This is a genomic window from Wenzhouxiangella sp. XN201 (genome assembly GCF_011008905.1).
Classification (GTDB): Bacteria; Pseudomonadota; Gammaproteobacteria; order Xanthomonadales; family Wenzhouxiangellaceae; genus Wenzhouxiangella.
Genome location: NZ_JAAIVI010000017.1, coordinates 573,753 through 689,095, shown reverse-complemented (window position 1 = coordinate 689,095; position 115,343 = coordinate 573,753). Strand labels below are relative to the sequence as shown.

The window sequence follows — 115,343 nt, the reverse complement described above, 5'->3', positions numbered from 1 at the left end:
GTTCGTGGGCGATGGCGTGCAGTTCGCCCGTCTGACACGGTCACAGGGCTTGCCGAGTGATTCGAGTTATTTCATTACTGACGATGAACACGGCTTTCTGTGGGTGGCCAGCTTCCAGGGTGTCTACCGCGTACCGGTCGAGGACATCGGATTCTCCCCGGAGCAACGGCCGGAGACTGTCGATGCGCAAATGCTGATCAGCGAAAGTGGCCAGCACCGGGGCAGTCAGCAGGGCTTTTGCTGCAATGGCGCGGGACACGCCAAGGGCCTTTTGCGTGCGGACGGATTGTGGCTGCCGACTCGTGACGGCGTGATTCGCCTTCGGCCCGATTCAATCGATACATCCATGCCACCTCCGGCGCTTCATGTCGAGCGTGTGCGTGTGGGCGAGCAATGGCGGGAGCTACCGCAGAATGGCCCGCTACAGCTCGACCTGGGCGCTCGGGATCTTGCCTTCGAGTTCGCCGCCATCAGCCTCAGGGATCCCCAGGGCGTGCAACTCGACTATCGCCTGCAGAACTTTCACGACTGGCGTCAACTGCCCTCGATCGAGCAGCAGCGGGTCGAGTACACCAACCTGCCGCCCGGCCGCTACCGCTTCGAGATCCGGGCAGCCAACGGCGTGGGCATCCGGGCATCGCAAGCCGCAGGCGTCGATCTGGCGATTCCTGCCCGCTTCTCGGAAACGTCCGGGTTTTACCTGCTGATAGCACTGGCAGCCGCAGGCCTGCTCTGGCTCGCCTACTATTGGCGCAAGCACCAGTGGCAGCGGCGGCAACAGGCGCTCGAGCAGGAAGTCGAGCGGCAGACCGAAGCGCTGCGCGAGAGTAATGTGCAGCTACAGCAAGCCAACCGGGCACTCAAGCGCTTGAGCGAGCGTGACAGCCTGACCGGCCTGCACAACCGCCGCTATCTCGAGCAGCGTATGCCGCTCGAAGCCAGCCGCCTCGAACGCCTGCGTGAGCAGTCTCGTTCAAGCAGCGACCCGGTGATCGGCTTTGCCCTGATCGACGTCGATCACTTCAAGAACATCAACGACCAGATCGGACACCGAGCCGGCGACCAGATTCTCGAACAGATGGGAGAGCGTCTGCGCCAACTGGTTCGCGACACTGACTACGCCATCCGCTGGGGCGGCGAGGAGTTTCTCATCGTATTACCAGGCCTCGACCGGACCGATGCGGACACGACCCTGCATCGTTTGCAGGCCGGGCTGAGAGATCGTCCCTACTCCATCGACGGAGAGCGCCGACAAACCATCACCGTCTCGGTTGGCTATGCCGAACTACCACTGGTATCAAACGATGCGGTCGTAAAATCCGACTGGGAGACCGTCGTCGAACTGGCTGACCGGGCGCTTTACCAGGTCAAGCGACATGGCCGGGACGGCTGGGCCATTCTCAGGCCGGAACGCGAGCAAGACGCCCGGCGGCTACTGAACGCCCTGCGCAATGACCTGCCCGCCTGCATAGCACGCGGCGACGTGCAGATCCAATTCCACCCAACCCGAAACACTGAATTGCGGCAAGCTCATGAAGACTGATCTCGAAAACCCCCTGCTCGATGGCGGCCTGCCGGCCTTTTCGAAGATCCGGCCGGAACACGCTTTGCCCGCCCTGGAGAAACGGCTGGCCGACTATCTCGAAGTGATCGAACGTATCGAGTCCCTCGACAAGGAAGTCGACTACGGCAACGTCGTCGTGGCCGAAACCCTGGCCGACAACGCTCTGGCCAATACCTGGTCGGCCATCTCGCACCTGCATGCTGTCATCAACACGCCCGAGTGGCGCGATGCTTACCAGGCCTGCCTGGCGCCAATGACCCGCTTTCATACTGAACGCGGGCAGAACCGAAAGCTTTGGGCCGCTTACAAGGCGCTGGCCGAGCGCGAGGATTTTGTCACGCAAGATGCCGCCCTGAGAGCCACCGTCGAACATGAACTGCGCAATTTCCATCTCGCCGGCGTCGACCTGCCCGAATCCGAGCGCAAGCGCTTCGGCGAGACCAGCCTGCGCCTTTCCGAGTTGGGCAACCGCTTCGGCAATCACGTGCTCGATGCCACCGAAGCCTACAGCGAGACCTTCGACGAAGCCGAACAGCTCGCCGGCCTGCCCGAATCCGAGCTGGAATTGCTCGCCGGCATGGCCCGCGATGCCGGTCAGGACGGCTGGATGGCCAATCTCAGCTTTCCGGCCTATCGCGCCGTCATTACCTATGCCGACGACCGCGACTTGCGCCAGCGCTTCCACCGCGCCTTCGCCACCCGTGCCTCGGAGACCGGCCCTCAGGGAGGGCAGTTCGACAATGGCCCGGTCATGCGCGAGATGCTCGCCCTGCGCGACGAGCAAGCCAGGCTGCTGGATTTCGAACATCATGCGGCAATGCGGCTTTCAACGCGCATGGCCGACACAGCCGAAGAAGTCGAGGGTTTTCTGAACCATCTGGCCGAACGCGCGCGGCCGCAGGCCAAAGCACAGCTCGAGGAACTGAACGGGTTTGCCGGCGACCTGGGTGCAGAAACGCCGCTGGAGCCCTGGGATATCGCCTACTACAGCGAGAAGCTGCGTGAACAGAAGCTCGGCATCAACGAATCCATGCTCAAGCCCTGGTTCGAACTCCAGCGCGTCTTCGACGGCCTGTTCACCACCGCCGGCGAACTGTTCGGGCTGCGCTTCGAAGCCGACGAGCGGATCGATACCTGGCACGAAGACGTGCATTTCTTCCACGTACTCGATGAGAGCGGGGAGAAAACGGCCGGCCTCTACCTCGACCTCTACAGCCGGCCGCGCAAGTCCGGCGGCGCATGGATGGATGTCTGCCGAGCACGCATGCGTGTCGGCGGCATTGAACAATTGCCGATCGCCTACCTGACCTGCAATTTCGCCCCACCCGGGCAGGACCAGCCGAGTTTGCTCACGCACGACGATGTCGTCACCCTCTTCCATGAATTCGGGCACTGCCTGCACCACCTGCTTACCCGCATCGACCTGCCCGGCGTGGCCGGAATCAACGGCGTGGAATGGGACGCTGTGGAATTGCCGAGTCAACTGATGGAGGGCTGGGCCTGGGAGGCCGAGTCACTCGAGCGCTACGCGCGCCATGTGGATACCGGCGAACCTCTGCCGGAAGAGATGCTAGCCGGACTCAAGGCCAACCAACAGTTTCTGGGTGCGATGGCGCTGGTGCGCCAGATCGAGTTCGCGCTGTGCGACCTTGCGCTCCACACCCGGCCGGGTGCCGATCCGATCGACGTCATGCACGAAGTGAACGATCGCATCGCGGTGCTGCCCATGCCCGCCTACAACCGCTTCCTGATGAGTTTCAGCCACTTGTTCGACGGCGGCTACGCGGCCGGTTACTACAGCTACCTGTGGGCCGAGCTGCTGGCGCGGGACGCCTTCGACCTGTTCCGCGACAAGGGTCTGTTCGATTCGGATACCGGACACCGACTGGCGCGCGAAATCCTCGAAGTGGGCTCGAGCCGCCCCATGCAGGATTCCTGGCTGGCCTTCCGTGGCCGCGAACCAGCACTCGAACCCTTGCTGGCCTCCTACGGCATCGCAGCCTAGCCAGCTCGCGGAGCAGACGATTCCGAGAGAACTCATGGGGTTACGGATATAATCCGTCGCCCCTTTACGCAATATACGGTCCGCGCCTGCAATCAGCACCAGCCCAAGCTATGCTGAAACGATGATTGTCTCCATTTATACCAGCCATCAATCTGCATTCCTTCTGACTCTCGATCCGGGAGAAACACAACCGCAATCCGTTGCCCGCCAGACCGCATTCCGGCGTTTATGGCTCGGGGCAATGCTGATCATCGGCGGTGCCCTCAGCAGCGTCTCGAGTGCTCAGACGTACAACTTCCATCACTTCGGCGCTGACGACGGGTTACCGCAGGTTCAGGTCTTCGCCATTGCCCAGGATGCCGAGGGTTACCTCTGGGTTGGCACCTACAGCGGCTTGGGGCGCTACAACGGCCGGCAGTTCCAGAATTTTTCCAAGCTCGATGGCCTCGGCGCCAATCTGGTGTCGGCGCTGGCCGTCGGCCCCGAAGGCCACTTGTGGGCGGGAACCGGGTCGGGTCTATGCCGCTTCAATGCAGATGAGGAACATTTTCATTGTCCACAAGGCGAAGGCCTGGAGCAGGCGCATGTCAATACCTTGATGACGAACGATAATGCGCTTTGGGCCGGCACTGATCGCGGCCTCTACCGGGTGCAGGGCGATCAGATCAGTCGGATCGAGGACTCTGCCAGCGCCAACATCCAGAGTCTGGCCCAGGACCACACGGGCAGTTTGTGGGTCGGGACGGCGGATGGCTTGCTGCGTCAGGGCCCAGCAAGCGATAAATTTCAGGCTGTGTCACTACCGAACAATTCCGCGACTTCCGTGACTGCATTGCACGCCGACGGCGATCACCTCTGGATAGGGACCAGCTCCGGCCTGTATCGCCATCTCGACGGCGGCGTCCAGCGCCTTGACGATATTCCATCCGATCTTGCCAATGCCGATATCAGCGGCATTGTCAGTAACGATACGGGTGAGTTGTGGGTGGCATCAAACCAGGGCGTGTACTGGCAGAGGGCCAACGGAGAGCAGGCTTTTCTCGATCGCAGCAATGGCCTGACCAATGAAATCGCTCACACGATCTTCATGGATCGGGAAGGGCTGGTCTGGATTGGTCACGACGACGGACTGAGCAAGTGGATTCCCAGTGCGTTTACCGGCTATCTCACCAGCCACGGCCTGATCGACAATTTCGTTCGCTCGATTACCGAGGACAATCAGGGCCGACTGTGGCTTGGAACGCGCTCGGGCGTGCAGATTGTCGCTCGCGAAGATGGTGACTGGAATTTTGATTCGGCCCGGACCCTGACGGTAGCCGACGGCCTGCTGGACGATCGCGTTTACGCCGTGGCCTTTCCCGGCCCCGGACAAGCCTTGATCGCAACCGACAACGGTGTGGCCCGCTGGCGCGAGGATGAAGGGATCGTCGAGATCATCACCGATGCGGACGGTCTACCGACCAACAATACCCAATCGGTAATGGTGGATCATTCCGGCGGGGTCTGGATTGGCACCAATCTGGGCACGGTGTTCATGGAAGACGGCGAGATCCGGCCGGTCGACGATCCGACATTGGCCGGTGCTTACGCTTTCCGGATTCGCGAGGATGAAGCCGGGCGAGTTTGGTTCGGGACACGTGACAATGGACTGTTTGTCCTTGCCAACGGCAAATTCACTCAATTCGGTGCGGCCGACGGCGTCACCGATGAAACCATCTGGGATCTCTCCCCGGCCGGCGACAACAGCATGTGGATCGGCAGCAACGGAGACGGGCTGTTCCGGGTGCATGCCGACGGCTCAGCCGAGCAACTTACCGAGGCCGACGGTTTGTCGGACAATTTTGTCTGGCAGGTACTCGAGGATAGCCGGGGACATGTCTGGGCCTATACCAACCGTGGATTGTCCCGTTACGACGGCATGGAGTTCCGGAATTTCGGCCGCGACGACGGCCTGCTGCATGTCGAGGGAGGTGCTACCGGCGCCTGGGAAAGCCATGACGGCAATCTCTGGTTTGCTTCGGCCGATGGTCTGATGCGCTACGACCCGGAATACATCCACTCCGAAATGCAACCACCACATGTGGTCGTGGAACGCGTCACTCACGAGGGGCGCTTGGTCACCGAGGGGGAAACCCTGCCGCCAGGGGCCGGCAACATGGACATCCACTATGCCGCCATGAGCTTTCGCTCTGAGGATGCGTTGCGCTATCGCTACCGGCTGGCAGGCGGTGATGAGAGCTGGTCGGAACCCATGGAATACCGCCCGGTAACCTTCGGCAATCTCAGTGGTGGCGAATATGTGTTTGAAGTGCAGGCGCAGTATGGCGAGGGACCGTGGACGGTGCAGCCGGCGCAATTCGCTTTCAGCGTACGCCCGCATTTCTGGGCCACGGCCTGGTTCTGGGCACTGACGATTGTCTTGGGCGGTCTTTTGGTCTGGGCGCTGGTCCGGCTGAAGCTGCGCGCGAGTGAGCTCCGGCGGCGAGAACTCGAGGCCCAGGTGATCGAACGCACCCGGGACCTTGAAAAGGCCAATAAAAAACTTGAAGCGGCATCGATCACGGATCCGCTGACCGGGCTGCACAACCGTCGATTTCTGATGAATCAGATCATTGCCGATATCGCACAATCTCGGCGTGCCTACGTCGGCGACAAGGAACATCCCAACCGCGATATCGTTTTCATGATGATCGACCTGGATAACTTCAAGCAAATCAATGACGAACACGGTCACTTGGTGGGTGACCTGGTATTGCGCGGCTACTCGGATATCCTGCGCCGCCAGTTGCGCACCTCGGACTATGTCGTGCGCTGGGGCGGGGAGGAGTTTCTGGTCGTGGCTCGTCAGACCGAGGCCAAGCGTCTCGATGTCATTGCCGAGCGCATGATGACCGAGGCCCGCGATGCGGTATTCGAGGTCGACGGCGTCAAGGGTGGATTGCGCTGTACCTGTTCGATCGGTATATGCCACTTCCCGTTCGTGCAGAGCGAACCGGACGCGATGAACTGGGAACAGATCGTTGATGTGGCCGATTGCGCAATCTACATGGCCAAACGGCTCGGGCGCAATGGCTGGGTGGCGATCCACGGTACGGAGAAAGCCCGAGTCGATGATGCACAGGAATTTCTACGCCGTCTCAAGTCGGATCTGGAGAGCCTGGTGGCAGCGGGCGAGATCGTGATCGAGAGCAGCTTCCCGAATCCGCTGGACGCTGACAACTAACAAACGAGGTTGCGGCCGGATGACTTGGCCTTATAAAGCTGTCGGTCGGCGGCGCGCAAAAGCTCGCTGATGCTTTCCATTTCCGGTTGCCAGGTCGCGACCCCGGCCGAAAGTGTGATGGGCTTTTCTTCCTCACCGATGCGAAAGCTCGTCCCGGCAATGGTCTGGCGAATGGACTCGGCCAATTGCCAGGCTTCTTCGGCGGTGGTGTCGGGAAGAATCAATGCGAATTCCTCGCCGCCGATGCGCGCCAGCGTGTCGCTGCCGCGTACCCGCTCGGCCGCCAGGTCGGTCAGTTGCTTGAGAATGCCGTCGCCGGCCAGGTGACCGTGTTCGTCGTTGATTTCCTTGAAGAAATCCAGGTCGAGAATGACCAGCGCCAGCTTGTAACCGGAATCGCGCTGTGCCCGGGCCGCTTCCTTTTCCAGTACCGCCATGGCGTGGCGCCGGTTGTACAGCCCGGTCAGGGCATCGCGGATGGTGCTCTCGTGCAGCTCCGAGTGGTAGCCGGCCTCGATGTTCCCCTCGTCGACGAACTTGAGTACGGTTTGACTGATCCGCACCAGGTCACCGTCGCGCAGCGGAGCGCGTTCGATCACTTCGTCGTTGAGCCAGGTGTGATTGGTCGAATCGAGATCCGCGATCCAGTAGCGACCGTCTTCGTGGAATATCCGGCAATGGCGACGCGAGATACTGCGATCGGAGATCTGGAAATCGGCATCCACGGCCCGTCCGATGACCAGCGGATTATCACCGGGAACGATGCGGGAACCCAGCCGCGCCCCACGAATGATGACCAGACAGGCCTCGTGACGCTCATCGACGCCGCGCCGGCTGCCGAGCAGAACGGTCTCACCGTCGGTGGGGTGCCGGTCGGTGTCGCTCGTCATTCGGTGGGCCGATCAGAACAAGTCATACAGACAGTTTAGCCATGACGGCCAGAAATGCCAGCCATGCAATCAAATCTACCAGGCGATGGCAAGCGTGGCATACGCCGTCCTGCCTGCCCCGGGGAAGTAACGATAATTGCCGAAAGCGAAATCCGCACGCTCGGCATAGCGGCGATCCAGAAGGTTCCGCACCCGGAGACCGAGCCGCCAACCGCCCGGCAGATCATAGCGGCTTGAAAAATGAAGCAGGGTCATCGACGAATGTCCGCGTCGATTGGCGGCATCCAGCCAGTAGCGCCCCGTGAACTCCGCCGCGAACTGGAAATCGAGTCGATGACCCGCATTCCAGTTGAGATCCGCACTGGCCATGCGGCGCGGGGCGGCGGGCATGTCATTGCCCTGCACGATGGTCTCCCCACCCAGATCGCGACTGAAACGGTAGCGATGAATGGCATAGCTGCCACGTGCACCGAAGTCGAGGTGATCGGTCACTGGAAACCTCAACGAAAACTCGATACCGCGATGACCTGACTTGCCGTCGCTGACGTTGAAACCCTCGCCGTCACGGAAAATGTAGTTGCGCTTGCGCTGGTAGTAGGCGACCAGCTCCCAGTCGAAAGGCGCCTGGCTGCGCACACCGACTTCGATGGCATCGAGACGTTCCGGATCGAGATTGGCGACATCCTGGCCGCGCTGCAGGCGGTAGAGCTCGGTCGCCTGAGGTGCGCGAAAGCCGCGGGCAAGGCGCAGCCAGGCCTGACCGTTGTCGAACCGGCGGCTCAACGTCAATTCGGGGGCAAGCTCCAGGAATTCATCGCTGCGATCGGCCGGGCGGTTGTAGAGACAGCCGCCGAAGTCACAGGCCGTACCGTCCTCGGCCAGGTTGCCGGTCCGCATGCGGTTGTCGTAGTCATAGCGGATCCAGTCGGCGTGAACGCCGGCGCGAAACTGCCAGTCGTCGGCCAGGTCAAAGGTGCGGGCCAGGTAGCCGCCCAGGCGTCGGCCGTCGACGACGTAGTCGTAGTGCTTCCCCGCCGGCCGGATGCCGGCCACCGGCGGCGGCACGTCGCTGGCCGGACCGTCCTGGACCTGGCTGAGGTCGCCGCGGAACAGCTCGGCATCCACGCCCCAGGCGAGGCCGCGCGCCGGATCGTCACGATCGTACTGCACACCGGCCGAGACCTGGCCGTTTCGCTCCAGCGGCTTGCCCGGCAGGAAATGCTGCAGGAAGGTCATGCGCGAGCGCCGGGCAAAACCCGAAAAGCGGTGCTCGACTCCGTCGGCGCCGATCCACTCGGCTTGCGAAATCAAGCGCAGCGCACTGGCGCGCCGGAAAGCCTCGGGGTTGAGATTCTGACGTCGCAGATCCGGATCGGCATAGGCACGATAGCCGAGAATATATCCGGCGGTATCCTGGTCCAGCCGGGCGCCGCTGAGCAGCGTTCGCCACTGCCCGCGCTCGATCGGCACGACATACTGAAGGGTCCCCAGTTGATGTTCATACTGCTCGTCGACCCGGAAACTGCCGGCATCGGTGGCGCTGAAATCGGCGCCGATCCGACCATCGGCGACTTCGCTGGTCAATCGGCCGGAAGCGCGATAGTAGTCGTGGCTGCCCGCTTCAAGACGCAGTCTGTCGTCCGCACGCGGCGACAGCATTCTCGGCGTGATGTCGATGACGCCGTGCAGACCGCCGGATGCATGACCGAGCCCGCCCGGACCCCGCAACACGCTGACGCTGCCGGCTTGATCCAGGTTGACCTCGAACAGGTTGTTGACGTTGCAGAAACCCGGCGGCCGAATCGGAATGCCGGTCTCGAGGATCAGCAGCGCGCCACAACCGCCGGCGCCGGAGAGAATCGGCGAGCGAATGGCGGTAAGGTGCTCCTGACCGCTACCGCGCGTGACCCAGCTGCCCGGCAGACGCGAGAAAAGCTCGGCCGGATGAGTGGGCCGGATGTTTTCGATCTCTTCCTCCGACACTGTCGCGGTGGACTGCGGCGCCTCCGGCGCGATATTGCGTCCACGCACCACCAGCCGGTCAATCTCATCGGATTCACCCGCCAGCGCAGCCAGCACCAGAATTTCGAGCATCATGATTCCGGAAGCCCCTTCCGACGCAGCCGGGCCAGCAGCACGAAGGTAATCGCACCTCCCAGGGTCAGGGTGAAGGGAAACGCCAGCACGAAACGCCCCCAGCCTTCGCCGGCCGCCTCGAGAAGCTGATACACGCCAACCCCCAGCAGCGGCGCCAGCAGACCGCGAATACCGGTCAGGGTGACGTGGATGCCCATGTAGAGAGTCGACTTGTCGTCGCTGGCGAAATCATTGTGGCCCAGATTCCAGCCGAGCTTGCCGCCGGCAAATGAGACGCCCATCGACAACGCACCGGCCCAGAACAACAGCTCAATGCCGGTGATCGAAGCCAGCGTGAACAGCAGCATGGTGATCACGAACATCCAGGCCTGCCGGGCGCGGTAGTCGAGAATGTGGACGGCATCGAGCCGACGCGCCCAGATCGGCGTGAAGATCGCAAGCGTCACCAAGGGCAGTGCCGTGGTAATCAGCACCTGCTCGAACCGGGCAAAGCCGAACTGTTCGTTGAGCAGCACCACCAGCAGGGCGATGACCATCAGGTTGCCGCTGCCGAAAGCGAACATGGTCAGCATGTAGCGGCGATACCAGCGATCCTCGCGCAGGATCTGCCAGGCCGCGCGCAGTTGTCCGCCGTGGCGCTCGTGGCGCTGGGCGAGTTCGTCGGTCTGCAGCCTCCGGCCCTGGCGCACACGCGTGGCCTGATAGCGCCAGGCCGCGAGCAGACCGGCCAGTCCTGCGATGGGAAAGGCGACCCGCCAGATTTCCGGCCACCAGTTCATCAGGGCCCCGATCAAGGCCGCCGTGGCGGCGATGGTGAGCGAATAGATGATGGTGATCCAGCCAGTGATCCGGGCGCGCACATGGCGCGGAAAATTGGCCCGCCAGATCGCCGCCCTGAGCGTGATGACGCCCGCCCAGGCCAGCCGCGCGAGAATCATGGCCAGGGTGATGGCGACCAGGCCGACCGGGCTGGTCGGCACCAGCGCCATGGTGATCAGAAACAGCGAGGTGGCGGCCATCAGCGCCGCCACCCAGGGCGGCTTGTCACGACCCTCGGCCAGACCGGAAACCCACAGGCTCACGATGTTGGCAAACGCCGGCGCGCCGGCCACCAGGGCCACGGCGAAATTGACCCAGGCCGCGCTCGCGACGCCGTCGAACTGCGTCTTGACCACGATCCCGACCAGCCCGCCCTCGATCGCCCCCAGGGCAACCGCCATGGCCGCGTTGGTGCGCACTTCGCGCGGCATCAGATTGCGGGCGACAAAGGGAAGCGCGGATGATTCAGAGGCGGCGGGCATGCTGATATTTTACGGTATGAGGCATCAAAGACCGAGAGACACCCGCGATCAGAATGCGTGGCGGATAGAATGAACCCATGGATAACACGATCAGCGAAGCCGCCTGGCTGGAACGCACCCTCACGACCGACATTCCCCTGGGCGGTGCAATGGATTTGACCGTCACGCGCCTCGACGACGAAGGCGTGGAGTTGACCCTGCCGCTGGCACCCAGTGTCAACGACAAGGGCACGGCTTTCGGCGGCGCCCTGGCCAGCGCCATGATCCTGGCGGGATGGGCCCTGCCGCGGCTGCTGCTCCGGCGCGCCGGAATGAGTGCGGAACTGGTCATTGGCCGCTGCGAAACGCGCTTTCTCACGCCCGTGCGCGGCGATTTCCGGGCGCTATGTGCCTGGCCCCGGGCCTCCGATGGCCGGCGTTTCATCGAACGCGTCGAAGAGAAGGGTCGCGCCAGCCTGCTGCTGGAACCCCGTATCCTGGCCGCAGAAGGGGTGGCGGCGACGCTCGTGGCAAAGTATGCTGCCCTGAGAGGGTAGAGCGGTGACACGAACGATGCGACAACTGGCAAGCACTTTACTGGCCGTGCTGTTGCTGGCGGCCTGCGCCAGCACGAATCAGGCCGAACGCCAGCGCCAGGAGGCTCTGAATCGCTGGGAATCGCTGGTGCGCTGGAGTGAATTCCACGCCCTGCCCGACATGATTCATCCCGACTGGCTGGCGGAAAATCCGATACCGGACCTCGATCTCCGGCGCCTGGAGCAATTTCAGGTCACGCAGTATCGCGTTCGCAGCGTACTCACCGATCCCGACGGCCAGGGGCTGGAGCGGACCGTGGAAATTCGCCTGTATCATAAGCACAGTGCCTACGAGCGCGTCATCGAGCACCGCGAGGTGTGGCGCTACGATGAGGATCGGGAACGCTGGCTGCTGCATTCGGGCTTGCCCGATCCGCGGCCAGGCTGACAGGGAGCAAAATCGAAGGGGGCGACCAATACGGAGGGCTGCAGACCATGCGAACCATTGCCATCGTCAACGCCAAGGGCGGATGCGGCAAGACCACCATCGCGACCAGCCTGGCCGCGGCACTGGCCTGGGATGGCCACGCCGTGGCGCTGGGCGACATGGATCCCCAACAATCGGCCGCCGACTGGCTGGCGAACCGCCCCGAGGAGTACCCGGAAATCATCGGTGTCACGCCTCACAAGGGGCAGCTCAGGGCACCGCCCGAAGCCGACACCCTGGTGCTCGACACCCCGGCGGCGATCCATGGCCACGAGCTGGGCAATGTGGTGCGGCGCTCCCAGACGATCCTGGTGCCGGTACTGCCCTCGCACATCGACATGCGCGCGGCCTGGCGCTTCCTCAATCACCTGCTCGAGCTCAAACCGGTCGAAAAAGGCGAGGTCCGCGTCGGCCTGATCGCCAACCGCGTCAAGCCCCACACCATCGTCTACCGCGAACTCACGGGCTTTCTCGATGACTTCCGCGTCCCGGTCGTCGGGCAACTGCGCGACACCATGAATTACGTGCGCGCTTTCGAGCGCGGCTTGAGCGTCTCGGACCTGCCGCCCTACCTGGCCTGGCAGGACTGGGAGCAATGGGAACAGGTGATGGACTGGATTCGCAGCAAGAAGTCGGTCGGGAAGGGCTGATGAGTAATGATCAATGACCAAATGATCGAAAGCACCAAACGAAGTCGGTTTTTTTTGGTCATTGGGTCATTAATTCATTGAAAATTGTTTGGTACTTGGTGCTTGGTCTTTGAACATTCGTGCCTCTCAGAGAGGCACGTTATCGATCAGCCTCGCCCGCCCCAGCCAGGCGGCACCGAAAACGCGGCTCGGTCGACCCGCCCGGGGTTTGCCGAGATCTTCGGCCGAGCGCCATTCCAGATAGTCGGGGCGGAAACCCGCTGACTCCAGTTCATCGAAGCCTTGCGCCTTCAGCGCCGTAAAGTCCTCGCCGGCGTTCAATCCTTTGGCAGTCGTTTCGAGCACGCGGTAGAGCGTCGGTGCCGCGGCGCGTTCGGATTCATCCAGATAGCCATTGCGCGAGCTCATCGCCAGGCCGTCGTCTTCGCGCACGATGGGCGCACCGAGCAGCTCGACCGGCAGCGAGAAGTCACGCGCCATTTGCCTGAGGATCAGCAGTTGCTGGAAGTCCTTTTCGCCGAACACAGCAAGGTCGGGTGCCACCTGGCTGAACAGTCGCAGCACCACGGTCGCTACACCGTCGAAGTGGCCCGGCCGCGAGCGGCCGCACAGGCAGTCGGCCAGCCTCTCGGGCACGCGCAGCATGAAAGGTTGCTTAAGCGGGTACATGGTCTCGACCGGAGGCGCCCAGACGAAGTCGCAGCCGACCGAAGCCAGGGCTTCGAGATCGGCCTCGAGGCTGCGGGGATAAGCGTCGAAATCCTCGCCGGGCCCGAACTGGGTCGGATTGACGAAAATCGATGCCACTGTGGTCTCGCAGCGCGGGGCAGCCGCCTCGACCAGGCTGAGATGGCCGCGGTGGAGATTCCCCATGGTGGGCACGAAGCCGATTCGACGGCCCCGGTCGCGGGCTCGACCGATCGCCTGGTGCAATTCCGACAACGACTCGACGACGCGCGGCATCACTGCCAGCTGTGGTCGGTCGTCGGGAACCGCCGCTCTCGCACGGCTGCAACGTAAGCCGCAAGCGCCGCCTCGATGCTGCCGGCCTCGGCCATGAAATCGTGAACGAATTTCGGCGCCCGACCCGACGAGATACCGAGCATGTCGTAGAGCACCAGGACCTGGCCGTCGACCTCGACCCCGGCACCGATGCCAACGACCGGAATGACCAGGGCTTTTGCCACCTCGCGCGCGAGCGGGGCCGGCACACATTCCAGCACGAGCATGGTCGCGCCGGCTTTCTCCAGCGCCCGGGCATCGGAGGCGAGTCGGCGTGCCGGACCGTCGTCACGGGCCTGGACGCGATAGCCGCCGAGCCGGTGCACGTGCTGCGGCGTCAGGCCAAGATGAGCGCACACCGGCACGCCGTTGGCGACCAGGTTTTCGACAGTCTCCGACAGGTTTGCACCGCCCTCGAGCTTGACCATCTGCGCCCCGGCACGCATCACCGCCGCCGCCGCATTCATGGCGCTGGCGCGGTCGTGGTAACTCATGAACGGCAAGTCGGCAATCAGCAGCGCGCGCTCGAGTCCGCGACGCACGGCGGCGGTGTGGTAGACCATGTCCTCGACCGTTACCGGCAGGGTCGAGTCGCGCCCCTGGATGACGTTGCCGAGGGAATCGCCGACCAGCACGCAGTCCACCCCGGCCGTGTCCAGCCGGCGGGCGAAACTGGCGTCGTAGGCGGTCAGCATCGTGATGGGCTCGCCAGCAGCCTTCATGGCTGCGAGGGCGGGTACGGTCACCGGACCGGAAGTCTTCATGACTCAGGAATTCCTTGCTTGTTGCGCGATGACAAATCCAGGCGCGGGGCCCGGGCGAATGCCGTCGCGTTCATTATCGTCGAGTGCCGCCAGCAATTCATCCACCCGCCCCCGACCAGGAATTTCGAGTTCCGGATCCAGCTCACACAGCGGCACCAGCACGAAGGCGCGCTGGTGAATGCGCGGATGCGGCACGGTCAGATCGGCGCGCTCGATATGCTTCTCGCCGTAGAGCAGCAGGTCCAGGTCGATCAGCCGCGGGCCCCAGTGGCGCTCGTCTCGCACCCGGCCCAGCTCCGATTCGATAGCCTGCAGCGCGTCGAGCAATCCCGGCGCGGATTCGGTCGTCTCGACCACGGCAACGGCATTGAGAAATTCCGGCTGGTCGCGATCGCCCCAGGGCGGGGTCCGATAATTGCCGGAGCGGGCCACGACATGGGTCGAAGGCCGGGCGTCGATCCGCTCCAGGGCCCGGTCGAGCATGGCGACCCGGTCGCCCAGGTTGGCACCCAGCCCGATCCAGGCTCGGATCAAGGTACGGCCTTGCGCCGCCTCGGCCGGCGACGGCCCTTGCCCTTGCCCTGGCCGGCCTGGACCATCTGCCAGCGCTCTTCTTCACCGACTTCCTGGATGGTAGTCCACCAGTCCGCCAGTTCCTGCAGGTCGGGATCTTCCAGGGCGCGCAGCAGCAGAAAATCGTAGGCGGCTCGGAATCGCCGCTCGCTCATGACGCGCAGGGCGCGCTTGCCGCGACGTTTCTCGAAGCGCGGCTGCAGGCACCAGATGTCCTTGGCCATGCTCGAAAAGCGCCGATGAATTGCAACGCGCTCGGCCTGGGTGACGATTGCCTCCTCGCCGGCCGCCGCCAGCGCCTCCACCGGCGCCATTCCCTCGTCGATCAATTCCTTCGAACGGTCCTCGACACGGCTCCACAGGAAGGCCGCGAACAGGAATGCCGGGGTGACCGGCTGGCCTTCGGCAACGCGCTGGTCGGTGTTCTTCATCGCCTGCTCGACCAGCACCGGGGGGCGGGCCGGATCATCGAACAGGTTGGGGAACAGCTGTTCCCAAAGCCCGAACTGGACCAGGGCCTGAAAAGTCGGCCAGGCCTTGCCGCCCATGAACAGCTTGAGAATCTCCTCGAACAACCTGGCCGGCGGGATATCCTGCAGCAATGTCGCCATTTCAGGAATGGGGTCGCCCGTCGCCGGATCCAGCTCGAGGTCGAGCTTGACTTTGAAGCGCACCGCCCGAAGCAGGCGCACCGGATCCTCGCGGTAGCGAGTCACCGGATCGCCAATCAGGCGCAGCCGGCGCGCAATCAGATCCTCGTAACCGCCGACATAGTCCCGGATGGTGGCCGTTTCCGGGTCATACATCAGAGCGTTGATGGTGAAATCACGGCGCCGGGCATCCTCTGCCTCGCTGCCGAAGACGTTGTCGCGCACGAGGCGACCCTGCTCGACTTCGCGATGCTCGTCGTCCTCACCCTCGCCGAGACCGCGAAAGGTCGCCACCTCGATGATTTCGCGGCCGAAGCGGACATGGGCGAGGCGGAAACGGCGTCCGATCAGGCGGGCACTGCGAAAGACGTCCCGCACCTGCTCCGGGGTGGCGTCGGTGGCCACGTCGAAATCCTTGGGGTCATGGCCGAGCGCCAGGTCGCGGATGCTGCCGCCGACGATATAGGCCAGGAATCCGGCTTCCTGCAGCCGTTCGACCACCTTGCGGGCGCTGGAACTGATGCGGTCGGCGCGGATGCCGTGACGCTGCTCGGGAATAATGCTTGCCTTCTCAGACAATGGCGAAGGTTCCGTATCGGGATGAATGCAGATCGATCAGTCGGGCGCGATCAGTCCGGCCCAACTGCTAAAATAACCGCCATAGTTTAGCACCTGCCGGCTGCGCCCTCTCACGCGAGCAGCCGCCGGCCGGCATTCGGGCCACTCAAGCGAAAGAAAACCATGACCTTCGTCGTTACCGAGAACTGCATCAAGTGCAAGTACACCGACTGTGTAGAAGTCTGTCCCGTCGACTGCTTCCACGAGGGACCTAACTTCCTGGTCATCGACCCCGAAGAGTGTATCGACTGCACCCTGTGCGAGCCTGAATGCCCGGTTCAGGCCATTTACCCCGAGGATGACTTGCCCGAGGATCAGCAGAAGTTTCTCGAAATCAACGAGGAGCTGTCACGCGAATGGCCGGTCATCACCGAGATGAAGCCCGCCCCGGACGATGCCAAGGAATGGGAAGACGTGCCCGGCAAACTCGATCACCTCGAGCGGTAGGCACGCCCGAATACGGGCGGCAGGATCAGCCCAGTCGTTCGCGCAATCGCGCCAGCACGAATTCGGCGCGCTCCATTTCGACGATACTGCCGTCCTCGTCGAACAGTTCGACGCGCGTCTCATCGCCCCGATCAGCCGGCTCGACCCGCGCGACGTAGTCACCGCTGTAATCGATCGCTTCGGGCTGCTGCCAGAAAAACAGTCGGGAAAACCCGGTTTTCTCCGGCTCGATGGGATCGTGGTTGAAGCTGAAAACGTAGCGACGATCCCCCTCGCTGGCGCGACGCAGTTGCATATCTCCGCGGTCGAGGGTGAATCCCAGTCGTCGCCATACACTGCCCGGCTCGTCCTCGACGGCCAGGTAGAGCCCGTTTCGCCCGAAGCGGATATGGGAGCGCGACTTCTCGGCGTCAGCGCTTGTCTGCACCTTTGGCGGCCACTCCTGCTGGCCCTCGGCCGCCAGTTCGGGCAGCGAGTATCCCGGCACATCGTAGACGGTACTGGTCAGTGGCCGGTCGAGTCCGGCCGGAGCCTCGATCGGCTTGACTTCCTCGCTGCCTGCGTAGATGGGCCGTTGATCGCGGTTGAAGCAGCCGCTCAGCAGTACGGCGACGGCGAGCGAAGCAAAAAAGGTCATTCGGGTTGGCATCATGCCTGTTTATTCCGGTCTGTAATGAGTCAATTTCGAGCGGCCCGGGCGCGAAGGCTTCGCGGCCAGATCTGCATCTGACGCCACGAGCAATCGGTGGACGACCACGCAGTTTAGGCAAAGCGAACCGCCACGTAAAGCAATCGCGACCCGAGCCGGAGTGCGGAGCCCCTTCACCGGTCGTCTGGTTCGCGCCGCCTTGCTTGCGCACTTCGAGCGGCGCAAGTATCCTGAATTCCAGCACCCATTGTAACCGCAAACAGCCGCCGAAACGGGCGGAAAATGTCACTCAAACCCCTGATTTAACTAATATTTTACTTTAATATGCCCGAATCCGACATGCAACTGACATCCACACCGCTCGAAGCCACCGGAAATCAGGCGCTGCGGCTCGACGATCTAGTCGGTCAACCTGCGGTGATTTACTTCTATCCACGCGACAACACACCCGGCTGCACCAAGGAAGGCGAGGCCTTTCGCGATCACTACGAGGCCTTCCAGGCCCTGGGTTGCCAGATCGTCGGCGTCTCGCGCGATTCGCTCAAGAGCCATGAGAAGTTCGCCGAAAAATACGGCTTTCCGTTTCCGCTCGTGGCCGATCCGGACGAGAGCCTGTGCCGGCAATTCGACGTCATCAAGGAAAAGAACATGTACGGCAAGAAGGTGATGGGTATCGAACGCAGCACCTTCCTGTTCGACCGCAAAGGTCAGTTGGTGCGCGAATGGCGCAAGGTACGCGTTCCCGGGCACGTCGAGGAAGTGCTCGAAGCCGTGCGCGAACTGGATTGACCTCCCCCCTGCCCCCCTTTCCGGAGGACCGTTGACCATGGCGGAGCGCCCGCGTCTGTACATACTCGACACCAACGTGCTGATGCACGACCCGACCGCCCTGTTCCGCTTTGCCGAACACGACATCTTCCTGCCCATGATCGTGCTCGAGGAACTCGACCGGGGCAAGAAGGGCGTGTCCGAGGTCGCCCGCAACGTGCGCCAGGTCAGCCGCTTCATCGGCCAGTTGATGGGCGGCGTGAAGGACCTCGACGAGGGCGTGCCGCTGACCGAACCCGATGGCCTGCGCCTGCAGGTAGGCAGCGGCCGGCTGTTTTTCCAGACCCGGCCGTTCGAAAACGGTGCCGAACTGATTGGTGAACGCGGCCTTGCCGACAACGAAATCCTGTTGGCGGCACTCAATCTCAAGCACCTGTACGACGAACGCCAGGTCGTCCTGGTGTCGAAGGACATCAACCTGCGCATCAAGGCGGCCATTCACGGCATCACCGCCGAGGACTACTTCAACGACCGCGCGCTCGATGACCTCAGCCTGCTCTACTCCGGCGTTCTTGAACTCGACAACCGCTTCTGGGAAGAACGCGACACACGCGATTCCTGGACCGATAACGGCCGCACCTACTACCGGATCGGCCGCAGCGACGACGACGAGTGGTATCCCAATCAATGCCTGCGGCTCGACGACAACAACGGCCTGGAAGCCATCGTACGCGAGCTCGGCAAAGACAGCGTGATGCTCGAGGTGGCGCGCGACTACCGGCGTTCGCAGCACGGCGTGTGGGGCATCCACGCCCGCAATCCCGAGCAGAACTTCGCGCTGAACCTGCTGATGGACCCGGAGATCGATTTCGTCACCCTGCTGGGCACGGCCGGCACCGGCAAGACCCTGCTGGCCCTGGCCGCAGGCCTGTCGCAGACGCTCGACGACAAGATCTATCGCGAAATCATCATGACCCGCGCCACCGTCTCGGTGGGCGAGGAAATCGGCTTCCTGCCGGGAACGGAAGAGGAAAAAATGACGCCCTGGATGGGCGCGTTGACCGACAATCTCGAAGTGCTGACCGACAGCGACGAGGCCGGTGGCGACTGGGGCCGGGCGGTAACCAACGAGCTGGTCGCCTCGCGCATCAAGATCCGCTCGCTCAACTTCATGCGTGGCCGGACCTTTCTCAATCGCTACCTGATCATCGACGAGGCGCAGAATCTCACGCCCAAGCAGATGAAAACCCTGATCACCCGCGCCGGTCCGGGCACCAAGATCGTCTGCCTGGGCAATGTCGAGCAGATCGACACACCCTACCTCACCGAGACGACTTCGGGCCTGACCTTTGCCGTGGATCGCTTCAAGGATTGGCAGCACGCCGGCCACATCACGCTGCGGCGCGGCGAGCGCTCGCGCCTGGCCGACTTTGCGTCCGAGCAACTCTGACGAGTTTCCTGTCGGCGTACCGGCTGCGGCCGTGCACAGTTCCCGGAAGCCAATGCGGTAGCATACGGATTGCCACGCCGCCATCCGTTACCGGCATAGACGCGGAGAGTCGGCTCAGAGAGGGAAATCCGTGGAGGGATTCCAATGACAGCTTCATTCAGGTCGCTGGCGCGAGTGCTGCTCTTGTCAGCCATGCTCGCCGTCACCTCGGCGGTTCATTCGCAGGACGAAGCGCCGTCGTGGCGCACGGATTTCGGAATCGAAACCCGACTGCATTATCGTGACAGCGACCGCAATCGCTTCGCAGTGAATTTTCCCTTCACCCCCGACATGCTGCCGCCCGGGCAAACGCAGGGCTTCATGGAAACGGTCGAGCCGGGCGGACACTTCGAGGTATCGCTGATCAGCTTGATCGCCAACATCGCACGCGGCAACCGCTTTCTCGCACATGCCCGCGTCGATTTCATCGACCGGCACGACCGCAATCCGACCTCGGGCGACCGGAAGATCGATGTCGACCAACTGTGGCTGCGCTGGGGGCGTGAGATCGCGCCGGCCCTGCCCGCCGAAGGATTCGGCGGCTACGTCAAGCTGGGCAAGTTCGAGAAGTTCGAGCGCCAGAATGACCGCCATCTCGAAAGCTACGGCCTGGTCTCCACCGCCTTCAATCGCCTCGAAGACCTGGGTGCCGAGTTCGGTCTCGACCTGGGCGGCAATTTCTACCTCAAAGGCTCGATCACCCAGGGCAATCCGCTGTTCATCCGCGATCCCAATGCCCTGGCTGGCGACAACGGCATCGATGCCCTTCGCCAGCCCAACCCGGACCCTGAACTGAAGACCGGCATCCCGATCCTATACGACGCGGAAATCGAGGGCCTGGACTTCGACGGCAACCCCGAACTGGGTGCGGCCGCCGGCTACCGCTGGGCCGACGCATCCGGCCAGCGCGCCTTCGACATCATGCTCTTCGGCTACCACGGCAAACTCGAGGAAACGGTTTCGCTCCACGGCACCTTCTACGGCGGTGACCTGGACCTGCTGCGCGGTCCGGCCAACCAGTTTGCCTACCCGGCACTATCGGGCAACGATCGCGAAGAATACGGCGTCAACCTGCGCGCCTACCTCGGCGATCTGTCCCTGTTCGGCCAGTATGTCGATCAGGAAATCGCCTCCCTGCCGCGAAGCGGCCTGGAGCTGGAGGCCGCCTGGTCGTTCGAACTGCCACTGGTCTGGTCGATCGAGGGCCGGCAACTGTTCTCGCACATCCAGCCGGCTGTTCGCTATTCGCGCCTCGACAATGATTTCGCCAATCCGGATATCACGCCCTTCCCCAGCGGCGCCTGGGACTGGGAGAAGGTTGATGTCGGCGTGCGCCTGACCATCCTGCCCGGCCTGGACCTGACGGCCGAATACGCCGACAACAGATTGTTTACGGCTGGCGGAAAGGCCAGCAACGATGAGTGGCTGGTTACGCTGAGGTGGCGCTCATGACACGCCTGGCCGCGGCGCTGATTCCGATTGCCCTGATCCTGTTCGGCTGTGCACCGGCGCCCACGCAGCAGGCACCAGCCGATGAACCCGCGCCGGCCTCGAGCGCCCAATCCGTGCCCGAAGATCCAACACCGCCTGAGCCAACGGATCCCGATCCGGGCGAGACCAGCGAATCACCCGAGCGAGCCTCCGAGACAGCCGAGCCGGCCGAGCGCGCCCGAGAAACGGAATCACTGCCGGCGGAACAAGCCGCAGAAAAGGCCGATCCAGAGCCGGAGCCAGCACCGGGGGCTCAACCGGAACCCGCAACGGAAACACCGCGGGCCGACGCTGTGGACGATCGGACAGTGACGCTCTCGGGCCGCATCACGCTGGTCGGCGGCGATGCCGACCCCGCCGAGGCCGTCGTCTACTTCATCCCGCAGGCCGCCGACGATATGTCCGGTGGGGACGAGTCATCGGAAGCGCTCGAGATTGTCACGCGCGACAAGTCGCTCTCGCCGACCGTGCTGGCGGTCTCGCGCGGCAGCGAAGTCCGGTTTCCGAATGAAGATCCCATCCTGCACAATCTGTTCTCGGTCTCCCCGGAGAACGATTTCGATCTGGGAGTCTACGGACCGGGCGAATCGCCCTCCGTTTCCTTCGAGCAACCCGGTGTCGTCAATATCTACTGTAACGTCCACCACGACATGCACGCCCATGTACTCGTCGTCGACACGCCCTGGCGCGCGCAACCCGACGCCGATGGAAACTTCCGGCTGACAGGCCTGCCGCCGGGTAAGGGAGAACTGCACATCTGGCACCGCCAGAGCGATCGCTGGTCGCGCCCGATCGAATTGCCCGCAAGTGGCTTGCTCGAGGCGACGCTGGAGGTCACCAGACCCAGATTGCCCCCGCACCGCGACAAGACCGGCCAACCCTACAATCGTCGAGACCGTGACCCCTACCGCTGAACGATCCGGATTATCGTTGGGCGCGAGGCTGTTCCTGGCCTTCGGCCTGGTGCTGGCGCTGGCCGTCGGTGGTGCGATGGTGGTCACGCTCAATGTCGTTCGCGATATCGCTGCCGATGCGGTCGACACCTCGCTTTCCAACAGCCAGTCGGTGCAGCGCTATTTCCGTCAGTTCAGGGCGCGCCAGCTCGAACTCGTGACCGAACTGGTCTCGTCCGACCCCTACTTCGGCAGCTATGTCGACGAAGCCGTCAACGCCGACGATCCCGACCTCGCTGCCCGCTCGGTGGCCGACCTGCTCCAGACCAAGCGCAACGAGTTCGGTCTCGATATCGCCCTGGTGCTCGACCCGGACGGCAACGTCGTGGCGCGGACCGATCGGCCGCAGGCGCTGGCGGTCGATCTGTCGAGCGACCCCCTGGTCGCCCGCGGGCGCGAGGAACTGGGACCGGTCAGCGGCCTGTGGACCAGCGGCGACGCGCTGTTCCAGGCGTCCGTCACGCCGATTGCGCGCGGACGTACGGTAGCCGGGTTCCTGATCACCGGGCTGGCGCTCGACAATTCCCTGGCCAACGACGTCAAACGGGTCAGCGGCGCCGACGTGGCTTATCTGACGGCCGGCGAGCGTATGCGCGTGGTTGCGACCACGCTCGACGTCCCGGCCACCGACCGCCTGCTTGCCGAGATCGAGGCCACCGACGAACTGGGCGAGGCATTGCTGGCCCCGTCAGAGTCCGGACGAACCTTCCGGCTCGACCTGGCCGGTGACCGCTGGCTAATGCAGTTGTCCCCGCTGATCGATGCCCACGGCGACGCTTTCGGCACCACCGTCGCGCTGACGTCACTCGATCGCGAACTGGCGGCCTACCAGAACATCCCGATCGTGGGACTGGTTACCGGCGTGGTCGCGATCGTCGTTGCGCTGATTCTGTCCTACGTCATCTCGCAGCGCATCCTTCAGCCCGTAAGGCGGCTCACCACGGCGGCCGAGGCCGCTGTAGACGGCAACTATCGACACAAGGTCGCTACCGAAGGCAGCGACGAGATCGGCCGGCTGTCGCGATCCTTTGACAGCCTGCTGAGCAGTCTGCGTGAGAAGCGGGACATGGAGGACTACATGGCCGACATGGCGCGTCACGCGCCGCTGGACGGACATCGTGAGCATCCCACCGAGCCGGTCGAACAGCCGGAAGGACACGCCACCGAACCGATGGAGGAACCCACTCGTTCCGCCTCGCCATCGGGCGACCTGAAACGCCACCTCGGTGAGCGCTACGAATTGCTCTCCGAACTGGGACAGGGCGCGATGGGCGTCGTGTTCAAGGCCTACGATCAGAAGCTCGACGAAATCGTGGCGATCAAGATGCTCAAGCCCGGCAGCGTCGATCAGCAAAGCCTGGAACGACTCAAGAGCGAACTCAAGCTGGCGCGCCGCATCACCCATCCCAACGTGTTGCGCACCTACGATTTCGGCGAGGCCGGCGATGCGCCGTACCTGTCGATGGAGTACGTCAGTGGCATGACCCTCAGGGAACTGCTCGACCGCCGCGGCAAACTGCCCTACGGGGCGGCCTTGCGCATCGCCCGCCAGTTGTGCGCGGGGCTTCAGGCGGTGCACGAAGTGGGTGTCCTCCACCGCGACATCAAACCCGGCAATGTCATGCTCGAACACCGCGGCAACGCGAAACTCATGGATTTCGGGATTTCGCGCCCCGCCCGGTCGCAGGGCGCTTCCACCAACGACAATCTCAGTGGAACCCCTCACTACATGGCTCCGGAACAGATTCAGGGCGGCCAACCCGACGTGCGCACCGACATCTACTCACTAGGCGTCGTGCTCGAGGAACTGTTTACCGGCGGCATGCCGTTCTCCGGCGAGAGCTCGATGGAAGTGGCCGTCGCCCGGCTCCACCATCCCCCCGTGCCGCCTTCCAAGTACTGGTCCGCGATCCCCGAGGAGCTCGAGGCGATCATCCTGCGCTGCCTGGCCTTCGCACCGGAGGATCGCTATCAGGACACCGAATCACTGGCCGCGGAGCTGGGCGAACTCAGGGGGTAGCGGTAATCCATTTCGCCGACGATCCGCCCGGACGAATCGAAAACGCGTTCGGCAGCTTGGTTTTGAACTCCCAGTGACAGGATGGTGGTGCAACGGGTGCCGTAGCGTTCGCCGACGATGAACGGCGGAGACAGGAATCGTTCCAGGTCGGCGCCGACGCCGGTGTCCGGCAAGTCCGCGTCGGGAGCACCTTCACGGTCATTCATGAGTTCGAAGAGTCGGTCGGTGTCGATCGAGGCCGTCGATGCCAGCCCGCGCAGGGCGATCGCCGCGCGCCGCGTCTTGGGCCAGGGCTCGTCGAGCAAGCCGTTGGACAGCGCATGGACACCGGGGGAGACCGCCGCCGGGCGAGCGTGGGAGGAACAAAACCAGAGGGTTTCCCGATCCCCGGCAAGCAGATTGAAGGGGCCGTATTCAGCCCGCCGCGCATCGATTTCACGGACGAAGGCTTCCGGCGCTCCTGCACCTTCGAGGAAGCGTACGGGCAATTCCCCACGCGAGCGCGTGCCGGCTTCGACACCCGGATCGCGGAAATTGGTGACTGCCGCCCAGCGGCCGTCTCGAGCGACCGCAACCCAGGTGCCACCGGCACGCTCGTCGCGCCCAGCCAGCGGACCGTCGGGCCAGTCCCACCAGGCCATCGGCCGGGCGGGTCGGTCATGGAACTCGTCGCGATTGGCCGCCAGCAACAGGTGACGACGGTTCCCGGGACGGAAATCAAAAGCAATCAGGCACATCAACGGCATTGTATTCGAGCCGCGTCCGCCTTCGATCATGCAGGCAAGCCGGACGACGGTTGTTGGAGACATCCGCCAGGGCTAAACTCAAGGAAATGCAATCCAAGGCCCAGCCAGGATAATGACGAAAAGACCGGGATTCCTGTTGGTGATCAGTTTACTGGCAACCATGCTTGGCGGCTGCGCAACGTCAACCCCCAAGGCGCCACCTCAGCCTGTCCAGGCGCCACCCCTCAATCTCGACCTGTTTGGTCCACCGGCCCACATCCCGGATGAAGCGGAAATCTTCGAACTATCGGAGTTCCAGATCCAGAAACTCAATGCATTCCTGGCCCGCTTCGATGATGAAACAGAACGCCACTGGCAACTCGCCCGCTTCATCCACGAACACTTGTCGGACTTCGATTACCAGGGGCGGACACTGACCGCATCACAGGCATTGCAGGACCAACAGGGCAACTGCATGTCCCTGGCTGTCATCACCAGTGCCTATACCCGACATCTCGGGCTGGAGTACGACTTCCAGTTGATGCGCACGCCGCCCGTTTTCGAACGCGAGGGCGACCTGGTTCTGGTCAGCGACCATGTTCGTACCCGCGTCTACCCATCCAGCTCCGAATCCGGGGACGATCCCGAACTGCGAGCAGGCCGCCGGGCCATCATCGACTACTTTCCGGAGCGCAAACGGGTGCCCAGCTCACCCGTTTCGAACCAGGATTTCCTGGCCATGTTCTATCGCAATCTCGCCGCGGAGCGGATACTCGACGGCAAAACCAACGAAGCATTCTGGTTGGCCCAACGGGCGAAATCGATCAGCCCGGACAATGCGTCGGTACTCAACCTGCTGGCAATCCTTCATCGCCGTGCCGGCGACGAAACGACCGCCGAGGCGCTTTTCCGCTATGGCCTGGAGCACCATCCAGACGATATCAACCTGTTGCACAACCTTTACGCGATGATCGAAAGCCAGGATCGTCACATCGAAGCCCGGGCACTGCTGGAGCGGCTGGCAGACCTTCCCGACCACAATCCCTATCCACGGATACTGCTGGCTCGTCAACTAACCGAGGAAGGATTCCTCTCTCGTGCCAGGAATATCTATGAGTCCATCCTCGACCAGATGCCCTATCTGCACGAAGCGCACTGGGGCATGGCCGTCATCCACGCCCAGAAGGGCGATGACGAAAGCGCCCGCAAGTCGCTTGCAACGGCCCTGCAATACACGCGGGCCAATCGGTATGAGCGTCTCTACAACGCCAAACTGCACGCCTTGAAGTCGGCACACTAGGTGTAGGGTTGTTCTTTGCTTCTCTATCGCTAGGAAGTTAATTGCTACCGGCATGTCGGTGGCCTCGACAAGTCAAAGGCGATTTCGCCCGGCGCGCTTCGCGCGCTCTTGCGGCGAGGTACTTTTTTGTCGCGCAAAAAAGGTACCCAAAAAATGCGCTTAAAAGATGACGGTTACGTCTCAGGAACCCCTGAGCAAACTGGCTTCACGGACTGTGACTGGGGCTTTGCTCGGGCCCGGCTGCCGAACATGCTGGCTTGCGATAACGCCTGGCGCGGCCCGCATCTGGCACTGCGACTTTGAGTGGCGCCTTACCTCGGAGGTCTGTGCCACCCTTTATCGAAGCCGGCCTCGATCGAGGTCGTGCTGTCTGGGTGCGGGCTACGCCAGGGCTTTATCGAACACGCCATGTTTCACGACCGAGCATTAGCGAAGGCACGAACGGTATCTCCGTTAAGCCACAGAGACCTCTGATCCTGCGGCACAACCGCGTCTTTAAGAGCGCTTTTGGTTCCTTTTGTCGCGACTGACAAAAGGAACTCGCCCAAAGAGCTTGCGAAGCAAGCCGGGCGAAATCGCCTTTGACTTGTCGAGGCTCCCACAGCCACCGGTGGAATCAATCAATCTAGCGCCGACAACTCAAGCGGCAGCAACGCACAACCCAGCGGCAGCGAACGCCGACCATCAACCGGCGGCAGCCGCCTCCGCCCCAGCCTCGCGCACAAAGCTCAACTCACCATCGGCGGCATCGATGCGAACCGTATCGCCCGGTGCAAACTCACCGGCCAGGATTCTCTGCGCCAGGGCGTTCTCCAGCCGATTCTGGATGGCCCGCTTGAGCGGCCTCGCGCCGTAGACCGGATCGAAGCCGGCCTCGCCGAGCAGGTCGAGCGCGGCATCGGAGATCTCGAAGCCGATGTCGCGATCGGCCAGGCGCCCTTCGAGGTACTTGATCTGTACTGCCGCGATCTCGCGGATCTGCGACCGGTCGAGCGGGTGGAAAACCACGATCTCGTCGACGCGGTTGATGAATTCCGGCCTGAAGTGCCGGCCGACGACTTCCATCACCGCCGCTTTCATCGAATCGTAACCCTGACCCTGCAGCTCCTGGATGCGATCCGAACCCAGGTTCGAGGTCATGACGATGACGGTATTGCGGAAATCGACGGTACGGCCGTGGCCGTCGGTCAGTCGGCCGTCGTCGAGCACCTGCAGCAGGATGTTGAACACTTCCGGGTGGGCCTTTTCGACCTCGTCAAGCAGGATCACCGAGTAGGGCCGGCGCCGCACCGCCTCGGTCAGGTAGCCGCCTTCCTCGTAGCCGACGTAACCCGGTGGTGCACCGATCAATCGGGCCACGGCGTGCCTTTCCATGAACTCCGACATATCGATGCGCACCATGGCGTCCTCGGTGTCGAACAGGAAATTCGCCAGCGACTTGCACAATTCGGTCTTGCCCACGCCCGTGGGGCCCAGGAACAGGAAGGAGCCATTGGGGCGGTTGGGGTCGGCCAGGCCGGCACGCGAGCGGCGGATCGCATCGGCGACAGCCTTGACTGCTTCGTCCTGGCCGATGACGCGCTCGTGCAGCGCCTCTTCCATCTTCAGCAGCTTCTCGCGTTCGGACTCGAGCATCTTCGAGACCGGAATGCCGGTCCAGCGGCTGACGACTTCGGCGATCTCTTCCTCGGTCACCTTGTTGCGCAGAAGCTGAAAGTGGTCGGTCGTCTCGCTCGACTCGGCCTGTTCGAGCTGGCGCTCGAGTTCCGGAATCCGGCCGTGCTGCAACTCGGCCATGCGGGAAAGATCCTGCGCCCGTCGAGCGTTGTCGAGTTCGGCACGGGCGCGTTCGAGTTCTTCCTTGATGTGCGTGGCGTCCTGCACCGAGGCCTTTTCGGATTTCCAGACCTCATCGAGGTCGGCGAACTCGCGCTCAAGCTCGTCGATCTCGCCTTCGAGGTCGGCCAGGCGCTTCTTGGAGGCCTCGTCGGTTTCCTTCTTGAGCGCCTCGCGCTGAATCTTGAGCTGAATGAGGCGGCGTTCGAGGCGATCCATGGCCTCAGGCTTGGAGTCGATCTCCATGCGGATGCGGCTGGCCGCCTCGTCCATCAGGTCGATCGCCTTGTCGGGCAGATTGCGGTCGGTGATGTAACGATGCGATAGCGTGGCAGCGGCCACCAGTGCCGGGTCGGTAATGTCGACGCCGTGGTGCACCTCGTAGCGTTCCTGCAGGCCGCGGAGAATCGCGATGGTGTCCTCGACACTCGGTTCCTCCACCAGCACCTTCTGGAAGCGACGCTCGAGCGCAGCGTCCTTCTCGATGTTTTCGCGGTACTCGTTGAGTGTCGTGGCACCCACGCAGTGCAGCTCGCCGCGGGCCAGGGCCGGCTTGAGCATGTTGCCGGCATCCATCGACCCTTCGGTCTTGCCGGCGCCGACCATGGTGTGCACTTCGTCGATGAACAGGATGATCTTGCCTTCTTCACGCTTGATCTCGTTGAGTACGGACTTGAGCCGCTCTTCGTACTCACCGCGATACTTCGCACCGGCGATCAATGCGCCCATGTCGAGTGACAGCACGCGCTTGTTCTTGAGCCCCTCGGGCACCTCGCCATTGATGATGCGCTGGGCCAGCCCCTCGATAATGGCGGTCTTGCCCACACCAGGCTCGCCGATCAGTACCGGATTGTTCTTGGTGCGCCGCTGCAGTACCTGCACGGTACGACGAATCTCTTCATCGCGGCCAATAACCGGGTCGAGGCGCGACTGCTCGGCCCGCTCGGTGAGATCGATCGTGTACTTCTTGAGCGCCTCGCGCGTATCCTCGGCGTTGGGGTCTTCGACCTTCTCGCCACCGCGCACCGACTCGATCGCTTCTTCGACCGCCTTGCGCGTCACGCCTGCCCGGTGCAGCAGTTCGCTCAGAGCCACCTTGGCTTCCAGTACCGCCAGCACGAACAATTCGGAGGCGATGTAGGCATCACCCCGCTTGTTGGCGATCTTGTCGGTCAGGTTCAGCACCCGCCCGAGATCGTTCGACATATTGATCTGACCGGCCTGCCCGGAGACCTTGGGAAAACCCTCGATCTTCTCGCCCAGGGCCGAGCGCAACTGGTCGACCTGCGTACCCGAACGTGCCAGCAGCCCGCGGATACCGCCGCCTTCCTGGTCCAGCAGTGCCACCATCACATGCTCGGGTTCGAGCATGGCATGATCGAGTCCAACGGCCAGCGACTGGGCTTCGCCCAGGGCCTGCTGGAACCTGGCGGTCAATTTGTCCATTCTCATAACAGGCTGACTCCCTTGCAGATATTCGACTTATCCACAGGGTTGGGTTGAACCCGCAAAGAATCAAGTGGCGGCCGGCGCACAAAATCCCTAAACTGGGCGAAAAACCGAATCCGGCCCTGGGGCATCATCTTGATCGAATTGAGAAAATCCGTCATTTGGACGGCAGCCTTGTTATGCCTGTGCCTGTTCGAGCCGGCCCAGGCCGATGAGCGCTGGTTGCGCATTGATGCACCTGAAAGCGGCGCAAGAACCAGCCTGCCGGCCGAAGCCATCGATTACGGCAGCTTCATCTGGCTGCCCGAACAGGCGGCAGCCAGGGCCCGATTGCCTGGTCGGGTGCAGGCTTTCGAGCGTCCCTTCGACTATGAGATCGACGGCATTCATTTCGATCCGGCCGGCGGATTTCCGGCATTCGAACCCGAGTGGATGGCGTCCCGGCGGGACGCAGCTGCGGACTTTCACCTGGTCCAGTTTCGCGGGCCGGTGAAGCCGGAATGGCTCGAGGCTCTGCGGGAAATCGGCCTCGATCCGGTCCAGTATCGCGCACCGCTGAGCTACATTGTCTGGGGCAGCCCGACCGAAGCAGCCCGGGCCCGGGATCTGTCGTTCGTGCGATTCGGCGCTCGTCTGCCGCCGATCATGCGGGTGCCCGGACGCGATCGCCACAGGCCCGACGCCCATACCAATGCCATGGCGCTGATCTACGCAGCCCAACGTTTCGAAACCATCGCCGCGCTGGAAGCCCTGGGCGTCACGGTTCGAACCGTCCGCAGCAGCGGCCTGCAGCTCGATCAGCTTCACCTCGAGGCCGAGCCGGAAATGTTTGCCCAACTGGCGGCCATTCCGGGGATTCTGGCCCTGCAGCAGATCGCCGACGACGGCGGCCCCCGTGGCGAAATGAGCAATCAGTCTGTGGTCGGGGGGATCAGCGGCGATCAGGTCGTCCCCGGCTACTCCGAGTGGCTGAACGGTACCGAGCTGAGCGGCGAGGACATCATCGTCAGCGTGGTCGACGGCGGCATTCTCCGCAGCCACGTCGACTTCGACAGCCGCTTCCGCGATTGCGTGAGCACCGGCGAAGAACTGACTTCCTGCACCTCGGCCAACGACTTCCACGGCACGCACGTCGCTGGCGCCATCGCCGGTTCCGGCCTAACCGGGATCGTCGATGGAGAAGGCTTTCTGCGCGGCCTCGGCATGGCGCCCGAAGCCAGGCTGATTGAGCAGCGCTATCCGGATTTTCTCGATGGCGGCCCGGACGGTGAGGGTTCAATGGTTCCCAACGGCATGCTTACGATCTTTCATGAATCGGCGCTCAGCGGCGCAGTCATCTCCAACAACTCCTGGGGCCCGGCCGGGACGCCGCGTGGCTATGACATTCCCACCCGCCACGTCGACATGATCACCCGCGATGCCGATCCGGATGCCCCCGGCGCCCAGCCCATTCTGGCGGTCTGGGCTATCATGAACGGTAATGGCGATCGAGGCGACGGCGAGTGTTCGCCATCCTCGCTGGGCGCGCCGGACGAGGCCAAGAACCTGCTGTCGGTCGGCTCGACTGCATTGCAGAGTTCCAAGCGCGAAATTTTCGATATCTCCGCCAACAGTGCCCATGGCCCGGCATGCGACGGCCGGCAGGTGCCGCAGTTGGTCGCACCGGGTTGTTACACGGATTCAACGACTTCGGGAAGCGACACCGCGCACGGCTTGCTATGCGGCACATCAATGGCAGCGCCGGTGGTGGCAGGGGCCACCGCATTGTTCTTCGAGCAGCACAGGGATCAGTTCGGCACATTACCCAGTCCGGCCCTGAGCCGCGCGGTTTTGAGCGCGACCGCGAGGGATCTCGCGGGACAACTCGACGCCAACGGCAACGTCCTGGACCACCGGCCCGACCGCAAGCAGGGTTGGGGTCGGTTGAACGCCTCCCGGGCACTGCAGCCGGAATCCAATCTCACGCTCATCGATCAGATCGTGACCCTGACGGCCACGGGCCAGTCCTGGCAGGGAAGCTACATCATCCACCACGCCGACCAGCCGGTCAGCATCCGCCTGGCCTGGACCGATGCACCGGGTCCGGGGACGGGTGGGACCACCCCGGCCTGGGTCAACGATCTCGATCTCGTCGTCACCGCCAATGGCACGGAATACTATGGCAACGATATCGACCCGACCACGGGCTTGTCCCGACCCGAAGGCACTCCGGACGGCAGGAACAACCTGGAGGGCGTGGTGCTGTCCCCGGACCAGCACCAGGGTGGCGAAATCGTCATCAAAGTGCTGGCCGCCAATATCGCTGGCGACGCACTCGACCCCTGGCAGCCGGCCGCGCCCCGCCAGGACTTTGCTCTGGCCGGACTGAATCTGGGCGCACCAGGAGAGGCCGTGACACTGGCCTTCGCCACGCAGCCGGCGGATCGTGAACCCGGCCAGCCCCTGCCTGCCATCGAGATCGAGTCCATCGATGCCGCCGGGCAGACCGCGCAGGGCCCCGAAATCCGGATCTCGCTCGAACTGGATGGCTGCACCGGGCACTGCACCCTTGTCGGCACGAACGAGCGCGAAACGCAGAACCACCGCGCCATCTTTTCCGACCTGTCGATCCCTGACCCTGGAACCTACCGGCTACGGGCCCGATCGGCCAACCCGACGATCGACGGCGCACTCAGCGACTCCTTCAGCATCGCACCGCTATTCGGGGATCGCTTCGAACAGCCGCCGCCGGAGTGATCAGTCGCCGACACATCGTGCCCCTGGCAGGCCGGATCCATCAGATGTCGCGAATCGCCAGCAAGCGAATCTCGGTCATATCCTCGATCGCATAGCGGATGCCTTCACGGCCGAGCCCGGAGTCCTTCACGCCGCCATAGGGCATGTGATCGACGCGGAAGGAAGGCACGTCGTTGATGATCACCCCGCCCACTTCCAGCCGGTTCCAGGCCTTGTTGATCTTGCCAATATCGCGAATGAACAGGCCGGCCTGCAGGCCATAGCGTGAATCGTTGATGGTATCGAGCGCAGCGTCGAAGTCGCTGAAGCGCTCCAGCGTGACGACCGGCCCGAATACTTCCTCGACCCGCAGCTTGCTGTCGGCCGGCACATTCTCGACCACGGCCGGGCGGACGGTGCTGCCCTCGCGTTCACCACCGACGAGCAACTTGCCGCCGCCGTCGACGGCTTCCTGAATCCAGTCAACCACCCGCTTCGCATCACCCTCGGTGATCAGTGGCCCGATCCAGGTGTCTTCATCACGCGGATCACCGCCGGGAAGATCACCGACCTCTTTGCAGAGCTTGCGGCTGAAATCGTCAAAGATGGCCTCGTGTACCAGCACCCGCTGGACCGACACACAGCTCTGGCCGGACTGGTAGAAGCCGCCGAAGAGCACGCGTGCGACAGCATCATCAATGTCGGCATCCTCGTCGACCAGGCAGGCCGCATTGCCACCGAGTTCCATGACCACCGGCTTCTTGCCGGCCTTGCTCTTGAGCATCCAGCCGACCTTGTCCGAGCCGGTAAAGCTCATCAGCTTGAGGCGCTCGTCCTCGGTAAAGCGCGCGGCATCTTCGCGATCCACGCAGAGGATGGAAAACGCCCCCTCCGGCAGGTCGCACTCGGACAGGATTTCACCCATCAGCAACGCGCCGACCGGCGTCTTCTCGGCCGGTTTGAGAATGAACGGACAACCCGCTGCAATCGCAGGTGCGATCTTGTGGGCGACCAGGTTGTAGGGGAAATTGAATGGTGTGATAAAGGACACGGGTCCGATCGGCACACGCTTCCACATTCCGGAATACAGCTCTGCGCGCGGGCTGATGTCCATCGGAATCACCTCGCCTCCGATCCGCGTGGCTTCCTCGGCGGCGACCTGAAAAGTCTCGATCAGGCGCGTGACTTCGCCCTTGGCGTCGCGGCGGACCTTGCCGCCCTCGACGATCAGCACCTCGATGAGTTCCTCTTCGCGCTCGCGGAATCGCTCGACACAGTGCAGCAAGGCATCGCGTCGCTTGTACGCGGGCAGCTCCGCCATGGGCCGGCTGGCCTTTACGGCCGCGGCGATGGCTTTGTCGACGATCGCATCGTCGGCATTCGCCACCCGCCAGGCGACCTCGCCGGTGTGCTTGTCCAGAACCTCAAGATCCTCGTTGGCGTACACGGGGCGATTGGCGAGGTAGTAGGGAAGGGCTTTGGTGGACATGACAGCACTCCATCCAGCGGGAAGAAGATTCAGGTTAACGCACAACCCGTCAACTTTCACAAAACGAGCCAACCAGCCAACCAGCCAACCAGCCAACGCACTATAATCATGCCATGGGCAATCGACTCTCGAAAATCTATACCCGCACCGGCGACGACGGCACCACCGGGCTTGGCGACGGCAGCCGCACGGCCAAGGACAGCCTGCGCGTGGAAGCGTTCGGCACCGTCGACGAACTCAACTCGGTGATCGGCGTGGCAGTGGCCGAGATGGAAGGCCTGGACGAACTGGGCGGGTTGCTACTCGATATCCAGCACCACCTGTTCGATCTCGGCGGCGAATTGTGCATACCCGGCAGCGAAATGATCACCGACGACCACATCGACCGACTCGAGCAGGAACTCGACCGGCTCAACGACGCGTTGCCGATGCTCAAGGAATTCATCCTGCCCGGCGGATCCCGGGCCGCCGCCCAGACCCACCTGGCCCGGACGGTCTGCCGCCGGGCGGAACGGCGCATGATCACCCTGGCACGTCACGAACCGGTCAACGAACCGGCCATCCGCTATCTCAATCGACTGTCCGACCTGCTGTTCGTCGTAGCACGAACGGCCGCCCGCGCATCGGGTGCGGGTGAGGTGCTCTGGAACCACGAACGCAAGCGCTGATGCTCATCGTACTGTCACATCCGGACTGCGCCGGGCACCGGCCGCCGGCCGACCATCCGGAATCGCCGGCCCGTCTGGCGGCCGCGCTGCGAGGTCTCGAAGGGCTGAACGGTATCGAGCACCGGCAGGCCGAAGAAGCCAGCGACGAGCAGCTGCGACTGGCCCACGGCCTCGAATACCTGCAGGACCTCGAGCGCCGCGACAGCGCTGGCGCGGCAGAAAAGATCGATCCCGATACCTGGCTCGGCCCCGGTTCGACCAGGGCCGCTCGGCTGGCCGTCGGCGCGGTGTGTCAGGGTGTGCAAGCCGTCATCGCGGGCTCCTGTCCGCGGGCGCTGGCCATCGTTCGTCCGCCGGGTCATCATGCCGAGGCGAATCACGCCATGGGCTTCTGCTTCTATGGCTCGGTAGCCATCGCCGCGCTCGCAGCGCAGGAAGTTCACGGCCTGGAGCGTATTGCGATCTGCGATTTCGACGTTCATCACGGCAACGGAACCGAGGCAATCGTGGCCGGGAAAAAGGGCATCCTGTTCATCTCCTCGCACCAGTCTCCCCTGTACCCGTGTACCGGCGATCCAGATGCGACCGTGGGGGACAATATCGTCAATGCCACCCTGCCACCGCAGGCCGACGGAAAGGCCTTTCGCCGACTGTGGTCGGAGACCCTGCTGCCCCGTCTCGACGCCTTCCGTCCGCAACTCATCCTGGTCTCGGCCGGCTTCGACGGCCATATCGCCGATCCGCTCGCCCAGCTCGAGCTTGATGAAAGCGACTACAACTGGATTGGCCAGGAACTGCGCCGCGTCGCCGACCGTCACGCCGATGGCCGCCTGGTCGCATCACTGGAAGGCGGATACGATCTCGGCGCCCTGGAACGCTCGGTCCGGGCCTTTGCCGATGCGCTGCTGTGAGAACTGTGGTCCCTGGTCCCAGGCCCCTGATCTGGACGGAGCGGGCGAAGGGAATCTAACCCTCGTCACGAGCTTGGGAAGCTCGCGTGGCCGTTATACGCAATCTACGCAGGCGACACGATACGGGCGACTGCCAGACAGGTGCGGCTTGCGCGCCAGCGCGAGAAGCGCCTGACTGGCTGGCGCATTGGAACGCGGTCTTCGGAGAGTAAGGTTGGAGCGGGCGAAGGGAATCGAACCCTCGTCTCCAGCTTGGGAAGCTGGGGTAATGCCATTATACGACGCCCGCTCGAATCTGAATCCTAGCGGCCCTTTCGCCCCTTGGCAATCCCCCCAATAGAATCGGGCCCCGCACCATTCAGCACGGGGCCCGATTCACTTCTTGTTGTTATCGAAGGCCCGGACTTCAGGCGTGTCCGTGCTTGATCAGCACCAGTTCGTGAGTGAGGCCTTTGGCCAGACTTACGCACATGAACAGCAGCACGATCACGAACGGCAGACCGGTACTGACCGAGCCCGCCTGCAACGCATTGAGGGCAGCATCACCCCCGACTGCCAAAAGCACACCGGCCACGGCACCCTCCGTCACGGCCCAGAAGATCCGCTGGGGCACCGGTGCGTCGAGCTTGCCCCCGGCGGTGATGCTGTCGATCACCAGCGAACCCGAGTCCGACGAGGTGATGAAGAACACCAGTACCAGCACGATGGCCAGGAAGGATGTAATCGTTGTAAATGGCAGTTCGTTGAGCATCTGGAACAGCGCCAGCGAAGAGTCGCCAATGCCGCCAGCAAGCTCACCCACTTCTGCCTGGACCTGGTCAATACCGGCACCGCCGAATGCCGTCATCCACACGATGGTGACAACGACGGGCACGATCAGCACCGCCGTCATGAATTCACGCACGGTTCGACCGCGGGAAACGCGGGCGATGAACATGCCGACAAAGGGCGACCAGGAAATCCACCAGGCCCAGAAGAAGATGGTCCAGGCATGATAGAAGGTGTCGTCTTCACGACCGACCGGGTTGGACAGCGGCAGGAAGTACTGGACATACCCCGAGATGGTCGTCCCCGCATTGGCCAGAAAGGCAACGATCCCTCCGGCGAACATCACGAACAGCAGCAAGGCAGCGGCCACGAACATGTTGAGATTACTCAGAACCCGCACGCCGCCATGGATACCGCGGATAACAGAAACGACGGCAACTGCCGTCACGCCGATGATGATGGCGATCTGCGTCATCAGGCCACCGTCGATACCGAACAGGAAGGCCATGCCGCCAGCTGCCTGCTGCGCGCCCAGCCCCAGGGAGGTTGCGAGCCCGAACAGGGTGGCCAGAACCGCCAGGGTATCAATAAAGTGCCCGAACCAGCCCCAGACGCGGTCGCCGAGCAGGGGATAGAAGGTCGAACGAATGGTCAGCGGCATGCCCTTGTTGTAGGCGAAAAAGGCCAGCGACAACGCCACAACGCCGTAGATCGCCCAGGGGTGCAGACCCCAGTGATACATGGTGGCGCCCAGTGAGGCTTCAGCATCCCCACCGCCGACATTGAGCGGTGTTCCGTACCATTCGGTGAAATAGCCGACGGGTTCGGCAACGCCCCAGAACATCAGGCCAATACCCATCCCGGCGGCGAACAGCATCGCAAACCAGGACAGAACACCGAACTCTGGCTTGGCATCCTGCCCGCCCAGGCGAATCTTCCCCACCGGCAGCACGATCATTGCCAGACAAAACAGCACGAATATGTTGCCGGCCGTCAGGAACATCCAGTCGAACGTCTCTCCGATCCAGACGCGCGCCGCATTGAGCCACTCATTGGACACCTCGGGAAACATTAGCGACAGGACCACGAACAAGACGATCAGGGTTGCGCTGATGGCGAACACGGGATGGTGAATATCCATCCCCATGGCCTCGACATTGTCCTGACCGACTTCATAGTCGGTATCGTAGATCCGCTCGATCTGTTTTATTTCCTCTGGTTTCTCGTTTTGCTCGTCGAACTCACTCATGACGTTTTCTCCCTTCAATGGAACCCTCGAAAAGAGCGGCCCAATGCCGCCGCCGTCCTGATGGTCGGCTCGCGGACATCGGGCCGGACAGGTTCACCGTGATCTAGAAGTAATAGCCGAAGTTGATATTGAAACGCGCATTAGTTCCGGACTGAGTCGCCGAGTCCATCGAACCGCCGATAAACGGTTGATTTTCAGCCAGGATGAAGTCGATATAGGTGTACAAGCCGCCGGAAGTCACGGCCACGCCACTGACATTCATCCAAGTATCCTCGAGAGAGGCGGACTTATCGGTCACCAGTGAATAGTCGTTGTAGAAGGTCAGGTTGGAAACCGGGCCCCAGTTGACCGGCAGGCTGTAGGCGACGTTCGCGGTATATGAAGTCGCTTCGGATGCGATGGTGTCGAAGAAGTCGTACGCACCGACCGCCATCCGCTCCATTCCGTTGTCCATGTCATATTCGTACTCAGTCGCCTGAAGCTGCAGGTTCCAGGGGCCGTAGTTGCCCACGAGATGGGCAGCGACAGCATGCTGATCACCAATGGTGCTGCTGACATCATCAGTCACATCACCATACTGGCCGGAGAGACCGATTTCGGTCGAGTTGCCGTCGCCGTGCCCGAAGGTATAGGCCACACGTCCATTGAAGACATTGCTATCAAACGCAAAGCTCGACGGCGTGGCGAACGTTCCTTCGCTCGAGTCCCTGACACCGACGATGTCATAGGAATAACGATCATTGAGGAAATCGGGAAAATCACCACCATCGAAGCCGAGATAGCTGTCACCACTGCCCAATTCGTCGTTCCAGTAAAACGCACCCTGAATGTTCAGCGGGCCTTCGTCGTAGATCAGCTTGGTGCCGAAGTCATAATCGTCTTCCAGGCCGAGGTAGTAGTTCGAGCTGAAAAAGAAGCTGTGCGAGTTGTACGGCGTGACGCCGAATGGCACCTGGTTGACGCCAACCTGACCCTGCAGAGCATCGGAGAAATCATAGCCGACCCAGGCATGATGAATGACGTTCATATATTGATACCAGCGCCATTCGGCCGACAGAATCACGTCACCGACGGTCCCATCGAAGTTCAGGCGAACGGTGTCCATTTCGAAGATACCGTTGTTCTCCTTCGAGGAATCATTGTAGTCCTCGAGGACGTACTGAAATCGAACAGCACCGCCGACATCGATTTCCGTCCCTTTCTTCTCATCGTAGGTCTCGGCGGCGACCTCCTTCACCCTTTCTTCATCAGTATCGCCTTCCTCGACTTCGGCCAGGCGCGACTCCATCTGTTCACGCTTTTTTTCTTCTTCGTTACGCTCTGCGCGCAACTCATCGAGTTGCTGCTGCATCTCAAGCAGCTGCTGCTGCATACGATCGATCTGCTCCCGGAGCATCTCGGTTTCGTCCTGCCCTTCCGACGCCGACGCTACGGAAATGATGCAGGCCATGACCATGAACGCAGACAGTTTCAACCAGGATGGTTTGCGCATGACTTTCTCCCTCAGCAGTCAGGTGACAAATCACATTCTGCAGCCGTACCAGAGCCGGCACGAACCAGGAGGACTTGCGCAGAGCGCGCTTGTATTGAACAAGCGCGCCAGAACGAAGGAACCCGATTCGTGTTCCGACTTGAACGCGCCACAGAAGCTCTAGATTAATATCACCTTAACAGACCGATTCGCCAGAACGCAAACAGGTCCGTGACGCACTTCATCTCCTGTAATGGGAGGGCACGGGCAAGCGCATCCCTTCAAGAATGTTTCGTGCACGCTCTTGGTCAGGATCCATCTCGGAGGGCTGATCTTCGACTAACTGTACATACGATTCATCAAAGCGATGAAACCTTGCACCGGCAACAATCAATTCAACGTACCAGTCGAAAGGCAATATCGAGCCTGAAAGCCAGTGGGAGGGAGACAGATAAGTGAATGCATGAACATTCTCATCGTTCATGCTGACAGTGACGGGAAATGTTTCGTAGCCACGGCCGCAACCTTCGAAGACGTCGAGCCGGCTTACTTGATCAGGCCTGAGCGAATAGGCCGCCGCGAGAGCGCTTGCTTCACTGCCCGGCACGGCATGAAGATTGGCCTTGGCCGATCCGTCGCCGCCCCGCTTCTCGAACCGAAGCGACCAGCCAGGTAACTCCACGGTACCGAGCAACTCCACCGACCCGATTCGAGCCTCGAGTCGTGACGGATGCAGGTTGGATCCGTATGCCAGGTAGATTCGTGACCGCCCGGACGGCATCGCAACTAGACGAGCCCCCTGGGTCGAAACAGCTGGTCGTGCAGGTTGAGGGCATAGCGGTCGGTCATGCCCGCAACATAGTCGAGCACCTGCGTGAGGCGATCGGCATCGGCAATGCAATAAGTTTCCGGGATCTGCTCGGGATGGGCGAGCATGTAATCCACCAAGTGGTGGATGATGCCGCGTGCACGCTCGTTCTGTGCCGCCGCTTCAGGACGCAGGTAGACGCGTTCGAACATGAATTCACGAAAGCGCTTCATGGCCTGGAGCACATCGGCCCGCATGACGATCTTGCCGCGACGAATCGACTCGTCGATGACCGCCTCGATCATCTCGTTGATCCAGCTCCTGCCCGCAAGCGGACCCAGCACTTCGATGACCTCCGCAGGCACGTCACTGGCCTCGATCACGCCGGCCCGCAAGGCGTCCTGCAGGTCGTGATTCAGATAGGCGATGCGATCGGCATAACGGCAGATCCAGCCCTCCGGCGTATTCGGGGGCGGCTTGACGCGCCAGGTGTGCGCACGGATGCCGTCAAGCACCTCCCAGCTGAGGTTGCGCGGCTCGAGCACTCGGAAGATACGAACACCTTGCTCTGAGTGGAGCCACTCGCTGTCGTCCATATAATCCGACAGGGCTGCCTCGCCGGTGTGACCGAACGGCGTATGACCGCAGTCATGCGCCAGGCAAATGGCTTCGGTCAGCGTTTCGTTGAGACCGAGTGCAGAAGCCAGCGCCCGGGCGACCTGCGTCACCTGCAGGGTGTGCGTCATCCGCGTGACGAAATGATCGCCTTCCGGATTGATGAAGACCTGGGTTTTATGCTTGAGTCGCCGGAAGGCCTTTGAATGCAGCACACGGTCCCGATCGACTTCGAATGCCGTGCGATAGCGATCGGGCGCTTCTTCATGTTCACGCCCGCGCGAATGCACCGAACGGGTGGCCAGCGGCGACAGCTCGCGCTCGCGCGCTTCCCGCTGCTGGCGTGTCACCGCCCTGAGTCCAGGCTCTCCGACCGGCTTATCCATGGTCCAACTCTACAGCTTCGACCGTACGGAATCAGTGAAACCGACGTGAACGGCACCATTGTGCTCGAACACCGGTCGCTTGATCAGGGTCGGATGCTTGTTCAGTATCTGTGCAGCCTGCTCGTGATCCAGGACCGCTTCCCGCGTCGCTTCGTCGAGCCCGCGCCAGGTCGTCGAACGCCGGTTGATCAGCCGCTCCGGACCAACGGCGTCCAGCCAGCGCTGCACGTCGGCGGCCTCCAGGCCATCCCCGCGCAAATCGTGCCAGACATGAGGACGATCCGAATCTTGCAGCCAGCGCCGAGCCTTTCGGCAGGAATCACAGGACTGAATACCGTAGACTTTCAGCATGTTGCCTCTGCTCTTGTGTGAATTGGAATTGCCCGACCGCCAGCAAATTAGATGGGGCAGGCACGGCATCGGCACAAGTCACGGTGCTGGTATTTATATAAGATTATGCTAATATATTGTATATTCCAACGGGGTTGATGCCATGGGTGTTGCAAATCACATCAAGACTGCGGCGTTCCTGGCGCTGCTGCTGGTCGGGGCACCGTCCGCCGGGGCCAGCGGCTGGGCGAGCGTCGAGCGCGGGCCGCTGATCGAAACGCTGAGACTGGACGGCATGATTGAGGCCGTCCAGGAAAGCACCGTTTCGGCGCAGACGGCCGGCACCATCGTCGAATTACCCTTCGATGTCGACGATGTGGTCGAGGCCGGGGCTCTGATTGCCCGACTTGACGACACCGAACAGCGTGCCCGGCTCGAGCAGGCCCAGGCCAACCTGGAGGAAGCGGAATCCGGCCGCGAGGATGCCAGCCAGCGCTACCAACGCATTGAGCCTCTGGCCGAGCGCGGGGTCGCATCTCAGTCCGATCTCGACCAGGCGCGCAACGCACTCAGCGCAGCCCGGGCGCGTGTGGCGCGATCGCGAAGCGCGATCGAGGAAGCCCGGGAACAGCTCGACTACACCCGCATCACTGCGCCTTATGGGGGCGTCATCACGGCCCGTCACGTCGAAATCGGAGAATCAGTGCGGCCGGGCCAGGCATTGCTGAGCGGCTTTGCCCTCGACCCCCTGCGCGTTGTTGCTTCAGTGCCGCAACGCTACGTCGACCGCGTCGACGAAGTCAGCCACGGTGGGCTGCGCGTCATGCTCGACGACGGACGCGAGCTGACCACCGGCGCGATCACGCGCTTTCCCTTCGCCCAGGCCGCCGGTCACGGCGTGACCTTTCGCATCGCCGTTGATAACGGCGACCTGAGCGTCTATCCGGGGCAGCTCGTGCGTGTCTTGCTCCCGGTGGAAAGGCGTGAGGCGCTGTGGATTCCGGCCGAGAGCCTGCTCCGACGCAGTGAATTGCGCGCCGTATTCGTTCGCGATGGTGCCGGAGCGCCCAGACTGCGCCAGGTTCGTATTGGCGTGCGCGACGGTGATCGACTGGAAGTCCTCTCGGGCCTGAGCGAAGGCGAGGAAGTCGCGCTCGATCCCGAAACCCACTTCGCCCGGCCGTCACCGCAATGAATCTGACCCGCTCTCAGCTGGGCCCGTCGGGACACATCGCACGCGCTTTCCAGGACTCGCGGCTGACGCCGTTGCTGGCCGCCGTGGGTATCATTGCCGGCCTCCTGGCCGTGATGATCACACCCAAGGAGGAAGAGCCACAGATCGACGTCACGATGGCCGACGTGTTCGTGCCCTTCCCCGGCGCCAGCGCCAGGGAAGTCGAGTTTCTGATCACCAATCCCGGCGAACAGATTTTCGACGAGATTTCCGGTGTCAAGCACGTCTATTCGACTTCGCACCAGGGCCAGGCGGTGATCACCGTCGAATTCGAGGTCGGCATTCCCCGCCAGGACGCCCTGGTCCGCCTCTATAACAAGGTCTATTCGAACAGTGACTGGTTTCCGGCCGATCTGGGCGCCGGGCAGCCGGTGGTCAAGCCCAAGGGCATCGATGACGTCCCGATCGTCACCCTCACCCTCTACGATCCCGATGGCCGCCAGACGGGCGAAGAGCTGACTCGCCTGGCCCACACACTTGAAGTTGCCCTCAAGCGGGTTCCGGGCACACGCGATGTCTACACCGTCGGCGGCGTGCCCGACCGCGTGGATGTGATCTTCGATCCGGCCCAACTGGCCGGTTACGGTCTGACGCTGGCCGATATTCGCGACGCGATCCAGGCGGCCAACAGCAGCGCCGGCGAGTCACGCATCGTGCGCGACGGGGTATCGATTCCATTGCAGTCCGGCAGCCTGCTGGAAACCGCCGAACAGGTTCGGCGCCTGGTCGTCGGGATGCATGGCGACAGCGCCCTGCGGCTGGGCGATATCGCCAGCGTCCGACGCGGCCAGACGGTGCCGGATCAGAGCGTGATGCTGGGCTTCGGCCCGAGCAGTGAAAGCGGCAAAGGACAGGTCTACCCGGCCGTCACACTGGCCGTGGCCAAGAAGCCGGGCGAGAACGCCATCGATATCGCCAATGCCGTGCGGGATCGATTGGACACGCTGAAAGGACGGGTCATTCCCGACAACACCGAAGTGCTGGTCACCCGCAACTACGGCGAGACCGCCTCGGACAAGGCCCGGTCACTGATCCGGGACCTGATTTCGGCCACCGTCGCCGTGATCCTGCTGGTGCTGGCCACCATGGGCTGGCGCCAGGCGGTGATCGTGGGCCTTTCGGTACTGGTCACCCTGCTACTGACCCTGGTGTTTTCCTGGGCCTGGGGCTTCACTCTGAATCGTGTTTCGCTTTTTGCCCTGATCTTCTCGATCGGCATCCTGGTCGATGACGCCATCGTCATCGTCGAGAATGTCCATCGCCGCATCAACATCTCGAAACGGCCTCTCCGAGAAATCGTGCCCATTGCAGTCGACGAGGTCGGCACACCCACCATCATGGCGACGCTGACGGTCATGGCCGCCCTCATCCCCATGGCTTTCGTGACCGGGCTGATGGGCCCCTACATGGGCCCGATTCCGATCAACGCTTCGGCTGGCATGGTGCTCTCGCAAGTAGTCGCGTTCGTGCTCGCGCCCTGGCTGGCGGTGCGTCTGCTTCGGCGGGAGGGCAACCCGGATGAAACAGCGGACAGCTCACACCAGGAAAACTCGGCCGAAGGCATCAATCCGCGCCTGCATCGCTTCTTCTTGACCGTATTCACACCGTTCCTGGGCGACAACCGCCGGCGACGCTGGCTGCTGGCCGGCGGCGTCGTGGGACTGACCCTGCTGGTGGCACTGCTGCCGGTCTTCCAGGCCGTGATCCTCAAGATGCTGCCGTTCGACAACAAATCCGAACTGCAAGTGGTGGTCGACCTGCCCGAGCACACGCCCATGGAGGAAACCATGCGCGTATTGTTGGACATGGGCAAGTACCTCTCCACGGTTGACTCGGTGGCCGACTGGCAGGCCTACGCCGGCACCGCCTCTCCGATCAACTTCAACGGCCTGGTGCGACAGTACTACCTCAGGGGCGAGCCCTATCACGGCGACCTGCAGATCAACCTGGTCGAGGATCGCGATCTGCAGTCGCACGAACTGGCCCTCGACCTGCGTGCCCCTCTCACGACGATCGGCGAGCGCTACGGAGCCGCGGTAAAAATCGTCGAGGTCCCGCCCGGTCCACCGGTGCTCTCGCCGGTGGTCGCCGAAGTCTACGGCCCCACGCCCGAGGCGCGCGCCGAGCTGGCAGGTTCCCTGGCCGAACAGATGGCACACATCGACGGCCTGGTCGATATCGACACCACCGTCACCGCAGCAACAGAGCGCTGGCAGGTCATTGTCGATCGGCACCGTGCGGCGACCCTGGGCGTTTCCCAGGCCCAGGTGGTCGACGCCCTGGCCGTGGCACTGGGCGATCGCAACATCAGCTATCTGCGCGACCCCGGCGCCAAGCACGCCGTGCCCATTCGCGTGATGCTCCAGGAAGGTGACCAGGCACAGCCATCGGCCCTGATGTCGCTGCCAGTGACAAATCGTGAGGGCGCAATCATCCGCCTGGCCGACGTCGCCCGAATCGAGGCCTCGCAGTGGCCGGGCATCATCCAGCACAAGGACCTGCTGCCGGTGACCTACGTCACTGCCGACATGGCGGGCGATATCGATTCGCCGCTGTATGGCATGTTCGCCATGGCGTCCGAACTCTACGACCAGTCGGGCGCACCGACACAACACTGGATCAACCAGCCCGACTGGCCTGGCACGCCGACGCTGAAATGGGACGGCGAATGGCAGATCACCTACGAGACCTTTCGCGACATGGGCCTCGCCTATGCCGTGGGCGTATTCGTGATCTTCCTGTTGCTGGTCGCACAGTTCCGTGCCTACCTGATTCCGCTGATCGTCATGGCACCGATTCCGCTCACCCTGATCGGCATCCTGCCCGGCCACGCCCTGCTTGGCCGTGAGTTCACGGCCACCAGCATGATCGGCATGATTGCGCTCGCCGGCATTATCGTGCGCAATTCCATCCTGCTGGTGGTGTTCATCCGGCAGCTGCTCGACGAGGGCGAACCGCTGGAGGATGCGGTCGTGCTGGCCGGGGTGGTAAGGCTCAAGCCGATCGCGCTCACCGCGATTTCGGCCATGCTGGGCGCAGCCTTCATCCTGCCCGACCCGATCTTCAACGGCTTGTCGATCTCGCTGATCTTCGGCCTGGCGGTTTCGACGCTGATGACCGTGCTGTTAGTTCCCCTGCTTTACTACGTCTTCATCGGTGATCGCGAAGAGAGGGTCTGAACGATCGGCTTCAGCGCGCAGCACGTAGCAGCTCGTTGACCGAGGTGCGTGATCGGGTCTTTTCGTCGACCTGCTTGACGATGACGGCGGCATAAAGGCTGTGGCTGCCGTCCTTGGCCGGCAGGCTGCCTGCCACCACGACCGAGCCGGCCGGTACGCGACCGGTGGTGATTTCGCCGGTCTCGCGGTTGTAGATGCGTGTCGACTGGCCCAGGAAGACCCCCATGCCGATGACTGCGCCCTTCTCGACGATCACGCCCTCGACCACTTCCGAGCGCGCGCCGATAAAGCAGCCATCCTCGATGATGGTCGGGTTGGCCTGCAGGGGCTCGAGTACGCCGCCGATGCCGGCGCCGCCCGAAACATGCACGCCCGAGCCGATCTGGGCGCAGGAGCCGACTGTCGCCCAGGTGTCGATCATGCTGCCCGCGCCGACATAAGCCCCGATATTGACGTAGCTGGGCATGAGCACGACATCGTCGCCAATATGCGCGCCGCGCCGAACGGTCGCCGTCGGCACCACTCGTGCCCCGCAGCGATCCGGTGTATCGACTTCATCGGAAAAGCGCAGGTCGACCTTGTCGAAATAGCTGCTCACACCACCTTTCATCACACGATTGGGCGTCATGCGGAAATGCAGCAGGATGGCCTGCTTGAGCCAGCCGTTGACCTGCCACTGGCCGTCTTCGCACGGCTCCGAAACACGCAGCTCCCCAGATTCGAGGCCCTGCAGGCAGGTATCGATCTGCCCGCGCAGCTCATCGTCGACCGTGTCAGGTGACAGTTCACCGCGGCGGTCCCAGGCGGCTTCGATAGCGAGTTGCAGTTTGTCGAGGTTGTTAATCATGGGTCCCAGGGTCAGATTTTGGGTGTTAGGGCTTTAGTTTAGCGCCCGAGTCCCGTGCCGCGACATCCAGCCGCTTGCGAAGCTCCTCCTCCAGTAAATCGCAGGCGTCCCGATCGAGCGGGCGGCCGTCTGTCCCGGTGACGGTGAAGAAGTCTTCGACGCGCTGGCCGAAAGTGGCCACGCGGGCGTCGTGCAGGCGCAGGCCGCGGGCGACCAGGGCCTCGGCGATGGCCGAGAGCAGGCCCGGCCGATCGGTGGCGGCGATCTCGAGTTCGGTCACGCCCTGGCCGGCCGACAGCATGATCTCGGCACGACCCATAAAGGGCTGCAGACGGCGCGGCACCGGCCGTGGCGGTAGCGGTCGAACCTCGCGCGCCCGGAGTTGCTCGACCAGCGCCCTTTTCAGGCGCTCGGCATCGGATTCATACAGCGGCTGGCTGTGAGCGTCCATCACCTGGAACAGGTCCCAGCTCAGACCGTCCGCGGTGGTGACGACGCGCGCGGCCAGAACATTGAGCTGCATGCGATCGAGCTCGCGCGCAACGACGGCGAACAGTCCCGCAAAGTCCGCCGCGTGCACAAAAATCTCGCTGATGCCCTTGTCTTCCAGGGCGCGGCAGGCCACCAACGGCCGCTCGGGCTCGTCAAGCACCAGGGCCGTTGTCCACGCCAGCTGCTCGGCGTCCAGGCGCAGGAAGGCCCGCTCGGGCAGGTACTGCCAGCACTCGGCTATACGGGCAGCGTCAATACCCTGTTCCCGCAGCACCTCTTCTGCCTCGCCGCGCGTTTCTTCCAGGCTGGCCTGACGATCCATGGTCTGATCCGGGCCGCGACCGAGGGTCTCGGTCGCTGCCAGATAGAGCTCCCACAACAGGCTGTCCTTCCAGGAATTCCACAGCCGGGGACTGGTCGCCGCGATATCGGCCACGGTCAGCACGAACAGGTGGTCGAGATAGCGCTGGTTGCCGACCTTCTCGGCAAAACGATTGACCACTTCCGGGTCCGAGATATCCTCGCGCTGGCTGGTTCGCGACATCAGCAAATGCTCCCGCACCAACCACACAACCAGTTCACGATCAGCATCGGAGAGGTCGAGCCGATCGACGAATCTCCGGGCGTCGTCGGCCCCCAGCTCGGAATGATCGCCCCCCCTGCCCTTGGCGATATCGTGGAAGAGCGCGGCCAGGTAGAGCACTTCGGGCCGCTCGATGCGCTTGAAGATCTCGATGGCGTGGTTGAAGCGATCCGGGTGCTTGGCGTAGGCAAACCGCCGCAAATTACGGATCACGAACAGGGTGTGCTGATCGACCGTATAGACATGGAAGAGGTCGAACTGCATCCGCCCGGTTATTTGTGCGAACTCCGGCAGCAGCGCGGCGAGTACGCCATAGCGGTTCATGCGGGCGAGCTGGCTGTAGACCAGGCGACTGCGCCTGAGCAAGGACAGGAACTGGTCAAGGATCTCGGGGTCGCGGCGAAATTCCTCGTCGATCAGGTAGAGATGCTCGCGCACCAGCCGGATGGTGGTCGCGCGTACGCCGCGGGCGTCGGGATGATCGGCCAGCACCAGGAACATACGCATGATCAGCGACGGGTCCTTGACCAGGGCGTGCGGATCCTTGAGCTCGAGGTAGCCGTGCCGGATCCGGAAATGCTCGTCGATGTCGGCCGAGGGCAGGTGTCGGCGGCCGGCCAATAGCTCCTCGTCGAACGTCTGCAGCAGGCGTTCATTGAGCCGCTCGAGCTGCATGACATTGCGGTAATAGGTCTGCATGAAACGCTCGACCGGTTCGTTGCTCTCGCTGCAGGCGCCGTATCCGAAACGCTCGGCCAGCCGACGCTGATACTCGAACAGCAGGCGCTCTTCGGCTCGCCCGGCAGTGTCGTGCAGGGCCCAGCGCAGGCGCCACAAATGATCACGACCGGCAACCAGGTCCTCGTGTTCGCGCTCGCTCAGGAAACCGTGTTCGACCAGGCCGTGCAACGTCGAGGTGCCGAAATGCCGGCGCGTGACCCAGGCGATCATCTGCATGTCCCGCAGACCACCCGGCCCTTCCTTGAGATTGGGCTCGAGGTTGTAGACCGTGTCCTCGAACTGCTCGTGCCGGGCGTCCTGCTCCTCGACCTTGGCGGAGAAGAAGGCATCGGCCGGCCACAGGGCGGGCGGATCGGTGCGTTCGCGCATCTGCCTGTAGGACTGGCCGCTGCCGGCCATCAGCCGCGATTCCATCAGATTGGTCGCCACAGCGACGTCCTTTTTCGCCTCGCTGACACATTCATCGACGCTGCGTACGCTGTGGCCTGGATTCAGGTCGACATCCCAGAGCACCTGGATGAAGCGCTCCAGCGCAGCATCATGAGATCCCTGCGCTTCCGGATACAGAATCAAGAGATCGACATCGGAATGCGGGTGCAGCTCCCCGCGACCAAAGCCTCCGACGGCACAGAGTTCGAAGCCCTCGTCATCCGGAACCAGCCGGGCCCAGGCAGTCAGCACCAGCTGCTCGACCACCCAGGCGCGAGCATGGACCAGCTCGCGAATGTCGGTATCTTTGGAAAACAGGCGGCCCAGTTCGGCGTCGGCGGAGCTGCGCGCCTCGCCCAGGGCGCGGGTCAGGAGTTCAGGATCGGATTCCAGTGCAGCCAGGGCCGCCAGATCGAGGCAATCCCGGGTAGCCGGAACGGCGCCGAGTCTTTCAATCACAGCGAGTCGTCGGGCAACCGCGTCAGGACATCGAAACCATCTTCGGTAACCGCCAGTGTGTGCTCCCACTGCGCCGTCAGGCTGCGATCACGGGTGATTACCGTCCAGCCATCGGGCAAGAGCTTGGTGTGGGGTTTTCCCAGGTTGATCATCGGCTCGATCGTAAACGTCATGCCCTTTTCCAGCTTCAGACCCTCTCCCGGGCGGCCGTAGTGCAACACTTGCGGCGCCTCGTGGAATCCGCGGCCGATGCCGTGTCCGCAGTATTCGCGCACCACCGAACAGCGCTCGCCCTCCGCGTATTGCTGAATGGCGTGGCCGATGTCACCCAGGGTGGCGCCGGGCTTGACGGTTTCGATCCCTCGCAGCATGGCCTGGTGGGCCACTTCACAGATCCGATGGGCCTTCACCGAAGGCTCACCAACGTAGAACATCTTCGAAGTATCGCCGTGCCAGCCATCCTTGATGACGGTGACGTCGATATTGACAATATCGCCACCCTTGAGCTTCTTGTCGCCGGGAATACCGTGGCACACGACGTGGTTGACCGAGGTGCAGATCGACTTCGGAAATCCCTTGTAGTCGAGCGGCGCCGGCACGGCATCGAGCTCGTCGACGATGTACTCGTGGGCAATGCGATCCAGCTCGCCGGTGGTCACGCCGGGGCGCACATGCTCGCGTAGCAGGGCCAGAACGCTGGCGGCCTGCTGACCGGCCACCCGCATGGCCTCGATTTCCTCGGCTGTCTTGATGTGAATTTGGTGATTCATGGGAGATAATTGTTCGACTTGGCGCCAGTCTACCCGAAAGCCCTCAATATGGCGCCACGGACACGGCTTTTCCAGCCGATATGACTTTCGGCCCATGCCTTCTGGCACGTGTATCCGAACCCCGGAGATGACAGCATGGGGACCACTGCAATTTTGAACTCGAAACCCGCGACCCGGGACACGCGAACCCCATGAAAAAGAAGCTTCGATACGTTCTGCCGCCGGCGCTGGTCGCCGCCTCGATCATCGTCGTCGTCTTTCTGGCCAGCAACCGCCCCGATCCACCCGAGCGCGACCCGGTGGAAACGGCCATGATGGTCGACACCATCGCCGCCGAAACGGCCGGTGAGCATTTCACGGTCGAGGCGCAGGGTACGGTCCAGCCGCGCACCCAGACCACTTTGGTGCCCGAAGTCAGCGGCAAGGTCAACCGCATCGCTGAGAATTTCGTCGCCGGCGGTTTTTTCCGCGCCGGCGAGGTACTGGTCGAGATCGATCCCAGCGACTACCAGACAGCCGTCAAGCAGGCCCAGGCTGACCTCGCCGCTGCACGCGCACGACTTGCCGACGAACAGTCCCGCTCGGACCAGGCTCGCCGCGACTGGCAGCGCCTGCACGGCGATGACCGCGAACCATCAGAACTGGTACTGCGCATTCCGCAGCTCGAGCAGGCCAAGGCATCGGTTCTGGCAGCCGAAGCCGCCCTGGACGGCGCCCGGCGGGACCTCGAGCGCACGCGCATCTCGCTGCCCTACGACGGCATGGTCCGTTCCCGTTCGGTCGATATCGGCCAGTACGTCGGGGTCGGAACGACTCTGGGCGTCGCCTTCGCGGTCGACGAAGCCGAGGTTCGCCTGTCGCTGCCTGACCGCGACCTGGCCTTCCTCGACCTGCCACAACCAGGTCGCGAAGCGGGTCCGCGACCGACGGTCCGCTTCTTCGGTGACGTCAGCGGCCAACGCGGCAGCTGGACCGGGGAGATCGTGCGCACCGAGGGCGTGATCGAGGAATCCACGCGCCTGACCTATGCCGTGGCCCGAATCCAGGATCCGTACGGCCTGCTGGGCGAGGAACGCCAGGTGGCATTGCCCATGGGCACCTATGTGCGAGCCGACATCCAGGGCCGCTCAGCGGCCGGCCTGATCGAGCTGCCGCGCGAGACCCTGCGCGAAGGCGACCGGCTGTTCATTGCCGACGCAGACAATCGACTGGACGTTCGTCATGTGGATGTCGTTCGTTCAACGGCCGAGAGGGTTTACCTGGCCGATTCCGTCGAGCCGGGGGAGCGCGTCATTACCACAGCCATCGCCGCTCCGATTCCGGGCACCCGACTGAATGTGCGCGAATCGCCATCGGTTGAGCCGGAGTTGCGTATCCTGCCGGCGGACGAATCCGACATCGCTGCCACCACGGAAGCGGAGCAGCCCTGATGCAATCCGAGCGCAACTGGTACGGCAACATCATTGCCTGGTTTGCCCACAATTCGGTGGCTGCCAATCTACTGATGCTGTGTCTGCTGTTTGGCGGCCTGGTCACGGCTTTCACCATTACCAAGGAAATCCAGCCGAGGATCGAGACCAACTACGTCACGGTGACCGTGCCCTATCGCGGTGGCACGCCACGCGACGTCGAGCAGGGCGTGCTGATCAAGATCGAGGAGACCATCCAGGACCTCGAAGGCATCCGCGAGATGGTATCGACCGGTCGTGAAGGCTCGGGCAGCGTTCAGATCGAGGTCCACCCCGACTACGACGTGCTCGAAGTCCTCGATGAGATCAAAACGCGCGTTGACTCCATCTCGACATTTCCGGCCGAAACCGAGCGCCCGGTCTACCAACGCAACACCTGGACGCAGGAGGTCATCTGGGTGTCGGTTTTCGGCGATGTCGACGAGCGCACGCTCAAGGAAGCCGCGCGGAACATTCGAGACGAGATCATCGCCCTGCCCGACGTCACCCGTGCCGAACTGGTCGGCACCCGTGCCTACGAAATCGGCATCGAGGTCCGCGAGGAGACGCTACGGTCCTATGACCTCACGCTCGGCGAAGTGGCCCAGGCGATTCGCGAGTCCTCGCTCGACCTGCCGGGCGGGCGCATCGAGACCGCCGGCGGCGATGTGCTGGTGCGCACCATCGGCCAGGCCTACGTGGGCCGCGACTTCGAGGACATCGTCGTGCGCACCGATCCCGACGGCTCGCGTGTGCTGGTACGCGACATCGCCACTATCCGCGACGGTTTTGTCGAGCGCGAGCGCTATGCCCGCCACAACGGCCAATCGGCCACCGCCATCCGTATCCTCAGCGTAGGCGAGCAGAACGCGCTGGCCGTTTCCGAGGCCGTGCGCGACTATGTCGCCCAAAAGCAGGATGAACTGCCGGCCGGGATCAGCGTCGACTGGTGGGCCGACATCTCCTACTACCTGAAAGGCCGCATGGAGATGATGGGCAAGAACCTCGTCGCCGGCGCCATCCTGGTCTTTCTGATCCTCGCCCTGTTCCTGCGCCTGAAACTGGCTTTCTGGGTCATGGTCGGACTGCTGATCGCGTTCCTCGGTGCGCTGTGGATGCTGCCGGCCGTGGGGGTGACCATCAACCTGATCAGCCTGTTCGGCTTCCTTGTGGTGCTTGGCATCGTCGTCGACGACGCCATCGTCATGGGCGAGTCCGCCTACACGGAGATTCGTGAACGGGGGCACTCGATCGACCACGTGGTCGACGGCGTCTACAAGGTCGCCATTCCCGCCACCTTCGGCGTGCTGACCACGATTGCCGCCTTCCTGCCGATCCTGATGATCTCCGGCATCTCGGGGCAGTTTTTCGCGGCCATTGGCTGGGTGGTGGTGCTGTGCCTGTTCATGTCGCTGATCGAATCCAAGCTCATTCTTCCGGCCCACCTGGCGCATATGCGCGTCAAGAAGTTCGAGCCGGACACCACCAATCGATTCATCCGCTTCCAGCGCCGCTTTTCCGACGGCCTGTTCACCTTCGTCGACCGCTACTACCTGCCATCGCTGGGCGTCCTGTTGCGCAACCGCTACCTGTCTCTGGCCGGCTTCGTTTCGGTGCTCATCCTGTCGCTGGGCCTGATTGTCAGCGGAGCCATGCGCGTGGTGTTCTTCCCGGACTTTGCCGGCGACTTCATGCAGGTCAACCTGGAAATGAACGAGGGCACGCCGGCCTACGTCACGCATGCCAACATGGACTACCTGGCCGAGCAGTTGGAAGCCACCGACAAAAAGCTTCAGGAGGAGCACGGTCTGGACGAGCCCCTCGTGCGGACCGTATTCGCCTGGTCGGGATCCGACACCAGCGGCGGCATGCTGGTAGAGATGGCGCTCAAGGAAGACAGCCCGGTGACCATCAACGAACTGCAGCGCGAATGGCGCGAAGCCGTCGGCCAGATTCCCGGCGCTCGTGGCCTGCAAATTGGTAACGCCGGCGGCGGCCCGGGCGGCGGCGGTCCCGACCTGTCTTTCCAGCTTGTCGGCAGCGACCTCGATCAGCTCGAAGCAGCCGCTGCTGAACTCGAGAGCCGGGTCACCGGCTACGACGGTGCCTACGACGTGCGAAACTCCTTCGAAGGTGGTCTCAAGGAATTGCAGCTCGAGATCAAACCCGGGGCCGAAGTGCTCGGCCTGAGCCAGCAGAATCTGGCCCGCCAGGTACGCCAGGCTTTCTTCGGCGAGGAAGTACAGCGCATCCAGCGAGGCCAGGACGATGTGCGCGTTATGGTGCGCTACCCGCGCGAGCAACGCACCTCCGAAGGGTACCTGGAAGATATGCGCATTCGTACGCCTGATGGTTCGGAAGTGCCCTTTGGCGCGGTCGCCGACGTGGAAGTCGGCAACAGCCCTTCGGTGATCCGCCGATTCGATCGCCAGCGCTCCATCAGCGTCACCGCCCGGGTCGACAAGGACGTGGCCGAACCGGGCCGCATCACCACCGAACTGCGTGAGACCCACCTGCCGGAGATTCTCGCCAGCTACCCCAGCGTCAGTTACCGGGTGTCGGGGGCCACGCGAAGCCAGCAGGAAGTTGCGCGCGACCTTTTGCTTGGCACGGCCTTCGCCTTGTTCCTCATTTATGCGCTGATCGCGGTGCCCCTGCGATCGTACCTGCAGCCGCTTCTGATCATGTCGGTCATTCCCTTCGGCATGGTCGGCGCCGTGGTCGGCCATTGGTTGCTGGGCATCCCGATCAGCATGTTGAGCCTGTTCGGCATCATTGCCCTGGCCGGCGTGGTCGTCAACGACAGCCTGATCCTGGTCGATTTCGTCAATCGCAGCCGGCGGGCCGGCGAATCGCGCATCGATGCTGCCGTCAAGGCCGCCCGAGCCCGCTTCCGGCCGATCATCCTGACCTCTGCGACCACTTTCCTGGGCCTGGCGCCGATCGTGTTCTTCGAAAAGAGCCTGCAGGCGCAGATCGTCGTTCCGATGGCTGCATCCCTGGCCTTCGGCATCGTTTTCGCCACGGTCATCACGCTGGGCCTGATCCCGATCCTCTACCTGATCGGCGATGACTTCGTCCATTTCGTTCAGCGCATCACCGGCCGCGAACGGACCGGCATGGTGGCCTCGCAGGAAAGTTGAAACCGGAAGCTTGTCGCCCCGTAAGGCGCTTAGCGCCTTTCCGGGGCCTCGCGCGCTTCGGTCGGCTATCATGAGCTGTGGAATCACCCGGAGGCACATCTCATGCACTCAGTCCGCATTCCCTGGTTGAAGACCGCCCTCATGCTTCTCGTCGTGACGATCCTGGCCGGCTGCCAGGCCGCCAAATACCGCACCCTCGAAGCCTTCGGCGTGGAGAAGCGCGACATCCTGTCCTCGCGCGTGGAATCGGCCCGCGACGCTCAGGACGAGGCGAAGGAACAATTTTCTTCCGCCCTGGAACAGTTCCGCGCCACGGTCGCCTTTGACGGCGGAGAGCTGGAGGACCTCTACGACAATCTGAATCGTTCCTACGAGCGCAGCCTGGAAGATGCCGAACAGGTCCGGGAACGGATTGATGCGGTCCGCGACGTGGCCGGAGATCTATTCGACGAGTGGTCGGATGAACTGGATGAATACGAGAGCGCCGACCTGCGCCGCCGCTCACGTGATCTGCTGCGAGAAACTCAGGGCCGCTACGAGCGCATGATCGCGGCCATGGAACGCGCCGAGGCCAGCATGGACCCGGTACTGCAGTCCTTCCAGGACCAGGTGTTGTTTCTCAAGCACAACCTCAACGCCCGTGCCATCTCTGCATTGAGAAATGAACTCGACAGCATTGAAAGTGACACCGAAGCACTGATTCGGGCGATGAATGAAGCCATTGCCGAGGCCAACGCCTTTATCGAGACGCTGGAGTGACATCTCCCCTTGTCGCCCCGGAAGGTGCAAAGCACCTAACCGGGGCCTCACACACGTCCGTTGGCACTCAGTTGGGCCGTGCCAAACCACAGCGTGCGAGGTCCCGGCTCTGGGGCCGGGACAACAGGCGTCTCATCAGACCCGGGTTCGAAACAGCCAATCCCCAATGGGATAGGTGATATTGAAGTTCTTGTGAGTCATCAGCGCGGTGTCGTGATGGCGATGGTGCAGGCGGCGTAGGCGGCGCAGGAACGGGACATTGAGCAGGCGCGAATCTTCCGGCACATGGTAGGCCAGGTGCAGCAATTCATAGTTGAGGTAATAGCCCAGGGCGGTGGCGACGAACAACCAGGCCACGTTGGCGGTAGCGAGCCAGGCGAGCAGCAACCCGATCGGTGCGGCAAACAAGCCGAAGAAGAAAATCATCAACACGGCCGGAAACAGCACCACCTTGCAGTCCTGCCAACCTTCCAGGGCCATGTGCCGATCCGTGAAAAACCGATGATGCTGACCGGCATGGCGCTTGTAGATCAGGGTCAGACCGGGAACGCTGCGGTGCATGACCCAGCGATGGCCGACGTATTCGACCAGGTTGGCATAAAGAAAGGTCAGCGGGACAGCCAGCCACTCAAGCGGACTGACCGCCTGGAGCTGCCAGATACACAGCGCAATGCCACCCAGGGCGAAGACCAACACGAACGCGAAATGCGCCTTACCCGAATAGTTCGGGCCGATGTTTTCGTGCCGGTAAGCGGCGCGGTAGTCGGCATTGGTTGGCATGCCATCAGATTGCCATTGTGGCTGGTTTGCTGCAAGCCGCTTGCTTCGCAGGCGTTGGATTGGCTGACGCCACCGATCGCTGTGGCGTCCTCGACAAGTCAAAGGCGGTTTCGCCCGGCTTGCTTCGCAAGCTCTTTGGGCGAGTAACTTTTGTCAGTCTCGACAAAAGTCACCAAAAACGCTCTTAGAAGACGCGGATGTTCCGCAGGACCAGATGTCTAGTGGGCTTAACGGAGATACCGTTCGTGCCTTCGCTAATGCTCGGTCGTGAAACATGGCATTTTCGATAAAGCCCTGGCGTAGCCCGCACCCAGACAGCACGACCTCGATCGGGGTCGGCTTCGATTAAGAGTGAAGAAGTGGTCGGGGGTGGTATGCCGCTCGAAGTCGTCGTGCCAGATGCGGGCCGCTGCAGGCGTCATCGTAAGCCAGCATGTTCCGCAGCCGGGCCCAAGCAAGGCCCCAGCCACAGTCTGTGAAGCCACTCCGCTCAAAGGTTCCTGAGACGTAACCGCCTGCTTTTAAGCGCGTTTTTTGGTGACTTTTTTCGCGCGAGAAAAAAGTTACTCGCCATCAGCCTGCGTAGCAGGCGGGCGAAACAGAAGTTGACTTGTCGAGACTCGCGCAGCGACCAGCGGCGTCAACCAATCCAGCGCCTGCGCAGCAGGCCGGGCGAAATCGCCTTTGACTTGTCGAGGGCGCCACAGCGACCGGTGGCATCAGCCAACCCAGCGGCAGCGAGCTGACGAACCAGCCTGCGAAGCAGGCAAGTGGCACATTCACCCCCAATGGGGCACCATAAACACATGAAAGCCGCACAACTATTCATCCAGTGCCTGGAAAACGAGGGCGTCGAGTACGTCTTCGCCGTCCCCGGCGAGGAAAATCTGGAAATCCTCGAAGCCCTGCGCGAATCGAGCATCCGCCTGATCGTCACCCGTCACGAGCAGGGTGCGGGCTTCATGGCTGCCTGCTACGGCCGCCTGACCGGCAAGCCGGGTGTGTGCCTGTCGACCCTCGGGCCCGGAGCGACCAACCTGGTCACACCGGCGGCCTACGCCGAACTGGGTGCGATGCCGCTGGTGATGATTACCGGTCAGAAACCGATCAAGACGTCCAAACAGGGCCATTTCCAAGTCATCGATGTGGTCGACCTGATGCGGCCCGTCACTCGCTACACCCGGCAGATTGTATCGGCAGCAACGATCCCGTCCCGCGTTCGCGAGGCGTTCCGACTGGCTGAGGAAGAGCGTCCCGGCGCGACTCACCTGGAGCTGCCCGAGGACATTGCCGAGGAGGAAACCGACGAGGCGCCGATCACGGCCAGTTACCACCGTCGCCCCGTGGCGGAGGAAAAGGCGATCGAGACGGCCGTGGAAGCCATAGAAAAAGCCCGCCACCCGCTGCTGCTGATCGGGGCCGGCGCCAACCGCAAGCTCACCGCACGCATGCTGCGACGTTTCATCGACCACACCGGCATTCCGTTCGTGAGCACTCAGATGGGCAAGGGTGTTGTGGGTGAGACCAATTGCTGGATGGGCACCGCTGCGCTGTCGGAAGGCGACTATGCCCACCGCGTCATCGACAAGGCCGACTGCATCATCAACATCGGCCACGATGTGGTCGAGAAACCGCCGTTTTTCATGCGCGAGGGTCGTCGCACCGTCATTCATGTCAACTTCTTCAGCGCCGAGGTGGATCCGGTCTATTTCCCGCAGCTCGAAGTCACCGGTGACATCGCCAATGCGATCTGGCAGATCGACGAGAGAATCGAGGCACAGGAACACTGGGATTTCGAGTTCGCCCACCGAGTCCGGGCTGCCATGCTCGAGGATCTGGAGCGCGGGCGCGACCTGGACAATTTCCCGATCCATCCTCGCCGGATCGTCCACGCTGTGCGTGATGCCATGCCCGAGGACGGCATCGTCAGCCTCGACAACGGCCTCTACAAGGTCTGGTTCGCGCGCAACTACCGCACCACGCGCTCCAATACCCTTTTGCTCGACAACGCCCTGGCGTCCATGGGCGCCGGGCTGCCGGTCGCCATGGCCGCCCGCCTCGTCCATCCGGACCGCAAAGTCCTGGCTGTGTGCGGCGACGGCGGCTTCATGATGAACTCGCAGGAGTTGGAAACAGCCGTACGCCTCGGCCTCGACCTGGTTGTCCTGCTGCTGCGCGACGATGCCTACGGCATGATCAAGTGGAAGCAGCAAGATATGGGACTGGCCGATTTCGGACTCGACTTCGGCAACCCCGATTTTGTCCAGTACGCGGAGAGCTATGGCGCTCGCGGCCATCGCGTCGAGTCAGCCGATCACCTGACCCGACGGCTGGAAGAATGCCTGGCAAGCCCTGGCGTGCACCTGATCGACTGCCCGATCGATTACACGGACAGCCAGCATGAGCTGTTCGAGGCCATCCCCGCGGCCACTGCATCCATAAGCGGTTGATCGACGCACCGTGGCGAGCGTGGGCCCGTCGTCCCGGCCCTGAGCCGGGACCTCGCACAGCGGTCGCGCGGCACGGCCCTGGAAGCGCAAGCAACAGGCGATGTGCGAGATCCCGGATCAGCGCTTGTGCGCCGTCCGGGATGACGCATTCTCCGTATCCTGTCGTCACGATGGTTGCCATTCGGAGCCATCGACCGCATCTGAATTTGTGAGGACACCGCCACCTAGTTGTTATGAAAATTCCTGAAAAACAATACGTTGCAAGCTTCGATGTGGACGCACAGCGCACTTTTACGCCATTGTGCCCGGAGGAACTACCGGTCGAGGAAGGCGACACCATCGGCCCGGAGCTCAATCGGCAGGCCAGATGCGCCGCCTACCGCCTCGGATCGAAAGACTCGCATAGCCCCAAGGCGGTGTGGGTCACCGAGGACCCGGAAAAGATCGGCCAGGGCGGTGTCGGAGGCGAGAACGTCGAGGAGCACTGGCCGGTGCATGCCGTCCCAGGCACCGAGGGCTTCAAGCTGGTACCCGGCCTGCCCCGCCCGGCCGACTACGACTTCTTTGTCTGGAAGGGTGTGGAGCTGGACATGCACCCCTATGGCGCCTGCTATCACGACATCGCCGAGGAGATGAGCACCGGCGTCATCGAGTGGCTCGACGCACGCGAGGTCAGTCACGTACTGGTCGGCGGCCTGGCCACCGACTTCTGCGTTTGGGCGACTGCCCGCCAGCTGCAGCAGGCCGGTTTCCAGGTCATTCTCAACCGGGCCGCTTGCCGGGGAATTGCCGATGAGAGTGTCGAAAAGGCACTGCAGGCGATGAAAGCGGTCGGTATCGAATTCATCGAGAGCTGTGACGAATTGGAGCAGGCGGCATGATCATCGAATCCTTGCTCGACACCGACATCTACAAGTACTCGATGATGCAGACCGTTCTGCACCAGTTCCCCGGTGCGGAGGTCGAGTACCGCTTCAATTGCCGCAGCGAGGGCATCGATCTCCGACCGATTCGCCAGGACCTGGAACGCGAAATCGAGCACCTGTGCTCTCTCATGCTCGGCCCGGAGGAGCTGAATTTCCTCAGCAGTCTGCGCTACATGAAGTCGGACTTCATCGAGTTCCTGCGCCTGTTCCACCTGCAGTCGCGCTTCGTCGAAATCGGCGAGGACGGCGAGCAGCTCACTATCACGATTCGCGGGCCCTGGCTGCACACCATCCTGTTCGAGGTGCCGGTACTGGCCATCATCAGCGAGCTCTACAGCCGCCATGCCTGGCCTGACCATTCTCTCGACGAGGGCCGACGCCGCCTGCACAAAAAGGTCGAACAGGTCCAGGCCCTCGATCGGCCCGACGAGTTCATCTTTGCCGATTTCGGAACCCGGCGTCGCTTCTCGCGAGAATGGCACGACGAAGTCGTCGAGACTTTCGCCCGGGAGATTCCAGGCAGCTTCCGCGGTACCAGCAACGTGCGACTGGCCAAGGAACTCGGCCTGGTACCCATCGGCACGATGGCGCACGAGTTCATCCAGGCCTGCCAGGCGCTCGGCCCGCGCCTGGCCGAAACCCAGCGCTTCGCCTTTGAGGTCTGGGCGCGCGAGTACCGCGGTGACCTCGGCATCGCGCTATCGGACACCTACAGCCTCAAGGCCTTCCTGCGCGATTTCGACATGTACTTCTGCAAGCTCTTCGACGGTGCCCGCCAGGATTCCGGCGACCCGATGGAATGGGGCGAAGCAATGGTCGAGCACTACCGCAAGAACCGGGTCGATCCAGAGTCACGCAACCTGATCTTCTCCGATTCTCTGGATATACCGCGGGCAGCCGAAATCTGGCAGCGGTTTCGCGACCGCACCAACGTCAGCTTCGGCATCGGCACCAATCTCACCCACGATCTCGGCGTGAAACCGGCCAACATCGTCATCAAGATGACCGAGTGCAACGGCCAGCCAGTGGTCAAGCTGTCCGACTCGCCCGGCAAGGTCGTGTCGACCGACCAGCATTACCTCGCCTGGGTGCGCCAGGCGTTCGACGTGCCGGCGCCCTAGGCTAGAATCTCGATATGACCGAATTGAATCGCTCCTTATCCGGGCAGACAGTCTCTTTGGTGCTGGGTTCAGGCGGTGCGCGCGGGCTGGCCCATATCGGCGTGATCCGGGCGCTCGAGGATGCCGGCGTGGAAATCCGAACAATCGCGGGTTCGTCGATGGGCGCCCTGATCGGCGGCATCCACGCTGCCGGCCGGCTCGATGCCTACGAGGACTGGATTTGCGGGCTCGCCCAGTCCGACGTGCTCGCGCTGGTCGACTGGACCCTGTCCGGCGGCGGACTGATTCGCGGGCGCAGGATCATCAACAAGCTGGCCGAGCTGATCGGCGAGTACGAGATCGAAGACCTGAAGATCGATTTCACGGCCGTGGCCGTCGATCTCGACTCGGGCCGGGAACTGTGGCTCGACCGGGGACCACTTTTCGACGCCATTCGCGCATCCATCGCCATCCCGGGCGTGTTCACGCCGCACGAATACCGCGGACGCACGATGATTGACGGTGGCATTCTCAACCCCGTTCCGATCGCGCCCACCCTGCGCGCCATCAACGACCTGGTGATCGTCGTCGACGCCAATGGCCCGTCGGTTCATCCCGCGCCGCTCGAGCGCGACCGACAAGCCGACGAAGACAGCAACGGCATGTTCCAGAAGGTGCGCGAATTCATGAACAGCTGGCGCAATTCCGAGGACGAGGGCGAGACTAGTTCACGACCCGGCCTGATGGCGGTCATGATGCGGGCACTCGATACCATGGAGGCTGCTATCGCACGTCATCACATGGCTATCTTCCACTCGGATATCATGATCAGCGTGCCCAAGAACACCTGCCAGGTTCACGAGTTCTACCGGGCCCGGGAAATCATCGATCTGGGCCGGCGCCTGACGCAGGATGCCCTGTCCGGCTATCGGCCAAACCGCAGCAAATTCTGAACGCCTTACGGAGAAAAGTCATGGCCAGCAATGACGACATGTTGTTCGACGATGCCGCCGACGCAGTCGTGGACCTCGGCAACCGACTGTCGGCGGAAAGTCCGGACGCCGACCCCTGGGCGCTGGCCGACGGCCTGATCGCAGGCGCCGTTCACTTCTGGCTCTACGCTCACCAGCCCGAAGCCCCGGTACCCTCCGAAGACGACCTGACCACGGCGCGCGAGCGCATCGAGGAGCTGGTGGATCAAGTGATGCAGTCAGCCGAGGAGAGCGAATACCTGCACTCGCCGCAGGATTCCGACGTCGGAAGGGCCTGACCTCCCCGTCACCCCGGAAATCGCGCAGCGCAGGCAATGCAGGAAGGCCGGTTTTCACCGTTAGGCTTCCGGAATGCCGGTAGCGCGTGATTATCCGGGGCCTCGCACCTGTCGGCGGGCATTGCGTCCGGGCCGTGCAAGCACAACCGTGGGAGGTCCCGGCTCAAGGCCGGGACGACTTCAGTCCTGTCACCCCGGAAATCGCTGAGCGATTATCCGGGGCCTCGCACCTGTCGGTGGGCAATGCGTCCGGGCCGTGCAAGCACAAGCGTGGGAGGTCCCGGCTCAGGGCCGGGACGACAGGGGTCAGGCGGTCAGGATGACAGAGCAGCAGTCCTACTGCCGGCTCTCTTCCCGAATCGCCTTGAACTCGTTGCCCTCGTACCACTCCGGCCAGTCATCCGACTCGACCAGGTGGCGACCGACGACATAGTAGAGTTCGAGATCCTCGATCACGCCACGCAGGTCCCAGTCATCACTCCAGGTATCGGCCGGCTTGTGGTAGCGCTCGGCACGGTACTCGGCCTGCCACTCCAGACCAAATTCGCGGCCATGCTCGCGATGATCCACCCCGCCCTTGGCGTAGAGCGCCGGAATACCGATCTTGGCCAGGTTGAAGTGATCCGATCGGTAGTAGTAACCGGCCTCCGGGCTCGGCTCCTGCTCGATATGCCGGCCCTGGCGCTCGGCTGCGGCAGCCAGGATGCCTTCCAGTTCCGAAGCGCCGTAACCGACCACAGTGACGTCGTTGGTCGGACCCAGGACGGTCAGGGCATCCATGTTGATGCCGGCCACGGTCTGGCCCGGTTCGAAAACCGGATCGTTGGAATAATGTCGTGACCCGAGCAGTCCGTACTCTTCCAGGGTTACCGCCGCGAAAAGAATCGAGCGATCAGCCGCACCGGCCCGCACATGCGACCGTGCCAGTTCAAGCAGTCCGGCCGTGCCGCTGGCATTGTCGACGGCGCCATTGTAGATACCATCCGAGCCCGAAATCGCCATATTGCGGCCGAGGTGATCCCAGTGAGCCATGTAGATCACGGCTTCGTCAGGACGCTCCTCGCCGGGAAGCAAGGCCAACACATTGTAGGACGTGCCGGAGCGAACGCTGTTGCGTACCTCGGCATTAGCCGTCGCACCGAGACTGACGGCTTCGAAGCCCGGCTGCCGGGCAGACTCCTTGAGGGCGTCGTAGTCCTGGCCGGATCGCGTGAACAAATCGCGCGCGGCATCGACGGTCAGCCAGCCCTCGAGAGCGACGCGCGGCTCATTCTCGTCACTGGTGAGCACGAACTCGGCACCGGACCAGGAGTTGACCACCACCTCCCAGGGATAAGAGGCCGGCTCCGTCTCGTGGACCACCAGCGCCGCGGCGGCGCCCTGCCGAGCTGCTTCTTCGTATTTGTAGGTCCAGCGGCCGTAGTAGGTCATCTCACGACCGTTGAACAGGTTTTCGTCGCCGCTGGCAAATCCGGGATCGTTGACCAGAATGACCACCGTCTTGCCCTCGACATCCAGACCGGCGTAGTCATTCCAGTCATATTCGGGAGCGACCACGCCGTAACCGACGAAAACGATTTCCGAGTCCTCGACCGACTGTGGATCGGTACCCAGTCGGCGGGAGTTGATGACCATGTCTTCCGGGTAGCTGTAGACCTTCTCTTCGCCCCCGACCTCGACGCGGATGTCGCTGCGCTCGGCATTGGTCAGCTCGTTCATGGGCACCGGCTGCAGGTAGCTGTCGCCATAACCGGGCGCCAGCCCCATCTCGCTGAACTGTCGCACCAGGTAGTCGATGGTCATGCGGCCACCGCGCGTACCCGGCGCCCGGCCCTGATACTCGTCGGAGGCCAGGGTCGCAACGTGCTCGGCGAAACGCTCGGCCTCGATGCCGGGTTCGGGAACGGTCGGCAGTTCATCGCCGGACTCGCCTTCGGCGGCATCGTCGGGGGCATCGGCCGGCTGCGACTGAGCGGCGGACTGTGCGGATTCGTCGCTTGTTTCGGTCCCGTTTCGATCACCGCCGCAGGCGGCCAGGGAAAGGATCAGGAGGGCAAGAATGAGTCGGATCATGGCGAGCTTTGCTCCGTGGAAAAAATCTGATTCTAGCAGGTCAGTGCTGGCTGGCAGCGTGCGAGACCCCGGATAGCCACGCGCTAGCGGCACTCCGGAACCCCTTCTTTCGCCTGACGGCGAAAACCGGGCTCCCTCAATTGCCTGCGCTACGCGGCTTCCGGGGCGACAGAACCCAGGGTCGTCCCGGCCTTGAGCCGGGATCCCGCGCGGTTGGGTTGGCACGGCTACGGGGGACGGGACTTCGGGGCAACAGGGGGGTCGGGCTAGATCAAGCCGCCTTCCAGTGCCTTGAGTACTGCACGGGTGCGATCACGCACGCCCATCTTCGAAAGGATGTTGGAGACGTGATTCTTGACCGTGCCTTCGGCCACGTTCAGCGCCGAAGCGATCTCCTTGTTGGAATAGCCGCCGGCCATCAGTCGCAGGATCTCGGTTTCCCGGTCGGTCAGGGGATCGGGCTGCGACAAGCTGGAAAACTCGGTGCGCATCTGGCCGAGCCCTTTCATCAGGCGCTCGGTCACCGCCGGCTTGACCAGCGTCTTGCCCTCGGCCACGGCCCGGACCGCCGACATGAGTTCTTCGAAGGCCACGTCCTTGAGCAGGTAGCCACGGGCGCCGCTGGCAATACCGGCCAGCACCAGGTCGTCGTCATCGAAGGTGGTCAGAATGATCGTCGGCGGCAGCTGATCGCGCTCGCCCAGTTCACGCATCACATCCAGGCCGGTTTTTCCGGGCATGCGCATGTCCAGCAACAATACGTCGGGGTCGACTTCCGGGATGCGATCAATGGCCGACTGCCCGTCCGGAGCCTCATCCGCGATCTCGATGTCCTCGGACAGTTCGAGCAGGGAACGTACGCCCTGACGCACCAGGGTCTGATCGTCGACCAGCATTACTCGGATCATGTTGTCCGCTCCACCGGAATCCACGCCTTGACCTGAAAGCCTGCACCGGGTCGGGTGGCGATGTCCAACCGCCCGCCGAGCTCGCGCAATCGTTCACGCATGCCGCTGATGCCGTTGCCCGGAATCAGGTTGGGCGCGCCGCGACCATCGTCGCGCGCCTTGAGGACGAGCCCGTGTTCGCCTTCCGTGAGGCTGATCCAGAGCGTGCTGGCCTGGGCATGGCGTACGGTATTGGTAATCAGTTCCTGGGCGCAGCGCAGAAGAATCTGCGCGCGTTTGGGGTCGGTCTGGGCCAGGTCTTCGGGAACATCCAGGTGAATTTCCAGATCCGGCACACCGGAGGCCAGCATTTCAAGCGCCCGGCGCAGGTTGACCCGGTCGTCGCTGCGCATGTCGCTGACCACCTCGCGCACGTCCGCCAGCAGCAGCCGGGCAATCGACGCGGCCTGATCGATATGTTCCCGGGGCTTGCCCTCGCTGGTGTGGCTGGCAACCTCGAGATTCAAGGTCAACGCGGTCAAGTGGTGTCCAACCAGGTCGTGCAGTTCACGTGAAATCCGGACCCGCTCGGCAATGCGCGTATTCTCTGTCAGCAACGACTGGGTCGCCAACAGCTCGGAATTGACTCGCCGGAGTTCGGCCCGGGCCTGCATTTGCTTGAGCGCCAGCAGCGAGGCAATGAAGGGAAAGGAAGTCAATCCCAGGTTCATCAGGAGGTAGACCAGCACCAGCAACCAGCTTCCCTGTGGACTGAACATAATCCACAAGCTGAAGGCCAGCGCCAGGCCAATCACCCAGCCGATGCCGATCACCATGGGCAGCACCCAGGGAAGGAGCGCAGCCACCATCATGCCCAGCAGGCTGCCCAGGCCACTTTGGGTGAAATGGGTTACGCCCAGTGCCGAGATCGATAGGACGAGCATCGCCAGCACCCGTTTCCAGAACGCCGCTCCGCGCTGCTGGCCAATCACCGGATGCCAGAGAACCAGCAGAAAAAGGACGGCTGCCGACCACCAGCCGGCGATGGCGTTGGGTTCGGGTTTTTCCGGCAACAGCCAGGGTAGCAGGATCAACGGGATTGCCGTCAGCAGCCAGACCAGAACGCCGACGTAGCGTAGCCAGTCGATGGTTCGGATCTCCGCCAGCGAACCGAGTCTGTCGACAAGACGTTGCAGGGTCATGCTGGAATTCTAAACCGGAACCGGGTGAAGAACATGGGCCAGTCGTCATGACCAACAAAAAAAGCCGCCGGAAACGGGTTCCGGCGGCTTCAGGGTTTTCAAATGGTCGCTACGCGCGCCGCGTAGCGACTGTCCGGGTCAGTCGATCAGACCCGGAAGTAGCGGATGCTCAGACCACCGATCATCAGCATCAGCATGGTCAGCAACACGAGGCCCCACGGCTGCATGGTCGGAATTTCGAGAATCCGGCCGTTGCAGGTGAAATTGTAGGTAACCGTCGCGTTGTTCGGATCATTGGTATCGCAGCTCAGGCTGGCCGAGAACGTACCCGGTTCCGGCACACTGCAACTCACTTGGAAGCTATTGCTTGCATCCGGGGCGATATCGAAATTGATCGAACCGGCCGCAGGTGTGAACGTAAACAGATTGTCAGGATCAGTCTCCGTACAGTTGTTAACCGTCAGGTTCTGGTTGCCCTCGTTGAACACCGTCACGGCCTGATCCAATGAACCACCCGGCGCCGAAACGCCCATGTTGACACCACCGGGAGGTGGTTCGGAGGAGAAGCGGGCTTCAGAGACACCGTCACCCGTAATGGTGGCCGTATCCTGGCGGGCGTCGCCATTGCCATCCGTACCACCAACCGTCAGGTCCACCGACCAAGGACCATCGTTAGCGGGCGCGAACTCAACGTCAACCGTGCAACTGTCGCCATCGGCAACCGTTTGGCCGTTACAGTTGTCGGCAACGATGCTGAACTCACCTGTATCACCGGCAAGCGAGGCGGGATCGAACGTCACTTCCGAACCAGCATCGCCGTTGTTGGTCACAGTGAAGGTCTGCGTCGCGGTTTCATCGTTGGTCAGCAATTCGCCGAAATCGTAGGGGTTGGGAGCAATCGAAACGCTGCCCGCGGGGCCATCAGTACCTTCACCGCTGAGCGTAAAGTTTCCGACACCTTCAGATGTATTGATGTCCATAGTTGCTGAAAAGGCGGTATTCCCGCCTGCACTTGGTGAAAACGTGGCCTGCACGGTGCAGCAATCATTTTGGCCAAGCGTGGCACCAGTGCATGCGCTGTCATCAACACTGAACTCGCCCGTATCACCGCCAGTCAGTGCGGCGGAAATGCTATCAATTGTGGTCCCCGAATCCCCGACATTACATACTTCGACTGACTGAGGATCGCTGGTCGTGCCTTGTTCCTGACCACCGAAGTCGAGCGTCGAACCTGACACCGGCGTGAACTCGAGCTGCGGCTGTGGTCCTTCTTGAACTGAAACTGACCCGTCAGTGGCGTTGACGTCGGCGGCCGGATCGGTCGCATCAAGCGAAGTCGCATCCCACGCCAAGGGAATGGTTTGCGGCGCTGTTGCTCCGCCGTCAATCGTAAACCGAATGATTCCCGTGAAGTCCTCAAGCGGCGTTGCAGCATCGTTGGCGAGAACGATCCGGATTATTGTGGTATCTCCGCCCGGATGCGTACAACTATCGATACTGGCAGTACTACCTTGAAGGCAGTCGCTGAGGTCGATGGCCGAGAAGTCAGTGTCGTCATAGGTAATATCGCCCTCAAAGCCGGAGGACTCCCCGTTGCCTTGAAAGGTGAAAGCAACCTCGACCGTATCGCCAGGATTACCGGACTCGTCCGAAAGGCTGACGGCGACCGGGTCCTGAGCCCATGCCCACGATGCCAGGAAAAAGCTCGCGACAACCCCGACTACTTTTAGATGTAATTTCTTCATTTGTTACAACCTTAATAGATGTTTCTTGAGAAACTTTACAGACTATTGAGAATGTCGAGTACACAAACCAAGTCACCCACTGCAACGTTGCCATCCTCATTGCAGTCTGGCTGACCGGCAGCGAACGATTGTTCATTCATTTCACTGAGTATTGCGACAAGGTCGCCAACACCCATTGCTGCGTCAGCATTAGCATCCCCGACCGTAAGCCGTCCAGGCTTCGAGGAGCGGCGCGAGTCGAAATCATCAAAGTCGACCAGACCACCGCCGGCAGCACCATTGAGGTTGCCGAGATGGGCATTCGCGATCGTAATTCCGGTCGTGTCGACAGTCGCTGTCTGCTCGCCGGCGCCGTCAACATTCAGCGAAATCTGGGCGCTGCCAAGTTGTTCCCAGGCAAATTCGACCGAGTGCCAGCCGTTACCGACCGCAACACCCCCTGCCGGGATTGCGTGCGGTGTACCGCTTTGATCTTCGACATAAAGGGTGATTGCACCGTTTTCGAAGACGACTTCTATAACATCATTGCCCGCTCCGTCATCGGCTGCGAACAAATTGATAGGCCCAGTGCCCGGGTTCTCGAGGAAGACATAGAAACGGGCGATGTAGGTCTCTTCTGCGTTCGGCGTATCATCGGTGACATAGTGAGCCGTGCCGTTCAGCGCCACACGCATGCCGCAGGGGCCACCGTAGCGCCGGTTGTCGCCGTCCTGTTTGCCCACGGTGGGTGAACCAGTTTGGCCACCCAGCCAATTAGTCGTGGTGCAAGTCTGCGCCTGGGCGCTCAGGACCAGACCGAAACTGGCTGCCAGGGCCGCGCCGGCGAAGAGCAGCTTCCGGCTGTTTGTCATCCATTTCATGATCATGTGTTCCTCTCAATCGATTGTTTCTGAAGCAAAATCTCTGTTTCGGCCTTGCGCCACTACACTTTCTGCTGGCGCAGCAGACAGTTAGACGACCCTACTTCAGAACTACTTCAAGCGAGTGTAGCCCATGGGAACTGGGCCTGCAACCTGAAAAACGGCTCCGGAGTATTGCGTCCCTTACCCTACTAATACGCGATCCCCGCTCAAACGGTGTCAGCTTTTTCCGAAAAAGGGGCCCAGATCCGTACGATCCCTCAGCCAGATACGGAAAAACCCGCTCAAGGCGGGGTGCTGGCCTCGATCAAAGCCCCGTAAGCTTTTGATTTCACGGGATTGACTGCGCCCGCTGGCGCGGGCTCGCATCGAGCTCGCTTCGCTCGGTTCGAACACGGGGTTCGAATCTAATCTCTCCCCCAGATACGGAAAACCCGGCGCGAGGCCGGGCTTTCCGTATCTGGCTGGGGGAGAGGGATTCGAACCCCCGCTGACGGAGTCAGAGTCCGTAGTCCTACCACTAGACGATCCCCCAATTGGGACCTTATCTCTTGGAGTACTGCGTCGCCTTTCTGGCTTTGTGCAGACCGACCTTCTTGCGCTCGACTTCACGGGCGTCACGGGTCACAAAGCCGGCCTTGCGCAGCTGACCGCGAAGCTCCTCGTCGTACTCCATCAGAGCGCGGGCCAATCCCAGGCGGATCGCACCGGCCTGGCCGGTCGTGCCGCCACCGCTGACGGTGACGTTGACGTCAAAGCGATCACTCAACTCGACCAGTTCGAGCGGCTGGCGCACGATCATCTGGGCGGTCTTGCGGCCGAAGAATTCTGCCAGCGGCTTGCGGTTGACGGTGATCTGACCGTTGCCGCGACGCAGATAAACGCGCGCGCTGGAGGATTTGCGTCGGCCGGTGCCGTAATACTGTTCAGTAGCCATTTCGTTCCGTGATCCTAATTCGTTACAGTTCCAGCGGCTGCGGCTGCTGGGCGGCATGCGGGTGCTCGGCACCGGCGTAGACCTTGAGCTTCTTAAACATGGCCCGACCCAGCGGCCCACGCGGCATCATGCCCTTGACCGCCATTTCGATGACCGTCTCCGGCCGCTTGACCAGCTGCTTTTCCAGGGTGATCGACTTCAAGTTGCCGATGTAGCCGGTGTGATGGTAATAGACCTTGTCGGCCATCTTGCGCCCGGTCACATGGACCTTGTCGGCGTTGATGATGACCACGTAGTCCCCGGTGTCCACATTCGGGGTGTATTCCGGCTTGTGCTTGCCGCGCAGGCGACGGGCCACTTCCGTGGCCAGACGGCCCAGCGTCTTGCCGTCGGCGTCGATCAGATGCCACTGGCGGCGCACGTCTTCTGCCCTGGCGCTGTAGGTTTTCATGATTCCGTTGCTCGCTTGAATTGAGAACGTTGCAGTAAAGAGCGGGAATTTTACAGGAAGCGCAATCGCCCTGCAACAGGCATTCAGACCGAATCGGGCGGATCCGAAGGCAGCCTCAGGCGTTCGACCGGACGCCCCTCGATCAGGTGGGATTCGATGATCTCATCGATGTCGGATTCGTCGATGTAGGTGTACCAGATCCCGTCCGGGTAGACCACCAGGCAGGGACCCTCCTCGCAGCGATCCAGGCAGCCGGACGTATTGGCGCGCACGGCGCCCGGGCCGGCCAGACCCAGCTCCTTGAGCTGCGACTTGGCGTAAGCGCGCAGTCGGGCCGAGTCACAGCGGCCGCAGGACGGCCGCTCGGCGCCCTCGGGACGCACGTTGGTGCAGAAAAACAGATGTCGGCGGTAGTAACTCAATGTTCGCCGAACTTGTAGACCAGGTTGGCCGTGGTCAGGGTGTCGGTCTTCTTCACATCGGGGTCCACGTCGGTATTGTGGCGCACGGCACCGGACAGCTTCAGGGCGAAACGCGAGTTGATCGCGACATTCAGCGACAGCTCGTTCTCGGCGAAGGTATTGTTGCTGCCGGCCTCGACCAGCAGCACGTTGGTCAGGTCGGCCGTCTCCGAAATGGTCCAGGCATAGTCAGTCGACAAACGGCCGATCACATTGGTCTCGGTGGGTTCGAGCGGGTCGCTCGGCGCCGTGCGGCGCACACCGGGGCCGACCTCCATGGTCAACTGGTGGGTCTCGGAATCGAGCAGTTGCCTGCCGTAACCGACGGACAGGCTGGTCTGGTAGTCATTGCTGGAGAATTCGTCCTGATCATAGCGCAGCGCGCCGTAGAGGTAAGACTTCTCATTGAAGTTGTAGCCGGATTTGTAGCCCAGGGTGTAGCGCTCGGCATTGAGGTCGCCATCATCGGAAGACCGCAGCGCCGTCAGTTTGAGGTCATTGCGCCATTTTTCCGACATCCGCTCGAACTGCAGCCCGAGGTTCAGGGTTTCGGTCTCGGAATTGCCACGGGCAACCACCAGCCCGAATTCGCCCTTGCCGGACCACTCGGCGGCATCCGCCGGGCAGACGAACCAACCGCACAACAGAATCATCGCGAAAGATTGCATGAAGGAAGCTTTATTCTTGTTGTCATTGCGCCCGACAACCAGTGACAGCCTTACCATGTCAGAGTTCCTTTGAATTCAAGAATCCGTTTTTGATGCGCGCAAGAGTATAGACGGTGTAGCATCCCCAGGAAATCAATCCTCCTGTCAGAACCCACCACATGCAACAGATCTCCGCCATTGACCGACTCTTCAGCCAGCTCGACGGCGGCCTGCGGGCCGCCTTCGGACCACCGCCCAGCGGCACGCGTCCCTCGCCGGCCGAGAATCTGGAAATCGCCGAACTGGATGCGGCCGAACGCCGCCTGACCGCCGGGCTGATGCGCATCAACCACACCGGCGAGGTCTGCGCCCAGGCACTCTACGCCGGCCAGGCAGCCACGGCCCGCAGCGGCGACGTCCGCGACCGCATGGCCGAGGCCGCGCGCGAAGAGGAAGACCACCTGGCCTGGTGCGCCGAGAGACTCGAAGAACTGGGCAGTCGCCCGAGCCTGTTCAATCCCCTGTGGTACGCCGGATCGTTCTCCTTCGGCGCCGCCGCCGGCCTGGCCGGCGACCCGTGGAGCCTGGGCTTCGTGGAAGCAACCGAACGCCAGGTCGAGTCCCACCTGGATGAACACCTCGAGCGCCTGCCGCCACAAGACCAGCGCTCACGCGCCATCGTCGCGCAGATGAAGGAAGACGAGGCCCGCCACGCCCAGATGGCCCGCGACCACGGGGCGACCATTCTGCCGGCGCCGGTGCAAAAGCTCATGGCCTTCACGGCCGGCATCATGAAAGCGGTGGCGTACCGAATCTGACCGTTTGGGGAGGAATCCGGCGTTGTCGGGTTCACGCCAAGGCGCTAAGGCGCCAAGTTCGCTAAGAGAACAGGAAAGAAGACCTTAAAAGAACTTCCTGGTGGCCTTTTCGTAGATTCAAACTAGAAATTCTTTATCTTGGCGGCCTTGGCTCCTTTGCGCCTTGGCGTGATTCCGTAGCTAGGAACTCGATTCCCCCCGGGGCGAGCCCGGCAGGCCACCCACTTCTGAAGAGCGCCTACCCGCGGATAATCCTTCGCCGGATCTCCCCGGAGACCATATCGATCACCAGCACGATCAGGATGGTCAGCACCAGCACCGCCGCGGCCTTGTCGAAGTGACGATAGCGGAGCGTATTGAGCAGCACGCCGCCCACCCCGCCGGCACCGACCACGCCCAGCACGGCCGAAGCCCGGATATTGAGCTCGAAGCGGAACAGCCAGTGCGCGATGATTTCGGGCAGCACCTGCGGCAGCACGGCAAAGCGCAGCGCCAGGATGCGCGAACCCCCGGCGGCCTCGACCGCTTCGATCGGGCCGTGGTCGAGGGAGTCCACGACCTCCGCGCCCAGCTTGGTTAGCATGCCAATGGAGGAGATGCCGATGGCCAGTGCCCCGCCAAAGGGCCCCAGCCCGACGATCGGCACAAAATAGATCGCCAGCAGGATCTCTGGAAAGGCGCGCGTGATGGCCGAAATCAGCTTGACCCCGCGAGCCAGCTTCGGAAACAGCGTCCGGGCGCCCAAAAGCGCCAGCGGCAACGAAAACAGTGCGCCGATGATCGTCCCGATCCAGGCAATCTGGATTGACTCGGCTATGGCCGGCATGACCCGGTCCCAGCCGTAGGCCATGTCGGCCGGCCAGAAGAATCCCAGCACCTCGACCATCTGGGCCGGCAGCTTGCCAAGGCGATCAGGCGAGAATCCGATCGCCCACATCGACCAGAAAAACAGCGCGGCGATGATGAATGTCGCCCAGGTCGCCCCGCCGACGCGATTCCGGCCCTGGAGCGTCGTTTGGCTCATGCCAGCCGCCTCCGGATGGCCTCGGAGATCTCCTCGATGATCAGCACGGCCACCAGCACCACCAGCACGATCATGGCCACCCGCTCGTACTCGAAGTTGGCGCGCTGGGTCTCGAGGATCATGCCAATGCCGCCGGCCCCGACCAGGCCGAGCACCATCGAGGCGCGCACGTTCAGCTCAAAGGCATAAAGCGCATAGGAGACATAGTGCTGCAGGGCCTGCGGGATGGCGCCGAACTTGATCATCTGCAGCCAGGTACCACCGACCGCGCGCACCACCTCGGGCAAGCCCATGTCGATCGATTCCAGCGACTCCGACCACAGCTTGGAGATGACCGCGATGGTAAATACCGACAGCGCCAGGGCGCCCGCCACCGGCCCGAAACCGACCGCGGTGGCGAACAGCATCGCCCAGAACAGGTCCGGCAGGGTGCGCAGCACATTCATGAAATTGCGGTCGGTGAACCAGATGATCCGCCCGAGCGTGAGATTGCGTGCGGCCAGCACCGCCACCGGCACCGACAGGATGCCGCCGATCACCGTACCGATAATGGCGATATTGAGCGTTTCCATGAACGGCTCGGCCAGGCGTGGCAGGTAGCTGAAGTCCGGCGGCCAGGATTCAGCCAGCAGCCGACCGCCCCCGCCGATATTGCACAGCAGTTCGATCAGTGAAAAACCGATGCCATTTGCCGACCACCAGGTCATGGCGGTGAGGAAGCTGGCCGTGCCGATGATGAGAGGCCAGTTGCGAGTGGGTCGGCTGGGGATCACCACGAGCTCCGAGACCAATCAACCTTCAAATTCGAAATTCGAAGCACCAAATCCGAAACAAATTCGAAATTCGAAAACCCAAATTCGAAACGCGAGAAGCACCCGTTTCGTGCTTCGGATTTCGTGCTTGTTTCGGATTTCGAATTTCGGATTTCAGATTTCATTCCTTCTCTTCCAATAGATCGTCTTCCGTAAACTCCCTCCCATAGATTTCCCGGAAATCCTCATCCGTCACGGTTTTCGCCGATCCGTCGTATACCAGCTCACCAGCCTTCAGCCCGATGATGCGCTGGCCATATTCGCGCGCCAGGTCGAGGAAGTGCAGGTTGACCAGGGTGGTAATGCCCAGATCGCGGTTGATGCGAACAAGGTCGCGCATGATCTGGTGGGTGGTCACCGGGTCGAGCGAAGCGACCGGTTCGTCGGCCAGGATGATGGCCGGTTCCTGGGCCAGGGCGCGGGCAATACCGACGCGCTGCTGCTGACCGCCCGACAATGTGCTGGCACGCGCCCAGGCTTTTTCGGGAATGCCGACACGCTCGAGTGCTTTTAGCGCGATGTCGCGATCGTACTGTGGCCAGAGATTGAGCATGGCGCGCCAGCCCGGCACGTGCGCCAGCCGGCCGATCAGCACGTTGTTGATCACGCTCAGGCGCTTGATCAGGCGAAAGTCCTGGAAAATCATGCCGATGCGCTTTCTCAAGCGCCGCAGCTCGCGGCCCTCGTACTGGGAAACCGACTCGCCGTCGATCTCGACCGTACCGGAGGTGAGTCGGTTGAGCCCGTTGATGGCGCGCAACAGGGTCGATTTGCCCGCCCCCGAGGAACCGACGATGACGACGAACTCGCCCGGCTCGATCTCCAGGTTCAGGTTCTTCATTCCCACCGTGCCGCCGGGGTAGGTCACGCCGGCATCGGTGAAACGGATACTGCCGCGCTGGTCAGTCATGTCTCATCCCCTTGCTCAGCTCCTCGCATGTAATCATTCTCGCAGCAGCTCATAGGCGTCGCGCACCGGGTCGTAGAGCCCTTCGGTGGCCGGCACGAAATCGTCGATTTCATAGAGTATCCAAAGCACCTTCTCTTCCCGCGGCAGGTGAGCCTGCGATTCGGCCAGCTTGACGAAGGCCTCGGCGATGGCCCTCTGCAGGTCCTCCGGCAAGCCCGGCCGCAGTTGCACGCCGTCATTGGGGATCATCACGGTATGGTCGAAGGTGATCACCTTCTGGCCGATGTCGGGATACTGCTCGTCGATGAACATGCGCACATCGTCGTAGGCCACTGCGAAACGCACGTCGCCGGCGTACACCGCCAATGCCGCCGAATCGTGGCCGCCGACAAAAATCCCGTCGACGTCGGAACTGGGGTCGATGCCGTGGTCCATCAGGTGCAGTGAAGGAAACAGAAATCCGGAGGTGCTGTTGGGGTCGGTGAAGGCCACGGTCTCGCCGCGCATCTCCTGCACGTCGCCCTCGCAGGTCAGGTAGCCGCGCTCGTCCTCGACCACGGGTGAATCACAGACCGATGGATCGTTGGTCATGAACTGCGAGCGATAGCCGGTCTCGCCCTCGCGCACGGAGATCAGGACGGTCTTGATGTCGTAGCGGCGCTGGCCGAGCATGGCGGCAAACGGTGGCAGCATGCCGATATCGGCCCGGCCCGTACCCAGGGCCTCGACCAGGCCGGTGTAGTCCTGCGGCACGAAGCTGGTCACCGGCATGCCCAGTTCCTCGCTGAGGAAATCGGCCAGCGGATCGAGGTTATCGACCATGGCCTCGGCCTCGAGTGACGGCACCAGGCCGAGCACCAACTCATTCGGCCAGCCGCGCTCGTCGACCTGATCGCGCGGGCAGCAGGCGGCCAGGATCAGCCCGGCCAGAACGGCACCAAGGATTCGCACGGCAATCGCCATGGGGAATTCATCCGCCATGCTATCGGATTTCCCCTGCCGCGACAGTCACTTCGGCCGGCGTATCCGCCAGGCTGCAGAACTCATGCGTGAGCCTGTTCTCGATCCAGCTCTCCAGGCGCCAGTTGGCCAGAAAGCCGCAATGACCGCCGTGCCGCAACACTTCGATGTCGAGCGCTGCCGATCGCGGCAGCGCCTCGATATCGCCGATCGGAATGATCGGGTCATCGGCGGCGGCAATGATCAGGGTCGACGTTTCCAGCTCGGCCAAGTAGTCGCCGGCCACCGAGTAACCTTCGAGGTAGGCATTGAGATCCGGAAAATCGGTCAAGCGCTCGATCAGCCACTCGGTCTGCCGACGGACCTTTCCGATCCGGAACCATTCCTTCAGATCGTAGCGCTCGGGGTAGAGCGACTGCTTGTACTTGAGCGAACGACGCCATTTGTGCACGAAGTAGCGCTCGTAGATCGGCAGGCCCTGCTCCATGGCGTCGAGCACGTGATGCGGCCGGATGACCGGGCTGACGGCCACCGCCCGCTCGATCTCGAGGCCCCTCGAGGGGGCCTGGCGGGCAATGCGCAAGGTGAAGTTGCCGCCCAGCGAAAAGCCGGCCATGAAAACCGGCCCATCGAATTCGCCAGCCACGATGGCAACCGCATCGAGCACCTCGTCGAGCAGGCAGGAATGGAACAGGCCCTCGTTGAGATGGTGCGAATCGCCATGGTCGCGGAAATTGAGCCTGAACGTGTCGAAACCGGCCCGGTCGAGCGTCACCGCCGTCGACAACAGATAATTGGAATCGGCACTGCCCTCCCAGCCGTGCAGCAGGATCACCATCGCGTCGCGCCGTTCCGACTGCGCCCGGTTGCCGAATCCGAGCAGGCGCGTGCCGTCACGGGCCGTGAGAATCCGCTCTTCGCTGCGCGCCCGGTAGTCGACTGCGCGCTTTTGGACCCGCCGCCGGCGCCAGGGGCCGGAGGTCAGGATCGACTGCACGTGCGGGCTGGCCAGCAGCCCGCGCGGCGCGAATTCGGGCGGGGATGATTCAGGCATTGTCATAGAAGTCCTTGACCACCGCGCCGGCTTTCTCGGCCAGATGGCGCCGGCCGCTATCGTATTCCATAATCGGCTCGCCGATCATGATGCGGCCAGTCAGCGGCGGTTCGGCCATCAACCGGAAGAAATTGCGCAGGAAGCTCTCACCGGGACCGAAGACGAACTCCTCGTGCAGGTCCCGTTCGCGTTCGTAGCGGATGGCGACCGGCACCACGGGCTTGCGGGTTCGGATCGCCGGGGCAAACAGTGGCGCGTGAAACCGGTTGACCCCGCGGTCGGGACGAATGCCGCCCTCGGGAAAGATGCCGACTCGATCGCCGCGGCGTAGCAGCGCAGCCATGCGCCGCGAGATCTGCTGGCGCGACTCAAGTCTGCCGCGTACGATGAACAGGGTACCGCCCACCTCGGCCATCCAGCCGATCAACGGCCAGGCACGAATCTCGGCCTTCGCCACCAGCCACATTGGCCACAGCGACTGCAGCAGCACGATGTCGAGCCAGCTGATGTGATTGGCCACAATCAGGCACCCACCCTCCGGCAAGCGGCCCGAGACATCCAATCGCACGCCGAACAGGCGCAGGTTAATGCGCTGCCAGGCGCGGTGGGCCCGCGTTCTCAGTGGCATGCCGGCAACCGGAATTCGATTGACGCCAGGCAGGAAGCACAACAGCGCCAGCGGCAGGCCGACGAACACGTGCAAGACAAACAGGGGCACGCGCCAGGCCAGGCGCCAGGGCGTGCGAAACGCCGGTACGCGGTGTCCGGACTCGTTCACTCGTTCGCCTCGTGCTCGGTGGCGCAATGCCAGCAGGCGGTGAACTGCCCCTCCAGCCGTTCGCCGCAGGCCGGACAGGTCCAGGCTGCTTCCCCGGTGGTGTCGTCGCGCCGCTGCAGGACGCGCCGGGCGGCCTCGAGGTTGCGCTCGTGTACCCACAACGACGGGCGCGCCCCTTCCGAAAAATAGATTTCGACCGCGGCGGTCCACAATTCCATGCTGCGCACCTGGACCTCGATGCCATCGGCCTCTAGCAGGCCGCGCAGGAACCCCGCCTCGATCGGGTTCTCGGCCGTGGTCAGCTTGGTCCAGTCGCTCAATTCGGATACCCTCCGCGGCTCGGGATCGGTGCGGGCGAAGGTTAGCACAGGGCCGGGGCGACCCAACCTCCGCAATCTGGCATCATGTAGCGCTTGTCGCAATCCAGCCGCATATTCGAGTGTCCACTTCCGACCACGCCCACATCCGGATCGCCTCCACCGGCCGCGAGTTCAGCGCCCGCCCGGACGAAACCATCCTGACCGCAGCCCTGCGCCAGGGCATTGTGCTGCCCTATTCCTGCCGCAACGGCACCTGCGCCAGCTGCAAGTGCCGCCTGATCGAAGGCCGGATTACCTACCCCTACAACCCCCCGACTGCACTGGAGCAGACCGAGCTCCATGACGGTCAGATGCTGAGCTGCCAGGCCGTGGCCGAAGGCGATGTGATCATCGAGTCGCGCGAGATCGAACAGGTCGAGGACATCCCGGTGCGCCTGCTGCCGGCACGCGTGGAAACCATGGACCGGTTTACCCAGGACACCATGCGCCTGCGCCTGAAGCTGCCCGCGGCCGCCAGGCTGCAATTCCTGGCCGGCCAGTACATCGACATCCTGCTGCCCGACGGCAAGCGCCGCGCATTCTCGATCGCATCGCCGCCGTCGGAAAGTGAATTCGTCGAGCTGCACGTCAAACACGTCGACGGCGGTGGCTTTACCGGCCACGTCTTCGAGGACATGCACGAAAAGGAGATCCTCAGATTCGAAGGTCCGTTGGGCACCTTCTTCTTCCGCCGCAACTCCGATCGCCCCGCCGTCCTTGCCGGCGGCGGCACCGGCTTCGCGCCGTTGAAGGCCATGATCGAGGAGTTGATCCACGCCGGCGACGAACGCCCGCTGGAACTGTTCTGGGGTACGCGCACGGCCGACGACCTCTACGCCGCCGAACTGATCCGGCGCTGGCAGGCCGAACACCCGGCCCTGAGTTTCATACCCGTCGTCAGCGAACCCGACGACAAGTGGGAGGGCGAAACCGGCTTCGTCCACGATGCGGTCCTGCGCCACCACCCCGACCTCTCCGGCTGGGACGTCTACATGTCCGGCCCCCCGGCCATGATCCATGCCGCCCGGCCCGCTTTCCTCAAGGCCGGCGTGCCGGAAGATCGACTGTTCTACGATTCCTTCGACTTTGCGCCGGATGTGCCGCCGGCGGCGGGATAGGCGCTAGATCACTTCGACTCGAAGCGGTCCGTGAACAATTTGTCCGAGCGGCCGAACACGACATAGCTGCTGCCGATGTCGCTGGCAATCCAGTCGTCGAGTTCAAAGAGGTCCGCCCCGATGATGATGTCATCGATACCATCGTTGTTAACATCGCCGGCACCACTGACCGAGCGACCGGAAAAGTCACCGGGATATCCCCCAATCAGCCGAAGGCCGTTTTTGCCGTCCAGAGTTCCGAGATCGACTGATGCAGGGAACTCATTTCGATGACCGAACACCAGATAGCTGAGGCCACAATCAGTGGCACTGATACTGGGATCATCGGCATCAAACGCCCCCACGATTAAGTCGTCGACTCCGTCGTCATTGACATCACCGGCCGCGCTGACCGAATTGCCGGTTCGATCGCCTGCAGCCATACCGGCCAGGCGAAATCCATTGAGTCCGTTCAACCCGCTTAACAAGATTGTCGCCGGAAACGATCCCTCTCGCCCGAAAACCACGTAAGCACTTCCCGCATCCTCCAAACCCCCGGGATCTGAACGATCTGCTCCGATGATCACTTCGTCTATCCCGTCACCGTTGACGTCGCCCGCGCCACTGACGCTATTTCCGGTAAAGTCACCAGTTGCCACGCCGTCGATACGAAAACCGTCCGTGCCATCCAGGTCTCCCAGGTTGAGCGTAGCCGGAAATGGCGTCTCTCGGCCAAATACCAAGAAAGCGCTTCCGGCATCCGCTTTGCCATTGGGTGCCGCTCGAAACGCACCGATGATCAAATCGTCAATGCCATCGCCATTGACATCGCCGGCGGCGCTGACGGATTTACCGGAGCGATCGCCCGCGGCTGCGCCGTCCACGCGAAAGCCGTTGGTCCCATTCAGATTACCCAGAGCCTCAACGGCCGCGAACGCGGTACGACCAAACACGACATAGCTGCTGCCAGAGCCGTCACCGTTGTGATCGGCACCGTGTGCTCCAATGATGAGATCATCGATGCCGTCACCATTGATATCACCAGCAGCGCTTACCGAACCCCCGGAACCGTCCAGGGGTGCCTCACCATCAAGGCGAAAACCACTGGCGCCATCAAGACTATCCAGGCTGAACGTCGCCGGGAAGCCCGAGTCCCGACCGAATACCACGTAGCTGCTGCCCGCTCGCGACTTTCCATTGGGGTCCGCCAGATTAGCCCCGACGATCAGGTCATCAAAACCGTCGCCATTGACATCGCCAGCCGCGCTGACTGAATTGCCTGCATGGTCGCCTACCGCAACACCTTCCAAACGAAAACCATTGAATCCATCCAATGCATCGAGTTCAAGCGTATCCGGGAAAGATCCATCACCTCCAAATACGACATAGACACGGCCTGCGGTCGAGTGGCCATCCACATCGGCAAGAAAGGCTCCGATTATCACGTCGCCCCTGCCGTCCCCATTGACGTCACCAGCACGACTGACAGAATAGCCCGACCTATCGCCTTCGTTCTCGCCTATGAGTTGAAAACCGTTGCTGCCGTCGACGCCTCCGATATAGAAATGGGGCGGGAAGACTTCGGCGAGGACGGCGGGACTCAGTCCAAGAAACAGCACACATGAAGCCGTCGTGGCCAGGCAGGTCCGAAGCAGCCCGATAGAAAACACATGCGACCAAGCGGGCCGACACCACCGAGTCTTGCAGCAAGCGCTATTGGCCCCCTCACATGTTTTCTCCATATTCCATACTCACGACACAATCCCACTGGAGCCGCCATCCGATCCATTGAGAACTCGCTTCCAGGACCGGGGAGCAGAAGTGGGGCCGTGCCTCCTGAAGCCAATTCCCTCTTCACGGTCAATTCTTCGGAACAGCCTGCCTCCACGTCTCTTCCGACCGGGTTTCGAATCTATCTGCGAAAATCAGCGGCAGGGCGGGACCAAGCTTTTCGAGAAGCACCGCGAATGAATTCTCTGTGCTCCCACCACACTGGCAAGCCCTGGGTTCGTGCTCACCACACTGCATTTCCTGGTCAACAAACCGTTTGGGCCCACAGTCCTCAGTGAGATAGGTCATCAGGTCTTCGCAATGGTAATGAGTGTCGAGACTGAACATGTGGGCAGCCATAGCTGCGGCAGCTTCACAGATCGGCTCGGAACTTCCGTAGGTGTTGGCGAAGGTAAACGCTGGCGCATTCTCGATGAAACTGCAGTCGAAGGGCGCCACGGCGCCGATACTGTTAGGAAATCCACCTTCGTCGGGCGAGCCTGCCACCACGACTTCACTGTGCGCAACGGAACCCGGATCCTTGTCGGTCACAACTACGTCGAAAGGAGAGAACTTTTGACTCAGGCACTGCAAGACTTCCGCCCAGAGTTCGGAACCATGTTGAAACTCAGTGAAAGTCGCTGAACTCCCAATGATCGAGGAGATATTGGTGATGGAGTTGTCTTCAAGGCCCTGGTTGAAGCTACAACCTCCAGAGCAAGGATTGAAGTAGATGATCGTACCGGCATGAGGGGCCTGCGCCAGGCTGGAAACGCAAGGGCATACCAAGATCAACAAAAGCACTTTGTAAGATAGGCATTTCATTAGATTCCAGAGACTCCCAGCGCATCCCACGTTCACCGGCACCCGCACAAGCCTGATCAGCAGAACTTGGCAGCACTCCGCCTCAAATAAGACTCACGACATCGGCGCTCTGGAGCCGCCATGCGGTCGATTGCTATACTCGTTTCCGGGACCAGGGAGCCGGAGCAGGCCTTGTCCGAGGACACACGCAGCGTTACCGAGCTACTTGCCGCCTACCGGTCAGGACAGGTGGATTCGTTCGATCGGCTGGTCGAGCTCATCTACCCGCAGCTTCGCGAATTAGCCCACATCCAACTCCGCCAGCGCCACCCCAGCGAAACCCTGAACACCACCGGACTTGTCAACGAGGCCTACTGCAAGCTTGCCGAAGGCGGCGTGCATCACTGGAAGGACCGCAATCACTTCTACGCAGCCTGTGCGACCACGATGCGGCATCTCCTGGTGGACAACGCTCGGCGCCGGCTCAGGGACAAACGGGGCCGCGGCATGCGCGCCCTGACGCTGGAGGAAAACGAACTGTCGGCTGAGGGCGATCCGGAATGGCTGATCGAGCTCGATCGTTTGATGGACCAACTGGCCAAGCACGATCGGCGATTGGTTGCAGTGTTCGAGTGCCGGTATTTCGGAGGGTTCACGAATCGGGAAACGGCTGGAATCCTGGGCCTTTCCGAACGCACTATAGAGCGCGACTGGGCACGTTCTCGCGCCTGGTTAAAGCAGGCACTCTTAGGAGCAAGCAAAGACGGAAATGCCGAGACGTCTGGCAAGGGATTGTGAAATGAGCAAGCAGGGCAACGGGGATTTTGAAACGGGTGGCGGCCTTCGCCTCTTTCTCGAGATGGCCGGATCGGATGGCCAGGCCCTGATAGACCGAACACTGGGGAACTACCGCATCACGGCACTGATCGCTGAGGGCGGAATGAGCCGAGTCTATCGGGCCGAGCGCATCGACGGAAGCTTCAGCCGCGACGTGGCGATCAAGTTATCGCCTGCCAGCTCGATGAATCCGGAATACCGGGAACGCTTCCTGCGCGAACAAAGTGTGCTCGCCTCGCTCAACCACCCGAATATCGGCCAACTCTATGATGCCCAGGTCACCGAGGAAGGCTGGCCATACATCGTGATGGAACTGATCGATGGCGTACCAGTCGATGAGTGGTGTCAAACTAATCGCGCGAGCCCGAAAACAATCGTCCGGATGATGATTGGCGTTGTGGAAGCACTGGCCTACGCCCATGCCCGACTGATCGTACACCGGGACATCAAACCTTCCAATGTACTTGTCAATTCCGAGGGGCAGCCAAAACTGCTGGACTTCGGAATCGCGAAGGATCTGCAATCAGATTTCACCGACGCTGGCCAGATCACCCCAATGACGCCGCGCTATGCCAGTCCGGAACAGCTGCTAGGGAAGGAAATCACGGTCGGTTCCGATATCTATCAGCTGGGCTTTCTGCTTCTGGAGTTGCTCACCGGAGAATCTCAAAAGCTGTATGACGATCTTTCGGATGCGATTACGCGGGCTGCCAATCGGCAGGAGGTGACACTTCCGGAGTCGGTAAGGACGAAGCTTCCCGATGAGTTGCTTCTGATCATCGAAAAATGTCTCCGGGCGTCCCCGAATGAGCGATACCGGGACGCAAACGCACTGAAAGGCGACCTGGAAGCCTGGCTGGGCGGTTTCCCGATCAGCGCCGCCAGACCGGGAACCGGATATCGACTACGCAAGCTCGCGGCCAGAAACAAGGCGGCTAGCCTGGTCTCCGCACTATCGGTGGCAATCATTCTGGTCAGCGGACTGTGGTACACCCACTCATTATCCGAAGCACGAATGCTTGCCGAACAACGTGCGGAGACATCCAACCGCGTCCTTCAGGCCATGTCGGACCTGGTCTCGGAGACTTTCACGGGCCTCATCGACGCCAATGCCGAACGTCAATCCGGCGGCGCCGCCCATGTTCATGCCCTCCTGGAGGAGGCTGTCGCGGTCGTGCGCCGCGAGCTTTCCACGGAATCCGGCGCTCGCGCGGAGCTGCTCCGCGTTCAAGGCACTATTGAAATGGTGCTCGGCGATCTACACGCGGCCAGGGCGACCCTGGAAGAGGCCGCCCAACTGGTCGACCACTCCGAATCGCCTGAAACTGCATTCCAAATTCTACTGGACCGGCTTGACCTGGCCAGTCGCGGCATCGAAGTGGATGCAATGCGCGAGTTGCTCGACGACGCATCAGCACTCGTCGAGCGCCATGACTTCGATGTGGGCCTTCTGGCGCGCTACCATATCGAGCGCGGGAACATCCTCCAGGCCGAGCAAGAGCACGATGATGCCATCGCTCGCTTCAACGAAGCTCTTGCATTGCTCGAACAATCACAACCCCGCGACTATCGGACAATCGCCGACACCCACCGCGAGATTGCCTTTACTTACAGCAATTCGCACAGACACGAAGAAGCGATCGAGCATGCGAGTCGTGCCGTGGCGATCTTGGAGGAGCACATCAGTCCGGCCACTCACCTGTTGATCCATCCACTGCGCCAGATCGGCTGGTCTCGACTCGCACTCCACAAAATCGACGAAGCACGTGAACCGATCGAGCGCGCCCTGTTCATCGCCCGCGCCAATTTCGGAGAGCTGCACAGCGATGTCGCTGCGGCCTACGCCACCTTGGCCACGCTCTCATATCGGAATCGGCAGTTCGAAGATGCCATCCATAACTTCAATGAACACGTTCGGATCACTTCCGAAGTGGAGGGGGCAGACTCGGCGAATCTTTTGACTTCATATGCCAGCCTGGGAGTCATGCACGCTGACATCGGCCAGATGGATCAGGCCGCTCGCTACAACCGACTTGTACTGGAATCCGTGGACCCGGAGAAGCCCGAAAGCCGCCTCTACAGAGCCTCGACATTGAGCAATGAAGCTCGTCGGCTGTTTGCCATAGGTGATTACGATGCCTCAGTCGAGAGTTACGAAACGGCACTTGACATAGCCCGTGAGATCTACGAGCCCGACGCATTCCAACTTTTCGAATGGCAGCAGAATATGAGCCTGGGACTGCTTCGCGCGGGGCGCATCGAAGCAGCCCGGTCGAAGTTCATCGAAAACCTCAGGTTATACGGTGAGTCGAGAGGGATCGATAGCGAATTTTACAAGTCCTGGCAGTGGAACGGTTGGGAATTTGACCTATTGGAAGGTAATCTGGATGCAGCCCGGAAGAAGCTCGAGCAATCCATCCAGGGGAAGGTTGAGCGCGGCGATATTGGTGTAATCTACTGGGCCGAACAGCTAGCAACGCTCGCCTCGATCTGCATGCAACAAGACGATATGCCCTGCGCACGCCAGGCGCTGGACTGGGCCGCCCAAGGCGCCGAATTATCACCCACCCACCCCTGGGCATATTTCGTGCAGATCGTCGAGGCAGAGTACTGGAGTCATGAGGGCAATGACCAACGTGCCGCTGAACTGGCCGGCCGGGCACTCGAAGGTCTTACGGAAAAGTACCCCCTGCACACCGATCGTATTGATCGCGCCCAGGCGCTCCTGGAGCAAGTGAAACATAATTCGCGAATCACTCAGAATTAGGCAGGTTCAACGACTTTTTTGGGTCGCGCTGGCGCACTAGCGATTCCCCGATCAGAACAGTCAGGAAAAGGAAAAGCCGACTTCATTCAAGCAGCACCACCACTCCATCACTAATAGTTGTCGTCGCGCTAGATGCCACCGGTTACGGGCTAATCAGCGCCCCGTCTTCAAACCTGTCCTGGAAGATGGGCTTGTCGACAACTCTGAGGGTCAGGAGAATCCGTTCCATGAGGTCGGCTCGTTTTGTACCACTCACGATGGATTCGAAAGGCACCCCGAGCGTAAGAACCCGATAGTCCCCTGCGTCGTACTGAACGCAGGCATCGCCAATATCCAAGGGATACGATAAGCAGATTTGGGCACCATCCAGGGCGGGGGAGAGGACGTCGGGGTAGCGGACATCGTAAATCCCGTGACTTCCATCGTCGAATGTAAGCTCAAGGGCGTGGAATCGGGTGCCAGGTGCCCCGAATATTTCGTAAACTCCCGCATCATCAGCTACGTAGTTCGCGCCCAACACGTCCTCGAAGAAGGCCCGGTCAGCAGCCGAGCCCTTAAAATCAAGGTCCCATCCAAGGTTACTTCCCGACGCAAAGAACGAACCACCTTCGTTAAGATAGGAGGTCACGAAAGTCTGCTCCGTCGTGTCGAAAGTCTCGTCGGCCGTCGACTCTCGACCGAGGCTCCAGAAAATCGCATTGTAGGTTTCAGGGTCCAGTCCAACGCGACCATTGGTCACCGCCTCGTTGGAGGAGGAGTCGAATGAGACATTCCACGTTTTCAGGGCCTCCGCGTACTGGAGAAGGTAGTCGCCCCGATTCATCCGGTCGAGGTCCATTCGAAAGACCATTCCCAGAGCCGCGTAGTTCATATCCTCCAAGGGCATGAGGCTCCGCTCGAGACGATCGAACCCTTGCACAAGAAGGATCTTCGCGTCGGCCGCATGGGCGCTCCGCACGCTGAGAACCTCGGTGGGTAGCGATTCCCCGCCGGCGTTCACTGCGGTCAGCCTAAGGTACACAATCTCACCCGGCTCGGGAGGCGTGAGATCGAACTGGTTGCCGGACGTCTCGCCCGCAAGCCGAAACCCCTGGCCGTCGTCACTGATGTGGACTCGGTAGCTCGTAGCTGGATCGCCGAGCAGGTCCAGGTCGTCCGTGGGCGAGGACGACCAATCCACCCTAATCGTGCCGTCGGGGAGCCCTCTGGCCGAGAGCGCTTCCGGGGGCTCGGGAAGAAGTACAAAGGGAGCTCCATCACGGTTCGCAAAGTATTTCACGATCCCCTGGTAAATGCTCCGGGCGACCAGTCGGCGAAATCGTGGATCCGACATCGCCTCGGCGTCCTGCACGTTGCCATGGAATCCCAGGTAGATCATTGACGAAGGCATCTCATCGTTGTTGGCGGGATTCAATTCACCAAAGTAAGCTGAGGAGATCCCACGGTCGGCCCATGTCGAGTCCCAACCGGAGCGGAGGTCCGCGATGACCTCGTTGTGAATGGCGGTCATCAGCTCCACGGAACCCGGCGAGGATTGGGTAGGATCGTAGGTGCTGCCGTCCGGTGGATTGGCGCTGTAGACGAAACTCTCGGTCCCCCGAGCACCCTCATACCCGTGCGATCTGATCGACACGTAGACCGCGTCCTCACCATCCTGATTCTGCCAGGCGGCGTAGCGAGAACGAGGGGTCACGTCATTCACGGGGCTGAAGTCGTAGACAGACGACGGCGCCCCCATGAACTGCACGTAGGTTCGGGCGGCTTCTTCCCACCGCGGTTCTCCGGACACTTCAAAGAAATTTTGGCCCACAACGTCCCCCATTCCACCGCCGAAGCGGACCGCATCAAGACTCACGTTGGAGCCGGGCTCCGTCGAGTCATTGAGCAATGCGACCGATGCCCGGTCGGAAACGTCGGAATCGAACCAGGCTTCGAAGTGATAGCGTCCCAGGGAGATCCAGGTCGATCCATGACGCTGCTGGTCGATCCGGACGTGGGCCTCGCCGCCGGAGTGTGTGACGACGTAATGTACGTCGCTCGCACGGGATCCGTCGGAGAGATAGGAGACGTAGACCTCGTAATGGCCCGACTGGGGGAGAACCGGCGTCCAGGTCGCTCGCGCAGTTTCGGATGCTGCCGTCGTCAGGAGACGAGAGGTTCCTTCCGGTGCTTCGAAAGGGTTGGTGGTGGGGCTGTAAGGGGCCTGAAAGTTGTCGAACCCCCCCAAACCTGAACCGGTAAAAAGGCTGAGATCCCCTGACTCCGCGTACAGTCCATTGGAGGGAACATCATCGAGATCTCCATCGTCAACGATCACCATGGCAGTCTGGAGGTCCCGCTCTCGCACAGGAAAGACATAGGCGCCAGCGCGGGTCAGGTACTCGATCAGGTACTGGTTCACCATCTCGGCGTGGAGAAAGTCTTCAACAATGTTGTGGGTATTGCCTCGTTGGGTCCGCCAGATATCAGTCGAAGAGTCATCAATCCATCCGAGTCCCGGTGACAGATACACAAACTTCCCGGAGAGACTCCCAGCGGAACCTGCCACCGTTCGAAAGGTGCTATCGAGCGACCTTGCGTGGACCGGCTCTCCATGGCTCGAAGCATTCGGGCCCGGAAGGTTCATTGCCAGCGATGTAAATGTAAGACTGAAGACCACAGCGGCCAATAAAATCCTCACCGTCAACGATGTCCGGCGCCGAACTGGCTGTAGTCGGTTGTTCATTCTTCGACGATTCCGCCCATAGTCAAATCGAGTTTACCTCGATTGAACCGCACTACCGTTACTTACGCCAAACACCGTCGAAACCCGCCACACTGAAATCACCATGCGTGAAAACCAAGACCGTGAGACTAATACGCCCATCCTCTTTCAGCATGTCTCGCGACCTCCTGAGCTGGCTTCGGGTTTCGTGTCAGAATCCACTGCATGGAATCATCCCACCGTCCAGTAGATGAGGGCCTGGTACGCCGACTCGGAGCGCTCGGCATCGGCCTGCTGGCCTTGAACGGCATGATCGGAGCCGGCATTTTCGGAGTACCGGCCGGGGCCGCGGCCCTGACCGGGGCCTGGAGCCCGTTGGTCTTTGTTGCCTGCGCCTTGCTGCTGGGCGTGATCATGCTGTGCTTTGCCGAGATCGCCTCGCGCTTCGATCGCACCGGCGGACCCATCCTCTACATCGACACGGCTTTCGGACGCTTTGCCGGGTTCCAGACCGGCTGGGCCTTCTACATCGCGCGGCTGACCGCGTATGCGGCCAACCTGAACCTGCTCATCGTCTCGCTGGGCTACCTGTGGCCGGCCGCCGAAGAAGGCTGGATCCGGGTCGCACTGATGGCCGGTATTCTCGGCAGCCTGTGCTGGATCAATGTCACCGGCATCAAGCGCGCCGTGGGATCGCTCGGCGTGCTTACCGTACTGAAATTGATTCCGCTGATCAGCCTGGTCATCTTCGGCCTGGCCTGGCTGGCGCCGGCCGGCAGTTCCCTTGCCGGCCAGGCACCACCGGCGATCGGCGATTTCGCCACCGCTGCATTGCTGGTCATCTATGCCTTTGTCGGCTGGGAGTCGGCCCTGGTGCCAGCGGGCGAAGTCAGAAATCCGTCGCGCGCGATGCCGATGGCGTTGTTCGGCGCGCTCGGCGTGGCGACCGTTTTCTACGTACTGATCCAGGCCATCAGCGTGGCCGCCCTACCCGACCTGGCCGAATCCGAGCGCGCGCTGGTCGATGTGGCCGAAGTCTTGATGGGACCGGCCGGCGCGCTCTTGCTGACCATCGGCGTGGTGGTATCGGTGGGCGGCAATGTCGCCGGCACCATGATCTCCGCACCCCGCTTGACCTATGCGCTGGCGCGAGACGGCAACTTCCCGGCCTGGTTCGGGCGCGTTCATGCCGAGTATCACACGCCAGCCAATTCCATAATTTTCTTTACGGCACTGACCCTGCTGCTTTCGGTGTTTGGATCATTCGTCTGGCTGGCAGCCATGAGCGCGCTGGTGCGCGTCCTGATTTACATGGCCTGCATCGGCGCCATGCCGCGGCTTCGCGCCCAAGCTGCCGACAACAACTCCGCCAGCTTCCGTTTGCCCGGCGGCTGGCTCATTCCCGTCATTGCCTTCGCCGCCTGTAGCCTGCTACTGATCCAGATCAGCCTGCAATCGGTACTGGCCACGGCGCTCGTGCTGGCCGTCGGCACGGTTATTTACTGGCTGGCAAGACGAGACTGAAATGCAGGCCCGTTGTGTCGATCAAGAATCTCCGACTCCTTACTCCTGAAGAGCCAGATCGCCATACCAGTAAGCGGCCGTAACCCCGCCATCCATCAGGAAATCACTGCCGGAGATGAAGGCGCCCTCCGGCCCCATCAGCAGCGCCCCGACAGCCCCGACTTCATCAGGTGTACCGGCGCGACCGGCTGCGCAAACCTCGATCATGCGCTTGTAGCCCTGGCTGTTCGGGCCGCTCAACTCCTTCCTGGACAGCGGCGTAACGACAATGCCGGGGCTGACGGCGTTGACCCGCGCCCCACGCCTGGCCCACCGGACCGCCTCGGCCTGCACCCGAAGCGAGGCCCCGCGCTTGGCAATCTGGTAGGCCCGTAGCGAATCCGTTACCCGGTCGGGCTGCAGCATGGCGAGATCGAGCAGCTCGTCGGCCGGTGTTGTCGCCAAGGCACTGGTCTGTTCGGGCGTCAACGTCCCCAGCCTGTGCCCCGCTTGTGAGGAGACGACCAGACCCGATCCATTGCGGGCAATCACGTTGCCGAAGGCTTCCAGTACGACGGCCGTACCATACAGGTCAACCTTGAAAATGACGGCCGGTGGCGCATTCGAGGGAGAGACGCCGGCAGAGTGTATGACCCCGGTGATATCTCCAAGTCCCGCAGCCTCCTCGACCAGACCTGCAACAGATTCTCGAGAAGTGACATCCACGGTTGTCGGACGCACATCGAACCCGGCATCACCCATCACTTTCGCGACAGCCTCGGCATTTTCGCGATGCAAGTCGGCGAGCAACACCTTATTGCCTGCGCTGACGCGGCGCGCGATGGCTTGACCGATCGCTCCCGATCCGATGACTACGACGACGTCCGTCATGACCGCTCCCTATGATTGCTGATTACGGACTCCGGGCATTTCCGGTGGCAGGCCTGAGTGGCTCGCCATCCTCGCCCTGGAGCTGGTGATCGTATGCCGCCTGGAGACCGGTTTCGTCCTCTTCCTGTTCCTCCTCAGGCTCGTGCTCAATGTAGCGCGGGTAAAGCGGTGACAAAAGCGCCACCACGATGCCAATCGTGGAGAACATGGCAAACGCATCGGCATAACCGAATTCATTGACCAGCACACCGACCACGGGGGAACCGACCGCCTGCCCGAGCGCACAGGCCATGAATGGCAGCACTGGCCCCATCGAAAGTCGGCCCGGCAACAGGCGAATTCCGGTCAACAGGTAGAGCCCCGTCAGGCTCATGTAAGCCAGGCCGAAGACCAGCGCGGAAAACGCCGCGAGCACCAGCTGACCGGGGCTGGCGGCGAGCAGTGCCAGGCTCGCGGACATCATCATCAGCATCAGCGCGTGCGTAATGGGCGGATTGTTGCGATCGGCCAGGTCGGCTGCCACGGCGCCACCAAGACCTGCAATGCCGACCGCCAGCCACAGCCACCCGGTTGCGCCAGGCGGCAAACCGCCGAGACTGACCACCAGATCGGGCGCGAAGATCCAGTACGCCGCAGAGACGAAACCCATCACGAATGCAAACAGCGACAACCGGAACAGCCGCGACCATTGCAGGGCGCTGATCGGCGGCGGCGGCGCGGCATTGGCCGGCATGATCCGCGACACCGAGGGAATGAAGTACCACGCAGCAATCACACCGACACCCGCCAGGACCGCAAAGGATACGTACGCGAAACGCCAGGCACCGGACAGGAACAGGACCGCCGGGACGGCAACGGCCACACCGATGCTGGTACCTGCATTCATGACCGAGCTGACGCGCCCGTGCAATGAACGTTTCACCAGCGCCTGCATGGCAGCCGTGAGCGCCGGCATCATCAGGCCGGTGCAGACGCCGCAAGCGAACACCCCCAGGCCAAGCGACAGGGCACCGGAGGCCAGGCTGATCAGCACGAGGCCGACGACACCGAAACCACCCGACAGTACCGCCGTGTAGCGGGCACCGAGGCGATCGGCGGCGAGCGGCGCGACCAGCGTGGCCAGCAAGAAACTGATCAGTGGCAGCGCGCCGATGATGCCGATCACATCCGGCGTCAGCGCCAGGTCGGCGCGGATTGGAGGCACGAACAGCCCGAAGGCAAAGCGCGCGAGCCCATAGCTGATCGCGACCAGCGCTGCACCGAACAGCGCGAACCCTGTGCTTGAAAGTGACCTCATGTTGCCTCCGCCAGGCAAGCAAAAGTACTTTGCTCGACTACCTACTCGCTTGGTTTCAGTTCACCATACCAGTCAGTTGCCGTAACGCCGCTGACCCCTATCCAGCGCGCCACTCGCTCAAGAAGTTCCACCGCTTCACTGCACCGCCTTCTCGATCTCGCGCTGCATCTCCGGCGTCACTTCGGTGGATCGCGGGGCAAGCGCCTTTTCCTGACGCTCTCCATTCTGCTCAATATCCTCCAGGAGCAACTTCATCACTGCGATCTCGCGGACCTGAGCTGCAATGATTTCATCAGCCAGCTCGCGGACGCGTGGATCGCTGATGCTCGCCTTGCGCGAGTTGTTTATGGCAATCGAATGATGCGGAATCATGGATTTCATGAATTCGACATCCCCGATCAAAGATTGGCTTCTATTAATGTATAGAAACCCTGTCGCCAACAGCGCGGCTAATACGAGAACTCCAATTTTGGTTCCCAGCCCTTTGTACATAGACCACATGAAGGACAACATCACTACAGCCATGACGCACCCCATTACCAATGAAGCAATCAGGCGGTTCAGGCTCACGTATGCATGGTCGAGTGAGTAGACAAGCTGATACATCAGAAAGACCATGATGATCGTTGATGTTGCAATCATCGCCGCAAAACGGCCCCATCCCATCCCCGCCATTTCCTTTTGTTGATCCATACTAGTTCCTCCGTCGTGCATAAGACCCGGCCACGCGCTCAATCAGGCACTGGTCAATCAGGCTTCTCACCGACCACAGCGCGCGGGTAGCACCCCGCTCACCCGGTGGTCTGCTCGCCAGCCCACCGAACCATGCGAAGACGCAGCACCAGCCAAAGTAGCAGGTATACCCGGTTCTGCCCCGTTTGTCGCCCAGATTCTCGTCCGGTGTTATTCTATTCGAACGATTCTTTGTCAAATTACGCGTCACAGGAGGGCCCATGGCCACTGCAATGGACAAGGAACTCAAGGAGCTGAAGGAAGAGTATTCGTCCCTGAAGAGTGAGCTCTCGGAAATGAGAAAGACGGTTTCCAAGCTGGCACGGTCGGCTACCGACGAAGGCCGCGACCGAATTCGCGCCGCGGCCGATCAGTCGCGCGAACAGGCCCGCCAGAGTTGGAGCGCGTTCGAAAAGGAAGTCGAAGAACGCCCGATGACCAGCATGGCAGCGGCGCTCGGTCTCGGCATCATCCTCGGCAAGCTGCTCAGCCGCTGAAGCCGATTGCTGATTTCCGGAAAGTGCAATGCTGAAGAAGCTTAAGAAGCGCGTTGAAACCGGCGCGTTGGTGACGGCGTTGGTCGTACCCTTGGCGTTGTGCGTGTTCGCGTTTCTTGGCCTCGCCGGCTATTTCGCCTTCAGCGAGATCTTGCCGCCGAAACTGGCCGCGTTGGTAACGGCCGCCTGCGGCATCGTACTGATCGCTCTGATTCTGGTGATCGCGCGGATTGCCAACGCCAGCCGCGACGTTTCACCGAAATCAGGCGCTCGGTCGGATTCGGAGGACCTCGATCTTCGCGAAGATCTTGAGCAATTCCTGCGCGAACACGCCGATCCGGTGCTGAGCGAGTGGATCCGAAATCATCCGGACCGGGCAGCGCTTACGACGCTGGCGCTGGGCATTGCGGCCGGTTACAGCGACCGTTTCCGCCACGTGCTGATGGACCTGTATACGCGCTATTCAGAGTCCGAGTCCCTGCGTCGGTCGCAGCGCCAACGCTGAAGCGCTCGCATCACCCAAGCGGAGGCTCGTTCCTCCCACGCGATGGCGGATTGCCTGGCTCCGCCTCCTCCGGGGAAGAAGGCTCGGATCGCAAGGCAGTCCCGGGCAGTTCCAGCGCCGTCGCCCAGGCCATCCCCAGGGCCAGCCCCAGAGCGATTCCCGAAGGCGCTGCCCACCCGGCCACGACCGTTCCCAACCCTATTGTGAACAGGACGAACGTGCCGACCGCCGCACTTGCCACTGCACCGCCCCAATCCAGGATTCTGGCCGTCAGCGCGGTCATATGAACGAGCAGCACTGCTGAAACGGCAACCGGCACCGAGGGAAACTCCGCACCCGGAACGTGCCCTTCGAGCACGAAACGATCGAGGAAATAGGCGCCTCCCGCCGCGCCAACAACTCCGACGCCGATTCGGATCGACGCGACCCATCCTGCCCGCCACAACGCGAAGGCCATCAGCGGCACGGCCAGGCCGACGACTCCGGGCCAGTGAAATGCCAGCAGCACGCTCCGTGCAATCGAAACCGCCTCTTCGGTTCGGGTGTTGCCCATCCACTCGAGCACGGGAAAATCGATCAATGCCAGACCCCGAACCGCCTGAGTCTGACTGAACACCAGGCCGACACCCCCGATCGCCCCCACGAGGGCGAGAAAGCCCAGCGTCAGGCTCAGCCCCTGAGCCAACCGTGGGTCGAATCGTCGGTTTAGCCAGCGGAAACCGGGAGCGAGCGTACGTGCGATGCCCCGGGTACCGGTTACCCGCAGCGTCAGCCGGAACAAAGCCTCAACCCGACGCCGGTGTGCGGCGACGCGGGCGGCCACCCACCGAATGACTACGGCCAGAAGGAACAGAATCAGAACCAGCAGGGCAGCGGTTCCGCTCACCTCCTTGATGACGTCCCAGGACGCACCCAGAACGTATCCGAGCGTGGCATACACGAGGGCCCAGACCAGGCTCGCCGGCACATCGAGCAGCACGAACCGACGATAGCGAACCTCGGACGCGCCTGCGAGAAACGGCACGACGATTCGAGTCGGCGTGGATACCCGGCTCAGCGCAATGGCCCACTCCCCCCGTCGGTACATGAAGTCCTGCGTTCTCCGAATCGAAGGACCAAAAAATCTCTGCAGCGGAGCCCACCCCAACATTCCGGCTCCCCAGCGGCGACCCACGTAGAAACCGGTGGCGTTGCCCGCAATGGTCGCGAACACCACGACCCCCAGCAGAATATCCATCTCGACATGACCGCGCGATGCGAGGATCCCACCGGTCACGACGGCGAGTTCCCCCGGCGTCACGAATCCGAGGAAGAATGCACCCTCGGACCAGCAAAGCAGCCCGATCAGCAGGTAGACCGTGAAAGGGGGAAGCTCGAGTAGCGGCTGGAGGAGTTTGTCCATGAATCCAGGTCTGTCGGATGATGTCGTATAGGTCGAACCATCGGACGAGGTGCCCCGATCACCAGCACGATCGTTCAGCGCCACCCCCCATTGCCGAGTATAAACAAACTATTCTGACCCGGGGCAGCACCCTGTAGCTGAAATCAGGCTCGACCGAGAAAAGCCAGAATCGCGGGTGTTCGCCTGCCGGCTGGTCAAAGGGCGGTGGCTTCGAAGGTGTCGCAGCGCGTGGGTTCGCCGTGCTCGAAACCGGTTCGGAACCAGCGCACGCGCTGTCTGGCCGAGCCGTGCGTAAAGGCGTCTGGCACCACCACGCCGCGAGATTGCCGCTGAAGCCGATCGTCTCCGATGGCGCTGGCGGTTGCCAGCGCTTCTTCAACGTCACCGGCCTCCAGCCATTGATGACGATTCTGGGCATGATGGGCCCAGACCCCGGCATAGCAATCCGCCTGGAGTTCCTGGCGCACCAGCAGTCCACCGTCGCCGTCGATCTCGCGACCAGCACGTCGCGCGTCGTTAACGGCATCCGCCGACCCCGTGACCCCCTGCACGTGATGTCCGACTTCATGGGCAATCACATAGGCTTCGGCAAAGTCGCCACCGCCGCCAAGACGCCGCTCCATCTCGTCGAAAAACGACAGGTCGATGTAGACCTTGCGATCGCCGGGGCAGTAGAAGGGACCCATCGCGCTGCTTGCGCTGCCGCAAGCCGAACGCACCTGTCCCGTGAAAAGCACCAGCGTAGGCGCCGGGTAGATCGCGCCGCGTGATTCGAAGAGGACGCGCCAGACGTCTTCAGTCTCGCCAAGGATGGCGGCAACAAACTGGCTGTCCTCGTCGGTCGGATCGGGCGCAGACGCGCCTGGTGAATCATCGACCGTCGTCCGAGTCTCGGATACCAGGCCGAGCAGTTCCAGGGGATTCTGGCCGAAAAGCAGGCTGATCACGACCACGATTGCGATGCCACCGAGTCCAAGCCCACCGCCGGCCGCCACTCGACGGCCGCGACGATCCTCGACATTACGGCTCTTGCGTGCGCGTTCCCATTTCATTACTGCTTACGTCTGTACGACCTCCGGTGAACCCATACCAAGCTAAAGTCCGATCACCCGGTGGTCTGTACGCCACCACACCCAGAACCTGCAGAGCGTCCGCCAGCGACCTGCATTATGACTACCGCGAATCCCTTGCCTTGAGGATTCATGGCCACATTAGTGCGAATGTCAGGCCGGTGATCAGGCCATAGACCACACCGTCGACGACATCCATGACCTTGGCTCGCAGTGGGCGGGTAAACCAGATTTCACGACAGATTCCGCCGGTGGTATGGGCCAGAACTGCAATCAGGCCAACGATATGGAAGACCCGTTCAAAGGAGGCACCGGCGGGGAGTGTCAGTGTCCCCAGGTGTGCGATGACGATTGTGACGATCAGGAAGAACAACACGGTCTTGACCATGTTGGCTCCCATGTTCGGCTGGGCCGGCCAGACGTTGACCATGCCCCATGGACCGGCGGCATATCGCTGTTTGGCCCAGTCCTCCTTCATATCCTTTTCATCGATCATCGGAAACAGGTACTCACCCGGTGGTGCGTCGCTGGCACGAATGAATTCCAGGAGCCGATCTTCGTCAGGCCATTTTCTGACATCTGGTTTGTGATGCGGCGAGATCGCCCAGGCCAGGAAGCTGGCAAAGAACAGTACCACCGTGGTGATCACAATGGGCAGCCATAGACCAATCAAGGCAGACATGAGGAGCTCCCGTTGAAAGAGGGCCAATCGATTATTGGCTGTTCGTCCAGCAGCGTCAAGCTAACCGCCACAACCGCAATGGAATGCATTCCCGGGAGTCACAGCAGGTACATTGGCTGCAGCGAGTATCATGAAGGCACGAAACCTGAAGGACACCCCATCATGCGTTCAACCCGACTGACAATGCTGGTACTTTCGATCTGCTTCGCCGTCTCCATGCAGGCCGGCGCGCAGGACGAACTGCGCGAATCCATCGCTACCGACTACCAACGGAATCTGGAAGCCCTGTTCAAGCACTTCCACGAGAACCCGGAGCTCTCGCACCGCGAGTTCGAGACCTCGGAACGGCTGGCGGCTGAAATCCGCGAGCTGGGTTATGAGGTCACCGAAGGCGTCGGCGGCACCGGCGTGGTCGCGGTCATGCAAAACGGCGACGGCCCCACGGTAATGATCCGCGCCGATATGGACGGCCTGCCGATACGCGAGCAATCCGGACTGGAGTATGCATCGACCGCTACCCAGGAAGATATCGACGGCGAGGTCAAGCCGGTCATGCACGCCTGCGGCCACGATACGCACATTACGTCGCTGGTCGGCACGGCGCGCCAGATGGCCGCGCGCAAGAGCGAATGGTCGGGCACGCTTGTACTAATCGGCCAACCGGCCGAGGAGAGAATCTCCGGTGCGCGCAGGATGCTCGAAGATGGTTTGTACGAGCGCTTCCCCAAACCCGACTACGCGCTGGCTTTCCACGTATCCGCCGGCATCCCGACGGGCAGGATCGAAGTGCCGCTGGCGCTGCGTGCATCGAGTGCGGACTCGGTCGACATCGTCGTCCACGGCGTCGGTGCACACGGCGCCTCGCCGCATAAGGGCATCGACCCGGTGCTGGTCGCCTCACAGATCGTCGTTTCGTTGCAATCGGTGGTCTCGCGCACGATCGCACCGCAGCAGGCTGGCGTCATCACGGTCGGTGCAATTCACGGCGGCAGCAAGCACAACATCATCGGTGACCGGGTCGAAATGCAGTTGACCGTTCGCTCCAACGATTTTGAAGTGCGCGATACCCTGCTCGACGCCATCGACCGGGTCGCACGCGGTGTAGCCATTTCCCTGGGCGTGCCCGACGACTTGCTGCCCGAAGTCACCCGCTCGGAGACCGAAACCACGCCGCCGACGATCAACGACAGCGCCACCGCCGAACGCGTGCGCAACGTGGTCGCCGAAGCGTTCGGCGAGGACGTGCTCTGGGACGAGCCGCGTGATGGCATGGGCGCGGAGGACTTCGCGTATTTCGTCACCCCCGATAGCGGGGTCAAGGGCGTGTACTTCAACGTCGGCGGAACGCCCCCGGAAGACCTCGACGATGCGCCCTCGCACCACTCACCGTTCTTCCGTATCGAACCGGAACCGGCGATCACCATGGCCACCGAAACCATGGTCCGCGCCGCGACCCACTTGTTCGGGGGAGGTATGGAAGAAGCTCAATAAAAGAACAAAACCGGACGCCGCCGAGACTCGCGGAGGCGGCCTTCGAGAGGCGTGGTCGACGTACCGAGCTCAGGACGCAGGCGGCGCCCAGTTCTGCCGCAGCACGCTCTCGCGGAAGCCGTAGCGTTGGATGTTGCCGTAGGAGTGCTGCGGATCGTCACCGGAGGCTTCGCCGGTTTCTGTGAACATGAACTTGCAGCCAGCGTCACGGGCGGCGTCGATGCGGGCGCGCATGATCGCGCCCTGGCTGCCGCGCCGGCGGTATTGCGGCTCGGTGGCGCCCCATTCGAACCAGGCGACGTCACCGTCGATCAGCATCGAGCCAGCGCCGGCGGCCTCATCGCCGGCGTAGCTCACGAACAGGTGCCAGCGCTCATCGGTGACCAGTCCGGCGAGGAGGGGCCCAGCGGCCGGCGTCATGCCGAAAGCACCGGCGACGATGCAGCCAAAATCTTGCGCGCCCTCCCTGCCAACACGCCGCACCTCAAGCTCGGTTGAACCGTCAGGGCGCGGAGAGTCGTCGCGGACAAACTTCATCCAGCCGCGTGCCGGCTCCAGACGAGTGTCTTCGAACGTGGCAGCGCCGTGCTCGAGGGTGTCGGGATAGACATGCAGGAAATAACGTTCGACTCCGCGCTCACGGTAGATCGAGTCGATGCGAGCGATCGCATCGGCACTCGGCGGTTTTCGACTTCCCAGGCCGAGAGCGCGGTTGAGCAAAATACTCGGATCGTTGGAGGCGCCGGCAACGAGTGCGTCGTCGACCTCCTCGAGGAACAGGCCGAGTGTCTCGCGCGTCTCTGGTGGGCAGTGGCGGTGCAGCGAGAGCAAGGCCTCGCGTTCGATGAGCTCGGAGCGCTTGTCAATGTCTTTCATTGGGAGTCCCCGGTTGAGCTGATCGCCTGGCCCCGGGCTGACCCGGCGCACCGGCGTTGACAGCAGGAAGCATAAACGCCCTCTCTCCCGATTTCCAACCGTATCCACAACGGGATCTGCATGATTTCGACAGCAATCGATTCAAGGTTCGAGTTGCTGCCAGATTGCGCCGGCGGTAGATTGGATGCTCTGGCCACCGATGCTGCGCGTGCGGGAGGAGTCATCATGAAGCGAGTCAATCTTTTTTCAGTCATACCGCTGATGCTGATCACGGGGTCGGCCGTTATTGCGGGCGGGGCCGATAACATTCAGGACGTCGACGACCGCATTGCCACCGTCGAAGGCCTGTCCGGCCCGGAAGCCGTCCACTGGGACGCGGAGCAGGAGATCTGGTTCGTTTCGAACTTCAACGGCGATGCAGCCGGCGATGCGAACGGCTTCGTCTCCAAGATCGCCTCCGATGGGGAGATTCTCGAGCGCGAATTCATGATTGGAACCGATGGCCACCCCCTGCACGGTCCGCGCGGGATGCGGATTGACGGCGAGCGTTTATGGGTCGCCGATGCGGAAGGCTTGCACGCCTTCGACCGTCGATCGGGCGCGCATCTGGAGTTCATCGATTTTTCCGCATTCGAGCCGGGGTTCCTCAACGATGTCGAGATCGGGCCGGAAGGGGCGATCTACCTGACCGATACCGGCAATGCACGACTGTTCCGGATTGTCGACGGAGAGATATCAGTCGTTGCCGACGAGGGGCTGGTTTCACCGCCGAACGGCGTTGTCTGGGATGCAGGGCACGAAGCGCTCATGCTCGCGCCCTGGGGCGGTGGCCGAACGCTCATCGGCTATCGGCCAGGTCAGGATGACCTGATCGACGGGGAGACATTACCGGCCGGCGGCAACATGGACGGACTGGAGGCCTGGCAAGGCGGTCTCCTGATCGCCTCCCAGCACGACCAGGCGATCTGGTTCGTCCGCGACGGTGAGGCCGAGATCCTGATCCGGACCCCGGGCCGGCCCGCCGATATCGGCCTTGATGCCTCCGGACGCCGGCTCGCCGTGCCCTACATTGCGCTCGATCGCGTCGATATCTGGGAGCTTCCGGACCGTCCCTGACCGACACGCCGGCCGGGCTCCGGCGATCTCCAATTCCGGAATCGCCTTTCCGGGGACCCGGGAATCTGCTAGCGCCAGGCGCTCAATGTTCGAGAACACCGAGATTGCCTCCGACTGTCGTTCCGGGGCGACACCTGAAAACGCCGAACGTTTCTGCAAGGCTTTTTCCCGGTCCAGCCTTCTCGCGACGTTCTTCTTCCGGTTCTTGGCTGGATGCGGAATCGATTGATCGGTCGAGCTGTCGCCCGACGGCGACGGTTCCCTCGCGGGCAATCTCGTCCGGGACTATCTACTCTCACCCTCACATCCCATGGGGACTGAATTCCAGAAACTCTGGCACGGCCTTTGCAATGGCGAATAGCCGACCTACGGCAATCAGTAGTCACCGTTGTAATGCAAGGGGCCAACTGGAGGATTGAAACAATGACCAGACTATCTACGTTCAGCACGATGACCCTTTTGGCAAGCGGCCTTGCCATGGCCGGATCCGTTACGGCCAATGAACTGGAAAACCCCGGCGCGGAGACCGGCGACCTCTCGGGCTGGTTGGCTGATGACGGAGTGATCGCTTCGACCGGAACGGATCTATTCAATCCGTTGGCCGGCGAGTGGTTCTTTCTGATCGGCGACGGCCACCCCTTTGGCGAACACACCGCCAACCTGGCACAGTCCGTCGACGTGACCGAATGCAGCAACGAACACCTCAATGGCGAATTCACCGCGGCAGGATCGATCGCCACCGAAGGCGAACACTGGGGCACGTTGACGGTTGACTTCGGCGAAGGCGAGCTGGTCATGCTTGATCTACTGCAAAGCCCCAGCGCTGCAGAATGGAGTGCGTTCGGGCCGGTCACCGGATTGGTGCCCAATGTGGAATCGGCCGTCTACCAGGTTTCGGGCTCCAAGGTCGATGAAGGTGAATTGGAAACAGCCATTCAGGTCGCCTACGACGAGCTGCAATTCACGCTCAACTGTGTCGCCGACTTCGCCAAGGTCAGCGGACGAATCGGCCAGGATCCACGAGGCCGGGGCAAGTCACCGCAATGGACCTTTGGCGGTGCAGTGGGCACCCTCGAAGACGGCACGCTCGCGGCAAGCACGATCGAAATCAACTATCGTGAGTTCGGCAGCGTTTGCGAATACTCCGCCCTGCAGATCGCCTACACCTCCGAAACGAGTGCCACTATAGAAGCCGAATACCTGTGCTCCGGCGGTGAAAAGGACGGGCAGTCCGGTCTCGCGATGATCGATCTGACCGCCCGAAACGCATCCGGCTGCACGGCGCACGCCAACAAGGACCGCGGCAGCATCGCCGTGACATCCGATGACGCTGATCTCGACATAGCCGGCGAATTCGGCGAGACGGGCAGCGAAGCCTGCATCGACCGCGGCAACGTTGAGATCGATGCGCCGGAAGCCGAAGTTGCAGAAGAAGGTGGCAACATCGGTGAGGACATCTCCTGAACCCTCGTATCCGCGGGTGACGGCCCGCGGTTACTGTGACGTGATGAACGGGGCGGACTTCCGCCCCGTTTCTTATCCAGCAGCGAGGCAGGCAGTTTCTTCTTTTCTTGTGGTCGGGCGTTCAGCCTGGGAAACTCCACCGGCTCGCAGACAGGCCATCGGTGAACTGGGGAGAATCCTGAGTGCCCTCGTTTTCGCTAGAATGCCGCCATGTCAGAATCGTCAGAGAACCAACTTGTCGTCGAGGCAACTCGCCAGTGGCTCGAAGAGGTCGTGATCGGGCTGAATCTGTGCCCGTTTGCCGCATCGCCGTGGCGTCAGGGAAGGGTTCGATTCAGGGTCAGTGAGGCAAACAGCCAACAACAGCTGGCCCAGGATCTGGCCGACGAGTTGCTGGCGCTGCAATCTTCCGATCCGGCCAAATGCGAGACCACGCTGCTGATTCATCCCCACGTGCTGGTCGACTTTTTCGATTACAACGACTTTCTCGAACTCGCGGACCGGCTGCTGGAAGACCTGACGCTGGACGGGACGATACAGATTGCCAGTTTCCATCCCGACTATCAGTTTGCTGACAGCCAAGCTGACGATCCAGCCAACTGCACCAACCGATCGCCCTACCCCATGCTGCACCTGCTACGCGAAGCAAGCATCGAGGCGGCCACGGTCAACATGCCGAATCCCGATGCAATTTACGAACGCAACATCAAGACACTCCAGGCGCTGGGCATGGAGGGTTGGAAAGCCTTGATGCCGCGCGCGTCGACGAAACGGTCAGGGTAAACCCGTCAATTTAGGACGATTACGCCCCCTGACGAAGGAAGGGCCCGCCCCCGAACGGAGGCAGGCCCACCTGGGGCGCGCTGGGCCGGGGCTAGTAACTCCAGCTAACCTGCAAGCCCCAGGTGCGGGGTTTGCCCCAGACACCGTAGCCCCAGTCGTCACCCAGGGTGTTCTGGTAGGTGAAATATTCCTCGTCGGCCAGGTTCTTGACGAAGCCCGCCACCGTCCAGCGACGATCGGCCGAATGCCAGGAGACCCGGGCATTGCCGATGCCGTAGTCCGGGTGACGGGAGAACGGATCGTTCTCCACCTGGAGGTAATGATCGTCCTGCCATGAGTAGTCAACCTGAATGGCGATTTCGCTGCCACCACTGAGCGGACGATAGTAGCGCGCAAGCAGGTTGTACGAGAATGCCGGGGCCGAAGGCAACTCGTTGCCATCGAGGCTCAGCGAATCTCCGGCGACGATGGTGGAACGATCCGAATCGAGTTCCGTGTCGAGCAAGCCGAGTCCGCCAATCACCTCGAAATTGTCGGTCAGGCGATAGTTCAATTCCGCCTCAATGCCCTTGCCGGTCACGTCGCCAGCGTTAAGGATCACCTGGCCGGTGGAGACATTCTCGAACAGCTGCGCCTGGAACCCTTCCAGCTCATAGACGAAGGCAGCAGCATTGAAACGCGCCCGGTTGTCGGCAAAGGTCTTCTTCCAGCCCACTTCGAAGTTGGTGATCTCCTCTTTGCTGACCGGCTCGAACGCCTCGGGCTGGTTGTTGTAGCTGGCGGAAAAGCCGCCCGTGCGATGTCCTGTCGACAGACTGCCGTAGATCAACGTGCTGTAGTCGGGCCGGTAATCGAGCCCCAGACGGCCGGTGAGCGCATCCTCCGACAACGAATCCTGCACGGTCAGGCTTTCGCCGTAGTACGTGGGATCGCGCAGATAGTCGAAGTCTCGTTCCTCGTCGGAGTACCGAAGGCCCGCAACCAAAGTCAGGGCGTCGCTCAGGTTGTAGTCGACCTGTCCGAATATCGCCCAGGACTGGGTATCCAGGGTGACGTCCTCGAAATGTGCAAAACCGATATCAGCCGCCGCATCGAACTCTTCTTCGGCGGGGTTCTGAGTAGTCATATCCCGGACATCGTCATAGAGATAAAGGCCGGTGACCCATTGCATGCGGTCCGTGTTGCCGTTCAGGCGAAGTTCCTGGGTGATCTGCTCGGCATCTACCGTGTACTCCTCATCGAAGAACACGTCGAAAGTGTTGCCTTCAGGATCGAGATTCGGCCCGGCGCTGACGCCATCGCCGTCATCCTGAAGAAGTTTCTCCAGACTCTCGTAAGCGGTTACAGAGGTCAGCGTAAAGTGCTCGAAATCGACAATCAGGCGGGCGTATGCGCCGAGGGTGTCGATCTCGGTCTTGATGCCGTCCGCACCACCGATGCTCGAGGACACGTCTTCCGGATTGAAATCACCACCGGCCTGGATGATGCCCGTGGTGTTAAAGGTATTGCTGGTGCATTCACCCCGGTGGATGCGGGCCACAGAGCAGCGCTGGTCAGAGACGGAGCCGTCCTCATTGAAGTCCAGATACCCCATATGGGCGAAACCAACGGACTGCTGGTCGGCGGAGCTGGCATGTACATCCAGCAGCAATTCTGAGGACTGCCCGATATCGAACGCGAGCTTGCCGCGAAAACCGTAGTTATTCGTCTCGTTGAGCTTCTTGGAGGTGTTGACCGCGACTCCGTAGTCGTTTACCGGATCACCATTGTTGACCTGCCAGCCGTCGTCCTGGTTCACCTTGAAGGCAAAGCGGCCGCGCACACCGTCCCCGAGTCCGCCGCTGACGGCACCCTCGAAAATTCTCTGGGAATAGGAGCCCACCTGGACACTGCCGTGGGCTTCGAATTCCTCGGTCGGGGCGGCGGTTACGTACTGCACCAGGCCGCCGGTTGCGTTGCGGCCGAACAGGGTGCCCTGGGGCCCGCGCAGCACTTCCACCCGTTCCAGGTCGAACAGCTGGATCGCCGAGCCGGCGGGGTTCCCTCGATAGATTTCGTCCACGTAGATCGAAACGGGGGATTCCCAGGAGTCGGAAAAGTTGACCAGACTGATCCCGCGCATGCTGATCGACGGGCTCGAGGCTTCGCCGAAGATGGCGAAGAAGTTCATATTGGGGACCTGTTGATACACTTCCAGTCCCTCTTCATAGCCCAGTTTTTCCAGGGCGTCCCCGCTGAAGGCGGTGACCGCCACGGACACATCCTGCACACTCTGTTCCCGCTTCTGCGCGGTGACGATCACGGTATCGGTGACGGAGCTCGAGGTACGTTGTGCTTCCTCTTCCTTCTCCTCTTCGTCTTGCGCGTTCTGGTCCGACTGTGCCAATGCCGGTATCGAAAGGCAGGTGACCAGGAGTGTTACCAGCAGGCAGGATGTCGATGTCCGGAATCTGCTCCCGGTCGCGGCAGGCGCTACCAGGGCGCGTGCTTCGGTCGATGGGTCAGTACATTCACTCGCTCGCGGCATGAGGTTTCTCCCTATAGCTTGTGTAACTTCGATTGGTCGGAAAATGCGAGACGTGCTTGTACCCGAGCCCACCACCACTTCGGTGACCGGTCGGTGGCCCGTAAGAAGCCCCTTGCTTCCTGTGTGAACCCGGTCGGCGGCCCCCACGCCACCGACCATTTCTCCCGCTCCCTCTCCAATCGTCTTCCGCGTAACCCTAGCACACAGCGAACGGGCGTTCACTTTTCAGAGCACGTTGGTATGGCAGCTACCCAGAGCAGGTCGAGTACTCAGCCACTGAACATGAGCTGATTGCGGTGCACGCAACGGAGTTGGTCGAGCGTGCAGCTATCTATTGAACAAGGGGTTCGAAAGGGTCCATGCCATCGGGGTGTTGTCCCCGGGGATGGTTCTCGATGTACTGCATGAGCTGCCTCGCATCAAACCGATTGCGTTCCAGCTCGGCCAGCGTATAACAGCGTCGGGAACCGCGCAGGCGCGTACCCGTAGAGTGCTGGTTGAAACAGACCAGCGTGGGTTCTCTCTCACCAACCACCAGGTTAACCATCTCGGTACGCAGCTCATACAGTCGTTGACGGTCATACATGGCGATCTGTTCGAGCTCGGTAGCATCACCGATTAGCACCGCGATCTTCTCATCGATCTCGTCAAACCGTGCCAGTGCTTCGTCTTCGATTTCTCGGAACTCGCCGTCCGCCAGACCGGAACGCAATCTTTCAATCTCTTGCAGGAATTCTTCAATCGGCATGGCGAAGGGGTCTTCCGGGCCGGCGAGCCGTTTGCTGTTGGTAGCACAGCCCGCGACCAGAAGGATCATCAAGACAACAAGAATGGCCTTAAAACGCATGGCGCACCTCTCCAAATAGCAATGCCGCGAGCATCTGACCGGACCAACTTGCCTGGATCGGGCGTTCGATCATGCCCACCGACCCAGTACGCTCTCGGCCCGTGGCACCGGAAACACAAATTCCGCGATGCCGATACGAAACTGTCGAATTCAGGCTCTCTGCACCGCCTTTGTTGATGAGATATACTCAAGCTAACGTGTTGATACCGTCTCGTACGAAATCAATCGTACATCAGGAGCATGCTCTGTTGCAACCATTCAAGATCACAACACCAAACCAGTCACCAACTTGGCCATGAATAATCCCGCACCAACCAAGTCCGAACTCAAGTTGCTGCAGGCACTCTGGAAGAAGGGGCCGTCCACCGTGCGGGAAATTCACGATTCGGTGGCCAGCAAATCCGGCGTCAGCTACACCACCACGCTCAAGCAGCTGCAGATCATGCATGAAAAGGGGCTGGTCGAGCGTGAGACCAGCACCCGTGCGCACCGCTATGCAGCCTGCATTGATGGCGAGGAGACCCGCCGGGGCATGCTCGACGACTTCATGCAACGGGTCTATCAGGGCTCGGCATCCGAACTGGTCATCCAGGCACTCGGCTTGTCGCGGCCGGCGAGCCTGGAGGAATTGGAAGAAATCGAACGGCTGATCGAAGAAATGAAAATGAAATCGCCCGAATCATCAGAGCGCGACTGACCCTGGAATCAGTGAGGCAAGCGGACGCATGATTGATTCCCAATTGATACAAACTATCGGACTCGTCCTGATCCACTTCGCCTGGCAGGGCCTGCTGATCGGCTTGCTGTTCGCAGCCGGACGACTTGCAATGCAGGGAGTCTCTGCCGTGGCCCGCTATAACTGGGCGGTGGTGTGCCTGCTCCTATTGGCTCTGGCGCCGCTACTGACATTTGCGTGGCTGTCGACCGGCACCGACAGTCACGCGGTCACCGGTCTGGCGATCATGCAGGAAAGCTTCCAATCCAGTGCGGCAAGTTCGATAGCAAGTTCATCCGGATGGACGCTCGCGGCATTCTTGCCAGTTATCGTTGGACTTTGGCTTTGCGGTGTGGTGTTGATGAGCGTGCGGTTGGGCGCAGGCTGGTGGCATGTCAGCCAGTTGCGGCGAAACGCCGATTTCCGAATTCCGGCGAGTATTCAATCGCAGCTCGAGCAACTGGCCTTCGAGCTCAACTTGGCCCGGCAGGTCGGCCTGGCTTTCTCGAACCGGATCGCCGGGCCGATGCTGATTGGCGTGCTCAGGCCCCTGATTCTTCTGCCGGTCGGGCTGGTCAACAGGCTGTCGTCACGCGAGCTTGAAATGGTCCTGGCGCACGAACTGGCCCATCTGCAACGCGCGGATCACCTGGTCAATTTTTTCCAGAACATCGTCGAGACCCTGCTCTTCTATCATCCCGTCGTGCGTTGGGTTTCGAGTGTCATTCGAGCGGAGCGCGAACTGGCCAGCGATGACCAGGCCGCGCGCCTGACCGGCGACCGCATCTGTTATGTCGAAACCCTGTTGAAGCTTGAAAAGGCACGCGGTAACCGTCCGCAGCTGGCCATTGGCATGGCCGATCACCAGCTGGTGACGCGTGTGCGGAACCTGCTGGCTCCGAAACCCCGACAACCCGGATCGATCATCTCCGGCACAGCCTTGTTGACCGTCGTCCTGATCAGCCTGGCGGCCGGACTGGTTTCAACCGGCCTGAACGCGCTGTCCGAGCAGGATCCGGTCGCTGTGACCGAATCGGCGCCGGTTGTCGAAGCGGATTCGGCTCCGGCCGCACCTGCACGCAATGAAGACCAGGTAGCCCTCGAGTCACAAACAAGCCTTGAATCAACCGGTACCGAGCCGGAACTGGACGCTGCTCCGGAGCTCGTGACCATGCCGAATTTCACCACCGAGCCTGAACCGCACGAAGCCGGTCCCGCCAGTGAGCGGTTCGATCCCGAACCGGCACTCGCAGACGAACCGACCGAGCCGGCGGCGCCTGCAAGCACCGACGATGCCGAACCAATCACGGCCACCTCAAGCACCGAAGAACCGGTGGCCGCCACCTCGCCGACCGTGAAGTCCTCGTCCGAACCGAATGTCCCCGGGCTGACCGATGTCACACTCGCTGCAGTGACAGCGACACCCAGAATCGAAGAGCCAGTGGACCAAGAGTTGCTGATCGCGACACTTGAACCGAAGCCGGCAGCCAGGATTAGCGGCGGCACGGTGCTCAAGCAATCCGAACCTAGGTACCCGGCCGGCGCGATGCGTCAACGCCAGGAAGGCTGGGCGGAAGTCCGGCTGACCGTGGATCGGGACGGACGCGTCGTTGAAACCGCTATCGTTGAAGAATCGCCGCGCGGGTATGGTTTTGGCAATGCGGCCGTACAGGCTGCCGAACAATGGCAATTCGAGCCATTTACGCGCAACGGAGAGCCCGTTCGCCACGAGATCCAGACGGGTTTCGACTTCACCGATCCCCCGGAGTGTGAACGAGTCACCGGCACCCGGATCGCCCGCTGCCGATAGCAGCAACGCGACACCCAGGATCTACCGCCTGACGCCGAGCTTTCTACCCTCCAACCCATTGACCGGGAGGCGCTCCGGGGCGATGCTTTTCGGTATCCAATCCGGAAGCCCGGTTGATGTACAGCCCACACCATCTTTTCCGCGTCGCCCGACGTGGCCTTACCGACATGCTGCCGGCCTTGCAGCAGGCGTTCAATGACCGCCACGATGACGATCGTCTCGATCGTGTATTCGGCCCGTGGCCACGGCTGACGGTGCTCGCCGTCACCCTGCTCGGCATCCTCCTGGGATACGGACTGCAGGGAGTGCTCGAGCGCTTCGCCATATTCGAGTTCGTCAACGTCGCGGCCGTACTGTTCGGAGCGGGCTATGCGTTGGTCTACCGCCAGTACCTGTTCAACGATCCGGCGGCGGGCGAAGATGACTTTCCGTGGCTGGCGGCGGCACTGATCCCACCAGCGCTCGCACTCGTATTCGTGTCCTTCGCGGGGCGCTGGCTCGACGGCTTCGAGACGCTGCCGGGGGCACCGGCGTGGACCTCGATCGGCGGCTTGCTTGATGCACTGGCCGATTCCCTGGCCGTCGCGGCCGGCCTGGCGATCGCGGTCGCGGCGCTGTGCTACAGCAAGGCTTGGCGCGAAGCGTTCAAGGCGCTGGTACGTCGGCTGATCGTGTTCAAGATCATGGTCTGGGTCATGGTGCTGGTGTTCGTGGAGATCGGAATCGTCGGTTCGATCCTCGGCGTGCTGCTCGAGAGCTTCCTGGGCATCGACCTGCCCCATTGGCTGGGCGAGTTCGCCGACCAGTTGACCTACGCTGCACTGATGACGACGATCTACCTCGCCATCATCGGCGGCACCTGGACGGCATGCCGAAGGAGTTTCGGCCGATTACTGCGCGACGGTGAAGTCAACGTACTCGAAACCTTGCAGACCATGGCCGAACCGCCGGAGAAACGGCGCCGTGCCGCGCGACAGGCACGCGAGCGGGCGGCGACGCAGGCGCAAACGGAACGCGGTGAGCCACCGTCCAACTGACAGTTTCAGAATCCCCACTGCCTGACGCTCCGGCCTGGACTCGGAAACTGCCAGATCCGGATTCTTTGCGCGGTGGAAACCCGTTCTCAGCGAAGCCCTTCCTTTGCCAGCCGGAAAGGAGCAGTTGCGACGGGCTACGCCCCGGATGCCCTGATTTTTCTCGCAGCCGAGTAGAACCTTTTTAGCCGGTACATATCACTGTCCGCATGGCTCAGCAGCGTATCTGCATCTTCTCCGTCTGCGGGATAACAGGCCACGCCGATACTGCAGGACAGCGTGATCTCGCCCAACTCCGGGTCCAAAGGCTCGGCAACGGCCGCATGAATCTGCTCCACCTTCGCGGAAACGTCCTTTGCCGACTGGATGTCAGTCAACAAAACGGTGAATTCGTCACCGCCCATTCGGGCCACCGTATCCGTTGCACGCACACAGCCTTCCAGCCGTCGTGCCACCGAACACAGCACACGATCACCGACCGCATGTCCATGGACATCATTGATTAACTTGAAGTCATTACAATCCAGAAACAGCAAGGCCAGACCGCTCTGGTGGCGGCGCGCCATATTAAGAGCCGTGTTCAGTCGATCATAGAACAGCGATCGGTTGGTCAGCCCCGTTAGTGAATCATGATGGGCGAGGAATCGTAGGTCCTCCTCGGCCTGCCTGAGGGCCGTCACATCCCGCGCGACACCGATACGCACCCGGTCTTCTTCCGACCAGCGGGCCGACCAGAGGATGTGTACGACTTCACCGTCCTTGCGGACATAGCGGTTGCGGAAATCGGTATGAGACTGGCCGCTCATGACTCGACGGATTGAAGCCAGGCTGATCTCCAGATCCTCGGGATGCATATAGTCAGTGATCAGGGTGCCGGTGAGTTCATCGGCACGGTAACCGAGCAACGACTCACAGGCATCGCTCACAAAGATGATCCGGCTCTCCTCATCAACCACGAAAACCGTGTCCAGCATCAGGTTGATCAGTTTGGGAGCAAGCCCTTTCAAATTGACAGGCATAGGCCAGGTGAATCCAGTTTACATGGGCCATTGTATTCCTTTCGGGGACTCGGACCGGGAAATTCACCATCTCGAGCCGAGTGGGTAGAATAGTATTCATCCAAACAGGCAATCCATTCACGACAAAAGCAACCACCATGTTGGCACGCCACATCAAGAATTCTCCATCTGGCATTTGTCGGCCAATTGAATGAACAGAACCTCCCCGCCATATCCCGTTGATCCGCGAACGAAGTTGCGCGAAGCCGTACGGCAGCTGCAACGCGGGGAACTGCCTGCGGCGGAGCGGGCCTGCGACCAGGCACTCCGTGCTGCTCCCAGGGAACCCGAAGCCTTGCACCTGGCGGGCCTGATCGCCCATCGCCGGGGCGATCTCGCCGGCGCAAGGGCCAAGCTGCGCAAAACCGTAAAAATTCAGCCGCGGGTGGCCCGTTTCCACAACAGCCTGGGTGTGGTGCTGCGTGAACTGGGGGAAGCGGAATCTGCACGAAAAGCCCTGGAACGGGCGATTCGCCTCCGGTCAGGCTTCGCCGGCGCGTACTACAATCTGGGGCTGGTGCACGAGGAGCTGGACGACTACCGGGCGGCCCTGTCGGCCTATGAGGCCGCCTGCGAGCACGATTCCGGAATGGCCGGGGCGCACCATGCCCGTGGCCTGGTCCTGCAGGCACTGGGCCGGCTCGACGAGGCCCAGGGCGCCTTCCGTCGAGCGCTGGAGATCCAGCCCGCCTACCCTGAAGCCCATTTTCACCTGGCCCATGCGCGCCGGGCGGAACAGATCGACGACCCGCAACTCGCTCAGATCGAGGCGTTGACGGCGCAATGGGAGGGATCTTCGCGCGAGGCGGGTTGGCTGTACTCAGCGCTCGGCAAGCTCAACGACGATCTGGGGCGATATGACCAGGCATTCGAGGCTTATCACCGGGCCAACCAACTCGCAGCCGTCAAGCATGACCCGGAAATGCGGGACAAATGGGCCCAGAGCCTGATCGAGGCGTTTTCGGCCGAGCGCCTTGGTAAGGAAAGCGGTACGGCCCTTGACCGCACCGACCGCATCTTCATCGTCGGCATGCCCCGCTCCGGCACGACCCTGCTGGAAGCCATGCTGGCCCGCCATCCGGACGTGGAGGCCGGCGGCGAGCGCGAGGAACTCCAGGCGGCTCTTACCGAGGCGGCCGAGGCTCTCGAGCTGCGAGAGCCCCGGCAATGGGCAGAAGCCGAACCCGGGGTCCTGGAGCAAGCCGCGAAAATTCTTGACCGGCACCTCGCGGCGCCTTCCGGCGCATCCATGCTGACCGACAAGCTCCCGGGCAACATCTGGCGCCTGGGGCTCGTGGGCCTGCTCATGCCCCGGGCGCCGATCCTGTTCACCTGGCGCGATCCGCGTGACGTGGGGTTATCCTGCTATTTCACCCGCTTCGAGAAAGGCCAGAGTTTCAGCTATGACCTGTATCACTGTGGCCGACAAATCCAAGTAGTACAGCGCCTGGCAGAGCACTGGCTCGCCGCGCTGCCGAACCCGGTCCATGTCGTGTCCTACGAGAAACTGGTGACCGATCCCGAAGACACGATTCTCGCCGCGCTGGATTGCTGTGGTCTGGACGCAGCAGCCGCCCCGGATGACCATGCCCGGGGGCAGGAAGTGGTCACCACGGCGAGCAGTTGGCAGGTACGCCAGGGGCTTTACCGCCGCGCCATCAACCGATGGCGCCACTACGAAGCGCACCTGGAGCCGCTTTTGCGTGGGCTCGGATCCACGGCACTGAACCAACCGCTCTGACTCTGATCCTGCCGGACGCGCGGGAATGGAGCCACCAAGGCAAGCATCCGAATGTTGCCTAAGTTATTCAGATGGCAATGAACAGTGCCCCTGCAAACGGAGCGATGGCCGGAATCCTAGCTGTCAGGATGCCTACCCTGAGGAAGATCCTGGATATATCGCGTGAGCCTTTCCGCTTCGAACTTGTTTTCTTGCACCTCTTGCAGCGTATAGCACCGCGTGTTTCCTCTCAGTCGTGTACCCGTAGTGTGCTGCTTGAAACAGATCATCGTGGGGTCGGCATCCCCGACCATCATCTTGACCATCTGAGTGCGTAACTCGTACAGGCGCGTACGGTTATACATGGTGATTTGTTCGAGTTCGGTGGCATCTCCGAGGAGATCTCTGATCTGTTCGTTCATTTCATCAAACTGTTCGATTTCTTGCGCTTCGAATTCGCGCGGCTCGCCCTGCGCCATACTGACTCGCAGTTTGTCGACTTCTTCCAGGAACTCATCGATCGGCATGGCGAAGGGGTCTTTCGCGCTGGCAACGCGATGTTCGACGGTGGCACATCCGGCAATCAGCAGAAGCATCAGAACCATGGGGATGAAATTGATACGCATCACGCACCTCGTTTATGGCGTCCCTGCGAGCACATCGCTCGTGAGATGTTGATAATACATACTACGATTCTAATCGTACTTCAACAGAGCACTGTTTTGCAACTTCCCGGTTTCCCGGCACCAAGCCGGCCTCTGATCTGGCCACGAGCAGCGCCGTACCCAATCAATCCAAGCGCAACTTGTAGTCAAGATCGTGGTTGCCGCGGATCTAGGCCGATTTTGCTCTTTCTTCAGGTTTTCTTACGAGATTTCAACTGAGCCTTGCGTTCGGCTCGCGTTCGGGCGGGACGCACCAGCCGCGGCTTGTCCGGTTCATCGGGCTTTTTGCTCGTGCCCTTCCCTGCCTCATCTCGGGGCTTCTGCTCGTCAGACTTCCGGGCCTTGTGTTTCGGCCCAGACTTGTCGAATGCTCGCCCCGGACTCGAAGTGTGCCGACCCGGCCCACCCGGCGGACGAGACGCGGGCTTGCTGGACGCGCCGGAGTCAATGCTGATCGAGAGAGGCTGGCTGGCAACACGCACGCGGCGAAGGTGCTCAAGAGTGTCTGCGGCCAGGTTTGCGGGCAAATCGACGGTGCTGAAGTCATGCTGGATATTGATCCGCCCAATCTGGCTGGCATCCAGCCCGGCCTCGTTGGCGATGGCGCCAACGATATTCCCGGGCTTAACCCCGTGGCTTGCACCGACCTCGATGCGATAACTGACCAGATCGTCGTTGCGCTCTGACCCAGACCTGGCGTCACGGCGCGACGGTGCTCCCCGACCCCGCTGGTCGCGCGGCTCCCGCTCGGCTTGCGAACCCGAATCCGCGAATGACGCCGGCGCACGGTCGTCGCTCAGTCTCTGCGTGTTGCCACGCGCAATCAGCGCGAGCGCCGCGGCGAGGTCTTCGATGGAAGTATCCAGCGCATCCAGTGTCTGCCGCACGGTTTCTCGTCCCGCGTCCATCTCTTCGCTTTCCAGCGCAGCCGTGATCTTCGCCTGGAAGCGGACCAGGCGCTGGGCGTTGACGTCGCCCACGGTCGGCAAGGTCATGGTTTCTATCGGCTGACGCGTCGCGCGCTCGATGGCACGCAGCATGCCACGCTCGCGCGGCGCGACGAATAGAATGGCCTCGCCCGACCGGCCAGCCCGGCCCGTGCGCCCGATCCGGTGGACATAGGCTTCGGTATCGTGCGGAATGTCGTAGTTGACGACGTGGCTGATACGGTCCACGTCGAGACCGCGGGCCGCTACGTCAGTGGCTGTCAGGATGTCGATCTCGCCGCGTTTCAGGCGGTCAACGATCTGCTCGCGCTGCTTCTGCGGCACATCACCGTTCAACGCAGCCGCCGAAAAGCCTCGCGCTTCCAGGCGCTGGGCGAGCTGTTCCGTTGCAATACGGGTACGGGCAAAGACGATCATGCCGTCGAATTCCTCGACTTCCAGGATGCGCGTCAGCGCGTCGAGCTTGTGCATGCCGCTAACGACCCAGTAACGCTGCCGCGTATTGGCGGCCGTGGTGGTCTTCGAGCGGATCGTGATGTGCTCCGCCTCGCTCATGTGGCGCTCGGCAATGCGCCTGATCGGATTCGGCATGGTCGCCGAGAAAAGCGCTTTCTGGCAGCTCGCCGGGATGCGCTCCATGACGTCGCGCACGTCATCGATGAAACCCATGCGCAGCATTTCATCGGCCTCGTCCAGGACCAGGGTCTGGAGCTGATCGATCTTGAGCGTGCCCTTGCCCAGGTGGTCGATGATGCGACCCGGCGTGCCGACGACCACGTCTGGCCCGCGTTTGAGGCCATTCAGTTGCGGCGCATAGGCCTGGCCGCCGTAAATCGGCAGGACGTGGAACCCCCGCAATCCGCTGGCATAGGTTTGAAAGGCTTCAGCCACCTGGATGGCCAGCTCGCGGGTCGGCGCCAGTACCAGCGCGGCCGGACGGGACTCACCGGGCTTCAACCGGGCCAGGATGGGCAGCGCGAACGCAGCCGTCTTGCCGGTGCCGGTCTGGGCCTGACCGAGCACGTCGCGCCCGGCCAGCAGCGCCGGAATCGTCGCGGCCTGGATCGGTGACGGCGCTTCGTAGCCGAGTTCTCGCAGTGTGGCGAGGAGCTCTGCAGGAAGACCCAGGGCATCGAAGCCCGGAGTGGAGTCGTTGGAATCGGACATGGTTCGGGACTCGAGCGGAATATTCCATGATACCGCCCAAGCCGACCCCGCCGCCCCCGCTGGTCGCGAATTGATTCGAGACCGGATCAATGGGCGGCACCCACGATTTCGAAATCGTGGGTGTGCTGAATCTCCTCAATCTCCGCTGGCGTCCCGGAACCGCGGAGCGGCTCCGGAGCCGGGGCGGTGCTTATCGATTCCAGGCCGGAACGGCTGCGCCCGGCGTCCAGGGCGCCCCGGCTTCGGCAAGCTCGTCTTCGAGGGCCGGAATCCGCTCTTCGACCAGCTGATTAAGTTCGGCGCGCACGTCGGTAAATTCGCGCTCGACGATATCCAGACTCATCTTGTGGGTCGGCGTCGGCCCGTAGGTCGACCGGCCGGTGCCGATCATCGCAACGAACATCCGCTGGCCGATGGTCGGTCCCTGCGGCTCGTTCATTTGCTCCATCGACTCCTTACCCTCGAGTTCTTCGGCGATTTCGTAGAGCCGCTGCGAGACCGTGTAGAGCTCACGGTCGAGTTCACCGACTTCGGCGGTGCTGCGCGCGAGCGCGGTCTGCATCGCCTCGACCCGCGAGCGGGCCTCTTCAATGATCCGGTTGGCTGCCGAGACCTTGCGCTGCATGTCCTGCAGGCGCTTCCAGAACGCAACCGTCTCTTCCGGCTCGGCGCCTTCCAGCACGCCTTCGCGCATCCGCACGACCTCGAAGGAACGCGGCTCGGCCAGCGCGGTGACTTCGCCATCGACACGCCTGGCGAGTTCGACGCTATACGTGCCCGGTGCGACCATGAAACCCTGGGGTTCTCCGAAGCCGCCGGTATCACCGATCGCGTTCGGCGCGGGCATGCGCAAATCCCAGGCCACGCGATGCATGCCTTCTTCGGTCGGGCCTTCGAGACGCCGCACGACCTTGCCGTCGCTGTCGCGCACCGTCAGGATCACCGCCGGTTCGGGCTGGCGGCGTTCGGCCTCGACTTTCTCCCAGCCGGGGAACGGTACGTCCCCGCGCTCCGCGATCAGCGGCTTTTCACGCTCTTGCCGCATTTCGGCCTCGGTCTTGTAGCCTTCGGCCAGGTGGTAGGTGAACACCGCGCCGAAAG

Annotated in this window: 93 protein-coding genes and 2 tRNA genes (2 of these 95 cut by a window edge); 41 read left to right on the top strand and 54 right to left on the bottom strand. The window is 62.0% G+C overall.

Features of this window, described 5'->3' with window-relative positions:
- From G4Y73_RS03520 to G4Y73_RS03510, 3 genes are all read left to right on the top strand, one after another.
- Positions 1-1,543 carry the final stretch of a ligand-binding sensor domain-containing diguanylate cyclase gene (locus G4Y73_RS03520; protein WP_164229440.1) on the top strand. The gene continues 1,577 nt to the left of window position 1, outside the view, so 1,543 of the gene's 3,120 nt are visible here — the last part of the coding sequence; the start codon falls outside the window, past its left edge; it ends in the stop codon at positions 1,541-1,543.
- Entirely contained in the window at positions 1,533-3,569 is a 2,037-nt protein-coding gene (locus G4Y73_RS03515; protein ID WP_164229437.1) for a M3 family metallopeptidase, read from the top strand. The genes G4Y73_RS03520 and G4Y73_RS03515 overlap by 11 nt, the downstream gene beginning before the upstream one ends.
- A gap of 121 nt (positions 3,570-3,690) precedes the next feature.
- Positions 3,691-6,792 carry a ligand-binding sensor domain-containing diguanylate cyclase gene (locus G4Y73_RS03510; RefSeq protein ID WP_164229434.1) on the top strand — a complete coding sequence of 1,034 codons (3,102 nt, stop codon included), beginning with the start codon at positions 3,691-3,693 and terminating at the stop codon, positions 6,790-6,792.
- Here the strand turns inward: G4Y73_RS03510 and G4Y73_RS03505 are convergent.
- From G4Y73_RS03505 to G4Y73_RS03495, 3 genes are all read right to left on the bottom strand, one after another.
- Positions 6,789-7,682: a GGDEF domain-containing protein gene (locus tag G4Y73_RS03505; RefSeq protein WP_164229432.1), complete on the bottom strand. Its 894-nt coding sequence runs from the start codon at positions 7,680-7,682 to the stop codon at positions 6,789-6,791. The two genes, G4Y73_RS03510 and G4Y73_RS03505, sit on opposite strands and share 4 nt — an antisense overlap.
- Before the next feature lie 75 nt (positions 7,683-7,757).
- Positions 7,758-9,779, bottom strand: coding sequence for a TonB-dependent receptor (locus G4Y73_RS03500; protein ID WP_164229430.1), 2,022 nt, complete (start codon positions 9,777-9,779; stop codon positions 7,758-7,760).
- Positions 9,776-11,080, bottom strand: coding sequence for an MFS transporter (locus G4Y73_RS03495; RefSeq protein WP_164229428.1), 1,305 nt, complete (start codon positions 11,078-11,080; stop codon positions 9,776-9,778). Before G4Y73_RS03495 ends, G4Y73_RS03500 begins: the two co-directional genes overlap by 4 nt.
- 77 nt (positions 11,081-11,157) lie before the next feature.
- On the opposite strand from G4Y73_RS03495, the gene G4Y73_RS03490 reads away from it, so the two are divergent.
- The 3 genes from G4Y73_RS03490 to G4Y73_RS03480 are packed head-to-tail and all read left to right on the top strand — an operon-like array spanning position 11,158 to position 12,732.
- Positions 11,158-11,616, top strand: a complete 459-nt coding sequence (locus G4Y73_RS03490) for a YiiD C-terminal domain-containing protein (protein ID WP_164229426.1) — start codon at positions 11,158-11,160, stop codon at positions 11,614-11,616.
- 16 nt (positions 11,617-11,632) lie between these two features.
- Positions 11,633-12,043, top strand: coding sequence for a hypothetical protein (locus tag G4Y73_RS03485; protein ID WP_164229407.1), 411 nt, complete (start codon positions 11,633-11,635; stop codon positions 12,041-12,043).
- A 47-nt stretch (positions 12,044-12,090) separates the two neighbouring features.
- A complete protein-coding gene (locus tag G4Y73_RS03480) occupies positions 12,091-12,732 on the top strand; it encodes a ParA family protein (RefSeq protein WP_164229405.1) in 642 nt (213 codons plus the stop codon).
- Between the two features lie 126 nt (positions 12,733-12,858).
- Here the strand turns inward: G4Y73_RS03480 and panC are convergent, their stop codons facing one another.
- Genes panC through pcnB form a run of 4 tightly spaced genes read right to left on the bottom strand, consistent with a single transcriptional unit; the run spans position 12,859 to position 16,300 of the window.
- Positions 12,859-13,695 (bottom strand): pantoate--beta-alanine ligase, encoded by an 837-nt coding sequence (gene panC, locus G4Y73_RS03475; protein WP_164231195.1) that lies wholly within the window; start codon positions 13,693-13,695, stop codon positions 12,859-12,861.
- Complete coding sequence (gene panB, locus G4Y73_RS03470) at positions 13,695-14,498, bottom strand: 3-methyl-2-oxobutanoate hydroxymethyltransferase (RefSeq protein WP_164229403.1); 804 nt, start codon at positions 14,496-14,498, stop codon at positions 13,695-13,697. The genes panC and panB overlap by 1 nt, the downstream gene beginning before the upstream one ends.
- 3 nt (positions 14,499-14,501) lie before the next feature.
- Complete coding sequence (gene folK / locus G4Y73_RS03465; RefSeq protein WP_164229401.1) at positions 14,502-15,032, bottom strand: 2-amino-4-hydroxy-6-hydroxymethyldihydropteridine diphosphokinase; 531 nt, start codon at positions 15,030-15,032, stop codon at positions 14,502-14,504.
- Positions 15,029-16,300 carry a polynucleotide adenylyltransferase PcnB gene (pcnB, locus tag G4Y73_RS03460; protein ID WP_205596464.1) on the bottom strand — a complete coding sequence of 424 codons (1,272 nt, stop codon included), beginning with the start codon at positions 16,298-16,300 and terminating at the stop codon, positions 15,029-15,031. Before pcnB ends, folK begins: the two co-directional genes overlap by 4 nt.
- A 162-nt stretch (positions 16,301-16,462) precedes the next feature.
- Here pcnB and fdxA point away from each other — a divergent pair, with 162 nt between their 5' ends.
- Entirely contained in the window at positions 16,463-16,786 is a 324-nt protein-coding gene (gene fdxA, locus G4Y73_RS03455) for a ferredoxin FdxA (RefSeq protein ID WP_164229400.1), read from the top strand.
- A 25-nt stretch (positions 16,787-16,811) separates the two neighbouring features.
- Here fdxA and G4Y73_RS03450 read toward each other — a convergent pair whose 3' ends face one another.
- A complete protein-coding gene (locus G4Y73_RS03450; protein ID WP_164229398.1) occupies positions 16,812-17,438 on the bottom strand; it encodes a hypothetical protein in 627 nt (208 codons plus the stop codon).
- 336 nt (positions 17,439-17,774) lie between these two features.
- Here G4Y73_RS03450 and G4Y73_RS03445 point away from each other — a divergent pair, with 336 nt between their 5' ends.
- The 5 genes from G4Y73_RS03445 (at position 17,775) to G4Y73_RS03425 (ending at position 24,156) form a co-directional block, all read left to right on the top strand.
- Complete coding sequence (locus tag G4Y73_RS03445; protein WP_240451126.1) at positions 17,775-18,224, top strand: peroxiredoxin; 450 nt, start codon at positions 17,775-17,777, stop codon at positions 18,222-18,224.
- 37 nt (positions 18,225-18,261) lie between these two features.
- Positions 18,262-19,653, top strand: coding sequence for a PhoH family protein (locus G4Y73_RS03440; protein WP_164229393.1), 1,392 nt, complete (start codon positions 18,262-18,264; stop codon positions 19,651-19,653).
- 144 nt (positions 19,654-19,797) lie between these two features.
- Positions 19,798-21,144, top strand: coding sequence for a hypothetical protein (locus G4Y73_RS03435; protein WP_164229391.1), 1,347 nt, complete (start codon positions 19,798-19,800; stop codon positions 21,142-21,144).
- Positions 21,141-22,097, top strand: coding sequence for a hypothetical protein (locus G4Y73_RS03430; protein WP_164229389.1), 957 nt, complete (start codon positions 21,141-21,143; stop codon positions 22,095-22,097). The genes G4Y73_RS03435 and G4Y73_RS03430 overlap by 4 nt, the downstream gene beginning before the upstream one ends.
- Before the next feature lie 16 nt (positions 22,098-22,113).
- Positions 22,114-24,156 carry a protein kinase gene (locus tag G4Y73_RS03425; RefSeq protein ID WP_164229387.1) on the top strand — a complete coding sequence of 681 codons (2,043 nt, stop codon included), beginning with the start codon at positions 22,114-22,116 and terminating at the stop codon, positions 24,154-24,156.
- Here the strand turns inward: G4Y73_RS03425 and G4Y73_RS03420 are convergent.
- Positions 24,108-24,932: an NRDE family protein gene (locus G4Y73_RS03420; RefSeq protein ID WP_164229385.1), complete on the bottom strand. Its 825-nt coding sequence runs from the start codon at positions 24,930-24,932 to the stop codon at positions 24,108-24,110. The two genes, G4Y73_RS03425 and G4Y73_RS03420, sit on opposite strands and share 49 nt — an antisense overlap.
- 109 nt (positions 24,933-25,041) lie before the next feature.
- Between G4Y73_RS03420 and G4Y73_RS03415 the strand changes: the two genes are divergently transcribed.
- On the top strand, positions 25,042-26,181 hold the full coding sequence (locus G4Y73_RS03415) for a hypothetical protein (RefSeq protein WP_164229384.1): 1,140 nt from the start codon (positions 25,042-25,044) through the stop codon (positions 26,179-26,181).
- Between the two features lie 684 nt (positions 26,182-26,865).
- Here the strand turns inward: G4Y73_RS03415 and clpB are convergent.
- Positions 26,866-29,463, bottom strand: a complete 2,598-nt coding sequence (gene clpB / locus G4Y73_RS03410; protein WP_164231193.1) for an ATP-dependent chaperone ClpB — start codon at positions 29,461-29,463, stop codon at positions 26,866-26,868.
- Between the two features lie 177 nt (positions 29,464-29,640).
- Here clpB and G4Y73_RS03405 point away from each other — a divergent pair, with 177 nt between their 5' ends.
- A complete protein-coding gene (locus tag G4Y73_RS03405) occupies positions 29,641-32,202 on the top strand; it encodes a S8 family serine peptidase (RefSeq protein WP_164229381.1) in 2,562 nt (853 codons plus the stop codon).
- A 40-nt stretch (positions 32,203-32,242) separates the two neighbouring features.
- Here G4Y73_RS03405 and G4Y73_RS03400 read toward each other — a convergent pair whose 3' ends face one another.
- Positions 32,243-33,670, bottom strand: coding sequence for an aldehyde dehydrogenase family protein (locus G4Y73_RS03400; protein WP_164229379.1), 1,428 nt, complete (start codon positions 33,668-33,670; stop codon positions 32,243-32,245).
- Between the two features lie 113 nt (positions 33,671-33,783).
- Here G4Y73_RS03400 and G4Y73_RS03395 point away from each other — a divergent pair, with 113 nt between their 5' ends.
- Positions 33,784-34,338 carry a cob(I)yrinic acid a,c-diamide adenosyltransferase gene (locus G4Y73_RS03395; protein ID WP_164229377.1) on the top strand — a complete coding sequence of 185 codons (555 nt, stop codon included), beginning with the start codon at positions 33,784-33,786 and terminating at the stop codon, positions 34,336-34,338.
- Entirely contained in the window at positions 34,338-35,249 is a 912-nt protein-coding gene (locus G4Y73_RS03390; RefSeq protein ID WP_164229375.1) for a histone deacetylase family protein, read from the top strand. The genes G4Y73_RS03395 and G4Y73_RS03390 overlap by 1 nt, the downstream gene beginning before the upstream one ends.
- Positions 35,250-35,464: 215 nt before the next feature.
- Here G4Y73_RS03390 and G4Y73_RS03385 read toward each other — a convergent pair.
- The 6 genes from G4Y73_RS03385 to G4Y73_RS03360 form a co-directional block, all read right to left on the bottom strand.
- Positions 35,465-35,538: transfer RNA gene (locus G4Y73_RS03385), tRNA-Gly, on the bottom strand.
- Between the two features lie 117 nt (positions 35,539-35,655).
- Positions 35,656-37,266 carry a BCCT family transporter gene (locus G4Y73_RS03380; RefSeq protein ID WP_164229373.1) on the bottom strand — a complete coding sequence of 537 codons (1,611 nt, stop codon included), beginning with the start codon at positions 37,264-37,266 and terminating at the stop codon, positions 35,656-35,658.
- A 103-nt stretch (positions 37,267-37,369) separates the two neighbouring features.
- Positions 37,370-38,638 carry a carbohydrate porin gene (locus G4Y73_RS03375; protein ID WP_205596463.1) on the bottom strand — a complete coding sequence of 423 codons (1,269 nt, stop codon included), beginning with the start codon at positions 38,636-38,638 and terminating at the stop codon, positions 37,370-37,372.
- Positions 38,639-38,978: 340 nt separating this feature from the next.
- Positions 38,979-39,518 (bottom strand): gamma-glutamylcyclotransferase family protein, encoded by a 540-nt coding sequence (locus tag G4Y73_RS03370; RefSeq protein ID WP_346426822.1) that lies wholly within the window; start codon positions 39,516-39,518, stop codon positions 38,979-38,981.
- Between the two features lie 5 nt (positions 39,519-39,523).
- Positions 39,524-40,546 (bottom strand): HD domain-containing protein, encoded by a 1,023-nt coding sequence (locus G4Y73_RS03365; protein ID WP_164229370.1) that lies wholly within the window; start codon positions 40,544-40,546, stop codon positions 39,524-39,526.
- 9 nt (positions 40,547-40,555) lie between these two features.
- A complete protein-coding gene (locus G4Y73_RS03360) occupies positions 40,556-40,897 on the bottom strand; it encodes a Spx/MgsR family RNA polymerase-binding regulatory protein (RefSeq protein ID WP_164229368.1) in 342 nt (113 codons plus the stop codon).
- Between the two features lie 142 nt (positions 40,898-41,039).
- Here G4Y73_RS03360 and G4Y73_RS03355 point away from each other — a divergent pair, with 142 nt between their 5' ends.
- Together G4Y73_RS03355 and G4Y73_RS03350 are read left to right on the top strand one after the other, a co-directional pair.
- The gene (locus tag G4Y73_RS03355) at positions 41,040-42,071 is read left to right on the top strand and encodes an efflux RND transporter periplasmic adaptor subunit (protein ID WP_164229366.1); all 1,032 of its coding nucleotides are present in this window, start codon (positions 41,040-41,042) and stop codon (positions 42,069-42,071) included.
- Positions 42,068-45,289: an efflux RND transporter permease subunit gene (locus tag G4Y73_RS03350; RefSeq protein WP_164229364.1), complete on the top strand. Its 3,222-nt coding sequence runs from the start codon at positions 42,068-42,070 to the stop codon at positions 45,287-45,289. Before G4Y73_RS03355 ends, G4Y73_RS03350 begins: the two co-directional genes overlap by 4 nt.
- Positions 45,290-45,299: 10 nt before the next feature.
- Here the strand turns inward: G4Y73_RS03350 and dapD are convergent, their stop codons facing one another.
- From dapD to map, 3 genes are read right to left on the bottom strand one after another with little or no spacing between them, the layout of a single operon-like run.
- Positions 45,300-46,136: a 2,3,4,5-tetrahydropyridine-2,6-dicarboxylate N-succinyltransferase gene (gene dapD, locus G4Y73_RS03345; RefSeq protein WP_164229362.1), complete on the bottom strand. Its 837-nt coding sequence runs from the start codon at positions 46,134-46,136 to the stop codon at positions 45,300-45,302.
- Positions 46,137-46,161: 25 nt separating this feature from the next.
- Positions 46,162-48,840, bottom strand: a complete 2,679-nt coding sequence (gene glnD, locus G4Y73_RS03340) for a [protein-PII] uridylyltransferase (RefSeq protein ID WP_164229360.1) — start codon at positions 48,838-48,840, stop codon at positions 46,162-46,164.
- Positions 48,837-49,610 carry a type I methionyl aminopeptidase gene (gene map / locus G4Y73_RS03335; RefSeq protein WP_164229358.1) on the bottom strand — a complete coding sequence of 258 codons (774 nt, stop codon included), beginning with the start codon at positions 49,608-49,610 and terminating at the stop codon, positions 48,837-48,839. Before map ends, glnD begins: the two co-directional genes overlap by 4 nt.
- 191 nt (positions 49,611-49,801) lie before the next feature.
- On the opposite strand from map, the gene G4Y73_RS03330 reads away from it, so the two are divergent.
- The 3 genes from G4Y73_RS03330 to G4Y73_RS03320 all read left to right on the top strand — a co-directional run bounded on the left by G4Y73_RS03330 (position 49,802) and on the right by G4Y73_RS03320 (position 54,960).
- Entirely contained in the window at positions 49,802-51,040 is a 1,239-nt protein-coding gene (locus G4Y73_RS03330; RefSeq protein WP_164229356.1) for an efflux RND transporter periplasmic adaptor subunit, read from the top strand.
- Positions 51,040-54,201, top strand: a complete 3,162-nt coding sequence (locus tag G4Y73_RS03325; protein WP_164229354.1) for an efflux RND transporter permease subunit — start codon at positions 51,040-51,042, stop codon at positions 54,199-54,201. Before G4Y73_RS03330 ends, G4Y73_RS03325 begins: the two co-directional genes overlap by 1 nt.
- 102 nt (positions 54,202-54,303) lie before the next feature.
- Positions 54,304-54,960 (top strand): DUF2959 domain-containing protein, encoded by a 657-nt coding sequence (locus G4Y73_RS03320; RefSeq protein WP_164229352.1) that lies wholly within the window; start codon positions 54,304-54,306, stop codon positions 54,958-54,960.
- Positions 54,961-55,095: 135 nt separating this feature from the next.
- On the opposite strand, the gene G4Y73_RS03315 is transcribed toward G4Y73_RS03320, so the two are convergent.
- The gene (locus G4Y73_RS03315; protein ID WP_164229351.1) at positions 55,096-55,740 is read right to left on the bottom strand and encodes a fatty acid hydroxylase family protein; all 645 of its coding nucleotides are present in this window, start codon (positions 55,738-55,740) and stop codon (positions 55,096-55,098) included.
- 806 nt (positions 55,741-56,546) lie between these two features.
- Here G4Y73_RS03315 and G4Y73_RS03310 point away from each other — a divergent pair.
- The 5 genes from G4Y73_RS03310 to G4Y73_RS03290 all read left to right on the top strand — a co-directional run bounded on the left by G4Y73_RS03310 (position 56,547) and on the right by G4Y73_RS03290 (position 61,486).
- Positions 56,547-58,190, top strand: coding sequence for an acetolactate synthase large subunit (locus tag G4Y73_RS03310; RefSeq protein ID WP_164229349.1), 1,644 nt, complete (start codon positions 56,547-56,549; stop codon positions 58,188-58,190).
- Positions 58,191-58,462: 272 nt separating this feature from the next.
- Positions 58,463-59,071: an isochorismatase family protein gene (locus G4Y73_RS03305; protein WP_205596462.1), complete on the top strand. Its 609-nt coding sequence runs from the start codon at positions 58,463-58,465 to the stop codon at positions 59,069-59,071.
- Complete coding sequence (pncB, locus tag G4Y73_RS03300) at positions 59,068-60,237, top strand: nicotinate phosphoribosyltransferase (RefSeq protein ID WP_164229345.1); 1,170 nt, start codon at positions 59,068-59,070, stop codon at positions 60,235-60,237. Before G4Y73_RS03305 ends, pncB begins: the two co-directional genes overlap by 4 nt.
- A 14-nt stretch (positions 60,238-60,251) precedes the next feature.
- The gene (locus G4Y73_RS03295; RefSeq protein WP_164229343.1) at positions 60,252-61,169 is read left to right on the top strand and encodes a patatin-like phospholipase family protein; all 918 of its coding nucleotides are present in this window, start codon (positions 60,252-60,254) and stop codon (positions 61,167-61,169) included.
- Between the two features lie 20 nt (positions 61,170-61,189).
- Positions 61,190-61,486 carry a hypothetical protein gene (locus tag G4Y73_RS03290; RefSeq protein WP_240451125.1) on the top strand — a complete coding sequence of 99 codons (297 nt, stop codon included), beginning with the start codon at positions 61,190-61,192 and terminating at the stop codon, positions 61,484-61,486.
- Positions 61,487-61,822: 336 nt separating this feature from the next.
- Here G4Y73_RS03290 and G4Y73_RS03285 read toward each other — a convergent pair whose 3' ends face one another.
- The 10 genes from G4Y73_RS03285 to G4Y73_RS03240 form a co-directional block, all read right to left on the bottom strand.
- Entirely contained in the window at positions 61,823-63,559 is a 1,737-nt protein-coding gene (locus tag G4Y73_RS03285) for a M28 family metallopeptidase (protein ID WP_164229341.1), read from the bottom strand.
- Between the two features lie 266 nt (positions 63,560-63,825).
- Positions 63,826-64,467: a response regulator transcription factor gene (locus tag G4Y73_RS03280; protein ID WP_164229339.1), complete on the bottom strand. Its 642-nt coding sequence runs from the start codon at positions 64,465-64,467 to the stop codon at positions 63,826-63,828.
- Complete coding sequence (locus tag G4Y73_RS03275) at positions 64,464-65,648, bottom strand: sensor histidine kinase (protein ID WP_164229336.1); 1,185 nt, start codon at positions 65,646-65,648, stop codon at positions 64,464-64,466. Before G4Y73_RS03275 ends, G4Y73_RS03280 begins: the two co-directional genes overlap by 4 nt.
- 146 nt (positions 65,649-65,794) lie before the next feature.
- Complete coding sequence (locus G4Y73_RS03270) at positions 65,795-67,393, bottom strand: choice-of-anchor D domain-containing protein (RefSeq protein WP_164229334.1); 1,599 nt, start codon at positions 67,391-67,393, stop codon at positions 65,795-65,797.
- A gap of 35 nt (positions 67,394-67,428) precedes the next feature.
- Positions 67,429-68,259, bottom strand: a complete 831-nt coding sequence (locus G4Y73_RS03265) for a hypothetical protein (protein WP_164229332.1) — start codon at positions 68,257-68,259, stop codon at positions 67,429-67,431.
- A 455-nt stretch (positions 68,260-68,714) separates the two neighbouring features.
- Positions 68,715-68,788, bottom strand: a tRNA-Gln gene (locus tag G4Y73_RS03260).
- A 9-nt stretch (positions 68,789-68,797) separates the two neighbouring features.
- Complete coding sequence (rpsI, locus tag G4Y73_RS03255) at positions 68,798-69,190, bottom strand: 30S ribosomal protein S9 (protein ID WP_164229330.1); 393 nt, start codon at positions 69,188-69,190, stop codon at positions 68,798-68,800.
- A 22-nt stretch (positions 69,191-69,212) separates the two neighbouring features.
- The gene (gene rplM / locus G4Y73_RS03250; protein WP_164229328.1) at positions 69,213-69,641 is read right to left on the bottom strand and encodes a 50S ribosomal protein L13; all 429 of its coding nucleotides are present in this window, start codon (positions 69,639-69,641) and stop codon (positions 69,213-69,215) included.
- Between the two features lie 83 nt (positions 69,642-69,724).
- Positions 69,725-70,063 (bottom strand): (2Fe-2S) ferredoxin domain-containing protein, encoded by a 339-nt coding sequence (locus tag G4Y73_RS03245; protein ID WP_164229325.1) that lies wholly within the window; start codon positions 70,061-70,063, stop codon positions 69,725-69,727.
- Positions 70,060-70,770, bottom strand: a complete 711-nt coding sequence (locus G4Y73_RS03240; RefSeq protein ID WP_164229323.1) for a DUF481 domain-containing protein — start codon at positions 70,768-70,770, stop codon at positions 70,060-70,062. The genes G4Y73_RS03245 and G4Y73_RS03240 overlap by 4 nt, the downstream gene beginning before the upstream one ends.
- Before the next feature lie 158 nt (positions 70,771-70,928).
- Between G4Y73_RS03240 and coq7 the strand changes: the two genes are divergently transcribed.
- On the top strand, positions 70,929-71,567 hold the full coding sequence (gene coq7 / locus G4Y73_RS03235; protein ID WP_164229321.1) for a 2-polyprenyl-3-methyl-6-methoxy-1,4-benzoquinone monooxygenase: 639 nt from the start codon (positions 70,929-70,931) through the stop codon (positions 71,565-71,567).
- A gap of 238 nt (positions 71,568-71,805) precedes the next feature.
- On the opposite strand, the gene phnE (G4Y73_RS03230) is transcribed toward coq7, so the two are convergent.
- The 7 genes from phnE (G4Y73_RS03230) to G4Y73_RS03200 all read right to left on the bottom strand — a co-directional run bounded on the left by phnE (G4Y73_RS03230) (position 71,806) and on the right by G4Y73_RS03200 (position 77,425).
- Entirely contained in the window at positions 71,806-72,591 is a 786-nt protein-coding gene (gene phnE, locus G4Y73_RS03230; RefSeq protein WP_164229319.1) for a phosphonate ABC transporter, permease protein PhnE, read from the bottom strand.
- The gene (gene phnE, locus G4Y73_RS03225; RefSeq protein WP_164229317.1) at positions 72,588-73,364 is read right to left on the bottom strand and encodes a phosphonate ABC transporter, permease protein PhnE; all 777 of its coding nucleotides are present in this window, start codon (positions 73,362-73,364) and stop codon (positions 72,588-72,590) included. The genes phnE (G4Y73_RS03230) and phnE (G4Y73_RS03225) overlap by 4 nt, the downstream gene beginning before the upstream one ends.
- 160 nt (positions 73,365-73,524) lie before the next feature.
- A complete protein-coding gene (gene phnC, locus G4Y73_RS03220) occupies positions 73,525-74,313 on the bottom strand; it encodes a phosphonate ABC transporter ATP-binding protein (protein WP_164229315.1) in 789 nt (262 codons plus the stop codon).
- A gap of 33 nt (positions 74,314-74,346) precedes the next feature.
- Positions 74,347-75,294, bottom strand: coding sequence for a phosphate/phosphite/phosphonate ABC transporter substrate-binding protein (locus G4Y73_RS03215; RefSeq protein WP_164229313.1), 948 nt, complete (start codon positions 75,292-75,294; stop codon positions 74,347-74,349).
- A gap of 1 nt (position 75,295) precedes the next feature.
- Positions 75,296-76,327, bottom strand: a complete 1,032-nt coding sequence (locus tag G4Y73_RS03210) for an alpha/beta fold hydrolase (RefSeq protein WP_164229310.1) — start codon at positions 76,325-76,327, stop codon at positions 75,296-75,298.
- Positions 76,320-77,105, bottom strand: a complete 786-nt coding sequence (locus tag G4Y73_RS03205) for a 1-acyl-sn-glycerol-3-phosphate acyltransferase (RefSeq protein WP_164229308.1) — start codon at positions 77,103-77,105, stop codon at positions 76,320-76,322. The genes G4Y73_RS03210 and G4Y73_RS03205 overlap by 8 nt, the downstream gene beginning before the upstream one ends.
- A complete protein-coding gene (locus tag G4Y73_RS03200) occupies positions 77,102-77,425 on the bottom strand; it encodes a DUF2007 domain-containing protein (protein WP_164229306.1) in 324 nt (107 codons plus the stop codon). Before G4Y73_RS03200 ends, G4Y73_RS03205 begins: the two co-directional genes overlap by 4 nt.
- Before the next feature lie 119 nt (positions 77,426-77,544).
- Between G4Y73_RS03200 and G4Y73_RS03195 the strand changes: the two genes are divergently transcribed.
- Positions 77,545-78,582, top strand: coding sequence for a CDP-6-deoxy-delta-3,4-glucoseen reductase (locus G4Y73_RS03195; protein WP_346426821.1), 1,038 nt, complete (start codon positions 77,545-77,547; stop codon positions 78,580-78,582).
- Between the two features lie 8 nt (positions 78,583-78,590).
- Here the strand turns inward: G4Y73_RS03195 and G4Y73_RS03190 are convergent, their stop codons facing one another.
- On the bottom strand, positions 78,591-80,231 hold the full coding sequence (locus G4Y73_RS03190; RefSeq protein ID WP_164229304.1) for an integrin alpha: 1,641 nt from the start codon (positions 80,229-80,231) through the stop codon (positions 78,591-78,593).
- Between the two features lie 190 nt (positions 80,232-80,421).
- Positions 80,422-81,156, bottom strand: a complete 735-nt coding sequence (locus tag G4Y73_RS03185; protein WP_164229302.1) for a hypothetical protein — start codon at positions 81,154-81,156, stop codon at positions 80,422-80,424.
- A gap of 120 nt (positions 81,157-81,276) precedes the next feature.
- On the opposite strand from G4Y73_RS03185, the gene G4Y73_RS03180 reads away from it, so the two are divergent.
- Both G4Y73_RS03180 and G4Y73_RS03175 read left to right on the top strand, forming a co-directional pair.
- Positions 81,277-81,933: an ECF-type sigma factor gene (locus G4Y73_RS03180; protein ID WP_164229300.1), complete on the top strand. Its 657-nt coding sequence runs from the start codon at positions 81,277-81,279 to the stop codon at positions 81,931-81,933.
- A gap of 1 nt (position 81,934) precedes the next feature.
- Entirely contained in the window at positions 81,935-84,739 is a 2,805-nt protein-coding gene (locus G4Y73_RS03175; RefSeq protein ID WP_164229298.1) for a serine/threonine-protein kinase, read from the top strand.
- A gap of 142 nt (positions 84,740-84,881) precedes the next feature.
- Here the strand turns inward: G4Y73_RS03175 and G4Y73_RS03170 are convergent, their stop codons facing one another.
- The gene (locus G4Y73_RS03170; protein ID WP_164229296.1) at positions 84,882-87,464 is read right to left on the bottom strand and encodes an N-acetylmuramoyl-L-alanine amidase; all 2,583 of its coding nucleotides are present in this window, start codon (positions 87,462-87,464) and stop codon (positions 84,882-84,884) included.
- A gap of 204 nt (positions 87,465-87,668) precedes the next feature.
- On the opposite strand from G4Y73_RS03170, the gene G4Y73_RS03165 reads away from it, so the two are divergent.
- Entirely contained in the window at positions 87,669-88,967 is a 1,299-nt protein-coding gene (locus G4Y73_RS03165; protein WP_164229294.1) for an APC family permease, read from the top strand.
- A 39-nt stretch (positions 88,968-89,006) separates the two neighbouring features.
- On the opposite strand, the gene G4Y73_RS03160 is transcribed toward G4Y73_RS03165, so the two are convergent.
- The 3 genes from G4Y73_RS03160 to G4Y73_RS03150 all read right to left on the bottom strand — a co-directional run bounded on the left by G4Y73_RS03160 (position 89,007) and on the right by G4Y73_RS03150 (position 91,827).
- The gene (locus G4Y73_RS03160; RefSeq protein ID WP_164229292.1) at positions 89,007-89,837 is read right to left on the bottom strand and encodes an SDR family oxidoreductase; all 831 of its coding nucleotides are present in this window, start codon (positions 89,835-89,837) and stop codon (positions 89,007-89,009) included.
- 22 nt (positions 89,838-89,859) lie between these two features.
- Positions 89,860-91,134: an MFS transporter gene (locus G4Y73_RS03155; protein WP_164229289.1), complete on the bottom strand. Its 1,275-nt coding sequence runs from the start codon at positions 91,132-91,134 to the stop codon at positions 89,860-89,862.
- Between the two features lie 135 nt (positions 91,135-91,269).
- Positions 91,270-91,827, bottom strand: coding sequence for a DUF305 domain-containing protein (locus G4Y73_RS03150; RefSeq protein WP_164229287.1), 558 nt, complete (start codon positions 91,825-91,827; stop codon positions 91,270-91,272).
- Positions 91,828-92,087: 260 nt separating this feature from the next.
- On the opposite strand from G4Y73_RS03150, the gene G4Y73_RS03145 reads away from it, so the two are divergent.
- Positions 92,088-92,363: a DUF883 family protein gene (locus G4Y73_RS03145; RefSeq protein ID WP_164229285.1), complete on the top strand. Its 276-nt coding sequence runs from the start codon at positions 92,088-92,090 to the stop codon at positions 92,361-92,363.
- Positions 92,364-92,391: 28 nt separating this feature from the next.
- Positions 92,392-92,868, top strand: a complete 477-nt coding sequence (locus G4Y73_RS03140) for a hypothetical protein (protein WP_164229283.1) — start codon at positions 92,392-92,394, stop codon at positions 92,866-92,868.
- Between the two features lie 10 nt (positions 92,869-92,878).
- Here G4Y73_RS03140 and G4Y73_RS03135 read toward each other — a convergent pair whose 3' ends face one another.
- The 3 genes from G4Y73_RS03135 to G4Y73_RS03125 all read right to left on the bottom strand — a co-directional run bounded on the left by G4Y73_RS03135 (position 92,879) and on the right by G4Y73_RS03125 (position 96,022).
- On the bottom strand, positions 92,879-94,354 hold the full coding sequence (locus G4Y73_RS03135; protein ID WP_164229281.1) for a DedA family protein: 1,476 nt from the start codon (positions 94,352-94,354) through the stop codon (positions 92,879-92,881).
- A 110-nt stretch (positions 94,355-94,464) separates the two neighbouring features.
- Complete coding sequence (locus G4Y73_RS03130; RefSeq protein ID WP_164229279.1) at positions 94,465-95,322, bottom strand: neutral zinc metallopeptidase; 858 nt, start codon at positions 95,320-95,322, stop codon at positions 94,465-94,467.
- A gap of 148 nt (positions 95,323-95,470) precedes the next feature.
- A complete protein-coding gene (locus tag G4Y73_RS03125; RefSeq protein ID WP_164229277.1) occupies positions 95,471-96,022 on the bottom strand; it encodes a hypothetical protein in 552 nt (183 codons plus the stop codon).
- A gap of 162 nt (positions 96,023-96,184) precedes the next feature.
- Here G4Y73_RS03125 and G4Y73_RS03120 point away from each other — a divergent pair, with 162 nt between their 5' ends.
- On the top strand, positions 96,185-97,513 hold the full coding sequence (locus G4Y73_RS03120; protein WP_164229275.1) for an amidohydrolase: 1,329 nt from the start codon (positions 96,185-96,187) through the stop codon (positions 97,511-97,513).
- 69 nt (positions 97,514-97,582) lie between these two features.
- On the opposite strand, the gene G4Y73_RS03115 is transcribed toward G4Y73_RS03120, so the two are convergent.
- Entirely contained in the window at positions 97,583-98,389 is an 807-nt protein-coding gene (locus tag G4Y73_RS03115) for a GNAT family N-acetyltransferase (protein WP_164229273.1), read from the bottom strand.
- 225 nt (positions 98,390-98,614) lie between these two features.
- Here G4Y73_RS03115 and G4Y73_RS03110 point away from each other — a divergent pair, with 225 nt between their 5' ends.
- From G4Y73_RS03110 to G4Y73_RS03100, 3 genes are all read left to right on the top strand, one after another.
- Positions 98,615-99,505 (top strand): hypothetical protein, encoded by an 891-nt coding sequence (locus G4Y73_RS03110; RefSeq protein WP_164229271.1) that lies wholly within the window; start codon positions 98,615-98,617, stop codon positions 99,503-99,505.
- A 423-nt stretch (positions 99,506-99,928) separates the two neighbouring features.
- The gene (locus G4Y73_RS03105) at positions 99,929-100,969 is read left to right on the top strand and encodes a hypothetical protein (RefSeq protein ID WP_164229269.1); all 1,041 of its coding nucleotides are present in this window, start codon (positions 99,929-99,931) and stop codon (positions 100,967-100,969) included.
- A 210-nt stretch (positions 100,970-101,179) separates the two neighbouring features.
- Complete coding sequence (locus tag G4Y73_RS03100) at positions 101,180-101,752, top strand: DUF1415 domain-containing protein (RefSeq protein WP_164229267.1); 573 nt, start codon at positions 101,180-101,182, stop codon at positions 101,750-101,752.
- A 91-nt stretch (positions 101,753-101,843) separates the two neighbouring features.
- On the opposite strand, the gene G4Y73_RS03095 is transcribed toward G4Y73_RS03100, so the two are convergent.
- Both G4Y73_RS03095 and G4Y73_RS03090 read right to left on the bottom strand, forming a co-directional pair.
- Positions 101,844-104,438 (bottom strand): TonB-dependent receptor, encoded by a 2,595-nt coding sequence (locus G4Y73_RS03095; protein WP_164229265.1) that lies wholly within the window; start codon positions 104,436-104,438, stop codon positions 101,844-101,846.
- A gap of 172 nt (positions 104,439-104,610) precedes the next feature.
- A complete protein-coding gene (locus G4Y73_RS03090) occupies positions 104,611-105,126 on the bottom strand; it encodes a hypothetical protein (protein ID WP_164229263.1) in 516 nt (171 codons plus the stop codon).
- Positions 105,127-105,421: 295 nt separating this feature from the next.
- Between G4Y73_RS03090 and G4Y73_RS03085 the strand changes: the two genes are divergently transcribed.
- From G4Y73_RS03085 to G4Y73_RS03075, 3 genes are all read left to right on the top strand, one after another.
- Positions 105,422-105,823: a BlaI/MecI/CopY family transcriptional regulator gene (locus G4Y73_RS03085; RefSeq protein ID WP_164229261.1), complete on the top strand. Its 402-nt coding sequence runs from the start codon at positions 105,422-105,424 to the stop codon at positions 105,821-105,823.
- Positions 105,824-105,851: 28 nt separating this feature from the next.
- Positions 105,852-107,651 (top strand): M56 family metallopeptidase, encoded by a 1,800-nt coding sequence (locus G4Y73_RS03080; RefSeq protein WP_164229259.1) that lies wholly within the window; start codon positions 105,852-105,854, stop codon positions 107,649-107,651.
- Positions 107,652-107,767: 116 nt separating this feature from the next.
- Positions 107,768-108,688 (top strand): hypothetical protein, encoded by a 921-nt coding sequence (locus G4Y73_RS03075; protein ID WP_164229257.1) that lies wholly within the window; start codon positions 107,768-107,770, stop codon positions 108,686-108,688.
- A 134-nt stretch (positions 108,689-108,822) separates the two neighbouring features.
- On the opposite strand, the gene G4Y73_RS03070 is transcribed toward G4Y73_RS03075, so the two are convergent.
- Positions 108,823-109,704, bottom strand: a complete 882-nt coding sequence (locus G4Y73_RS03070) for a sensor domain-containing diguanylate cyclase (RefSeq protein ID WP_164229254.1) — start codon at positions 109,702-109,704, stop codon at positions 108,823-108,825.
- A 190-nt stretch (positions 109,705-109,894) separates the two neighbouring features.
- Between G4Y73_RS03070 and G4Y73_RS03065 the strand changes: the two genes are divergently transcribed.
- Positions 109,895-111,484, top strand: coding sequence for a tetratricopeptide repeat-containing sulfotransferase family protein (locus tag G4Y73_RS03065; RefSeq protein ID WP_164229245.1), 1,590 nt, complete (start codon positions 109,895-109,897; stop codon positions 111,482-111,484).
- 116 nt (positions 111,485-111,600) lie between these two features.
- Here G4Y73_RS03065 and G4Y73_RS03060 read toward each other — a convergent pair whose 3' ends face one another.
- The 3 genes from G4Y73_RS03060 to G4Y73_RS03050 form a co-directional block, all read right to left on the bottom strand.
- Positions 111,601-112,089, bottom strand: coding sequence for a hypothetical protein (locus G4Y73_RS03060; RefSeq protein ID WP_164229241.1), 489 nt, complete (start codon positions 112,087-112,089; stop codon positions 111,601-111,603).
- Positions 112,090-112,319: 230 nt separating this feature from the next.
- Positions 112,320-114,242, bottom strand: coding sequence for a DEAD/DEAH box helicase (locus G4Y73_RS03055; protein WP_164229239.1), 1,923 nt, complete (start codon positions 114,240-114,242; stop codon positions 112,320-112,322).
- Positions 114,243-114,432: 190 nt separating this feature from the next.
- On the bottom strand, positions 114,433-115,343 hold the final stretch of the coding sequence (locus G4Y73_RS03050) for a hypothetical protein (RefSeq protein WP_205596461.1). It continues 2,407 nt past the right edge of the window; the window shows 911 of its 3,318 coding nt (coding positions 2,408-3,318); its start codon lies beyond the right edge, outside the window; its stop codon occupies positions 114,433-114,435.

What these genes read in the sequence shown, in the direction of transcription:
- G4Y73_RS03515 (WP_164229437.1), top strand. Translation starts at nt 1,533, where the DNA reads ATGAAGACTGATCTCGAAAACCCCCTGCTCGATGGCGGCCTGCCGGCC.
- G4Y73_RS03510 (WP_164229434.1), top strand. Translation starts at nt 3,691, where the DNA reads ATGATTGTCTCCATTTATACCAGCCATCAATCTGCATTCCTTCTGACT.
- G4Y73_RS03505 (WP_164229432.1), bottom strand. Translation starts at nt 7,682, where the DNA reads ATGACGAGCGACACCGACCGGCACCCCACCGACGGTGAGACCGTTCTG.
- G4Y73_RS03500 (WP_164229430.1), bottom strand. Translation starts at nt 9,779, where the DNA reads ATGATGCTCGAAATTCTGGTGCTGGCTGCGCTGGCGGGTGAATCCGAT.
- G4Y73_RS03495 (WP_164229428.1), bottom strand. Translation starts at nt 11,080, where the DNA reads ATGCCCGCCGCCTCTGAATCATCCGCGCTTCCCTTTGTCGCCCGCAAT.
- G4Y73_RS03490 (WP_164229426.1), top strand. Translation starts at nt 11,158, where the DNA reads ATGGATAACACGATCAGCGAAGCCGCCTGGCTGGAACGCACCCTCACG.
- G4Y73_RS03485 (WP_164229407.1), top strand. Translation starts at nt 11,633, where the DNA reads ATGCGACAACTGGCAAGCACTTTACTGGCCGTGCTGTTGCTGGCGGCC.
- G4Y73_RS03480 (WP_164229405.1), top strand. Translation starts at nt 12,091, where the DNA reads ATGCGAACCATTGCCATCGTCAACGCCAAGGGCGGATGCGGCAAGACC.
- panC (WP_164231195.1), bottom strand. Translation starts at nt 13,695, where the DNA reads ATGCCGCGCGTCGTCGAGTCGTTGTCGGAATTGCACCAGGCGATCGGT.
- panB (WP_164229403.1), bottom strand. Translation starts at nt 14,498, where the DNA reads ATGAAGACTTCCGGTCCGGTGACCGTACCCGCCCTCGCAGCCATGAAG.
- fdxA (WP_164229400.1), top strand. Translation starts at nt 16,463, where the DNA reads ATGACCTTCGTCGTTACCGAGAACTGCATCAAGTGCAAGTACACCGAC.
- G4Y73_RS03450 (WP_164229398.1), bottom strand. Translation starts at nt 17,438, where the DNA reads ATGATGCCAACCCGAATGACCTTTTTTGCTTCGCTCGCCGTCGCCGTA.
- G4Y73_RS03445 (WP_240451126.1), top strand. Translation starts at nt 17,775, where the DNA reads ATGCAACTGACATCCACACCGCTCGAAGCCACCGGAAATCAGGCGCTG.
- G4Y73_RS03440 (WP_164229393.1), top strand. Translation starts at nt 18,262, where the DNA reads ATGGCGGAGCGCCCGCGTCTGTACATACTCGACACCAACGTGCTGATG.
- G4Y73_RS03435 (WP_164229391.1), top strand. Translation starts at nt 19,798, where the DNA reads ATGACAGCTTCATTCAGGTCGCTGGCGCGAGTGCTGCTCTTGTCAGCC.
- G4Y73_RS03430 (WP_164229389.1), top strand. Translation starts at nt 21,141, where the DNA reads ATGACACGCCTGGCCGCGGCGCTGATTCCGATTGCCCTGATCCTGTTC.
- G4Y73_RS03420 (WP_164229385.1), bottom strand. Translation starts at nt 24,932, where the DNA reads ATGATCGAAGGCGGACGCGGCTCGAATACAATGCCGTTGATGTGCCTG.
- clpB (WP_164231193.1), bottom strand. Translation starts at nt 29,463, where the DNA reads ATGGACAAATTGACCGCCAGGTTCCAGCAGGCCCTGGGCGAAGCCCAG.
- G4Y73_RS03400 (WP_164229379.1), bottom strand. Translation starts at nt 33,670, where the DNA reads ATGTCCACCAAAGCCCTTCCCTACTACCTCGCCAATCGCCCCGTGTAC.
- G4Y73_RS03395 (WP_164229377.1), top strand. Translation starts at nt 33,784, where the DNA reads ATGGGCAATCGACTCTCGAAAATCTATACCCGCACCGGCGACGACGGC.
- G4Y73_RS03390 (WP_164229375.1), top strand. Translation starts at nt 34,338, where the DNA reads ATGCTCATCGTACTGTCACATCCGGACTGCGCCGGGCACCGGCCGCCG.
- G4Y73_RS03380 (WP_164229373.1), bottom strand. Translation starts at nt 37,266, where the DNA reads ATGAGTGAGTTCGACGAGCAAAACGAGAAACCAGAGGAAATAAAACAG.
- G4Y73_RS03375 (WP_205596463.1), bottom strand. Translation starts at nt 38,638, where the DNA reads ATGCAGCAGCAGCTGCTTGAGATGCAGCAGCAACTCGATGAGTTGCGC.
- G4Y73_RS03370 (WP_346426822.1), bottom strand. Translation starts at nt 39,518, where the DNA reads ATGCCGTCCGGGCGGTCACGAATCTACCTGGCATACGGATCCAACCTG.
- G4Y73_RS03365 (WP_164229370.1), bottom strand. Translation starts at nt 40,546, where the DNA reads ATGGATAAGCCGGTCGGAGAGCCTGGACTCAGGGCGGTGACACGCCAG.
- G4Y73_RS03360 (WP_164229368.1), bottom strand. Translation starts at nt 40,897, where the DNA reads ATGCTGAAAGTCTACGGTATTCAGTCCTGTGATTCCTGCCGAAAGGCT.
- G4Y73_RS03355 (WP_164229366.1), top strand. Translation starts at nt 41,040, where the DNA reads ATGGGTGTTGCAAATCACATCAAGACTGCGGCGTTCCTGGCGCTGCTG.
- G4Y73_RS03350 (WP_164229364.1), top strand. Translation starts at nt 42,068, where the DNA reads ATGAATCTGACCCGCTCTCAGCTGGGCCCGTCGGGACACATCGCACGC.
- dapD (WP_164229362.1), bottom strand. Translation starts at nt 46,136, where the DNA reads ATGATTAACAACCTCGACAAACTGCAACTCGCTATCGAAGCCGCCTGG.
- map (WP_164229358.1), bottom strand. Translation starts at nt 49,610, where the DNA reads ATGAATCACCAAATTCACATCAAGACAGCCGAGGAAATCGAGGCCATG.
- G4Y73_RS03330 (WP_164229356.1), top strand. Translation starts at nt 49,802, where the DNA reads ATGAAAAAGAAGCTTCGATACGTTCTGCCGCCGGCGCTGGTCGCCGCC.
- G4Y73_RS03325 (WP_164229354.1), top strand. Translation starts at nt 51,040, where the DNA reads ATGCAATCCGAGCGCAACTGGTACGGCAACATCATTGCCTGGTTTGCC.
- G4Y73_RS03320 (WP_164229352.1), top strand. Translation starts at nt 54,304, where the DNA reads ATGCACTCAGTCCGCATTCCCTGGTTGAAGACCGCCCTCATGCTTCTC.
- G4Y73_RS03315 (WP_164229351.1), bottom strand. Translation starts at nt 55,740, where the DNA reads ATGCCAACCAATGCCGACTACCGCGCCGCTTACCGGCACGAAAACATC.
- G4Y73_RS03310 (WP_164229349.1), top strand. Translation starts at nt 56,547, where the DNA reads ATGAAAGCCGCACAACTATTCATCCAGTGCCTGGAAAACGAGGGCGTC.
- pncB (WP_164229345.1), top strand. Translation starts at nt 59,068, where the DNA reads ATGATCATCGAATCCTTGCTCGACACCGACATCTACAAGTACTCGATG.
- G4Y73_RS03295 (WP_164229343.1), top strand. Translation starts at nt 60,252, where the DNA reads ATGACCGAATTGAATCGCTCCTTATCCGGGCAGACAGTCTCTTTGGTG.
- G4Y73_RS03290 (WP_240451125.1), top strand. Translation starts at nt 61,190, where the DNA reads ATGGCCAGCAATGACGACATGTTGTTCGACGATGCCGCCGACGCAGTC.
- G4Y73_RS03285 (WP_164229341.1), bottom strand. Translation starts at nt 63,559, where the DNA reads ATGATCCGACTCATTCTTGCCCTCCTGATCCTTTCCCTGGCCGCCTGC.
- G4Y73_RS03280 (WP_164229339.1), bottom strand. Translation starts at nt 64,467, where the DNA reads ATGATCCGAGTAATGCTGGTCGACGATCAGACCCTGGTGCGTCAGGGC.
- G4Y73_RS03275 (WP_164229336.1), bottom strand. Translation starts at nt 65,648, where the DNA reads ATGACCCTGCAACGTCTTGTCGACAGACTCGGTTCGCTGGCGGAGATC.
- G4Y73_RS03270 (WP_164229334.1), bottom strand. Translation starts at nt 67,393, where the DNA reads ATGAAGAAATTACATCTAAAAGTAGTCGGGGTTGTCGCGAGCTTTTTC.
- G4Y73_RS03265 (WP_164229332.1), bottom strand. Translation starts at nt 68,259, where the DNA reads ATGATCATGAAATGGATGACAAACAGCCGGAAGCTGCTCTTCGCCGGC.
- rpsI (WP_164229330.1), bottom strand. Translation starts at nt 69,190, where the DNA reads ATGGCTACTGAACAGTATTACGGCACCGGCCGACGCAAATCCTCCAGC.
- rplM (WP_164229328.1), bottom strand. Translation starts at nt 69,641, where the DNA reads ATGAAAACCTACAGCGCCAGGGCAGAAGACGTGCGCCGCCAGTGGCAT.
- G4Y73_RS03240 (WP_164229323.1), bottom strand. Translation starts at nt 70,770, where the DNA reads ATGCAATCTTTCGCGATGATTCTGTTGTGCGGTTGGTTCGTCTGCCCG.
- coq7 (WP_164229321.1), top strand. Translation starts at nt 70,929, where the DNA reads ATGCAACAGATCTCCGCCATTGACCGACTCTTCAGCCAGCTCGACGGC.
- phnE (WP_164229319.1), bottom strand. Translation starts at nt 72,591, where the DNA reads ATGAGCCAAACGACGCTCCAGGGCCGGAATCGCGTCGGCGGGGCGACC.
- phnC (WP_164229315.1), bottom strand. Translation starts at nt 74,313, where the DNA reads ATGACTGACCAGCGCGGCAGTATCCGTTTCACCGATGCCGGCGTGACC.
- G4Y73_RS03215 (WP_164229313.1), bottom strand. Translation starts at nt 75,294, where the DNA reads ATGGCGGATGAATTCCCCATGGCGATTGCCGTGCGAATCCTTGGTGCC.
- G4Y73_RS03210 (WP_164229310.1), bottom strand. Translation starts at nt 76,327, where the DNA reads ATGCCTGAATCATCCCCGCCCGAATTCGCGCCGCGCGGGCTGCTGGCC.
- G4Y73_RS03185 (WP_164229302.1), bottom strand. Translation starts at nt 81,156, where the DNA reads ATGAAATGCCTATCTTACAAAGTGCTTTTGTTGATCTTGGTATGCCCT.
- G4Y73_RS03180 (WP_164229300.1), top strand. Translation starts at nt 81,277, where the DNA reads ATGCGGTCGATTGCTATACTCGTTTCCGGGACCAGGGAGCCGGAGCAG.
- G4Y73_RS03175 (WP_164229298.1), top strand. Translation starts at nt 81,935, where the DNA reads ATGAGCAAGCAGGGCAACGGGGATTTTGAAACGGGTGGCGGCCTTCGC.
- G4Y73_RS03170 (WP_164229296.1), bottom strand. Translation starts at nt 87,464, where the DNA reads ATGAACAACCGACTACAGCCAGTTCGGCGCCGGACATCGTTGACGGTG.
- G4Y73_RS03165 (WP_164229294.1), top strand. Translation starts at nt 87,669, where the DNA reads ATGGAATCATCCCACCGTCCAGTAGATGAGGGCCTGGTACGCCGACTC.
- G4Y73_RS03160 (WP_164229292.1), bottom strand. Translation starts at nt 89,837, where the DNA reads ATGACGGACGTCGTCGTAGTCATCGGATCGGGAGCGATCGGTCAAGCC.
- G4Y73_RS03155 (WP_164229289.1), bottom strand. Translation starts at nt 91,134, where the DNA reads ATGAGGTCACTTTCAAGCACAGGGTTCGCGCTGTTCGGTGCAGCGCTG.
- G4Y73_RS03150 (WP_164229287.1), bottom strand. Translation starts at nt 91,827, where the DNA reads ATGGATCAACAAAAGGAAATGGCGGGGATGGGATGGGGCCGTTTTGCG.
- G4Y73_RS03145 (WP_164229285.1), top strand. Translation starts at nt 92,088, where the DNA reads ATGGCCACTGCAATGGACAAGGAACTCAAGGAGCTGAAGGAAGAGTAT.
- G4Y73_RS03140 (WP_164229283.1), top strand. Translation starts at nt 92,392, where the DNA reads ATGCTGAAGAAGCTTAAGAAGCGCGTTGAAACCGGCGCGTTGGTGACG.
- G4Y73_RS03130 (WP_164229279.1), bottom strand. Translation starts at nt 95,322, where the DNA reads ATGAAATGGGAACGCGCACGCAAGAGCCGTAATGTCGAGGATCGTCGC.
- G4Y73_RS03125 (WP_164229277.1), bottom strand. Translation starts at nt 96,022, where the DNA reads ATGTCTGCCTTGATTGGTCTATGGCTGCCCATTGTGATCACCACGGTG.
- G4Y73_RS03120 (WP_164229275.1), top strand. Translation starts at nt 96,185, where the DNA reads ATGCGTTCAACCCGACTGACAATGCTGGTACTTTCGATCTGCTTCGCC.
- G4Y73_RS03115 (WP_164229273.1), bottom strand. Translation starts at nt 98,389, where the DNA reads ATGAAAGACATTGACAAGCGCTCCGAGCTCATCGAACGCGAGGCCTTG.
- G4Y73_RS03110 (WP_164229271.1), top strand. Translation starts at nt 98,615, where the DNA reads ATGAAGCGAGTCAATCTTTTTTCAGTCATACCGCTGATGCTGATCACG.
- G4Y73_RS03105 (WP_164229269.1), top strand. Translation starts at nt 99,929, where the DNA reads ATGACCAGACTATCTACGTTCAGCACGATGACCCTTTTGGCAAGCGGC.
- G4Y73_RS03100 (WP_164229267.1), top strand. Translation starts at nt 101,180, where the DNA reads ATGTCAGAATCGTCAGAGAACCAACTTGTCGTCGAGGCAACTCGCCAG.
- G4Y73_RS03095 (WP_164229265.1), bottom strand. Translation starts at nt 104,438, where the DNA reads ATGGTCGGTGGCGTGGGGGCCGCCGACCGGGTTCACACAGGAAGCAAG.
- G4Y73_RS03090 (WP_164229263.1), bottom strand. Translation starts at nt 105,126, where the DNA reads ATGCGTTTTAAGGCCATTCTTGTTGTCTTGATGATCCTTCTGGTCGCG.
- G4Y73_RS03085 (WP_164229261.1), top strand. Translation starts at nt 105,422, where the DNA reads ATGAATAATCCCGCACCAACCAAGTCCGAACTCAAGTTGCTGCAGGCA.
- G4Y73_RS03080 (WP_164229259.1), top strand. Translation starts at nt 105,852, where the DNA reads ATGATTGATTCCCAATTGATACAAACTATCGGACTCGTCCTGATCCAC.
- G4Y73_RS03075 (WP_164229257.1), top strand. Translation starts at nt 107,768, where the DNA reads ATGTACAGCCCACACCATCTTTTCCGCGTCGCCCGACGTGGCCTTACC.
- G4Y73_RS03070 (WP_164229254.1), bottom strand. Translation starts at nt 109,704, where the DNA reads ATGCCTGTCAATTTGAAAGGGCTTGCTCCCAAACTGATCAACCTGATG.
- G4Y73_RS03065 (WP_164229245.1), top strand. Translation starts at nt 109,895, where the DNA reads ATGAACAGAACCTCCCCGCCATATCCCGTTGATCCGCGAACGAAGTTG.
- G4Y73_RS03060 (WP_164229241.1), bottom strand. Translation starts at nt 112,089, where the DNA reads ATGCGTATCAATTTCATCCCCATGGTTCTGATGCTTCTGCTGATTGCC.
- G4Y73_RS03055 (WP_164229239.1), bottom strand. Translation starts at nt 114,242, where the DNA reads ATGTCCGATTCCAACGACTCCACTCCGGGCTTCGATGCCCTGGGTCTT.